Origin of the sequence: Undibacterium sp. 5I2, assembly GCF_035019605.1 — a bacterium.
Classification (GTDB): domain Bacteria; phylum Pseudomonadota; class Gammaproteobacteria; order Burkholderiales; family Burkholderiaceae_D; genus Undibacterium.
The window spans coordinates 1-115,343 of record NZ_JASJVS010000003.1; the positions used below are offsets into that span (position 1 = coordinate 1).

General features: G+C 55.4%; 97 protein-coding genes, 4 tRNA genes and 2 pseudogenes (1 of these 103 running past the window's edge). 25 read left to right on the plus strand and 78 right to left on the minus strand.

The window, feature by feature from the left end; translation table 11 throughout:
• Position 1: 1 nt before the first annotated feature.
• The 3 genes from QN359_RS01735 to QN359_RS01745 all read left to right on the plus strand — a co-directional run bounded on the left by QN359_RS01735 (position 2) and on the right by QN359_RS01745 (position 2,659).
• Positions 2-77 (plus strand) — tRNA-Asn (locus tag QN359_RS01735).
• Between the two features lie 98 nt (positions 78-175).
• A tRNA-Asn gene (locus QN359_RS01740) sits at positions 176-251 on the plus strand.
• A 392-nt stretch (positions 252-643) separates the two neighbouring features.
• Positions 644-2,659 (plus strand): methyl-accepting chemotaxis protein, encoded by a 2,016-nt coding sequence (locus QN359_RS01745; protein ID WP_322249003.1) that lies wholly within the window; start codon positions 644-646, stop codon positions 2,657-2,659.
• A gap of 63 nt (positions 2,660-2,722) precedes the next feature.
• Here the strand turns inward: QN359_RS01745 and QN359_RS01750 are convergent, their stop codons facing one another.
• The 12 genes from QN359_RS01750 to QN359_RS01805 form a co-directional block, all read right to left on the minus strand.
• Positions 2,723-3,091, minus strand: a complete 369-nt coding sequence (locus QN359_RS01750; RefSeq protein WP_322249004.1) for a MerR family transcriptional regulator — start codon at positions 3,089-3,091, stop codon at positions 2,723-2,725.
• A gap of 8 nt (positions 3,092-3,099) precedes the next feature.
• Positions 3,100-3,513 carry an integration host factor subunit alpha gene (locus QN359_RS01755; protein ID WP_322249005.1) on the minus strand — a complete coding sequence of 138 codons (414 nt, stop codon included), beginning with the start codon at positions 3,511-3,513 and terminating at the stop codon, positions 3,100-3,102.
• A 43-nt stretch (positions 3,514-3,556) separates the two neighbouring features.
• Positions 3,557-5,983, minus strand: a complete 2,427-nt coding sequence (gene pheT / locus QN359_RS01760) for a phenylalanine--tRNA ligase subunit beta (RefSeq protein ID WP_322249006.1) — start codon at positions 5,981-5,983, stop codon at positions 3,557-3,559.
• 54 nt (positions 5,984-6,037) lie between these two features.
• Complete coding sequence (pheS, locus tag QN359_RS01765; RefSeq protein WP_322249007.1) at positions 6,038-7,054, minus strand: phenylalanine--tRNA ligase subunit alpha; 1,017 nt, start codon at positions 7,052-7,054, stop codon at positions 6,038-6,040.
• 126 nt (positions 7,055-7,180) lie between these two features.
• Positions 7,181-7,540, minus strand: coding sequence for a 50S ribosomal protein L20 (rplT, locus tag QN359_RS01770; protein ID WP_322249008.1), 360 nt, complete (start codon positions 7,538-7,540; stop codon positions 7,181-7,183).
• A 28-nt stretch (positions 7,541-7,568) separates the two neighbouring features.
• Positions 7,569-7,766, minus strand: a complete 198-nt coding sequence (rpmI, locus tag QN359_RS01775) for a 50S ribosomal protein L35 (protein ID WP_110253942.1) — start codon at positions 7,764-7,766, stop codon at positions 7,569-7,571.
• Between the two features lie 154 nt (positions 7,767-7,920).
• Complete coding sequence (gene infC / locus QN359_RS01780) at positions 7,921-8,442, minus strand: translation initiation factor IF-3 (RefSeq protein WP_322251144.1); 522 nt, start codon at positions 8,440-8,442, stop codon at positions 7,921-7,923.
• A gap of 71 nt (positions 8,443-8,513) precedes the next feature.
• Complete coding sequence (thrS, locus tag QN359_RS01785) at positions 8,514-10,421, minus strand: threonine--tRNA ligase (RefSeq protein ID WP_322249009.1); 1,908 nt, start codon at positions 10,419-10,421, stop codon at positions 8,514-8,516.
• Positions 10,422-10,667: 246 nt separating this feature from the next.
• Positions 10,668-10,744, minus strand: a tRNA-Val gene (locus QN359_RS01790).
• Positions 10,745-10,873: 129 nt separating this feature from the next.
• Entirely contained in the window at positions 10,874-13,114 is a 2,241-nt protein-coding gene (locus QN359_RS01795; RefSeq protein WP_322249010.1) for a bifunctional (p)ppGpp synthetase/guanosine-3',5'-bis(diphosphate) 3'-pyrophosphohydrolase, read from the minus strand.
• A gap of 13 nt (positions 13,115-13,127) precedes the next feature.
• Entirely contained in the window at positions 13,128-13,478 is a 351-nt protein-coding gene (locus QN359_RS01800) for a RidA family protein (protein ID WP_322249011.1), read from the minus strand.
• Positions 13,479-13,498: 20 nt separating this feature from the next.
• Positions 13,499-14,362, minus strand: a complete 864-nt coding sequence (locus tag QN359_RS01805) for an alpha/beta hydrolase (protein WP_322249012.1) — start codon at positions 14,360-14,362, stop codon at positions 13,499-13,501.
• 364 nt (positions 14,363-14,726) lie between these two features.
• Between QN359_RS01805 and QN359_RS01810 the strand changes: the two genes are divergently transcribed.
• Positions 14,727-15,101: an N-acetyltransferase gene (locus QN359_RS01810; RefSeq protein ID WP_322249013.1), complete on the plus strand. Its 375-nt coding sequence runs from the start codon at positions 14,727-14,729 to the stop codon at positions 15,099-15,101.
• Positions 15,102-15,574: 473 nt separating this feature from the next.
• Here the strand turns inward: QN359_RS01810 and QN359_RS01815 are convergent, their stop codons facing one another.
• Together QN359_RS01815 and QN359_RS01820 are read right to left on the minus strand one after the other, a co-directional pair.
• Positions 15,575-16,216, minus strand: coding sequence for a CoA transferase subunit B (locus QN359_RS01815; RefSeq protein WP_322249014.1), 642 nt, complete (start codon positions 16,214-16,216; stop codon positions 15,575-15,577).
• A gap of 14 nt (positions 16,217-16,230) precedes the next feature.
• Positions 16,231-16,932: a CoA transferase subunit A gene (locus QN359_RS01820; protein WP_322249015.1), complete on the minus strand. Its 702-nt coding sequence runs from the start codon at positions 16,930-16,932 to the stop codon at positions 16,231-16,233.
• A 159-nt stretch (positions 16,933-17,091) separates the two neighbouring features.
• Here QN359_RS01820 and QN359_RS01825 point away from each other — a divergent pair, with 159 nt between their 5' ends.
• Positions 17,092-17,649, plus strand: a complete 558-nt coding sequence (locus QN359_RS01825; RefSeq protein ID WP_322249016.1) for a LuxR C-terminal-related transcriptional regulator — start codon at positions 17,092-17,094, stop codon at positions 17,647-17,649.
• A gap of 19 nt (positions 17,650-17,668) precedes the next feature.
• Here QN359_RS01825 and QN359_RS01830 read toward each other — a convergent pair whose 3' ends face one another.
• Positions 17,669-18,124 (minus strand): acyl-CoA thioesterase, encoded by a 456-nt coding sequence (locus QN359_RS01830; protein ID WP_322249017.1) that lies wholly within the window; start codon positions 18,122-18,124, stop codon positions 17,669-17,671.
• Positions 18,124-18,900 carry an SDR family oxidoreductase gene (locus QN359_RS01835; protein WP_322249018.1) on the minus strand — a complete coding sequence of 259 codons (777 nt, stop codon included), beginning with the start codon at positions 18,898-18,900 and terminating at the stop codon, positions 18,124-18,126. Before QN359_RS01835 ends, QN359_RS01830 begins: the two co-directional genes overlap by 1 nt.
• A 326-nt stretch (positions 18,901-19,226) precedes the next feature.
• Here QN359_RS01835 and QN359_RS01840 point away from each other — a divergent pair, with 326 nt between their 5' ends.
• From QN359_RS01840 to QN359_RS01855, 4 genes are all read left to right on the plus strand, one after another.
• Entirely contained in the window at positions 19,227-20,897 is a 1,671-nt protein-coding gene (locus QN359_RS01840) for an electron transfer flavoprotein-ubiquinone oxidoreductase (RefSeq protein WP_322249019.1), read from the plus strand.
• A gap of 539 nt (positions 20,898-21,436) precedes the next feature.
• Positions 21,437-22,072 (plus strand): hypothetical protein, encoded by a 636-nt coding sequence (locus QN359_RS01845; protein WP_322249020.1) that lies wholly within the window; start codon positions 21,437-21,439, stop codon positions 22,070-22,072.
• 37 nt (positions 22,073-22,109) lie between these two features.
• Positions 22,110-22,820 (plus strand): hypothetical protein, encoded by a 711-nt coding sequence (locus QN359_RS01850; protein WP_322249021.1) that lies wholly within the window; start codon positions 22,110-22,112, stop codon positions 22,818-22,820.
• Positions 22,821-23,121: 301 nt separating this feature from the next.
• Positions 23,122-23,592, plus strand: a complete 471-nt coding sequence (locus QN359_RS01855) for a hypothetical protein (RefSeq protein ID WP_322249022.1) — start codon at positions 23,122-23,124, stop codon at positions 23,590-23,592.
• Between the two features lie 45 nt (positions 23,593-23,637).
• Here QN359_RS01855 and QN359_RS01860 read toward each other — a convergent pair whose 3' ends face one another.
• From QN359_RS01860 to hutU, 32 genes are all read right to left on the minus strand, one after another.
• Positions 23,638-24,198: an NUDIX hydrolase gene (locus QN359_RS01860; protein WP_322249023.1), complete on the minus strand. Its 561-nt coding sequence runs from the start codon at positions 24,196-24,198 to the stop codon at positions 23,638-23,640.
• Positions 24,191-24,502 (minus strand): DUF2818 family protein, encoded by a 312-nt coding sequence (locus tag QN359_RS01865; protein ID WP_322249024.1) that lies wholly within the window; start codon positions 24,500-24,502, stop codon positions 24,191-24,193. Before QN359_RS01865 ends, QN359_RS01860 begins: the two co-directional genes overlap by 8 nt.
• A gap of 10 nt (positions 24,503-24,512) precedes the next feature.
• Entirely contained in the window at positions 24,513-25,988 is a 1,476-nt protein-coding gene (gene nuoN, locus QN359_RS01870; RefSeq protein WP_322249025.1) for an NADH-quinone oxidoreductase subunit NuoN, read from the minus strand.
• Between the two features lie 17 nt (positions 25,989-26,005).
• Positions 26,006-27,499, minus strand: coding sequence for an NADH-quinone oxidoreductase subunit M (locus tag QN359_RS01875; RefSeq protein ID WP_322249026.1), 1,494 nt, complete (start codon positions 27,497-27,499; stop codon positions 26,006-26,008).
• A 26-nt stretch (positions 27,500-27,525) separates the two neighbouring features.
• The gene (gene nuoL, locus QN359_RS01880) at positions 27,526-29,634 is read right to left on the minus strand and encodes an NADH-quinone oxidoreductase subunit L (protein WP_322249027.1); all 2,109 of its coding nucleotides are present in this window, start codon (positions 29,632-29,634) and stop codon (positions 27,526-27,528) included.
• 106 nt (positions 29,635-29,740) lie between these two features.
• Entirely contained in the window at positions 29,741-30,052 is a 312-nt protein-coding gene (gene nuoK / locus QN359_RS01885) for an NADH-quinone oxidoreductase subunit NuoK (RefSeq protein ID WP_322249028.1), read from the minus strand.
• Positions 30,052-30,681 (minus strand): NADH-quinone oxidoreductase subunit J, encoded by a 630-nt coding sequence (locus tag QN359_RS01890; RefSeq protein ID WP_322249029.1) that lies wholly within the window; start codon positions 30,679-30,681, stop codon positions 30,052-30,054. The genes nuoK and QN359_RS01890 overlap by 1 nt, the downstream gene beginning before the upstream one ends.
• A 16-nt stretch (positions 30,682-30,697) precedes the next feature.
• Complete coding sequence (nuoI, locus tag QN359_RS01895; RefSeq protein ID WP_322249030.1) at positions 30,698-31,186, minus strand: NADH-quinone oxidoreductase subunit NuoI; 489 nt, start codon at positions 31,184-31,186, stop codon at positions 30,698-30,700.
• 12 nt (positions 31,187-31,198) lie between these two features.
• Complete coding sequence (nuoH, locus tag QN359_RS01900) at positions 31,199-32,269, minus strand: NADH-quinone oxidoreductase subunit NuoH (RefSeq protein WP_322249031.1); 1,071 nt, start codon at positions 32,267-32,269, stop codon at positions 31,199-31,201.
• Entirely contained in the window at positions 32,269-34,569 is a 2,301-nt protein-coding gene (gene nuoG, locus QN359_RS01905; protein WP_322249032.1) for an NADH-quinone oxidoreductase subunit NuoG, read from the minus strand. The genes nuoH and nuoG overlap by 1 nt, the downstream gene beginning before the upstream one ends.
• A gap of 32 nt (positions 34,570-34,601) precedes the next feature.
• Positions 34,602-35,897 (minus strand): NADH-quinone oxidoreductase subunit NuoF, encoded by a 1,296-nt coding sequence (gene nuoF, locus QN359_RS01910; RefSeq protein ID WP_322249033.1) that lies wholly within the window; start codon positions 35,895-35,897, stop codon positions 34,602-34,604.
• Positions 35,897-36,385, minus strand: coding sequence for an NADH-quinone oxidoreductase subunit NuoE (gene nuoE, locus QN359_RS01915; protein WP_322249034.1), 489 nt, complete (start codon positions 36,383-36,385; stop codon positions 35,897-35,899). Before nuoE ends, nuoF begins: the two co-directional genes overlap by 1 nt.
• A 33-nt stretch (positions 36,386-36,418) precedes the next feature.
• On the minus strand, positions 36,419-37,672 hold the full coding sequence (locus tag QN359_RS01920) for an NADH-quinone oxidoreductase subunit D (protein ID WP_322249035.1): 1,254 nt from the start codon (positions 37,670-37,672) through the stop codon (positions 36,419-36,421).
• Complete coding sequence (locus QN359_RS01925) at positions 37,672-38,268, minus strand: NADH-quinone oxidoreductase subunit C (protein ID WP_322249036.1); 597 nt, start codon at positions 38,266-38,268, stop codon at positions 37,672-37,674. The genes QN359_RS01920 and QN359_RS01925 overlap by 1 nt, the downstream gene beginning before the upstream one ends.
• 29 nt (positions 38,269-38,297) lie before the next feature.
• On the minus strand, positions 38,298-38,774 hold the full coding sequence (locus QN359_RS01930) for an NADH-quinone oxidoreductase subunit B family protein (RefSeq protein WP_322249037.1): 477 nt from the start codon (positions 38,772-38,774) through the stop codon (positions 38,298-38,300).
• A gap of 6 nt (positions 38,775-38,780) precedes the next feature.
• On the minus strand, positions 38,781-39,140 hold the full coding sequence (locus QN359_RS01935; RefSeq protein ID WP_322249038.1) for an NADH-quinone oxidoreductase subunit A: 360 nt from the start codon (positions 39,138-39,140) through the stop codon (positions 38,781-38,783).
• Positions 39,141-39,253: 113 nt separating this feature from the next.
• Positions 39,254-39,338, minus strand: a tRNA-Leu gene (locus QN359_RS01940).
• A gap of 86 nt (positions 39,339-39,424) precedes the next feature.
• Entirely contained in the window at positions 39,425-39,799 is a 375-nt protein-coding gene (secG, locus tag QN359_RS01945; protein WP_322249039.1) for a preprotein translocase subunit SecG, read from the minus strand.
• A 43-nt stretch (positions 39,800-39,842) separates the two neighbouring features.
• Complete coding sequence (tpiA, locus tag QN359_RS01950; protein ID WP_322249040.1) at positions 39,843-40,595, minus strand: triose-phosphate isomerase; 753 nt, start codon at positions 40,593-40,595, stop codon at positions 39,843-39,845.
• A gap of 104 nt (positions 40,596-40,699) precedes the next feature.
• Positions 40,700-41,677, minus strand: coding sequence for an NAD(P)H-quinone oxidoreductase (locus tag QN359_RS01955; protein WP_322249041.1), 978 nt, complete (start codon positions 41,675-41,677; stop codon positions 40,700-40,702).
• A 112-nt stretch (positions 41,678-41,789) separates the two neighbouring features.
• Positions 41,790-43,919, minus strand: coding sequence for a polyribonucleotide nucleotidyltransferase (gene pnp / locus QN359_RS01960; protein WP_322249042.1), 2,130 nt, complete (start codon positions 43,917-43,919; stop codon positions 41,790-41,792).
• A gap of 223 nt (positions 43,920-44,142) precedes the next feature.
• Positions 44,143-44,412, minus strand: a complete 270-nt coding sequence (gene rpsO / locus QN359_RS01965) for a 30S ribosomal protein S15 (RefSeq protein ID WP_322249043.1) — start codon at positions 44,410-44,412, stop codon at positions 44,143-44,145.
• Positions 44,413-44,572: 160 nt separating this feature from the next.
• The gene (locus tag QN359_RS01970) at positions 44,573-46,111 is read right to left on the minus strand and encodes a 2-isopropylmalate synthase (RefSeq protein ID WP_322249044.1); all 1,539 of its coding nucleotides are present in this window, start codon (positions 46,109-46,111) and stop codon (positions 44,573-44,575) included.
• 349 nt (positions 46,112-46,460) lie between these two features.
• Positions 46,461-47,327 (minus strand): CDP-diacylglycerol--serine O-phosphatidyltransferase, encoded by an 867-nt coding sequence (pssA, locus tag QN359_RS01975; protein ID WP_322249045.1) that lies wholly within the window; start codon positions 47,325-47,327, stop codon positions 46,461-46,463.
• Between the two features lie 114 nt (positions 47,328-47,441).
• Positions 47,442-48,176 carry an SIMPL domain-containing protein gene (locus QN359_RS01980; protein WP_322249046.1) on the minus strand — a complete coding sequence of 245 codons (735 nt, stop codon included), beginning with the start codon at positions 48,174-48,176 and terminating at the stop codon, positions 47,442-47,444.
• Positions 48,177-48,246: 70 nt separating this feature from the next.
• A complete protein-coding gene (locus QN359_RS01985) occupies positions 48,247-49,899 on the minus strand; it encodes a diguanylate cyclase (protein WP_322249047.1) in 1,653 nt (550 codons plus the stop codon).
• Positions 49,900-50,292, minus strand: a complete 393-nt coding sequence (locus QN359_RS01990; RefSeq protein WP_322249048.1) for a response regulator — start codon at positions 50,290-50,292, stop codon at positions 49,900-49,902.
• 119 nt (positions 50,293-50,411) lie between these two features.
• Entirely contained in the window at positions 50,412-54,032 is a 3,621-nt protein-coding gene (locus QN359_RS01995) for a DUF748 domain-containing protein (RefSeq protein WP_323493264.1), read from the minus strand.
• A 120-nt stretch (positions 54,033-54,152) separates the two neighbouring features.
• Positions 54,153-55,394 carry an imidazolonepropionase gene (hutI, locus tag QN359_RS02000; RefSeq protein WP_322249050.1) on the minus strand — a complete coding sequence of 414 codons (1,242 nt, stop codon included), beginning with the start codon at positions 55,392-55,394 and terminating at the stop codon, positions 54,153-54,155.
• A complete protein-coding gene (locus QN359_RS02005) occupies positions 55,394-55,960 on the minus strand; it encodes a HutD family protein (RefSeq protein ID WP_322249051.1) in 567 nt (188 codons plus the stop codon). The genes hutI and QN359_RS02005 overlap by 1 nt, the downstream gene beginning before the upstream one ends.
• Before the next feature lie 45 nt (positions 55,961-56,005).
• Positions 56,006-57,568 (minus strand): histidine ammonia-lyase, encoded by a 1,563-nt coding sequence (gene hutH / locus QN359_RS02010; protein WP_322249052.1) that lies wholly within the window; start codon positions 57,566-57,568, stop codon positions 56,006-56,008.
• A 42-nt stretch (positions 57,569-57,610) separates the two neighbouring features.
• Positions 57,611-59,314 (minus strand): urocanate hydratase, encoded by a 1,704-nt coding sequence (gene hutU, locus QN359_RS02015; RefSeq protein ID WP_322249053.1) that lies wholly within the window; start codon positions 59,312-59,314, stop codon positions 57,611-57,613.
• 153 nt (positions 59,315-59,467) lie between these two features.
• Between hutU and hutC the strand changes: the two genes are divergently transcribed.
• The 8 genes and pseudogenes from hutC to QN359_RS02050 form a co-directional block, all read left to right on the plus strand.
• Positions 59,468-60,178, plus strand: coding sequence for a histidine utilization repressor (gene hutC, locus QN359_RS02020; protein WP_322249054.1), 711 nt, complete (start codon positions 59,468-59,470; stop codon positions 60,176-60,178).
• A 35-nt stretch (positions 60,179-60,213) separates the two neighbouring features.
• Positions 60,214-60,411, plus strand: coding sequence for a hypothetical protein (locus tag QN359_RS02025; RefSeq protein WP_322249055.1), 198 nt, complete (start codon positions 60,214-60,216; stop codon positions 60,409-60,411).
• Between the two features lie 94 nt (positions 60,412-60,505).
• A complete protein-coding gene (locus tag QN359_RS02030; protein WP_322249056.1) occupies positions 60,506-61,141 on the plus strand; it encodes a DUF2242 domain-containing protein in 636 nt (211 codons plus the stop codon).
• A 2-nt stretch (positions 61,142-61,143) separates the two neighbouring features.
• The gene (locus QN359_RS02035; RefSeq protein ID WP_323493294.1) at positions 61,144-61,392 is read left to right on the plus strand and encodes a DUF3820 family protein; all 249 of its coding nucleotides are present in this window, start codon (positions 61,144-61,146) and stop codon (positions 61,390-61,392) included.
• A 295-nt stretch (positions 61,393-61,687) separates the two neighbouring features.
• Entirely contained in the window at positions 61,688-61,843 is a 156-nt protein-coding gene (locus tag QN359_RS02040) for a hypothetical protein (protein ID WP_322249058.1), read from the plus strand.
• Positions 61,844-62,177: 334 nt separating this feature from the next.
• Positions 62,178-62,450 (plus strand): antitoxin, encoded by a 273-nt coding sequence (locus QN359_RS02045; RefSeq protein ID WP_322249059.1) that lies wholly within the window; start codon positions 62,178-62,180, stop codon positions 62,448-62,450.
• 186 nt (positions 62,451-62,636) lie between these two features.
• A pseudogene (locus QN359_RS20045) lies at positions 62,637-62,750 on the plus strand (VapC toxin family PIN domain ribonuclease); the annotation flags it as partial.
• Between the two features lie 43 nt (positions 62,751-62,793).
• Positions 62,794-62,994 (plus strand): annotated as a pseudogene (locus tag QN359_RS02050) (hypothetical protein); the annotation flags it as partial.
• Positions 62,995-63,091: 97 nt separating this feature from the next.
• Here the strand turns inward: QN359_RS02050 and QN359_RS02055 are convergent.
• From QN359_RS02055 to QN359_RS02140, 18 genes are all read right to left on the minus strand, one after another.
• Complete coding sequence (locus tag QN359_RS02055) at positions 63,092-64,423, minus strand: 3-dehydroquinate synthase II (protein WP_322249060.1); 1,332 nt, start codon at positions 64,421-64,423, stop codon at positions 63,092-63,094.
• 61 nt (positions 64,424-64,484) lie between these two features.
• Positions 64,485-64,934 carry a cupin domain-containing protein gene (locus QN359_RS02060; RefSeq protein WP_322249061.1) on the minus strand — a complete coding sequence of 150 codons (450 nt, stop codon included), beginning with the start codon at positions 64,932-64,934 and terminating at the stop codon, positions 64,485-64,487.
• A complete protein-coding gene (locus QN359_RS02065; protein ID WP_322249062.1) occupies positions 64,925-65,593 on the minus strand; it encodes an iron-containing redox enzyme family protein in 669 nt (222 codons plus the stop codon). Before QN359_RS02065 ends, QN359_RS02060 begins: the two co-directional genes overlap by 10 nt.
• 12 nt (positions 65,594-65,605) lie before the next feature.
• Positions 65,606-66,451, minus strand: coding sequence for an ACP S-malonyltransferase (gene fabD, locus QN359_RS02070; RefSeq protein WP_322249063.1), 846 nt, complete (start codon positions 66,449-66,451; stop codon positions 65,606-65,608).
• Positions 66,448-67,251: a thioesterase II family protein gene (locus QN359_RS02075; protein ID WP_322249064.1), complete on the minus strand. Its 804-nt coding sequence runs from the start codon at positions 67,249-67,251 to the stop codon at positions 66,448-66,450. Before QN359_RS02075 ends, fabD begins: the two co-directional genes overlap by 4 nt.
• 1 nt (position 67,252) lies before the next feature.
• Complete coding sequence (locus QN359_RS02080; protein ID WP_323493550.1) at positions 67,253-68,014, minus strand: 4'-phosphopantetheinyl transferase family protein; 762 nt, start codon at positions 68,012-68,014, stop codon at positions 67,253-67,255.
• Between the two features lie 38 nt (positions 68,015-68,052).
• A complete protein-coding gene (locus QN359_RS02085) occupies positions 68,053-68,685 on the minus strand; it encodes a DUF6434 domain-containing protein (RefSeq protein WP_323493551.1) in 633 nt (210 codons plus the stop codon).
• 38 nt (positions 68,686-68,723) lie between these two features.
• Complete coding sequence (locus QN359_RS02090; protein WP_322249067.1) at positions 68,724-69,170, minus strand: GyrI-like domain-containing protein; 447 nt, start codon at positions 69,168-69,170, stop codon at positions 68,724-68,726.
• Between the two features lie 76 nt (positions 69,171-69,246).
• A complete protein-coding gene (locus QN359_RS02095; RefSeq protein ID WP_322249068.1) occupies positions 69,247-70,593 on the minus strand; it encodes an MATE family efflux transporter in 1,347 nt (448 codons plus the stop codon).
• A 1-nt stretch (position 70,594) separates the two neighbouring features.
• Positions 70,595-72,235 (minus strand): 4-hydroxyphenylacetate 3-hydroxylase family protein, encoded by a 1,641-nt coding sequence (locus QN359_RS02100; RefSeq protein WP_322249069.1) that lies wholly within the window; start codon positions 72,233-72,235, stop codon positions 70,595-70,597.
• A gap of 10 nt (positions 72,236-72,245) precedes the next feature.
• Positions 72,246-78,542 carry an alpha/beta fold hydrolase gene (locus tag QN359_RS02105; RefSeq protein WP_322249070.1) on the minus strand — a complete coding sequence of 2,099 codons (6,297 nt, stop codon included), beginning with the start codon at positions 78,540-78,542 and terminating at the stop codon, positions 72,246-72,248.
• Between the two features lie 62 nt (positions 78,543-78,604).
• Positions 78,605-87,658: a non-ribosomal peptide synthetase gene (locus tag QN359_RS02110; protein WP_322249071.1), complete on the minus strand. Its 9,054-nt coding sequence runs from the start codon at positions 87,656-87,658 to the stop codon at positions 78,605-78,607.
• A gap of 4 nt (positions 87,659-87,662) precedes the next feature.
• Positions 87,663-91,913, minus strand: coding sequence for a beta-ketoacyl synthase N-terminal-like domain-containing protein (locus QN359_RS02115; RefSeq protein ID WP_322249072.1), 4,251 nt, complete (start codon positions 91,911-91,913; stop codon positions 87,663-87,665).
• A gap of 39 nt (positions 91,914-91,952) precedes the next feature.
• Positions 91,953-92,417, minus strand: coding sequence for an OsmC family protein (locus tag QN359_RS02120; RefSeq protein WP_322249073.1), 465 nt, complete (start codon positions 92,415-92,417; stop codon positions 91,953-91,955).
• Positions 92,418-92,471: 54 nt separating this feature from the next.
• Complete coding sequence (locus QN359_RS02125; protein ID WP_322249074.1) at positions 92,472-94,118, minus strand: class I adenylate-forming enzyme family protein; 1,647 nt, start codon at positions 94,116-94,118, stop codon at positions 92,472-92,474.
• Positions 94,119-94,127: 9 nt separating this feature from the next.
• Complete coding sequence (locus tag QN359_RS02130) at positions 94,128-94,925, minus strand: aldolase (RefSeq protein WP_322249075.1); 798 nt, start codon at positions 94,923-94,925, stop codon at positions 94,128-94,130.
• A gap of 82 nt (positions 94,926-95,007) precedes the next feature.
• Positions 95,008-95,388 (minus strand): DegT/DnrJ/EryC1/StrS family aminotransferase, encoded by a 381-nt coding sequence (locus QN359_RS02135; protein ID WP_322249076.1) that lies wholly within the window; start codon positions 95,386-95,388, stop codon positions 95,008-95,010.
• Complete coding sequence (locus tag QN359_RS02140; RefSeq protein WP_322249077.1) at positions 95,381-96,613, minus strand: multidrug effflux MFS transporter; 1,233 nt, start codon at positions 96,611-96,613, stop codon at positions 95,381-95,383. The genes QN359_RS02135 and QN359_RS02140 overlap by 8 nt, the downstream gene beginning before the upstream one ends.
• Before the next feature lie 466 nt (positions 96,614-97,079).
• On the opposite strand from QN359_RS02140, the gene QN359_RS02145 reads away from it, so the two are divergent.
• Positions 97,080-97,223, plus strand: a complete 144-nt coding sequence (locus tag QN359_RS02145) for a transposase (protein ID WP_416200201.1) — start codon at positions 97,080-97,082, stop codon at positions 97,221-97,223.
• A gap of 363 nt (positions 97,224-97,586) precedes the next feature.
• Here the strand turns inward: QN359_RS02145 and QN359_RS02150 are convergent, their stop codons facing one another.
• Complete coding sequence (locus QN359_RS02150) at positions 97,587-99,293, minus strand: M14 family zinc carboxypeptidase (protein ID WP_322249078.1); 1,707 nt, start codon at positions 99,291-99,293, stop codon at positions 97,587-97,589.
• 450 nt (positions 99,294-99,743) lie between these two features.
• Here QN359_RS02150 and QN359_RS02155 point away from each other — a divergent pair, with 450 nt between their 5' ends.
• Positions 99,744-100,844 (plus strand): threonine aldolase family protein, encoded by a 1,101-nt coding sequence (locus QN359_RS02155; protein ID WP_322249079.1) that lies wholly within the window; start codon positions 99,744-99,746, stop codon positions 100,842-100,844.
• A 333-nt stretch (positions 100,845-101,177) separates the two neighbouring features.
• On the opposite strand, the gene QN359_RS02160 is transcribed toward QN359_RS02155, so the two are convergent.
• The 6 genes from QN359_RS02160 to QN359_RS02185 are packed head-to-tail and all read right to left on the minus strand — an operon-like array spanning position 101,178 to position 106,888.
• Positions 101,178-102,518, minus strand: coding sequence for a TAXI family TRAP transporter solute-binding subunit (locus QN359_RS02160; protein WP_322249080.1), 1,341 nt, complete (start codon positions 102,516-102,518; stop codon positions 101,178-101,180).
• Between the two features lie 18 nt (positions 102,519-102,536).
• The gene (locus QN359_RS02165; protein ID WP_322249081.1) at positions 102,537-103,334 is read right to left on the minus strand and encodes a competence/damage-inducible protein A; all 798 of its coding nucleotides are present in this window, start codon (positions 103,332-103,334) and stop codon (positions 102,537-102,539) included.
• Positions 103,335-103,355: 21 nt separating this feature from the next.
• Positions 103,356-104,168 (minus strand): EI24 domain-containing protein, encoded by an 813-nt coding sequence (locus QN359_RS02170; protein ID WP_322249082.1) that lies wholly within the window; start codon positions 104,166-104,168, stop codon positions 103,356-103,358.
• Positions 104,168-105,157 carry a sterol desaturase family protein gene (locus QN359_RS02175; RefSeq protein ID WP_322249083.1) on the minus strand — a complete coding sequence of 330 codons (990 nt, stop codon included), beginning with the start codon at positions 105,155-105,157 and terminating at the stop codon, positions 104,168-104,170. The genes QN359_RS02170 and QN359_RS02175 overlap by 1 nt, the downstream gene beginning before the upstream one ends.
• Positions 105,154-105,957, minus strand: coding sequence for a polysaccharide deacetylase family protein (locus tag QN359_RS02180; RefSeq protein ID WP_416200202.1), 804 nt, complete (start codon positions 105,955-105,957; stop codon positions 105,154-105,156). Before QN359_RS02180 ends, QN359_RS02175 begins: the two co-directional genes overlap by 4 nt.
• Positions 105,920-106,888 carry a cytochrome D1 domain-containing protein gene (locus tag QN359_RS02185; protein WP_322249084.1) on the minus strand — a complete coding sequence of 323 codons (969 nt, stop codon included), beginning with the start codon at positions 106,886-106,888 and terminating at the stop codon, positions 105,920-105,922. Before QN359_RS02185 ends, QN359_RS02180 begins: the two co-directional genes overlap by 38 nt.
• A 51-nt stretch (positions 106,889-106,939) precedes the next feature.
• On the opposite strand from QN359_RS02185, the gene QN359_RS02190 reads away from it, so the two are divergent.
• Both QN359_RS02190 and QN359_RS02195 read left to right on the plus strand, forming a co-directional pair.
• Positions 106,940-107,125: a hypothetical protein gene (locus tag QN359_RS02190; protein ID WP_322249085.1), complete on the plus strand. Its 186-nt coding sequence runs from the start codon at positions 106,940-106,942 to the stop codon at positions 107,123-107,125.
• Positions 107,122-107,478: an FKBP-type peptidyl-prolyl cis-trans isomerase gene (locus tag QN359_RS02195; protein ID WP_322249086.1), complete on the plus strand. Its 357-nt coding sequence runs from the start codon at positions 107,122-107,124 to the stop codon at positions 107,476-107,478. The genes QN359_RS02190 and QN359_RS02195 overlap by 4 nt, the downstream gene beginning before the upstream one ends.
• 56 nt (positions 107,479-107,534) lie before the next feature.
• Here the strand turns inward: QN359_RS02195 and orn are convergent, their stop codons facing one another.
• A complete protein-coding gene (gene orn, locus QN359_RS02200; protein ID WP_322249087.1) occupies positions 107,535-108,122 on the minus strand; it encodes an oligoribonuclease in 588 nt (195 codons plus the stop codon).
• 175 nt (positions 108,123-108,297) lie between these two features.
• Between orn and QN359_RS02205 the strand changes: the two genes are divergently transcribed.
• The 3 genes from QN359_RS02205 to rsgA are packed head-to-tail and all read left to right on the plus strand — an operon-like array spanning position 108,298 to position 110,833.
• Positions 108,298-109,557: a M48 family metallopeptidase gene (locus tag QN359_RS02205; protein ID WP_322249088.1), complete on the plus strand. Its 1,260-nt coding sequence runs from the start codon at positions 108,298-108,300 to the stop codon at positions 109,555-109,557.
• Between the two features lie 20 nt (positions 109,558-109,577).
• Positions 109,578-109,928, plus strand: coding sequence for a 4a-hydroxytetrahydrobiopterin dehydratase (locus tag QN359_RS02210; RefSeq protein WP_322249089.1), 351 nt, complete (start codon positions 109,578-109,580; stop codon positions 109,926-109,928).
• Entirely contained in the window at positions 109,928-110,833 is a 906-nt protein-coding gene (gene rsgA / locus QN359_RS02215) for a ribosome small subunit-dependent GTPase A (protein ID WP_322249090.1), read from the plus strand. The genes QN359_RS02210 and rsgA overlap by 1 nt, the downstream gene beginning before the upstream one ends.
• Positions 110,834-110,840: 7 nt before the next feature.
• On the opposite strand, the gene QN359_RS02220 is transcribed toward rsgA, so the two are convergent.
• From QN359_RS02220 to QN359_RS02235, 4 genes are all read right to left on the minus strand, one after another.
• Positions 110,841-111,986 carry an alginate O-acetyltransferase AlgX-related protein gene (locus QN359_RS02220; protein ID WP_322249091.1) on the minus strand — a complete coding sequence of 382 codons (1,146 nt, stop codon included), beginning with the start codon at positions 111,984-111,986 and terminating at the stop codon, positions 110,841-110,843.
• A gap of 11 nt (positions 111,987-111,997) precedes the next feature.
• Positions 111,998-113,395: an MBOAT family O-acyltransferase gene (locus QN359_RS02225; protein ID WP_322249092.1), complete on the minus strand. Its 1,398-nt coding sequence runs from the start codon at positions 113,393-113,395 to the stop codon at positions 111,998-112,000.
• A 14-nt stretch (positions 113,396-113,409) separates the two neighbouring features.
• Positions 113,410-114,066, minus strand: a complete 657-nt coding sequence (locus QN359_RS02230; protein WP_322249093.1) for a cell division protein FtsQ — start codon at positions 114,064-114,066, stop codon at positions 113,410-113,412.
• Between the two features lie 62 nt (positions 114,067-114,128).
• A complete protein-coding gene (locus QN359_RS02235; protein ID WP_322249094.1) occupies positions 114,129-114,788 on the minus strand; it encodes an SGNH/GDSL hydrolase family protein in 660 nt (219 codons plus the stop codon).
• Between the two features lie 348 nt (positions 114,789-115,136).
• Here QN359_RS02235 and argF point away from each other — a divergent pair, with 348 nt between their 5' ends.
• On the plus strand, positions 115,137-115,343 hold the 5' end (the start) of the coding sequence (gene argF / locus QN359_RS02240) for an ornithine carbamoyltransferase (RefSeq protein ID WP_322249095.1). Its footprint extends 708 nt past the window's final position; 207 of the gene's 915 nt are visible here — the first part of the coding sequence; its start codon is at positions 115,137-115,139; the stop codon falls past the right edge of the window.

A 115,343-nucleotide genomic window follows, 5' to 3' on the forward strand; every position in this document is an offset into this window, starting at 1 on the left:
TTCCCTGATAGCTCAGTTGGTAGAGCGACGGACTGTTAATCCGCAGGTCCCTGGTTCGAGTCCAGGTCGGGGAGCCACAGAATTTGAAGTAAGCAGTGAACTTATTAAAAAATCACTGCGCATAAAGTTTCAAAAAAATAGTTATAAGTTTAACGAAGAGTAGTATTTCTTCTATTCCCTGATAGCTCAGTTGGTAGAGCGACGGACTGTTAATCCGCAGGTCCCTGGTTCGAGTCCAGGTCGGGGAGCCAAATTTCGAAGGGCTTAACATACATGTGTTAAGCCCTTTTTCTTCGCCGCAATTTTCTCAGCCCTCAAAGCTGCAGATAATACCGGCTCAGTGCCCGCCACGCAGGCACTTACAGACACCGCTGCCAGTCTGTTTCAGTATGGTCAGCTTGACAGTAAAAAACCGATCTTGATCGGCGTGGATTGCAGCCCGCACCGCCAGCGCAGTAAAGTGTTTCAGCAGGCACAGAACTAGGCCCCTGCGCCTTGCTCAGCAACACTTTCCGCCAGCATGCACATGCTCCGCAACAAATCGTGCTGCCGCCAATCGCCTGGGCGGCCAGCACAGTTTGTTCAATTAATTTCCACATGACAATGTCACGTCCTTGTCACGCAGCACGCTTATGATGCGACCATGCCGATCCGCATAGTCAACCGAGCCCCCAAAAACGTGTTCAACTTCCTCTCCCCAGCCATCAAACTGACGCAAGGCTTGCGTATTGCACAGAAAATGGCCTTAGTTGCCATCGCCTTTGCCATTCCCCTATTTGTCGTGTTGGCCTTGCTATTTAGCGAAATGCGCGGTGAGGTCGCCGCCAGCAAGCAAAAGCAACAAGCCATAGCGCAAATACAAGGCATACAAACACTACAAGCTGCTTTACTCACACATCGTGCATTGACCCACATGCAATTGAGCGGCAACAAGCAGGTTTCTGAGGCAATCAGCCCATTGCGTACACAAATCAACAAACTGATTAGCGGCAACAAAAATAAAAACGATTGGGAAAAATTACTCTCTGCCGTCAACGAAATGAAGCCAGCAGCCAGTTTTCTCGCCCATAGCAAACTCATCGATGCACTCAATGAACAAATCAATGTCATCGGCTACGCCTCGAAACTGGCACTCGACAGTGATTTCACGACCAACCAATTGGCCGGCCTGTATCTGAACAGCCTGCCGGCTTTACTGGAAAAAGTAGCGGTCATGTCGGCACGCGGTGCCGCCTACATCGACACCGGTCTGTTTGAGGCCGGTGAAGATGTCATGCTTAATTCTCTGCAAATGCTGGCACTCCACGACATCACACAAATCAGTGAGCAAGCCGAGACACTGATTAAAGATCATCCGACATATCGCGATCAGTTAAAAACTTTGCAAGCTGATTTACTACAAGCGCGGCAATATTTTGCCCGCGCTCAAAATGAAGTCTTAGCCTCAGTCGAGCAAAGTTCCGGCAATGCCTTTTTCGCTGGCGGTCAAACCGTCATCGACAAACTGCACGGTGCCGACAGCGCACTGGCAAGTTTAGTCAATCAACGCCTCGAGCAACATATCAGTGAGTTGAATGGAAAGATCGCACGCATGTTCGGCGGCATCGTTTTCTTGATCTTATTTGCCAGTTATTTTTTATTCGGCATCTACACTGCCTTGGCGCGCGATCTCAACACACTCACGATGAACATACAAAGAACCGCAGCAGGAGACCTGCAAGCGACCTCAGGCAGTACCGGAAAAGATGAATTTGCTCAATTAATCAATGCGGTCGGCGAAATGAACCACGGCCTCAGCAACTTGGTTGATGACATCCGCAATGGTGCCGAACACCTCGATGGCATTTCACGCGAAATCCACGCTGAAAACAACGATCTGGCCCTGCGCACTGAGCACCAAGCAGGTGCCGTGCAACAAACCGCCAGTTCCTTAGAACAGTTAAGCGGTGCCATACAAGAAAATGCCGGCCACCTGTCGCAAGCCAGTCATTTGATTAACGACTCTGCCACGTCAGTACAGCAAGGCTTGCAAGTGATGGATCAAGCAATCGGCACCATGCAAACCGTAACGTCCAGTGCACGGCAAATTTCCGACATCATCGGTGTCATGGATGGCATTGCCTTCCAAACCAATATCCTTGCGCTCAATGCCGCCGTCGAAGCCGCCCGCGCTGGCCCGGAAGGCCGCGGCTTTGCCGTCGTCGCCAGCGAGGTTCGCAACTTGGCACAGCGCAGCACCACCGCCGCCAAAGAAATCAAAACTTTGATACTTGCCTCCGAAGCAGCAATTCGCAACGGCAACAAAATGATTAACGCCGCCGGTGTTTCCATGAATGAAATTGCCGGCAATGTCGCCAAGGTCAGTGGTTTGATACAACAAGTCGCCCACGCCAGCCAAGAGCAAAGCAAGGGCATCAACAACGTCAATGAGGCTTTGAGCAGCATCGATCAAATCACGCAAGACAATGTCTTACTGGTCAGCCAAGCCAGCCTGTCGACCGCTCAATTGGAAGAGCAAGCACTGGCCCTGAGCGCTACCGTCAGCGTCTTTAAAACTGACCAGCATGCGCCACAGCCCAGCCCGGTGGTACAACTGAGCGCGCACCGACCTACGCCGAAACCAAGTCAAAAGCCGCGCCAGAAAACGCTGGCCGCATAAAAAAAATCGCCGCAAACAAGATTTGCGGCGGCGTTTACTTCAACAACAAACAATAAGCAGTGCTCAGACTTGCAACAAACTCAAAATGGAACGCAGTTCGGTGCGAATCAAAGCAACATCGACCGCTGCTTCGACTTCCTCAGCCTCATGAACACGTACATGTGGCACCCCAAGCTTATTGCGCGCACCATTGATGGTGAAACCCTGCTCATACAAGAGTTCGCGGATACGTCGTATCAGCAACACTTCATGGTGTTGATAATAACGGCGGTTACCACGACGCTTGACTGGTTTCAATTGAGCAAATTCTTGCTCCCAGTAACGCAGCACATGCGCCTTGACACCACATAACTCACTGACTTCACCGATGGTGAAATAGCGCTTGGCCGGAATAGGCGGCAAATTGGCCGCTTCAATTTTTATTTCTGTCATGGGGAATATCAAGCAGCGTGAGCAAGAGCTTGGTCGTTCAATTCATCGACCATGCCTTTTAGTTTCTGACTGGCGTGGAAGGTGACCACGCGGCGCGCCGTGATCGGAATTTCTTCCCCGGTTTTCGGATTGCGGCCCGGACGCTGTGGCTTGTCACGCAATTGGAAATTGCCGAAACCAGATAATTTCACCGCCTCACCGCGTTCGAGACCATCACGAATTTCATAAAAAAACGTTTCCACCATATCTTTGGCTTCACGCTTATTCAAACCGACCTGCTCAAACAGCAATTCGGCCAATTCCGCCTTGGTTAAAGTAGGCAATTCTTTTTCCGCCTGGGAACGCGCCCGGGCTTCCAGCATGGCACGATTCAAATCGGCATCGAGCACCGATTGAAATTCCGCCGAATGGACATCACTCATGATCAAACTCATCTCATTTTTACCCGACATTCTTGAAGCGAACTCAACGCAGCTTGGCAGCAAATTTCTGGGCTGCTGCATCAACAAATGCCTGCATCGCCGCCTCTACCCTGTCGTCTTGCAAGGTAGTTTGAGTATCTTGCAAGCTAAAGCGGAATGCAAGACTTTTCTCATCGGCTTCCAAACCCTTGCCGCGATATTCATCAAACAAAACAAGCGCTTGCATGATCTTACACGCATCAAGCTCGCGCGCTGCCAGAGCGAATACATCGCGCATTTCTTGCACGCTCACCGACTCTTTGACTACCAAAGCCAAATCGCGGGTAACAACCGGAAACTTGGAAATTTCTTGATAAGTCGGCAATTTTACCGCCTGCAAAGCCAGCGTATCGACTTCGAATACCACCGGTGCCAGAGGCAAATCATATTTCTGCTGCCAACGTGGGTGCAACTCGCCGATCATACCGATAGTTTGACCATCACATTCTATCGTCGCACTGCGGCCAGGATGCAAAGCCGGATGCTCAAGTTTGATAAAACGCAAAGTCTGCGGCGCAAACAAGGCCTCCAAATCAGCCTTGATATCGAAGAAATCGACATGGCGTGCGCTGGTGCCCCACTGCTCTTCGGTCACCGGACCATACGCCATGGCGCACAAACGTTTCGGTTGATGATAGCCGGCCACCGTCAAGGGACCATCGAGCACCTGCGCATCGCGCAAATACACGGTACCGATTTCAAACACGCGCACGCGATTGATCTTGCGGTTGAGGTTATAGCGAACATTGGCAACCAAACTGCCGATCAAATTACTGCGCATCACACTCATCTGGCTGGCGATAGGATTCAACAAGCGCACCGGCGTCGTGTTGGCAGCAAAATCCTGCTCCCACGCTTCTTCGACAAAACTGTAATTGATCACTTCCTGATAATCCTGGTCCGCGATCAGGCGGCGCACCGCAAACAGCGAACGGGTATGTTCGGGCGCGATGAGCATGGCATGCGCCGCTACCGGTGGCAAGGCAGGAATGTTCTCGAAGCCGTAGACACGCGCGACTTCTTCAATCAAATCCTCTTCAATTTCCAAGTCGAAACGGAATGAAGGCGGCGTCACCGAAAACACACCGGGCGTTTGCGTGAATTGCAAACCCAGACGCGTGAAGATATCGGCAATAAGCGCATCAGTCAAAGGCACGCCGATGACTTTCTGCGCGCGTGCGGTGCGCAAGGCAACCGGATTACGCAGCGGCAGATTAATGATCTGATCATCGACCGGACCGAGCTTGACTTGCTCACTGCCGCCGCAAATAGCGACGATCAGGGCAGAAATTCTTTCGATGTCGGCGACAATGTTTTCGAAATCGACGCCGCGTTCAAACCTGTGGGCGGCATCGGTAGAGAAATTGAAATGCCGACCGCGCCCCTGTATCGCGTGCGGCCACCAGAATGCCGCTTCGAGATAAATATTCTGTGTATCCAAATCGACTGCCGTCGAGTCACCACCCATGATACCGGCCAGCGATTCGAGCTGCTGCGCATCGGCGATCACGCCTATCCATTCATCGACCGCGACGGTATTGCCATTCAAGAGCTTGAGCGTTTCACCAGCCTTACCCCAACGGACTTCCAAGCCACCATGAATTTTATCGAGATCAAATACATGCGATGGCCGTCCGAGCTCAAGCATGACGTAATTCGAGATATCGACCAAGGCCGAGATCGAGCGCTGACCACTGCGTTCCAGCCGCTGCTTCATCCACTCCGGCGTCGCCGCTTTGGCATTGACACCGCGTATCACGCGGCCGCAAAAGCGTCCGCATAAATCCGGCGCGCTCACTGTGACCGGCAATATTTCGCTCAGCGTGCTGGCGACGATTGCGCTGCTCGGCGCTTGCAAAGGCGTGCCGGTCAACGCCGACACTTCACGTGCTACACCTAGCACAGACAAGCAATCGGCCTTGTTCGGGGTGAGCTTAATCGTGAATTTCAAATCATTGAGCAGATAGTAATCACGGAAATCTTGACCGACCGGCGCATCGGCCGGCAACTCCATCAAACCGCCATGCTCTTCCGATAATTTCAATTCACGTGCCGAACACAGCATGCCTTGCGACTCGACGCCGCGCAAGTTACCGACCTTGATTTCAAACGGTTTGCCATCCGCACCAGGCGGCAGCACGGCACCGGCCTTAGCGCAGGGCACACGCATGCCGACCCGGACATTCGGCGCACCGCAGACGATAGTGAGCAAGCTCGCGCCGCCTACATCAACCTGACAAATATTGAGACGGTCAGCATCGGGATGTTTGGCGATTTCACGAATTTCCGCCACCACCACATCATTGAAAGGAGGAGCCACCGGCTCGACTGCTTCGACTTCCAGGCCCGACATCGTCAACAGATGCGACAGTTGATCCGACGACAAGGCCGGATTGACCATAGTACGTAGCCAGTTTTCAGAAAATTGCATAATTCAGCCGTCTAAAATGTGGGAAATCCGAACGCCAGCGGCGTTCGGAATAAATTAGTTGAATTGCTTGAGAAAGCGTAAATCGCCTTCGTAAAACAGCCGCAAATCGGCCACGCCGTAACGCAGCATCGTCAAGCGCTCGAGGCCGGAGCCGAACGCAAAGCCGATATACACTTCCGGATCGAGTCCCATGTTGCGGATCACACCAGGATGCACCTGCCCGGAACCCGACACTTCGAGCCAACGCCCCTTGAGTGGACCACTGCCGAAAGCAATGTCGATCTCAGCCGAGGGTTCGGTAAACGGGAAATACGAAGGACGAAAACGGACCTCAAGATCATCGGTTTCAAAGAATGCCCGCACGAAGTTCAGATATACGCCTTTCAGATCGGCGAAACTGATGTCTTCAGCAATCCACAAACCTTCCACCTGATGAAACATCGGCGAATGGGTAGCGTCGCTGTCGACCCGGTAAGTACGACCCGGCGCGATCACTTTAATCGGTGGCTTATTCATGCGCGCATAGCGCACCTGCATAGGGCTGGTATGCGTGCGCAATAACAGTTGCTTACCTTCGCTATCTTTGCCATCGACGTAAAAGGTATCCTGCATCGAGCGCGCCGGATGGTTCTCCGGGCTATTCAAGGCAGTAAAGTTAGTCCAGTCAGTTTCGATTTCGGGGCCATCAGCCACATCAAAACCGATAGAGCGGAAAATTTCCTCAACCCGCTGCCAGGTCCGCATCACTGGATGTATCCCGCCGACACTGCGGCCACGACCCGGCAAACTCACGTCGATCGCTTCGGCATTGAGCCGGCTTTGTAATTGCGCATCCGCGAGCGCATCGCGGCGCGCGGTCAAGGCATTTTCAATTTGTACTTTGGCGGCATTGATGATGGCGCCCTGAATCTTGCGTTCGTCTTGGCTGAAACTGCCCAGACTTTTCATTTGTTGTGTGATCTGGCCACTCTTGCCCAGATATAAGGCTTTCGCATTTTCCAGCGCAGCGGCATCCGTTGCGGCGAGAAAATCAGAGCTGGCTTGGCTGACGATTTGATCTAAAGGGTTCATGCGTTGGTCCCGCTTACTCTGAAGCTGAAATAATGAGCTCAAAACAAAACGGGGCATAGGAATCAACCTCTGCCCCGCCTGATAGATGCACGGCGCAGCGCGCCATGCATACGACTAACGATTACTTCACGCAGCCAATGTTGCTTTGACTTGATTGACAATCGCGGCGAAAGCCGGTTTGTCCATCACTGCCATGTCAGCCAGGACTTTACGGTCGAGTTCGATCGAAGCTTTTTTCAAGCCATTCATGAACACGCTGTAAGTCAAACCATGCTGACGCGATGCGGCGTTGATACGTGTGATCCACAATGCGCGGAATACACGTTTCTTGTTGCGACGATCACGGTAAGCGTATTGACCAGCGCGCATAACTGCTTGCTTGGCAACACGGTAAACCTTACTGCGACGACCGCGGTAACCTTTGGCAAGGTCAAGAACTTTTTTATGACGGGCACGAGCAGTAACCCCACGTTTTACTCTAGGCATAGTAACTCCTTAAATAATGAGTATGAGGTTAAGCTGTAGGCATCATGCGCATGACCGATACCATGTTGGTGTCATGAACACCCACGGAACCGCGCAACTGACGTTTGTTTTTGGTTGTTTTCTTAGTCAAGATATGACGTTTGAAAGCTTGACCGCGTTTAACAGTACCACCCGGGCGCACGCGAAAACGTTTTTTCGCACTGCTTTTGGTCTTCATTTTTGGCATAGCATATCTGTCTTGCGACAGTTCCACTTATATATGATGGTAGGTGGCAGCAAAGCACGCTGCTCTTGGATGCCTACTTCTCACTTATTGTGAGCGGCGCAAGCGCCGCTCGATCGCACCACCGGCAAACCGGCAGCACAAAATCAGGTACAACTTATTTCTTTTTCTTCGGTGCCAGAATCATGACCATCTGACGACCTTCCATCTTCGGAAACTGCTCAACTTGACCGTAAGCATCAAGATCAACCTTCAGACGCTCAAGCACACGCATACCGATTTCTTGATGAGCCATTTCACGTCCGCGGAAACGCAGAGTGATTTTGGTTTTATCGCCCTCATCGAGAAACTTGATCAGATTACGGACTTTGATGTTGTAATCGCCGTCATCAGTACCAGGGCGGAACTTCACCTCTTTCACCAAAACAATTTTCTGCTTCAGTTTGGCTTCATGAGCTTTCTTTTGCTCTTGATATTTAAACTTGCCGTAATCCATTATACGACAAACAGGCGGTTGCGCAGTTGGTGCAATCTCCACCAAATCCACATTAGCCTCTTCGGCCAGGCGGAAAGCTTCGGCCAATTTGACGATACCCAATGGCTCATTATCAACACCAGACAAACGCACTTCAGGTGCGGTGACTTCTCCGTTGATACGATGTGTTCTTTCGGTAGCTATTGCAGTTTCCTTTAAAAAATAAAATCTTGACCATGCTATATTGCATAAAAGCAATATTGCCGACTCATCTGTTAAACCTTGGCAGCGATCTCGTCTTTCAGACGAGCGATGAAGGCATCCAGAGGCATCACCCCGAGATCCAGATTGCCACGCGTACGCACAGCGACTGTGTTGGCATCCCGCTCTTTATCACCAATCACGAGGATGTAAGGTAATTTCTGAAGAGAATGCTCGCGTATTTTATAGGTAATCTTCTCATTACGCAAATCGGTATTTACTCTAAACCCTTGTTTCTTTAGGATTTCCGCAACAGAACGGCTATATTCAGACTGTGATTCAGAGATATTCAAGACCGATACCTGCATCGGAGCCAACCACAAAGGCATGGCACCAGCATGATTTTCAATCAAGATGCCGATAAAACGTTCCATCGAGCCGACTATCGCCCGATGCAACATGATCGGTGTCTGGCGTGAATTATCATCGGAAACATATTCTGCTTCCAAGCGGGTAGGCATGAAGAAATCGACCTGCATGGTACCGACTTGCCATGGACGACCGAGACTATCTTTGAGATGGTATTCGATCTTCGGGCCGTAAAACGCCCCTTCGCCCGGCAACTCTTCCCAACTCACGCCACACTGCGTGAGTGCCGCACGCAAAGTCGCCTCGGCGCGATCCCAAGTCTCATCGGAACCGATACGATTTTCAGGGCGCAGCGCCAGCTTGACAAAAATATTCTTAAAATCAAAATCTTTATACACCTGCATCGCCTGCGAGTGAAATGCCACCACTTCATCAAGAATTTGCTCTTCGGTACAGAAGATATGACCATCATCTTGGGTAAAGCCGCGCACACGCATAATGCCGTGCAAAGCACCGGATGGTTCATTGCGATGACACTGACCGAATTCACCGAAACGCAGTGGCAATTCACGGTAACTGCGCATATCCGAATTGAAAATCTGTATGTGGCCGGGGCAATTCATCGGCTTCAAGGCATAGTGGCGGTTTTCCGACTCAGTCGTAAACATTCCCTCGCGGTAATTCTGCCAATGGCCGGTTTTTTCCCACAGACTGACATCGAGAATCTGCGGACCCTTCACTTCTTGGTAGCCGCAGTCCTGATACACCTTGCGCATGTATTGTTCAACCTGTTGCCAAATAGTCCAACCCTTGGCGTGCCAGAACACCAGACCCGGCGCCTCATCTTGGAAATGGAACAAATCGAGCTGCTTGGCGAGCTTGCGATGATCGCGTTTCTCTGCTTCTTCCAGCATATGCAGGTAGGCTTCTTGATCTTCTTTTTTGGCAAACGCCGTGCCATAGATACGCTGCAGCATTTCATTCTTCGAATCGCCACGCCAGTAAGCACCGGCCAACTTCATGAGCTTGAAGACTTTCAGCTTACCGGTCGAAGGGACGTGCGGGCCACGACACAGATCGGTGAAACTGCCTTCCGAGTACAGCGACACATCTTGATCAGCCGGAATCGAGGCGATGATTTCAGCCTTATACGCCTCACCAATGCCAGTGAAGTAAGCGACCGCCTCATCACGCGCCAAGACTTGACGCGTAATCGGCTCATCCTTCTTGGCCAGCTCGAGCATTTTCTTTTCTATCGCCAGCAAATCTTCCGGCGTAAACGGGCGCTTGTACGAAAAATCGTAGTAAAAACCGTTTTCAATCACCGGACCGATGGTTACCTGCGCCTCTGGAAACAAGGATTTGACTGCATAGGCCAGCAAATGCGCGGTCGAGTGACGAATCACTTCCAAACCATCGGCATCTTTATCGGTGACGATGGCCAGCGCGACATCGGTCCCGATCAGATACGAGGTATCGACCAACTTGCCATCGACACGACCGGCCAAGGCGGCCTTGGCCAAACCGGCACCAATGCTCGCCGCAACCTGCGCCACCGTGACCGGCGCATCGAATTGTCGTTGCGAACCATCAGGAAGTTTTACTGAGACCATATCACTCTCCAAAGCAGCAGATTTGCCGAAAATTGTATTAAAAATTGAATTAAAAAATGCAGACGAAAAAAAAGCACGGCTATAGCCGTGCTTTTTCTTTAATTTGATGACGAAAAAGATCCTCGACTAGAGTCGCTTGCTAACCAGTTGCGTGGTAGTTCGCGGTGTCATAACCAGGATGCCTTTCTCGCTCTTATCTAAAATGGTCACGGTGAATTATCTACCGTGCACTTTACACATAAATTCTGGTGGGCGGTGCAGAATTCGAATCTGCGACCCCTTGGATGTCGACCAAGTATTCTAACCAGCTGAACTAACCGCCCATGTACTTGCAAAAACTGCGCAGCTTTATTTTTTACAATTCAGCCATGCCGCCTGCGAAGAAACAGAAGTATAGCAGAAGCCCAGCAAGAATTACTAGCCCCCGCAGTAATTTTTTAATCCACGCCGCCCTACTGACGTCGCACCTCGACCACCCCGCCAACCTCATGAATGATCGTCAAAGCCTTTTGCAACTGCGTCGTGCCACCGATCTCTACCGTAAACGACATGCGCGCAAAACCTTTGGCACTTTGCGTATTGACGCCGATAACATTGATTTTTTCGCGCGAAAACACTTCAGAAATATCGCGCAACAAACCCTGTCTATCCTGCGCCATGACAAAGATATCGACCGGATATACAGTATCCTTGCCGCCGCCACCCCAAGTGGTCTGGATCACCCGCTCCGGCGCTTTATTGCGCATCTCGGCGAAATTTTTGCAACTCAGCCTATGGATGGAGACTCCTTTCCCGCGCGTGACGAAGCCGACGATGCCATCGGGCGGTGCCGGCTTACAGCAACGTGCCAACTGCGTCATCAAGCCGTCGGTACCAACCACCAGCACACCAGACTTGGCACCCTGGGTGACACTCGAAGCGCGGCTCTTGTTGGTGATGATTAACTCTTGGTCCTCCTCCACCGCCGCGTGGTCGCGTACTGCCGCCTCGATTTGACGCAGACTGAATTCTTCTTTCCCCACCGAGAGAAACAATTCGTCGAGTGCGGCAAAACCCAGTTTGCGCGCCAACTCTTCCAAATTAACCGCAGTTTTCCCTTCGCGCTGCAAAGTTTTTTCAACTTGCGCGCGTCCGGCAGCCAAGGTTTCCTGCTGATCAATAGCATTGAACCAGGCGCGGATTTTGGTACGCGTGCGGGTGCTGGCTGAATACTCGGGATTGAGCCAGTCGCGCGAGGGACCAGTCTGCGGCGAACCGATTTTAAGCGTGATGATTTCCACCGTCTGGCCATTCTGCAGACGGGTATTGAGCGGCACCATCACGCTGTCGACGCGCGCACCGCGGCAGCGATGTCCTACATCGGTATGCAACTGGTAAGCGAAATCGACCGGCGTCGCCTGATTCGGTAATTCGATCACGCGCGCCTGCGGCGTGAGCACATAAATCCTATCATCGAGGCTGGCAGCCTTGAGCTTTTCCACCCACTCACGCTGCACTTCTTCATGCTCCACCACGGCATCGGTAATATCGCTTTTCCACGCCAGCAACTGGCGCAACCAAGCGATTTTCCCATCGTATTCCTGCGCCACAAAATTCGATCCGCCATTTTCTTTGTAGCGCCAATGGGCCGCCACGCCGTATTCGGCGAACTGATGCATTTCACGCGTGCGTATCTGCACCTCCAGCGGTCGCCCATCTTCGACTACCACCACCGTATGCAAAGACTTGTAGCCATTAGCTTTCGGTCGCGAGATGTAATCATCGAATTCTTTGGGAATCGGTGCCCAGGCATTATGCACAATCCCAAGCACGGTATAGCAATCCTTGATATCGTCGACGATCACGCGAAAGGCTCGCACATCATAGAGTTCATCGAAATCGATGGTCTTGCCCTTCATCTTTTTCCAGATGCTGTAGATATGCTTGGGCCGACCACTGACCTCGGCTTTCACCTCGGCGGCCAGCAATTCCCGATTGAGTCGCGCAATCGCATTAACGACAAAACTTTCGCGCTCGACACGTTTCTCTTCCAACATCTTGGCAATGCGCTTGTACTGCAGCGGCTCGAGAAAGCGAAACGATAAATCTTCCAGTTCCCATTTCAGCTGCCACACCCCGAGGCGATTGGCCAAAGGCGCGTACAAATCCATGGTTTCACTGGCATATTGACGGGTCTCGTCATCGTCACGTTTACAGTCGGCGAAATAGCGCAAGGTCGTTACCCGTGAAGCCAAGCGCACCAACACCACGCGCATATCGGTGGCCATCGCCAGCACCATCTTGCGCAGCGTTTCCATTTGCACTGCAGCTTTTTCGGCGGCATCTTTGCTGCGCCCCAGCTCGCTTGGCATCGGCCGACTGAGCGCCGCCTCACGCAACTTCATCAACCGCCGTATACCGCTGACGAGGGTAGCGATTTCCTTACCGAAGCGTGCTTCAATCTGCAAGGCGACGGTCGGGCATAACTGCGGCAACTCAAATAATAAGGCGGCGATGCGCGTATCGACATCGGTACGCAGCATCGCTAAGGTCGCCGTCACACCCTGTACGAATTGCATGGCATCTTGGCCGGTGACCACCGCCAGGTCGGCATAATGCGGCGTGACAAATTCCAAGGCTGCCAACAAGCGTACGCTGTCTGCGTCCGACAAGCCTTCTGATAACTGTGATTCTGCTGCTGAGCTTGAGACCATACGAATCAATTCTTTAGTGTTGCGCTGCGCTGACAATGATTTCTATGAGCCAATCGGGATCGGCCATACGGGCTTCGACCGTGGCGCGCGGTGGCGTCGCACCGGGCACAACCCAGGCATCCCACACCGCATTCATCGCCGTAATATGACTGATCTCGCGTAAAAAAATTTGGCACGTCAAGATGCGTGATTTATCGCTGCCTGCTTCGAGCAGCAAACGTTCGACATGTGCCAACACTTGGCGCGTCTGTCCGCTGATATCTTCACTGGCGTCGTCCGGCACTTGTCCAGCCAAATACACCACACCATTAAATATCGCCGTTTCCGACAAACGTGCGCCGACGTGTAATCGTTGCAGTTCCATTGTTTTATCCATTCTTCAAATCAGCTCAATAAAAACTCACGCACGGCGGCGATCTGGACTGGATCGACCAAGGTCGGGGCATGACCTACCCCGGCCAACTCCAACAACTGCGCGCGCGGGCCGCGCTGCGTCATTTCTGCGGCAGTGGCGGCGCTGAGCAAATCCGATTCAGCACCGCGCAATACGAAAGTCTGACTACGTATGGCATCATAGGCGGCCCACAACATGGCCTGACCGGCCGCCACCATCTCCGGCGTGGTGGCCGCAAACGCCTGCGCCAAAGCCAAATCATAATGCCGCACCCACTGCCCTTCGCTGTTCTGGCGCAACACATCGCGTGCCAGCTTATCCCACTGCGCCTCGCTGTGTGGGCCGAACGAAGCCGAAATAGCCCGGATATACTTACTCGCTTCGGCATAACTATCAAAGCGCACATCTTGGCCGACATAATCGGCAATGCGCGCCAGTGCCGTCGGATTTAAATTCGGACCTACATCATTGAGTACCAGCTTGCCGATAGGGTTACCTTCGAGTGCAGCCAAACCGATGCCGATCAAGCCGCCCATCGAGGTGCCAACCCAATCGATGCTATCGGCCTGCGCACGCGCCAGCAGACTGACCATATCGCTGACATATTGCGGCAACTGGTAATGCAGCGGATTACGCAAGCGTCCGGAGTGACCACGCCCGACTATATCAGGACAAATCACCCGGTAGTGTCGACATAAGTCAGCCGCGAGCGCATCAAAATCATCGGCAACCCGGGTGAGCCCATGCACGCACACCAGCACACGCGCATTGTCCGGTGCCCCCCACTCCTTGTAAGAAATACTGTGCAAGCCGCTGGGAGAGAGGCACTGTAGGGTTTTTCGCGTGACCTGCATGGTGGCATCCTGGTGTATGTGTGCGCAAAGGCGTGGGATCACGCCGCGTGGGAAGCGCAGATGAAATCCATGCTTCCCAAACGCTATTCTAACGAGGGAAAGCCGAAAGACACAGAGTTTCTGTCAATACATGATTAATTGGTAGGTGATTTTATGCTGGCACGAAGCAGTGAAGGCAGCGCGGCGTAGTCAGGAAGGGTTCGATTTCGTACTTATCATATTGAATTAAGCGAAATGTATCGATAGGCTAAAGGTCTGTTCACAGCTAGCAGTCTGTCCCATCATGTACAGTTTCCACAAATTCGCCGATATTGCCACTACAGACTGGTTGGTCCTACTCAATCACCCTGCACTCAAGCGTCACATGCCGCTGGCAGCCGGCGTCTGGAACGAAGTCACTGCCGCCGGATGGGTGGCAGAGAAAGATAGGCAATGGCAGGAGCACGCATACGGACCATGGGCGATCCGCATCGACAAGGTGTTTGCCGGCTGGGGTGGTTTTCAAAAAGAAGCTGGCGTAGCCGATTTGGCGCTGGTTCTGTTACCGAAATTTTGGGGCCACGGCGGCGCGGTGCTGCGAACATTACTACAGCGCCGTGCAGAACTCCATATTGATATTGTCACTATCTTGCTGCCGCCGAGTCGAACCAAAACAAAGGCACTGCAACGGTTTGGATTTCATCCCGCTGGCTCGGTAGATTACGACGGTCAGCACTTTCTGAAATTCCAATTAAGTTGAGGACAAGACGGAAATACCTATTCCGTTCAACCTGTTCATTTTACAAAGATCTTATGTTGCAATATTAAAAAAATAACTTAATGGATCGTCGCAAGCGACGATGGAAAAGACTCTGGGAGGGGTTTGTACCCACTCCCATCGCGTCGCGCCTTCGTCGCTCGAACGTGTTCATTTCACAGAAAAAAAGTGTCCTTGATCGACGTTCCCACCCTGAAGGCACTGAGGTGCCACTCGATTCCTGCCTACGCAGGAATGACGAGGCGAGAGCACGGGGGAATGACATGTCGGCCAGTTGGCGTAATGATACCGACTGAAAACCCTTTTGCGACAGCCTCTGAAGGCCGGGGTTTCAAACCCTAGTCAGATTTTTGATGAACCCTCCCACAGTTAAGGGAGCGCGGATTTAATCCAAGCGGTTTGCCTGCCGGCACGGGGGAAAATTCTCCCCGTGCCTGGGTCAAGCACAGTAGCTATCAGGCAAACGCTGTCACATCAAGCGTCGCTTCAGTTTTCGCCACGATTTCTGCCACGCTCACACCGGGGGCCAGTTCCAGCAATTTCAAGCCTTGCGCAGTTACATCGATGACACCAAGGTCGGTGATGATGCGGTTGACTACGGCTACACCGGTCAGTGGCAAATTACAGTTCTTGAGAATTTTATGCGCATCGCCCTTGGCGACATGCTCCATGAGCACCACCACACGCCCGACGCCGGCGACCAGATCCATCGCACCGCCCATGCCCTTGACCATCTTCCCCGGTATCATCCAATTCGCCAAGTCACCGTGCTCACTGACTTGCATGGCACCGAGGATGGCCAGATTGATTTTTCCGCCGCGTATCATCGCGAAAGAATCGGCCGAACTGAAGATGGACGAGCCAGGTAAAGTTGTCACCGTTTGTTTGCCGGCATTAATCAAATCGGCATCGACTTCAGCTTCAGTAGGAAACGGGCCAATGCCGAGCAAACCATTTTCCGACTGCAACCAGACTTCAATACCGGACGGTACATGGTTAGCTACCAAGGTCGGCAAACCTATGCCGAGGTTCACGTAAAAACCATCTTGTAATTCGAGTGCCGCACGCGCAGCCATTTCATCGCGATTCCATGCCATTTTCTTCTCCCGGTTTATTGCGCGACGCGCACAGTGCGTTGTTCGATACGTTTTTCCGGCGCGGCATTGACGACGATGCGCTGCACGAAAATACCCGGCGTGTGCACGTCATCGGGATCGATTTCACCGATTTCCACCAACACTTCGACTTCGGCGACGGTGATTTTGCCGGCCATGGCGACATTCGGATTGAAATTACGTGCAGTTTTTCTATACACCAAATTACCGGCCTTATCGGCCTTCCACGCTTTGACCAGTGACACGTCGGCCACCAACGCGCGCTCCATGACATAGGTATGACCATCGAATTCGCGCAGTTCCTTACCATCGGCAACGATGGTGCCGACGCCGGTCTTGGTAAAGAAAGCAGGAATACCGGCCCCACCGGCGCGCAGTTTTTCTGCCAGCGTGCCTTGTGGGGTGAATTCGAGTTCGAGTTCACCGGCCAAGTACTGGCGCTCGAACTCTTTGTTTTCGCCTACATAGGAGGCAATCATTTTTTTTATCTGACGCGTAGTGAGTAACTGACCGAGGCCGAAACCATCGACGCCAGCATTGTTCGAAATCGCTGTCAATTGTTGCACACCGCTATCGCGCAAGGCGGCGATCAAGGCTTCCGGGATACCGCACAAACCGAAGCCGCCAACGGCAATCGTCTGACCATCGGCGACGATATCGGCCAAAGCGGCCCCGGCGTCGGCATAAACTTTATTCATCGCTGTCTCCTTGGTATTTTAAAAAAGGTGTTCCATTCCTTGCCCGCACACCAGGTCGTTGCGTGCATGGAGGAATTGATTAATACTTGCCGCCTTAGCATAGGATGCTGCGCTATACTGCGCAATACCGTAAAACTACCTGATCCTATCCGAAACACTATGCGCACCATGCCTGCCATCGATTTTGCCAGTATTTTTCAACAGGCACCGGTCGGATTATGCGTATCCGAAAATCGCATCATTCTGGCCTGTAACGATGAACTGAGCAAGATGTTCGGTTACGCGCAAACGACTTTACTCGGTGCTTCATTTCAAGTCTTATATCCTAGCACGACCGAATTCGAACGTACCGGTGCCCGTATCACACCGATCATGAATGCGCGCGGCTATTACTCAGATGAGCGCATCATGAAACGCGCCAACGAAGAATTATTTTGGTGCCATGTTTCCGGCCGTGGTCTCGATAAGCACGATCCGCATGCGGCCGGCATCTGGACCTTCGAAGATTTGAGCGCGAAACGTCAAGTCAGTGCTGAATTGACGCCGCGTGAACGTGAAATCGCCGCCTTGCTGGTCGAAGGAAAAACCAGCAAGCTGATCGCCCGACAAATTGCTCTGAGCCCGCGCACGGTGGAAATGCATCGTGCCAAACTGATGAGAAAGTTTTCCGCCGCCACCTCGAGCGAGCTGGTGCACAAACTGCTGGGCTCGCTCTGAATCTTCCTCTGACAATGACTCAAGCCGCGGTACGGCGGCGCTTGGCGAGCGCTTTGAATTCATTGAATTTCTGTTTAATTACTTCAGGCAACACCACCGATTTCTCGCTGAGATGGTCAACCCACACCACCTTGGCCCCCCCCTCGGCATAAAGCGCATAGCCATCGTCAACCGAACGCATTTCCTGTACGGTTTCAAAACTGCTGCGTCCCAATTCTGAAATATACGTGCATACCTCGACCTGGCCCGGATATTTCAACGGTTTCTTGAAGGTGCAACGGGCATTGACGATCACCGGGCCATTCCCATTCGCATCAGGCAAGCAACCCATCACCGTCAACCATTCGATACGCGCTTGCTCCATGTACTGAAAATACACGGTATTGTTAACGTGTCCCATGGCGTCCATATCACCCCACCGGATAGGAATGGTGACGGTGTAGACCAATTTTTTTTCAGCCGATGCCATCTCCATCACTGCACACTCATCCCGTCATCTGCGGTCATGATCGCACCATTGAGGAAACGCGACTCTTCAGCGGCCAGCAACAGCAAGAGCCCGTCCAAATCTTCCGGCGTGCCGACTCGCTTGCGTGGCAGCATCTCGATCAACTTCTGCCCTTGTTCGGTGTCGAAATATTCGGAATTGATTTCCGTCGAAATATAGCCGGGACAAATTGCATTGACATTAATACCGTATTTACCCCATTCGACCGCCATCGCCTTGGTCATGTGAACCACAGCAGCCTTGCTCATGCAATAAATACCTATCTGTGGCAACACCCGCAAACCAGCCACCGAAGCGATGTTGATAATCCTATGTTCTTTGCGGGGATCCCCCTTGTGGCGCGCAATCATGCGCTTGGCCGCTTCTTGGGCGACAAAAAAAGCGCCACGTTGATTCGTATCCATTACATAAGCATAATCGTCCGGCGTCACATCGACCAGCCGCTGGGTAGTCGATACCCCGGAGTTATTGATCAAGATATCGATCGGTCCGGCCTCGGTTTCTGCATGCGCGATCGCTGATTTGATGCTGGCATAATCGGTCACATCGAGCGCCACCACATGAGCGGCACCACCGTCAGCTTCGATCTCGGCACGCAATTCTTTGAGCCGATCGATGCGGCGTGAAGCCAACACCACTTGCGCACCAGCCTGCGCCAACACTTTTGCAAAGCGTGCGCCAAGACCGCTGGATGCGCCGGTAATCAACGCGATTTTTCCTTCAAAATTGACTTCTATGCCCATCAGTAGCTCCGCAAAAAGTTTGAAACGATCAGATTCATCTGATTCGCTATGATGACATAGTTATTTACTACTAGCATAGCGGGTCTCAATATTCTATCGCCAGCAGTCGGTCGGCGTTAGGTGAAATCGGCGGCAAAATCTTGCAAAACGCACAGAATGTGGTGCATAGCCAACGAGCGTCTGCGATAATCGCGATTCTCTCTCGATAGAGCCTGTTGGTAAGCTTCATCTAATCGGAAACTTGCGCAATAAGATTGCAGCAGCTACCATGCTCTACATAATTTAGCACGTTCGTTCGAAAATATTTTCAGAAAGCGATTACAGCCATGTCCTTAACCCTTCTTGAGCAGTATGGTCCGCGCGATGCGATGGAATACGATGTCGTCGTCGTTGGCGGCGGTCCGGCCGGTTTGTCGGCAGCGATCAAACTCAAACAGTTGGCCGCGGCCAAGGGTGCCGAGCTGTCGGTCTGCGTATTAGAAAAAGGCGGCGAACTCGGTGCCCATATTTTGTCGGGTGCGGTAATGGATCCGCAAGCGATCACTGAATTATTTCCCGATTGGAAAGAACGCGGTGCGCCGCTCAACACCCCGGTCAGCGAAGACCGTTTTTTGTTCTTGACCGAAACCAAGGCACACAAGACACCGAACTGGATGTTGCCCGGCTGTTTTCAAAATCATGGTAACTATGTCATTTCGCTGGCCAATGTCGTACGCTGGTTAGGTCAGCAAGCCGAAGCGCTGGGCGTGGAAATTTTCCCCGGTTTTGCCGCTGCCGAAATTCTCTATACTGAAGATGGTGCCGTCAAGGGCGTCGCCACCGGCAATATGGGTGTCAATCGCGCCGGCGAAGCCGGACCGGCCTTCCAACTCGGCATGGAATTGCATGCCAAATACACGCTGTTCGCCGAAGGCGCCCGCGGTCACCTCGGCAAGCAACTGATCGCTAAATATGACTTAAGCAAAGGCAAGGATCCGCAAACCTACGGCATCGGCATCAAAGAGCTGTGGGAAATCGATCCGGCCAAACACCAACCGGGTCTGGTCATCCATTCGGCCGGGTGGCCCTTACCCAGCGATGTGTATGGTGGCTCTTTCCTTTACCATCTTGAAAACAACCAGGTCGCAGTCGGTTATGTGGTCGGCTTGGCGTATGACAATCCGTATTTGTCACCGTATGAAGAATTTCAACGCTACAAAACGCACCCGGAAATCAAACATTTCCTCGAAGGTGGTAAACGGATCGCCTACGGTGCCCGCGCAATTACCGCCGGCGGTCTGCAATCGCTACCGAAATTGAGCTTCCCGGGCGGTGCCCTGATCGGTTGCGAAGCCGGCTTCCTCAATGTCAGCCGCATCAAAGGCAGTCATGCGGCGATCAAAACCGGTATGCTGGCAGCTGAGGCCGTGTTCGATGCCCTTGCTGCAAACCGCAGCTACGATGAAGTGACCGCTTACAGCACAGCCTTTGAAGCCTCGTGGCTGCATGAAGAATTGCACAAAGCACGCAACTTCAAACCGTGGATGAGCAAAGGCCTCTACCTCGGTGCTGTGATGGTCGGCATCGATCAACTGCTGTTAGGTGGCAAGGCGCCCTGGACACTGCATCACACCCACGCCGACCACGAATGCCTGCGCCCGGCCGCCGAATTCACACCGATCGTTTACCCTAAGCCCGATGGGAAAATCAGCTTCGATCGCTTGTCATCGGTCTTCATTTCCAACACCAATCATGCTGAAGATCAGCCGATTCATCTGACCCTCAAAGACAGCAGCGTGCCGGTCAACCTGAATTTGGCGCGCTATGCCGGACCGGAAGCGCGTTATTGCCCAGCCGGCGTGTACGAGTACATGAAAACCGAGGATGGCCAAGATAGATTGCAAATCAATGCACAAAACTGCGTACATTGCAAAACCTGTGATATCAAAGATCCTAGCCAAAACATCGTCTGGGTGACCCCGGAAGGTGGCGGCGGACCGAATTATCCGAATATGTAAGTAGCACCGAAGAACACAGTGAAACGGGCCCGGTTGAGCAACAACCGGGCCCGTTTCACATTGCGGGGTGCAAGTCAGACGCACGCTCAGGGAAACTGACGATGGCAATGGCAAATTTCAGGCCGGTTTGATATGTTTATTTCTTTGCAAGGGCCCGTGGTTTGGCCACAAAGCGCTGCTTTCGACTGCACTGCGTCGTTTCATCGGCATGCCGCTACGAGCAAACTCATCGGCGTACTCACCTTGTCGACCTGGTATCCTGCTTGCTCTCCTCTGCCTCGCACGCCTGCCTGCCACGGCCTCTGCGCCAAGCGGCATCAGCGGCAGCGTCCTCAGCAAGGTCCAGACATTGACATCCTCTCCGGCAAAAAAAGGCTGTCCTTGGAGACACAAGTATAGAGAAGCGCACAAAAACTACACCGATCCAAGAGCGCTTGATGGCGATTTCTTGCATGTTTTTTCACTATGCCGCAGCTATGATGCGAACAAGAATTGAATGCGCTAATAACCGTCCAAGCATACTCGGAAAGGAGTTTACCGTGCCCGCCATCTCTGCCTGCTGTCCCAGTCCTCTTAGCAGCGCTTGCGCGGCGCTCGGCTCTGGCCTGCGCCGTGCCGCCTCCTGTTTGGCGCGCGCTTTTTGTTGTGCCCGCAATAGTCCCGAAGTACCAGCTGCTTCGTCTGTCAACGTGGAGAAACACATAGATAACGCCATAGCTACGGAAGAGATCGATCCGACATACCTGCCGGTGATGCGCGGAGAAGGAACGAAACTGGCGACGAAAGCGATCGATCAGCGCAAGTCCGCCACGGCATTTTTCATGCAAATGTCTTTGCTCAGTAGCCCACACAATTTGAACCACCGCCTCGACGATATCCGTTCTTACGCTCAGAGCCGTACACCCCATTGTAGACGCGGCAATCAGGTCAAGCATCTCAACAGCATCGTGCGTGACTTGCAGAATCTCGCAAATTGGCTACCCGATGGCCAACTGAAAACAAACACCCAGCGCTGCAACGCCGAACTCAGATCCAAGCTGATGAAAGTAGCTAGAAACGGCATCATCAGCCAAGAAACGGCCCAAGACTGCCTGCGGTCGATTAGCGATCTGAGGATTGGTTTTGAGAAAGATCGCATAATCAAACAGGATAGAAATACCCTCGTCGGAATTTGATACGTCCCTGCCACTCCCCACTTGAAAAGAGTACACCATGCCAGCTCTCTCTGCCTGTTGCCCCAGCCCCCTTAGCAATGCTTGCCAGCCCTTGGTATCCGGCCTGCACCGCGCTGCGTCCTGTCTGGCACGCGCTTTTTGTTGTGCCCGCAATAGCCAGGAAGAATTACCTGCCGCTCATCTCACCCTTGAGCAGCTAACAAATCAAGCCCAAGATGAAGCTCTGGCAGTTGCAGTAATGCGCCACTCTCTCGAATCGCAGCCCGATCCAAGATTTCTACCGGCGATGCGCGGGGAAGGTGCCACACTAGGGGCGGAAGCGAGCCGTCAGCGTGACGCCGCCAAAGAATTTGCAATGCAACTCGTTACCCCCTCTGTGGAGGACAATTTGACCAAGCGGCTCGACGCCATCAAACTGTACACCGAGCGCAACGCTGACAAGCCCATCAGCAACGATGAGGCCAAGTACCCGAGCGACATCGTGCATGAGCTGCAGAATCTTTTCAACTGGCTGCCCGATGGATACTACAGAACAGAAACTGAGGTCAGCATCGCCAAGCTCAAAACCGAGCGGATGACAGTCAGCAGCGACGGCATTATCAGCCAAGAGTTGGCCACGAGCTGTCTCAAGGAGATCGGCAGGCTCAAAGCCTGTTTTGTAGTCGCGTCTCAATTAGCCCGGGCCGAACAGTACATGAAGCAGTTGGCAGATAACAATCAGCTTTTTAGTCAGCGGCATTATCCCTGAGGAAGCGCGGTTAGGGTAGCGATGCAGACTGAAAAGTATTTTACGACAGCCGCCCTTTAGCGGGAATCGCTCGGCGTGCTGTATTTTAATAAACCACCAAAAGAAATTAAGCATGCCAACTATTTCCAGTGATTGTAGTAAGCCACTTAGCCGTGCTGGCGCAAGCCTTGCAGCGAGTCTGCGTGTTAGCATGTCCGGTTTGGCCCGAGCAGTTCGTTGCGTCAGAAATACTCTGGAACCGGCTAGCCGTAGGCTAGCCGAGTCAGACAAGCGCTCAATTCGGGTGCGCATGACGGACGACATGCAACTGCAAGTGTTTCATGCCAAGTCGACCCGCTCTGCATTTCTGCCTTCTATGCGCAGCAACACCAGCGCTTCGACTATGACAAAAACCCAAAGAGCGGCAGCACAGCGCTTTGCCGCGCAATTGTCATTGCCGATGCTAAATCACGCATTCAGACAAAACTTGCAAGCAATTTTAGACTACTGCGACGACCCCGCCTCAAGCACATTACGCATCGATGAACAAAATTGCGTGACGGTGTTGACTGCGCAATTGCAGAATATGGCGAACTGGATAGCCGACGGCCCTTTGAAAGCGTTCACGCAGGAATCGAGCATGACACTTGCTGCCGAGCTGGAGAAACTATACGACAACGCCTTCATCAGCCGCGAATTGGCAGGTGAGTGCGCGCAGATCGTAGGAACGCTCTGTGATCGTTTCGTTCTCGCGCGTTTTTATAGAGAGCTGGAAGCAAGCCAAGCACGATAAAGGCTGATAAACGCGCTTGGTAAAGCAAGGGAACCGTCTATCGCACTACCAAGCGCCCAGTACCAGCTTTTCCAGCCAGAATGCACCGATGATAGTTTTGACGTCGGTAATCTGGCCATTGCGCACCCAAGCCAAGATTTCTTCCGGGCGGGCGGTGAAGGTATCGAGAAATTCGCCATCGTCAAGACTGGCTGGGCCGGCAACAAGATCGCGGGCAAGATAGATTTCCAGATGCTCGTCAGAATACGCGATGGCATTATGGATCGTGCACAAATGACGCCAGGTACTGGCGGTATAACCGGTTTCTTCGCGCAGCTCACGTTGGGCGCACAGCAGCGGGTCTTCTCCAGCGTCGATCTTCCCGGCAGGAAATTCAATGAATACCCTATCGAGCGGGTAGCGGAACTGCCGTTCCAACAAAACACTACCATCATCGAACAGCGGCACGATCACCACGGCCCCCGGATGACGAATATATTCTCGCGTCGTCACTTTGCCATCCGGCAATGTGATGCTATCCTTTTGCACACGTAAAAAAGAACCGTCGTAGGCGAGTTCGCCATCGAGTTTTTGCTCGCGCAAATGAGAATCAGGCTGATCAAGCATGGCGACGTTTCAAATATTGGAAGACAAAGCCAGGAAAGGCGAACACGACGAACAAACACAGCGTGATGGCATAAAATTCCCAGCCCTGAGGGAAGCGGTTACCGGCGCTGGCTTCCAGTGCAAAGCCTAGCGCACCAAGCACGAAATACAAGGCAAACAACTCGATCAGACGTAGCCAAAATGGCTTGATCGCTCCGAGCCGTGGCACCGCAACGAGCGCGAAGCAGCGCTGATTGAAAAATGGCAGATTGGCTGCCAAGATGGCCAGCAGCACGATCAAGATGACGGACGCTGAACTGGCCACGATACTATCCTTACGATGCCAAGGTTTTGACGATGGCGTTCATGCAAGCAGTCATCAAACCACCCGGCATCAAGCCGAGTACCAACACTGCCAGACCATTGAGACTGAGAACCACACGCACATCGGCACTGGCTGTGATCGGGCTGGTATCGGCGGCGTCGTCAAAGTACATCAATTTAACGACACGCAGATAATAGAAGGTACCGATGAGCGAGAACAACACGGCGAACAATGCCAGCCAGACCTGTCCACCGGCGATCACTGATTGCAGCACCGATAATTTTGCGTAGAAACCCATCAGCGGCGGAATCCCTGCCAGCGAGAACATCAGCAGCAACATGACGAAGGCAAACCATGGCGAGCGTTTGTTCAAGCCTTTCAAATCATCCAGATTTTCCGCTTCAAAACCTGCACGCGACAACAATAAGATCACGCCGAATGTACCCAAGGTACTCATTACGTAGGTGATGCTGTAAAACATAGAAGCGCTGTAGGCATCGGCTGCCAAGCTGACATTGCCTTGCGAAACACCGGTTGCCAAACCGAGCAGCATGAAACCCATCTGCGCGATGGTCGAGTAAGCGAGCATACGTTTGAGATTGGTTTGCGCGATCGCAGTCAAGTTACCAACGGCCATAGACAGGACCGCCAACACCAGCAACATTTGCTGCCAATCAAAAGCTTGCGAAAACAAACCCTCCACCAAGAAGCGGAAAGTAATCGCGAACGCGGCCAGTTTCGGCGCACTGCCTAGCAGCAGAGTAACAGCGGTCGGCGAGCCTTGATAGACGTCCGGTACCCACATATGGAAAGGCACGACACCGAGCTTGAACGCCAAACCAGCGACCAAGAACACCAAACCGAACACCAAAATCGTTTTATTCGCAACCGGTGAAGCTGCAACGCGCGCGACCTCCGACAATTCCAAAGAACCAGTGGCACCGTACAACATGGAAATACCGTACAACATGAAGCCGGAAGCCAAGGCACCGAGAATGAAATACTTCATCGCCGCTTCAGTCGAGACCGTGTGTTCACGACGCAGCGCCACCAAGGCATACAAGGACAAGGACATCATTTCCAAGCCGAGGTAAATGATGAGGAAGTTGTTACCTGAGATCATCAGCATTTGGCCGAGCAGCGAGAACAATGCCAGCACATAAAATTCGCCACCAAGCTTGCCGGTGGTGATGCCGCGATCGGCCACATACTGGCGCGAGTACACCAGCGTGACGCCGATTGCCAGATAAGAAAACAGTTTGAGCAAGGTCGCCATCGGATCGGAGACGAACATGCTGTTGCTGACGTAAGTAGAACCTTCCGTATTGGCTGTTGCCAGCGTCAAACCGGCGCATCCGAACAGCGTCAGTATGCTGAGCACGTAAGTCAGATTACGTTTGCTGTCGGCTAAGAACATATCGATGAGCAGAATTGCGCAAGTCGCCAGCAGCAAGAATATTTCAGGATAAAGTGGTATGAAGTTCATATTATTCAGTTCTACTATCAGAGCGGTAACTTGGAAGTCGCCACATGCTTCAACAGATCAGTCACGCTGACCTGCATGGCATCGGTAAATGGCGCTGGGTACAGACCCATTGCAATGACCGCAATTGCCAGCACGCCGAGCATGAAAAACTCGCGTTTATTGATATCGCTCAGATGTGCCACATGGTCGTTGGTTATGGTACCGAACACGACGCGCTTGACCATCCACAAAGAATACGCTGCGCCTAAAATCAAGGCAGTCGCTGCCAGCATACCGATCCAGAAATTGAACTGTACCGCACCGAGTATCACCATGAATTCGCCGACGAAACCGGAAGTCGCTGGCAAACCGCAGTTAGCCATGGAAAACAAGACAAATAAGGCAGCAAATTTCGGCATTCTGTTAACCACGCCGCCGTAGTCGACGATTTGACGTGAGTGCACGCGGTCATACAAGACACCGATACACAGGAACATGGCGGCAGAGATGAAACCATGCGAAATCATTTGTACGATCGCGCCCTGCACCGACATGTCATTAAACATGAAGAAACCGAGTGTGACGAAGCCCATGTGCGCAATCGATGAATACGCCACCAATTTTTTCATGTCGGCTTGTACCAAGGCGACCAGACCGATGTAAATCACGGCAATCAGCGAGAGCGTGATCATGAAGCCGGCCATATAATGGCTGGCGTCCGGTGCGATCGGCAAAGAGAAGCGCAAGAAACCGTAAGCACCGAGCTTGAGCATGATGGCGGCCAAGACGACTGAACCACCGGTCGGTGCTTCCACGTGGGCATCCGGCAGCCAAGTATGCACTGGCCACATCGGTACTTTCACGGCGAAGGCCATGAGGAAAGCGCAGAACAGCATGATCTGGGTCGACAGCGGCAAAGGCAAAGCATGCCAAGCCAGAATATCGAAAGAATGGCCGGCTTTGATGTAGAGATAGATAATCGCTACCAAGGTCAATAAAGAACCGAGCAAGGTGTAGAGGAAGAACTTGAACGCTGCATACACGCGGTTCGGACCACCCCAGACGCCGACGATGATGTACATCGGGATCAGTGTCGCTTCAAAGAAGACATAGAACAGCATGCCATCGGTGGCGCAGAACACGCCTATCATCAAGCCCGACAAGATCAGGAAAGCCCCCATGTATTGGGCCACCTGCTTTTCCACGACTTCCCAAGCGGCGATGACGACGATAACGGTGATAAACGCCGTCAGCGGAATCAGCCAGAGCGAGATACCGTCGATACCGAGCGCATAAAAAATGTTGAATTTCTCTACCCACGAGAATTTTTCAACGAATTGCATGCCATGGGCACTGTTATTGAAACCGGAGATCAGCGGCAGCGTGACCAGAAAGCTCGCCAGCGAGCCGATCAAGGCCACGCCGCGCACTATTCCAGGATGGCTGTCGCGGCCGAATGCCAGGACAAAAATACCGAACGCGATCGGACACCAAATCGCCAGGCTGAGTAAGGAGGAAGTTGACTGCATCATGATTATATTTTTATAGCCGAGGTCACTTATTTAGCAAACGGGAATGGCATGAAGTACACAAGGAACCCCAACACGCCCAAAATCATTACAAAAGCATAGTGATAGATATAACCACTTTGGAACAAGCGAATCACACGTGAAATCGCTCCGACCAATTTTGCGCTGCCATTGACGACGAATCCATCGATCAAGGCTTTGTCGCCGATATTCCAAAGACCACCGCCAAGCAGGCGAGCACCGCCGGCAAATACGATTTCATTGAAACGATCGAGGTAATATTTATTCTCGAGCAAAGTGTAAATCGCACCGGCATGCTTCTTGATCGCCGTTGGTATCGCCGGTTTGACCATGTAGAAGTAATACGAACTGGCCACACCTGCCACTGCCAACCAAAACGGCAGACTGGACAAGGCATGAATTGCCATACCGATCGGCGAATGGAATTCGTGTTTCAACTCTTCCATCGCTTGATGCGCTTCATTGACGGCGATGACATTGGTGAAAAAGCTGCCGAACAACATCGGTTCGATCGCGAAGAAACCGATGATCACCGAAGGAATCGCCAGCATCACCAGCGGGAACCACACCACGAATGGTGATTCATGCGGTTTTTGACCTGGTGCCAAACCGTGGTGTTCATCGTGCGCGGCATGATCGTCGTGCGCATCATGGCCATGGGCATCGTGTTTGGCGTGCGCATCGTGCTTAGCGGCGGCCTTGACATCGTGCTTGGCCTCATGGGCATGGGCATGACCGAAGTTTTCTTTGCCATGGAAGACTAAGAAATACATACGGAACGAATAGAAGGCGGTGACGAACACACCGGCGAGCGTGGCGAATTGCGCAAAACCAGCACCCGGCAAATGCGAAGCTTGCACCGCTTCGATGATGCTGTCTTTCGAATAGAAACCCGAGAAAAACGGCGTGCCTATCAGTGCCAGCGAACCGAGCAAAGAAGTGATCCAGGTGATCGGCATATATTTACGCAAACCACCCATGTTGCGGATGTCTTGATCATGGTGCATACCGATGATGACCGAACCGGCCGCCAAGAACAGCAAGGCCTTGAAAAACGCATGGGTCATCAAATGGAATACCGCAACCGAGTAAGCCGACGCACCGAGCGCGACCGTCATGTAACCGAGTTGCGAGAGTGTGGAGTAGGCGACGACGCGTTTGATATCGTTTTGTATGATGCCGAGGAAACCCATGAACAGCGCGGTGATCGAACCGATCACCAAGATGAACGACAAGGCAGTGTCAGACAATTCAAACAGCGGCGACATGCGAGAAACCATGAAGATACCTGCCGTCACCATGGTGGCGGCATGAATCAGCGCAGAAATCGGGGTCGGACCTTCCATCGAATCAGGCAACCAGACGTGCAGCGGGAATTGCGCCGACTTACCCATCGCACCGATGAACAGGCAGATACAAGCGACGGTAATGAGCATCCAGTTAGTACCTGGCAACAGCAGCTTGGCCAATTCTTCTTTTTTGGCAAATACTTCCGCGTAATCCATCGAACCGGCATAAGCCAAGATCAAACCGATGCCGAGGATGAAACCAAAATCGCCGACGCGGTTAACCAAGAAAGCTTTCATATTGGCGTAAATCGCGGTCGGCTTGGTATACCAAAAACCGATCAGCAAATACGAGACCAAACCAACCGCTTCCCAGCCGAAAAACAATTGCAGGAAGTTGTTGCTCATGACCAGCATCAGCATCGAGAACGTAAACAGCGAAATATACGAGAAGAAGCGGTTGTAACCTTCATCTTCGGCCATATAACCGATAGTGTAAATATGCACCATCAAGGAGACGAAAGTGACGACACACATCATCATCGCGGTCAGATTATCGACCAGAAAGCCGACTTCGAGTTTCAGGCCGGCTACTTGCATCCACTGATACAAGCTGGCGTTGTAGACCGGCGCACCATTCTGCAGGTCACTGAGCGTCATGCAGGAAATGATGAAGGCGATGAGTACGCCTAATATCGTCGCCGTATGCGAGACTTTACGTCCGACCAGGTTGCCGAAAAACTTGGTGCCCAGTAAACCGGCAATGACAGAGCCTGCCAGTGGCGCCAGAGGTACCGCCAATAATAGTTGTGGGTTAAGTTGCCCCGCCATGATGACCCTTTTTGTTAGCTTGATGCTGTCAGCTTAATGCCTTGAGCTTGATACTTCTTAAATCACGAACGCATGACGCCGGCTCTTGCGAAAACCGGCGCGCGCATTAACCTTTGAGTGCGTCCAGATCTTCGACATTGATGGTGTCGAGATTACGGAACAAGACCACCAGAATTGCCAAGCCGATGGCCGATTCAGCCGCTGCCACCGTCAGGATGAAGAATACGAATACCTGGCCGGCCGCATCGCCGAGATAATGCGAAAACGCGATGAAATTGATATTCACGGCCAACAACATCAGTTCTATCGCCATCAGCAAAACGATGATGTTTTTGCGGTTGAGGAAAATACCGACGATGGAGATGGCGAACAGTATCGCGCCGAGTATCAGGTAATGGGTCAGAGTCAAAGCCATCATCAGCCTTCCAGTTTAGTTGTGGCAGCACGCGCGCGATCGGAATCGGCTTGCATCTTGACGATACGTACGCGATCTTTGCTCTTCACTTTGACAGCCTGTGCCGGATCGATGGCCTTGGTGTCTTTACGACGACGCAAAGTCAAGGCGACGGCTGCAACGATAGCCAGCAGCAGTATCGAAGCGGCGATTTCAAAAGCGAGCTGATAGTGCGTAAAAATCACGATACCGAGGTTTTTGGTGTTCCCAATGGTATCGGCAGCGGCCGGTACGCGATTATCAGGACGCAAGAAACCACGCCACAACACCGCCGACATTTCCAGCACCACCACCACACCGACCGTAGCCGCAAGCGGAAAGCTGCTCCAAAAACCGATGCGCAGTTTGTCGAGGTTAATGTCGAGCATCATCACCACGAACAGAAACAAGACCATGACCGCGCCAACATATACCAGCACCAGCACGATGGCGAGGAATTCTGCCTTCAACAACATCCAGATCGCCGCCGCGCTGAAAAATGACAGCACCAGAAACAAGGCGGCATGCACAGGGTTGCGAGCAGTAATGACTTGCGTGGCCGCGAGCACGAGGATCGCGGCGAACACATAAAATAAAGCGCTAGTAAATTCCATATTGAAACCGTTCCAATTAGCGGTAAGCAGCATCAGCAGCACGGGCTGCAGCGATTTGCGGTTCGTAACGATCGCCTACGGCGAGCAACATTTCTTTGGTGAAGTACAGATCGCCGCGTTTCTCACCATGATACTCGAGCACATGGGTTTCAACGATGGAATCGACCGGGCAAGACTCTTCGCAAAAGCCGCAGAAAATGCACTTGGTCAGATCGATATCGTAGCGCGTGGTACGGCGGCTACCGTCTTCGCGCTGCTCGGATTCGATCGTGATCGCCATGGCCGGGCACACAGCTTCGCACAATTTACAGGCGATGCAACGTTCTTCGCCATTCGGGTAACGGCGCAGCGCATGCAAGCCACGGAACCGCGGCGACTGCGGTGTTTTTTCTTCTGGGAACTGGACAGTGATTTTGCGGGCAAACATGTAGCGACCGGTCAGAGCCAGCCCCTTGAGCAGTTCGCGCAGCATCAGGCTGCCAAAAAAATCCTTGATTGCTTCCATTTTTCTAGCCTCTTACTTCCAAATATTCCAGGAGGTTTGCATCCATGCGGCGACGAACACCAGATACACCAAAGTCAACGGGATGAACACTTTCCAACCCAGACGCATGATCTGGTCATAGCGATAGCGTGGGAACGAAGCACGCGCCCAGATGAACAGCGATACCACCACAAAGGTTTTCATACCCAGCCAGATCCAGCCTGGTACCCAATTGAAGACAATCGAGTCGAGCGGTGCGGCCCAACCGCCAAGGAACATCAGGGATGCCATGGCCGAGATCAGTATCATATTGGCGTATTCGGCCAAGAAAAACATCGCGAACGACATACCCGAGTATTCGACCATATGACCGGCGACAATTTCTGACTCACCTTCGACGACGTCGAATGGATGGCGATTGGTTTCAGCGATGCCGGAAATAACGTAGATCACAAACACCGGCAACAATGGCAACCAATTCCATGACAGGAAATTGAGGCCCATGCTGGCGAAGCGGCCATGCGTCTGGGAGTTGACGATATCGGTCATGTTCAAACTGCCTGACACCATCAGCACGATGACGAGCACGAAGCCCATCGCGATTTCATACGACACCATTTGTGCCGAGGCGCGCATGGCACCGAGGAAGGCGTATTTCGAGTTCGAGGCCCAGCCGGCGATGATGATGCCGTACACTTCCATGGAAGTGATCGCCATGATCAGCAACAAACCGGCATTCACATTCGCCAGTACCGTTTCCGGGCCGAACGGGATCACCGCCCATGCAGCCAGAGCCGGCATGATGGTCATCACCGGAGCGATAATGAAGAGCACCTTATTGGCTTTGGCCGGAACGATGATTTCCTTGAGCAAGAGCTTCAAGGCGTCAGCGATAGGTTGCAGCAGACCGGCTGGACCGACGCGGTTAGGGCCGAGGCGGATGTGCATCCAGCCTATCATCTTGCGTTCCCATAAAGTCAGATACGCTACACAGCCCATGATAGGCAAGGTGATGCAAATGATCTTCACCAGCGTCCAAACCAACGGCCAAACGTAACCGAACAAGTGTTGACCGAAGTCTTGTATCGTCAGCAGCAAACTCATTATGCACGCTCCACGGAGATGGTACCGAACAAACCGTCGAGATTGGCGCTGCGCTCAAGGCCGGCGGCGAGTCGGACAACCTGATCCGGCAAGCCGGCATCGATATGAACATTGAGCAAAATCGCCGCACCTTTACTGAATTTAAGCATATCGCCTTCGACCACACCAAGTTGCGTCGCCAAAGCGCTGCTGATGGCGGCGATCGGGGCGCGCGCATCGGCAGTTTTCTGCAAAGATTCGGCACGGCGTACCACGCCGTCGGTCGCGTAGATCGCCACATTACTGAGGCGTTCCAGACCGGCCACCGCAGCAGTCGGCACACTCGGTGCGAGACCGGCACGATTATTCAAGCGTGCGCTCAGTTCGCCTTGCGCCAAAATGGCGTCGCGTACTGCTTCTGAGGTATCGAAATCAAACTCAGCCAAGCCGAGCAAATTACCGAGTACGCGCAAGACTTTCCAAGCCGGGCGAGTATCACCGAGCGGTTTGACGACACCGTGGAAACTCTGGGCGCGGCCTTCGCAATTGACGAAGGTACCCGAAGTTTCAGTCGATGGCGCAACCGGCAGCAAGACGTCGGCATAATCCATGCCGTGCTTGAACGGCGACAGCACTACCACCATCTCGGCCTGTGCCAAGGCGGCTTTGGCTTGCAGCGGATAAGCGCTGTCGAGAGTCGGTTCGGCATGCAATACCAGATAGGCCTTTTTCGGCGCAGTAAATGCCGCTTCCGTGCCACCGGCGGCGTTGGCCAGATAGCCACCGACGCTGTTCGCTGCTTCACCGAGGTAGCCGAAGCTGGCTTCAGTTTGACTCGCAATCCATTCAGCCAAGGCATGTAATTGCGCCGCTTGCGGATGGTGTGCCGCCGTGGTGCCGAGGAAGACACCGGCTTTACCGGCGATCAGGCTGTCAGCAATTTTGTCGGCTACAGCACCGGCAGTGATCGCTGCAAAACCGGCCGGAACCGCCACTTGTTTTTTCTGTGCCACAGCGACCGCAACTTCTGCTAAAAAGGCAGTCCATTGCGATGGTGCGACGATGGCTTTGTTAGCCAATTTGATCAACAGTTCATCGTCACTCGCATGCAGGATGCTGAGCTTGCTGCCCATTTTGACCGAAGCGCGCAAACGCGCCGCCAACAAAGGATGATCTTTGCGTAAGAAGGAACCGATGACGAAGACATTTTTCAATTGCGCGAATTCGGCAATCGAGGTGCCCAGCCAAGGGGTGACTTGCGGGTTCAAAGAAAAATCAGATTGACGCAGACGGAAATCGACGGCGCTTGAACCGAGACCGCGCACGACGCGCTGCAACAAGGACAATTCTTCCAAGGTAGCATGTGGCGCGGCGACTGCGGCAATCGCGTCGGCACCGTGTTCGTGCTTGACGTTACGCAGACCATGGGCGACGTATTCGAGCGCGGTTTGCCAGTCAGTTTCCTGCCATTGACCGCCCTGCTTGATCATCGGCTTGGTCAAACGCTCGGCGCTGTTCAAGCCTTCGTAAGCGAAACGATCTTTATCGGAAATCCAGCATTCATTGACGTCGTCGTTTTCCAACGGCACCACGCGCATGACTTTATTATTCTTGACTTGCACGATCAGATTCGAACCGAGACCGTCATGGGCGCTGACCGATTTACGGCGCGACAATTCCCAAGTACGAGCCGAATAACGGAAAGGCTTGGATGTCAATGCGCCGACCGGACAGAGGTCGATCATATTGCCGGACAATTCGGAGTCGACGGTTTTACCGACGAAGGAAGTGATTTCCGAATGTTCGCCACGATTGAGCATGCCCAATTCCATCACACCGGCGATTTCTTGACCGAAGCGTACGCAGCGCGTGCAGTGGATGCAACGGCTCATTTCTTCCATCGATACCAGCGGACCGACATCTTTATGGAACACCACGCGTTTTTCTTCTTCGTAACGCGAACTGACACCGCCGTAACCGACCGCCAGATCTTGCAACTGACATTCGCCACCCTGATCGCAGATCGGGCAGTCGAGTGGATGGTTGATGAGCAGGAATTCCATCACTGCTTTTTGCGCCTTGACCGCTTTATCGCTGTTCGAGCGAACGATCATGCCAGCCGTTACCGGAGTGGCGCAGGCAGGCAAAGGCTTCGGTGCTTTTTCAACCTCGACCAGACACATGCGGCAGTTGGCCGCAATGGATAATTTTTTGTGGTAGCAAAAATGGGGGATGTATGTGCCAAGTTTATTGGCCGCATCCATCACCATACTGCCCTCTTGGACTTCGACTTTTTTGCCGTCTATTTCGATTTCAACCATGGTCTACTCTGTGTGTGCTAACCGAAGCTGGCTTACATGTAAGTGGGAACCAAGCAATGCTTATGCTCGATGTGATATTCAAATTCCTCGCGGAAATTCTTGATAAAAGCGCGTACTGGCATCGCTGCAGCATCACCGAGGGCGCAAATTGTCTTGCCCTGTATGTTGTCTGCGATCGAATTGAGCATATCGAGATCTTCCGGACGACCTTGACCGTGTTCGATTCTGTGAACCAAACGATAAAGCCAACCTGTACCTTCACGGCACGGCGTACATTGACCGCAGGATTCTTCAAAATAGAAGTAAGACAAACGTAACAAGGATTTGACCATGCAGCGCGTCTCGTCCATCACAATTACCGCGCCCGAGCCGAGCATAGAGCCGGCCTTGGCGATGGAATCGTAATCCATGTCGGTGGCCATCATGACCTCACCGGTCAAGACCGGCATCGATGATCCACCTGGAATGACGGCTTTGATTTTTTTACCATCGCGCATGCCGCCGGCAAGTTCCAACAGCGTGGCAAACGGCGTACCCATTGGCACTTCGTAATTACCCGGCTTGGCGACATCGCCCGACATCGAGAAAATCTTGGTGCCACCGTTATTCGGCTTACCGATGGCAGCGTATTTTTCACCACCCATCGCCAGCACAAACGGCACGGCAGCGAAGGTTTCGGTATTGTTAATCGTGGTCGGCTTACCATACAGGCCGAAGCTGGCCGGGAATGGCGGCTTGAAGCGCGGTTGACCTTTTTTGCCTTCCAAAGATTCCAGCAAAGCCGTTTCTTCGCCGCAGATGTAGGCACCGTAACCGTGGAAAGCATGCAGTTGGAAGGAAAATTCCGAACCGGCGATGCGATCGCCGAGCATGCCGGCGGCGCGCGCTTCTTCGAGCGCTTCTTCGAAACGATCGTAGTCGGCGAAAATTTCACCGTGAATATAGTTGTAGCCGACCGTGATACCCATGGCGTAAGCGCCGATGGCCATACCTTCGATCAAAGCATGCGGGTTGTAGCGAATGATGTCGCGGTCTTTGAATGTACCCGGCTCGCCTTCGTCGGTATTACAGACCAGATATTTTTGGCCCGGAAATTGACGCGGCATGAAACTCCACTTCAAACCGGTAGGAAAACCGGCACCGCCGCGACCGCGCAGCGAAGACGCTTTAAGTTCGGCGATGACTTGTTCCGGCGTGATTTTTTCCGACAAAATACGTTTGAGCGAAGCGTAACCACCGCGCGCGACATAGTCTTCCAGATGCCAGTTTTTTCCATCAAGGCCAGCCAAGATCAAAGGCTGAATATGGCGATTATGCAGACTCGTCATTATTTACCCGCTTCTTTCAATTCAGTGACCAGGCCATCGATTTTTTCATTCGACATCCAGCTGCACATGCGTTTATTGTTGACCAACATGACCGGCGCATCGCCGCACGCGCCCATACACTCACCTTCGACCAGCGTGAACTGGCCATCGGCCGTGGTTTCGCGGTAATCGATACCGAGCTTTTGTTTCAGGTAGTGCGCAGCGCGCTCCCCACCCGACAAAGCGCACGGCAAATTGGTGCAGACCGAAATCTTGAATTTGCCGACCGGTTTGGTATTGTACATATTGTAAAACGTCGCTACTTCCTGCACTGCAACAGCGGGCATGCCGATGTAATCAGCCAGAGTTTGCAAGATTTCCGGTGGCAACCAGCCGGTTTCATCTTGCGCAATAGCCAAAGCGGCCATCACAGCAGATTGCCGCTGGTCAGCCGGAAACTTCGCGAGTTCGCGATCAATTTTTTTAAATGCCTGCTCGGATAACACCATAGCTCGCCTCAAATCAACGCCAAAAAGGCGTTCTTATCTGTCAATCTCACCAAACACAATATCTTGAGTACCGATGATCGTTACCGCATCAGCAATCATGTGACCCCTAGCCATTTCATCGAGACCCTGCAGATGCGCATAACCTGGCGCACGGATCTTCAGACGGTATGGCTTATTGGCCCCATCAGACATCAAATAAATACCAAATTCACCCTTAGGATGCTCAACCGCCGCATACGCTTCACCAGGAGGAACATGAAAGCCTTCGGAAAAAAGTTTGAAGTGATGAATCAACTCTTCCATATTCGATTTCATATTAACACGGTGCGGCGGAGCAACTTTATGGTTCGCAGAAATCACTGGCCCTTGGTTATTACGCAACCACTCAACACATTGCTTGATGATACGGTTCGATTCGCGCATTTCTTGCACGCGTACCAAATATCGATCGTAGCTATCGCCATTGACGCCCACAGCGATATCGAAATCAAGCAAATCGTAGACTTCATACGGTTGTTTCTTGCGCAAATCCCACTCTATGCCGGAACCGCGCAGCATAGGACCGGTAAAGCCCATGGCCAGCGCACGCTCAGGCGAGACGACGCCGACACCAACCAAACGCTGCTTCCAGATACGGTTATCGGTCAGCAGAGTTTCGTATTCGTCGATATATTTTGGAAAACGATTGGTGAAATCTTCGATGAAATCGAGCAGGGAACCCTGGCGATTTTCATTGAGTTCACGCATGGCTTTGGCGTTTTTCAATGCCGATGCCGTGAATTGTGGCATTTGCTCAGGCAAATCGCGATACACGCCGCCCGGACGATAGTAAGCAGCATGCAAACGCGCACCTGACACCGCCTCATAACAATCCATCAAATCTTCACGTTCGCGGAAGGCATACAAGAACACCGCCATCGCGCCGACGTCGAGCGCATGCGCACCGATCCACAGCAAATGGTTGAGTACGCGGGTGATTTCATCGAACATCACGCGAATGTATTGCGCGCGCATTGGCACTTCCAAACCGAGCATTTTTTCTATCGCCATCACATAGGCGTGCTCGTTGGCCATCATCGACACGTAATCGAGCCGATCCATATAGGGCACCGACTGCAGATAAGTTTTTTGCTCGGCCAATTTCTCGGTCGCGCGATGCAGCAAACCGATATGCGGATCGGCCCGCTGTATCACTTCGCCATCGAGCTCCAACACCAGACGCAATACACCATGCGCAGCCGGATGTTGCGGACCAAAGTTGAGGGTGTAATTCTTAATCTCAGCCATTATTTCATCCCGTAATGTTCTTCACGAATCACGCGCGGCGTGTTTTCGCGCGGCTCTATCGTGACCGGCTGATAGACGACCCGTTTTTGCTCGGCGTCGTAGCGCATTTCCACATACCCGGAGACTGGGAAATCTTTGCGGAATGGATGACCGATGAAACCGTAATCAGTCAAAATACGACGCAAATCGTTATGCCCATCAAACAGAATACCGAATAAATCGAAAGCTTCGCGCTCATACCAATTGGCGGCATTCCAGACATCGATCAAGGAGGCGACCAGCGGCATCTCATCATCAGTGGCAAACACGCGCACCCGCAAACGCCAATTATGCTTGACCGATAACAAATGCGTGACGACCGCGAAACGCGCGCCATCCCAAATACCATCACCGTAAGTCGAGTAATCAACACCACACAAATCGATCAATTGCTCAAAATGCGTGTCAGCGTGATCACGCAAGTCGCGCATCACTTGCAGATAATCTGCCGACGAAACGACGACGGTGAGCTCACCGAGCGCATTACTAAGCTCTGCGATGCGCGCACCCAAGACGACATGTAGCGCGGCCTCGAGTTTTTCTATTTTGCTTGTCATATTTAAAGGCTGCCTTCGCAATCACACGCTCAGCGGGCGATGGTGTTAGTACGTTTGATCTTGTTTTGGAGCTGAATGATACCGTAAATCAGCGCTTCAGCCGTCGGCGGACACCCTGGCACATAGATATCGACTGGGACAATACGGTCACAACCACGCACCACAGAGTAAGAATAATGATAATAACCACCACCATTAGCGCAGGAACCCATGGAGATTACCCAGCGCGGCTCAGCCATTTGGTCATACACTTTACGCAAAGCTGGGGCCATCTTGTTACATAAGGTTCCAGCCACAATCATCACATCCGACTGCCGCGGCGACGGGCGAAACACGACACCGAAGCGATCGAGATCGTAACGCGAAGCACCGGCATGCATCATTTCAACTGCACAGCAAGCCAAACCGAATGTCATCGGCCACAGCGAACCGGTACGCGTCCAGTTGATCAGCTTATCGGCCGTCGTCGTGACAAAGCCTTCGTTCAATACACCTTCAATCGACATAATCCATCACTCCCAATCAAGAGCGCCTTTTTTCCAGATGTACCAGAATCCGACACCGAATTCGAGCACAAAACCCAACATAATCAAGAAGCCCGTCAAGCCGAGATCGCGCATGGCGACGGCCCACGGAAAGAAAAATGCCGTCTCAAGATCAAACAGAATGAACAGAATTGCGATCAGATAATAGCGCACATCAAACTTCATACGCGCATCCTCGAAAGCTTCGAAGCCACATTCGTACGGGGATGTTTTTTGAGAATCCGGCTTATAGGGAGCGAGAATGCGACCTAAAAATTGCGGCACCACACCAACAGCGATACCAACCAGAATAAAGAGAAGTACGGGGAAATAATTTTCGAGGTTCACGTTAGGCCACCTGTAATTGAACGCCATATTGAAGCGGATCATTTATTGACTATGCCAGTCAACAAAATGACCGCTTCCTCGACAAAGCCAGTAAAGATAACTGACTTATTTTTTGGTGCCGACGACGAGACTCGAACTCGTACAGCTTTCGCCACTACCCCCTCAAGATAGCGTGTCTACCAATTTCACCACGTCGGCCTAAGCACAGCATTCTACTCTGATTGCCCTCATTGTTCAACGCACAATCGAGAAAAACCAAGGTTTTTTTGCTGCAGAGTACAAATTTATTTCGGAATCTGGTTTACTTGCGCAGCCGATGCTGGCACTGCTGCCGCTGGTGCTGCCGGCGCCACCGCTGCCGCACTGGCCGGTGCTGTTTTTACCGCACCCAAGCTATCCATCACGCCAGTACTGGTTTTACGGTTGCCGTTAAGCACGCCGAGCGCCAAAGTCGCGATGAAAAACAAAGCCGCTGCCACACCGGTGGAACGCGACAAGAAGTTCGAAGAACCGGTGGCACCGAACAAACTGCCGGAAGCACCGGAGCCGAAAGACGCGCCCATGTCGGCGCCTTTACCGTGCTGCAACAACACCAGGCCGATTATCGTCAATGCTGACAAGACCTGAACTACTACTATCAAAGTAAAAAAAGTTTGCATCAAAACACCCTAAAGATTAAGCAACACCAACAAACAAATTAAATTAGCCGCAAGCAGCTATGATCGCCAAGAACTCTGCTGATTTCAATGCCGCACCACCGATCAAGCCACCATCGATATCCGCCATCGCCAACAAGTCTTTGGCATTATCCGGTTTCATACTGCCGCCATACAAAATTTGCATGCCTTGCGCCGCTACCGGATTGACCAGAGCAACTTGGGCACGCAGGAAGGCATGCACATCTTGGGCCATTTGCGGACTGGCAGTTTTACCCGTGCCGATCGCCCACACTGGCTCATAAGCAAGCACGATACGAGTAATCTGATCGGCGGCCAATACCGCCAAAACTGCCTGCAACTGCTGAGCAACCACCTGCTCGGTCTGGGCCGATTCGCGCTGTTCGAGAGTTTCTCCGACGCAAACGATCGGGGTGATCGACGAACCCAGTGCCTGCAATACTTTTTGCGCCACCGTCGCGTTAGTCTCCGCATGGTAAGCACGACGCTCAGAGTGACCAACGATCACATATGCGCAACCGCAATCAGCCAACATCGATGCCGCCACTTCGCCGGTAAATGCGCCATGCGCATGCGCCGACACATCTTGCGCGCCACAACGGATGGCGGAATCGGTCAATAACTCCGCACACTGCAGCAAATATGGTGCTGGCGCGCAAACGAGCACATCGACCGAGGCCTTGGCCGGCATGCCAGCTTTAATTTCTGCCAGAAGCGAATGATTCGCAGCCAAGCTGCCATTCATTTTCCAGTTACCTGCTATTAGAGTGCGTCGCATAGTGTTCACAGTATAAATAACCGTCTATTGTATCTTGCAGTGACGTACACGGTCAAACCAGACACGTCAGATCGCCGCTTACACAGCGAAAAGTCGGCAAAATATTACAATTTCAAGATGATTTTACCGATATGCGCGCCCTCTTCCATCATGCGATGCGCCTGTGCCGCTTGATCCAAGGGAAACACCTGATGAATAATAGGGGCAATTTCTTTACTCTCAAGCAATGGCCAGACCCGATTTTGCAGCTCTGCCGCCACGATTGCCTTGAAAGCCACCGAACGCGGCCGCAGTGTGGCACCGGTGATAGTCAAGCGTCGACGCAAAACTTGCGAAAAATCAACATCAGCATGTGTCCCACCCAGCAAAGCAATAATGGCAATGCGACCATCATCAGCCAGGCAAGCAATTTCTTGCGGAATATAGCTACCGGCAACCATATCGAGAATCACATCGACACCTTTGTCATCCGTCAATTGCTTGACCACATCGGCGAATTGCTCGGTTTTATAATTGATACCGCGCTCGGCACCGAGACGCTCGGTTGCGCGGCATTTCTCTTCACTACCCGCAGTGGCAAATACACGATGACCAAGTGCGCGGGCAATTTGTATTGCAGCTACACCAATACCGGAAGTACCGCCCTGCACCAGCAAACTCTCTGCGCTTTGCAAGCGGGCGCGCTGAAACACATTCGACCACACGGTAAAATAAGTTTCTGGCAACGAAGCCGCTTCTAACATCGATAAGCCGGCCGGGACTGGCAAGCACTGCCCCAGCGGGGCCACACAGTACTCGGCATAGCCGCCACCCTGCACTAAGGCACAGACCTGATCACCGAGGGCAAACTGACTACCAGCGAGATCGCCGCCGACAATTTCACCGGCAACTTCCAAGCCCGGCAGATCAGAGGCACCGGGGGGCACCGGGTAAAAACCGAGACGCTGTAAGACATCAGGACGATTGATGCCAGCCGCATGGACTTTGATCAAGACTTCACCGGCACCGGCTTGCGGCTGCGCGCGTTCGCATAATTGCAAGACTTCGGGACCGCCGTACTGGCTGATTTCTATGGCACGCATGGGCACACTCCGGGTAAGTTAAGGCTCTATTGTATGCGAAGAAAAAAACACCCGTGCGCGAAGCTCGGGCACGGGTGTCTGAGGCAATGCCGACTGCTGCCGGCAAAGCAAATTACTGCTGTTGCTGTGGCTGCGCGTCGACTTCGGCCAGCGCGGCTTTCATCGACAGTTTGAAACGACCACGGTCATCCGTTTCAAGTACTTTGACACGCACTTGCTGACCTTCTTTGAGGTAGTCAGCAACCGCATTCACGCGCTCGTTGGCGATTTGACTGATGTGCAACAAACCATCTTTGCCTGGCATGATTTGTACAATCGCGCCGAAATCGAGCAATTTCAAGACGGTACCTTCGTAGACTCTGCCGACTTCCACTTCCGCCGTCAATTCTTCGATACGACGCTTGGCTTCTTGACCAGCCGCTGCATCGACGGAGGCGATGGTGACGATACCTTCGTCGCTGATGTCGATTTGCGTACCGGTTTCTTCTGTCAGTGCACGAATGACCGCGCCGCCTTTGCCGATGACATCACGGATTTTTTCCGGATTAATCTTGACCGTGATCAGGCGTGGTGCGAAGTCGGACAATTCCGTATTGCCAACTGGTACGGCAGCTTGCATGATATTGAGGATATGTACGCGGCCTTCTTTAGCTTGCGCCAATGCGACCTGCATGATTTCCTTGGTGATACCTTGGATTTTGATATCCATTTGCAGGGCCGTGATACCGGCAGCGGTACCGGCGACTTTAAAGTCCATGTCACCCAAGTGATCTTCATCGCCGAGGATATCGGTCAAGACAGCAAATTTATTGCCATCTTTGATCAAGCCCATGGCGATACCGGCGACGTGCGCCTTCATCGGTACACCGGCGTCCATCAAGGCCAGGCAACCGCCGCAGACCGAAGCCATCGACGAAGAACCATTCGATTCCGTGATTTCCGATACCAAACGGACCGAGTAGCTGAAATCTTCCGGATCTGGCAAAGCAGCAGCCAGAGCACGTTTAGCCAAACGACCATGACCGATTTCACGACGCTTAGGCGTGCCGACGCGACCAGTTTCACCAGTAGCGAACGGAGGCATGTTGTAATGCAACATGAAGCGATCGGTGTACTCACCCATCAAGGCATCGATTTTTTGTTCGTCGCGCGCAGTACCGAGCGTGGCGATTACCAGCGCTTGGGTTTCGCCACGAGTAAACAAGGCAGTACCATGCGTGCGCGGCAGAATGCCAGTGCGGATCGTGATAGGACGGACCGTGCGTGTATCACGGCCATCGATACGCGGTTCGCCGTCGAGGATCTGGGAACGAACGATTTTCGCTTCGAGGTCGAATATGACATTGCCGACTTCACCCGAATCAGGCGTAGCCTGACCGCTGGCGGCTGCTTGTGCAGCCAAAGCAGCGGCGACCGCCGAGTTGGCCGCCTTGAGTTTTTCAGTACGCGCTTGCTTTTCTTTGATCTGATAAGCGGCGCGCAGCAGTGGCTCAGCCACGGCAGTGACAGCAGCGATCAGCGGCTCGTTTTTCGGTGCTGGTGCCCATTCGACTTCCGGCTTACCACCGTCACGTACCAAGTCATGGATCGCATCGATGACGGCTTTCATTTGTTCGTGACCGAATACCACGGCACCGAGCATGATTTCTTCCGACAATTGCTGGGCTTCCGATTCCACCATCAAAACGGCTTGTTCGGTACCGGCGACAACCAAGTCGAGCTTGGAAGTTTTCAATTGGCTGGCAGTTGGATTGAGCACGTACTGGCCATCGATATAACCGACGCGCGCAGCACCGACCGGGCCACTGAAAGGAATACCGGAAACTGAAATAGCGGCCGAAGCACCGATCATGGCAGCAATGTCCGGATCGATTTCCGGATTGACCGACAAGACATGGATGATGACCTGAACTTCATTGAGGTAGCCTTCCGGGAACAACGGACGGATAGGACGGTCGATCAGACGCGAAGTCAGCGTTTCTTTTTCGGAAGGACGGCCTTCACGTTTGAAAAAACCACCGGGAATACGACCGGCTGCATAGGTTTTTTCCATGTAATCAACGGTCAGGGGGAAGAAATCCTGGCCTGGTTTGGCATCTTTTCTGGCAACAACTGTCGCCAATACCACGGTATCTTCTATCGATACCAGCACGGCACCCGAAGCTTGACGGGCGATTTCACCGGTTTCCAGCGTAACTGTGTGCTGACCGTACTGGAAGGTTTTAGTAACTTTATTAAACACAATGTGTCCTTTCGAATATGCCGACAGATTTTCAGGGGCTGTCGTTCACCTCACCGCGAGCAATCGATCAAGATTGCTTTTTTGCTGATTTTCAAGCCAATAACTTGAAAACTTCACCAAAACCACTTATTACCATACTGCTCTGTACTGAAAAGCAAAAAGCCTGCGACAGTCAACTGACGCAGGCTTTTTACTATGAATTATTTGCCAGGTTAAGCAAAAATTACTTACGCAAGCCGAGTTTTTCGATCAGCGAACGATAGCGATTCAAGTCTTTACCTTTGAGGTAAGACAACAGGCTCTTACGACGGTTGACCATCATGATCAAACCGCGGCGGGAATGGTGATCTTTACCATGCGCTTTGAAGTGACCGTTGAGGTCATTGATACGTGCTGTCAACAGAGCGACTTGCACTTCCGGTGAACCGGTATCATTGAGGCCACGTGCGTTATCGGCGACGATAGCGGCTTTTGCATTTTTTTCAATAGACATTATTTTCCTTTACATGCGATAACAACAGTGACCGTGTCGGTAATGACCGACACCATCGTCATGACCTTGCCAATACTATGGCAATACCATCATTATCGTGAGCTTCAAACCCCGTCGGATTGACGGGACCGGCAAATATAACATGAAACGATGTGAAAAATCAAACCTGTGGATTGAGTTTCTCGGATTTCGATTCGAGTTTATTCAATGCTGCCAGATAAGCCTTGGTCGAAGCGACCACGATATCCGGATCGGCACCAACGCCGTTAACAATCCGACCAGCTTTCGACAGACGCATCGTCACCTCGCCTTGCGACTGGGTGCCGGTGGTGATGGCATTGACTGAAAAGAGCAGCAATTCAGCACCGCTGGCGACTTTCGATTCGATCGCGTTGACAATCGCATCAACCGGACCATTGCCACTGCCTTCGCAATGGACTTCGCTACCCTGATTCGAAAACACCACTTTCGCGTGCGGCATTTCACCGGTTTCCGAGTGCTGGGCCAAGGAAACGAAATGATAGGCTTCCTTATCATTGGCTTGCTCTTCATCCGACACCAAGGCCAGGATATCTTCATCGAAAATGTCGGATTTGCGATCAGCCAGCTCTTTAAAACGCGCAAACGCGGCATTGACTTCGGTTTCCGACTCTAAAGTGATGCCAAGTTCGTCGAGACGCTGTTTGAAGGCATTGCGACCCGATAATTTGCCGAGCACAATTTTATTCGCGCTCCAGCCGACATCTTCGGCACGCATGATTTCATAGGTGTCACGGGCCTTCAAGACACCATCTTGATGGATGCCGGAAGCGTGGGCGAAGGCATTGGCACCGACCACAGCTTTGTTCGGTTGTACCGCAAAGCCGGTGATTTGCGACACCAATTTCGAGGCTGGCACGATTTGCGTGGCATCGATACCGAGTTCGAGATTGTAGTAATCTTTCCGGGTACGGATAGCCATGACGATTTCTTCGAGCGCGGTATTACCGGCCCGCTCGCCCAAACCATTAATGGTGCACTCGACCTGACGTGCGCCACCGATCATCACACCGGCCAAGGAATTGGCGACACCCATGCCGAGATCGTTATGGCAATGTACCGACCAAATTGCTTGGTCCGAATTCGGGATGCGCTCGCGCAGAGTTTTCAGCATGTGACCATACAATTCAGGCACGCCATAACCGACGGTATCGGCGAAATTGATCGTGGTCGCGCCTTCTTTGATGACGGCTTCAATCACGCGGCAAAGGAAATCCATTTCCGAGCGACTGCCATCTTCCGGGCTGAATTCGACATCATCGGTAAAATTACGCGCATAGCGGACCGCTTGGATCGCTTGCTCAAGCACTTGATCCGGGCTCATGCGCAGCTTTTTCTCCATGTGCAAGGGCGAGGTCGCGATGAAGGTATGAATCCGCTTACGCTGGGCGCTGGCGAGTGCTTCAGCCGCGCGCGCGATATCGCGATCATTGGCGCGCGACAGCGAGCAGATGATGGAATCTTTGATGGTCGAGGAAATCGCCTTGATCGACTCGAAATCGCCTTGGGAAGCGGCAGCAAAACCGGCTTCGATGACATCGACTTTCAGTCGTTCGAGCTGCTTGGCGATACGGATTTTTTCATCCTTGGTCATCGATGCGCCAGGGGATTGCTCGCCATCACGCAAAGTGGTGTCGAATATGATGAGTTTGTCTGCCATGATTTCTCCTGAAAATGATGCGAAATGTAAGTCGTTACTGAATTTTGGCTATTCTCGGCCCCATCCTTGCAGCGCGCACAGGGATAAGCAGGGACTCGAATTGGGGGGGTATGAGGGTGTGCGCGTTACCGCACTAGAATGAATGCCGATAGCGATAGCAGACGCGTGGCGCCGACTAAAGGGGATGCTGCAATGATCGCTATAGGAAAGTTCATGTGAAAGACTATAAGCGCGAAAACAAAAAAGTGCAAGAATTTAGAGCAGGCAAAACCTAATTAAATCAGGCTGGAAATTAAAAAAGCCACAATGCTGGGGCTGCATTGTGGCTTTAAGGAAAGAATGCCGAATTTTATTTCTCGTCGCCATGTTCGACGCTGGTCTGGATGATGCTGATCGGACGGCCCTTGCGCCAGCGCCATAACAGCACGGCATAACCCGACAAACCATACAAAACAAACAAACCGAACAACACCTTTGGTGGATCGCTGACGACCACCACATAAATGAGTAAGATCAGCAAAGGTGCCATGAATGGCACCGAACGCTTGAGGTTAACATCTTTAAAACTGTAAAACGGCACATTGGTCACCATGGTCAAACCGGCGAACAAGGTGATGCTCCAAGCATACCAGTGCAACTCGGCACCAGAAAAATGCAAGTCATTCATCAGCAAGATGAAGCCGGCCACCAAGGCTGCTGCTGCTGGGCTGGGCAAACCTTGAAAATAACGCTTGTCGACCACGCTGATATTGGTATTGAAGCGCGCCAGCCGCAGCGCCGCCCCGGCACAGTAAACGAAAGCGGCCAGCCAGCCCAGCTTATCCATGCCGCGCAAAGACCATTCGTAAGCCACCAAGGCTGGTGCCGCGCCGAACGAGATCATGTCGGACAAACTGTCGTACTGCGCCCCGAATTCACTTTGGGTATTGGTCATGCGCGCGACCCGACCATCGAGGCTGTCGAGTATCATAGCGATGAAAATCGCCACGCTGGCCTTGTCAAAACGCTGATCCATCGCCATCACGATAGCGTAAAAACCGCAGAACAAGGCGGCAGTGGTAAACGCATTGGGCAACAGATAAATGCCGCGGCCGCGTTTGACGCGCTCAAGCGAGCCGCTGAGGCCTTCGCCTTCGCCGCGTTGCTGGGCCTTGCGCACGCCTTTTGGAAAGAGCTTGAAACTACCCTTGGGTTTACGTCGATTAAAAGATGGCATGCTTGTCTGAGATGAGAAAAACCGCCCGCGCGTGGCGGGCAAGGACCTGCTGTTGTTGGCGTCAGTATAACCGCGTTTGCCAGTCAGGAAAACCGACAAAATCATCCGCCCCGGCTATTTGATGATTATTTTACCGGCCACCCGTATCGACAGTTGCGTCGTACCCGGCTCAAAACTGGTCTCGGCCACGGCATCACTTTCCATACGACTGGCCTTCAACATACGCGGCGCGGCGACGGCATAGGTTTGCATTTCATTGGCTGCGCCATCAAAGGAGAGTGAGGTGATCTGCACATCTTCGATTTTCTTGCCCATGGCGGCCGTTACCATGCGCAGTTTTTCGGTAAAATTACGATAGCCGGCGGCGATACGCTCAGCTTCGAGACGCGTAGTGGCCGCCTCCGACAAACCGAAGCTGATACCATTCAAGGCCAGCACTTTCTGCGCCGCCGCCGCGGTGGCCGGCAATTGCTGCAGCTTGGTGGTTTTCAATTCCAGATACTGCCCACTGCGCCAGCCAATCTGCTGCGGCTTACGGGCGGCACCGACGGCACCCGGCGGCACCTCGGCATACACCGGGTAGCTGTAATAAGCGCGGGTACTGTATTGCCCTTGCGGATCTTCGCGTTTCAGAATTTCCGTGCCCAGTTTCATCTTCTGGTTGACCCGCGAGGCTGCCACAGCTTTGTCTTTATCTTGTTCTTCTACCAAGAAGGTGACGATGGCCTGATCGTTTTCGGCGCGGATATCGGCGCTGCCGGCCAGACTCAGCTCGGCACCGCTCAGGCTTTGTGCCAGCACGGGCATGCTGCAGGCGAGTGCAACACAAGTGAAGACGATTTTTTTCATAATTGTTTTCCTTAAAAAATGCCAACAGGCGTCGTTGAGACCGGCGGCACAGGAAAAAGTTGCGAACCGTTCAAGCCAAGCTGATGCGATTGCGCCCGCTCTGCTTGGAAATATACATGGCGGCATCGGCGACATCAAATAATTCATCGGCATCGGTGCTCGCTTCGAGATCGGCTACCCCACCCGAAAAACTGACCGAGAATTCCACCTCTTCTGCATGTTGGCGGATGTTGGCAAACGCCAGCCGCACCTGCTCGAGCACGCGCCGCGCGGTGCTGGCGGTAGTGTCGGGGAAAATGATGGCGAATTCTTCGCCGCCGTAACGACCGACAATATCGCTGCGGCGCAAGCGTTGACGCAACAGGCGCGCCAGCGTGCGCAGCACTTGATCCCCGGTAGCATGCCCATAGTTATCGTTGACTTGTTTAAAATTATCAAGATCGATCATGGCCAGTGCTAAGTGCGCACCATTGCGCCCGGCTTGCAGAATTTCCGAGGCCAATTGTTCTTTGATGGCGGTATGGTTGTACAAACCCGTCAAGCCATCGCGCATGATCAGCGCACGCAAGGAACGATAGCGTTCGGCCCGCGTCGAGAGTGAAGAAATCAGGTATTCCGGTGCCACCGGCTTGGTGATGAAATCATCGGCACCGGCACGCACGGCCAGCAATTGCTCACCGAGATCGGCTTCGCTCGATAAAAATACGATGGGCACATCGACATACGAATTATCTTGGCGTATCAAGTGCGAAAGTTCGACGCCACTACAGACCGGCATATACACATCAAGCAGCAAGAGTTCCGGACGAAATTCGGTCATCACACCGAGTATCTGGGTAGGATCATTGAGCAGACGGACATTCATGCCGGCATCACGCAAGATCGCCCCATAAAATTTCGAGGTAACGGTATCATCGTCGACGATCAGAATTCGGTAACCATTGCTGACATCACGCTGCAGTATCGCATCGATGCGTTCGGTCAGCGTCACCACATCAACGGGCTTGGTGAAATAGCCGTCGCCTCTGGCGCGCACCGCCAACAGCCGCGATTCGAAACTACTCGATTTGGATACGAAGATGGTCGGTATGCGCAAACGCTGCAGTTGTTCTATTTTTTGAATTTCTTCAGCACCGGCCAAGCGCCCTTCGGGGAAAATCAGCTCGATAACGATGACATCGGGGCGGCGCGTCGCCACGGCCAGCGCCAAGTCTTTGAGCAAGGCGATGCGCACGACTTCGTAACCGAAATGTTCGAGTTGTACCGTGATCGCCTGCTGCTGGCAACTGTCTTCATCGACCAAATAGATCAGGCGCGCCGAATCAGCCTCCAGCGTTTCCTCGGCATGACTGCGCGGTAGCTCTGCACTGTCATGCGCCGGTGTTTTGAGCGCTTCCAGCGCGGTTTGAAAATACTGCTTCATTTGCGCCGCAAAGGCCAACAGTTCACCGTGACTGGCCACGACTTGATCCAACCATGGTTTCATCTGTGACTCGAACACGCGCGCCTGCGCGCCGATGGCATCAAAGCCGAAAGTACCGGCGGAACCGGCCATCGTGTGTAAATGGCGGTGCAACACCACCAAGGCATCGCGGTTGCTACGATCGGCAATGTAAAGCTGCATGGCAGCAGAAATTTCTTCGAATTTAGACGGTAATTTCTGAACGAAAACGAGCTCAAGCGCGCGTAATTTTTCTTGCAAGCTGTCGATTTTTTCCGTCATTTACGCTCTTTCTTGCCATAACTTTAACACCTGAGCCGATAATTCCATGGGGTCGAAGGGTTTGGCGATGACGCCGATTGCGCCTAGGGATTTGTACAATTCCACTTCTGATGACTGTACTTTAGCAGTCATGAATACCACTGGGGTATTGCTGGTAGCAACAATGTTGCGCAATTCCAACAACGTGGTCGGGCCGTCCATATTCGGCATCATCACATCAAGCAGGAGTAAATCGGGACGGCAGTTGCCATGCACTTCGGCCAGCGCAGCGGCACCGGAACTGCAAATTGTCAGGCTGAACCCGCCGACGACTTCGAGCGCGATCTGCGCTACCGTTTGAATATCAGGATCGTCTTCGACATACAAAATATGCTTGAGGCTTGCAGATACCATGGAAACTCCTTATGCGAAAACGGCTGACTCGTTGAGTCAAGCATAAATCAAGATGGCAGGCATCACAATCAGATTCCTTGCGCAGTCTTGATATTGAATGAATATGGCGGCAGCGCCGCCTATTTGATCTCGAAATCGACCCGATTCGGCTGGCCGTGGTCGCTGATGCCATCGGCACTCAGTTTCGGTGCGATCAAGAATAAGCGTTCGCGCTCGATATGCTTGACCTGCTCGAGATAATCACGCACGCCATCGGCGCGTTTCTGCGCCAGCACGCGTAAGTCTTCGGCCGATACGCTGAGGTTTTTCAACAGCAGCTGTTCGGCTTCGGCGGTCGGCAAGCTGCGCGCTATACCCAAGACATTGCGCGGCTTGTCGAACTTGGCGGCGCGGTACAGCAGTTCTATATATTTACTGCGTTCGCTGTCTTCGAGCGTCAATTGTTCGGCTTTGATGCTGCGATCTTTCTGATGCATATCGCGCCATTTTTGCTCACGCAATTGACTGTCCAACAAATTGCGCCGCACGCCCTCGGTGTCGCTGGCGGGATCAACGCGGCCGATGATATCGAGCTTGAGGCCGCTGCGCTGCGTCAGTGCCTGGGCCAGATTGCCGAGTTTTTCCGTAGCCGCCGCGGCCAAGATGGACTGCCCCGGTTGAAATTCGATGTAAGCGAGTTCCGCACCACCGCCGAACATCGAACCGAGTAAAGAAAACGGTGAGGTGACGGCTTTGGTGATGACATTGACCAAGACTTTGAAGATGATGCCACCGACTGAAAACTGCGGATCCGATAAAGTACCGCTGATCGGCAGGTTGATCGCGATGCGCCCCTCATTATCGCGCAGCAAGGCGATCGCCAAGGTCAATGGTAATTTGGTCGCGGTTGGGCTATCGATACGCTCACCGAAAGTCAGTTGATCGAGATTGACCGAATTATTGGCATTGAGTTGGCCCTTCTCGATATGGTAGCTGACTTGCATAGACAGCTTGCCTTTTTCTATCGCATAACCGGCATACTTGGCCGCATACGGCGTCAAACGAGTCAGCTCCAAACCATTGGCACTGCCGGTGATGTCGATAAAAATCGGTGCCGACAGCGGATTAATGGCACCGGCAATCAGCAAGGGCGCGTCATCATCTACTTTGCCATGCAACTCCACATCGGCAGCTTGCGGATTGTCCGAGGCGATCAAGCCGATGTTACCGCTGAGATTGGTGAGATTGGCGCGGTAATTCGGTTTAATGAAATGATCGGTGAAGTTGATATTCCCGCCGAGCAGCGCGGTTTGGGCGATGCGGATGATGGCCGGTGCCGACGCTGGTGCCGACGTGGGCGCTGCTGCGCTGCTCAAAGCCGGCTGCGGGACAATGATATTTTCTAAATTCAAGCGCCCTTTATCAGACAAGATAACGCGGGCAAAAAAGTCATTCAAGGCCAATTTTTTTACACTTACCAGCGGCGCTGCCGCACCGAAACGCGCATGCACACCATCGAGGAGAATACCCTTCCACTCGAGGAAATCGTCATCGCTGCCAGGTTCAAACATGCGGAAGTCGTTCAAACTGAGGGCACCGTCGTAGCCGATTTCCGGTGTGGCTTGTAACAGCTTGCGCACTGTGAGCTGGCCTTTGGCATTGGCATCACCCTTATTCAATTCGACATTCAAATATTGGGAAAAATACGGATACAAAGCAGCTACCGGTAAGCTTTGTGCATCGATGGCAACATCGAGCGCCTGCCAGGCGCTGCCGAGCTGGCCCTTGAGATTAAACTTACCCTTGCGATTGAGCTGAGATTGCAAGCTGAATTGGGTCGCGCTCGAGGCATCGCTGCTGATGCCCGTCAATTGCAATCCGATCGCCTCGGCGCTCAGCGCCACCTGCGGCTGCACCGCATGGTCGGTAAAACGAATTTTCCCATCTTGCACAGAAAAACCGGCCAACATGACTTTCCAGGCCGGACTGGCAGGCGCAGTAGTGGCGGCCGACTTGCTGGCAGCCGGCGCTAACCAGTTCAGCATGCCCAAACGAGCTTGGGCATCGCGTTGTACATCGAGCTGCAAACCATTGACGGCCAATTTTTCCATCGTCACGCTGCGGGCACTGCTGTCAAGCGCCAAACCATCGAGCGCCAAGCTGGACCAGGCCAGACTGCCGTCGGCCGGTTTGCCTTGTACGCGCAATTTCTCCAGTTGCAAGGATAAAGCTTTGAGAGATAGATTCTGCTCATGCACGGCCAACTCAGTGCTGGCGTTGAGTACCCCACTGACTTGCGCGTGCAGGACAGGAGCGAGAAAACTCTGGTACGAAGCCAAAGCGATTTGTTTGAGTACCAGTTTGCCATCCAGACTGCCAGCATGCGGGGCAAACTGGCCACTGAATTCGAGCTGCCCGGCATCGCCGCTGGCCAAGCTCAGTTCGATACGTGCCGGTGCCGCCGTAGCGGCGCTGGCCAGCCCCTGCAGGTGCAGCGATATGTTTTGCAATTCGACTTGTTGCTGCGGTTGAGCATGCACATCGTCGCTGAAGTGTAATTGACCATCGGCGATGACGAGATCCTGCAGTTTTAGATTTGCTAAGGCCGACGGACTGGCCGATGGGCTGGTCGGTGCAGGCTTGGCGCTGCTGGCAGGAGCAAGGCTAGCCCAATTAAGGCCGGCTTTTCGACTGATCGCTAACCACACTTGCGGAGATTGCAACTGCAGCCGATTGAGTTCGAGCGCAGAAGTGAGTAAGTCAAGTGATTTGATATCGGCGCGTAATTCAGCCACTTGCAGCAAGGGTGAAGCATGCAAATCATTGAGCAGCACATCTTGCAAGCGCACCGCGCCGCGCAGCACTATATGGGCTGGCTTGGCGCGACTGAAGACCAAATCAAGCTGGGTACTGAGGACGGCGCGACGTATTTCCAGCGGCAAGCTGATCGGTAGATAGCCAACAAATTGCGCCAGATCAAGCTTTTTCAGATCGATGGCGAGACGGGTTTCCAAGCTGCTGGCAAACGGTGTGCTTCTGGCATTCATAGCAAAGCCGGCACCGTTGATACGGGCCGACAATTTCGGTTCCACCACGCTGTTGATCGCCTTGGGGAAATTCGAAATGAAAGGCAAGCCCAGCTCCAGCTCGCTCACGCGAAATTGCTTGTCGAGTACATGGTCATCGAGTTCAACACTGCCGCCATGCAGCTCAATGTTGGCGATGGCGAAGCGCAGCGGTGCGCCGCTGCTCGGTGTGGCCGCCAGTTTATCCAGAATGTCGCTGAGATTGTAGCGGCCATGGGTATCGAGTCGTTGCAGATGCAGCGACGGTTTGCTCAGTTGAAATTCCTCAACCACCAGCGCTTGGTGAAACAAGGAACTCAGGGACAGATTGAGTAACACGCTCTGCGCCGAAAACATCAGGGTTTTCGCATCGGCTTCATACAGGCGCACACCATCGATACGTAAAGTTAATTGCAGCGGGGAAAAATTGAGGGTATCAAGTTCTAATTTACGGCCGATTTGCTGTTGCGTTTGTTCAATCGCAATCCGTTTCACATAGCCAGGTAAAAAAGCCCAACTCAGCACTGCCGATAGCAAAAAAAGTACAGCGACACCAATTAGCCAAGGCTTTAAGCGCGGCACAGCGCGGAGCAGAACAGGGAAGGGATTTGTCACGGGCAACCTCGGCATGTGTGCGACTTTCAGGCAGATACGAGCATTGTGCAGCTTGCTGGAAGGCGCAATCGGCGTCGGCATCAAGGCCGCGACACCTTGCCGTATCTATAATTCTTTACATTATACGTCCTGATAGCAAATTGCAAAAATAAACCCCCGCACCTTGAGGTAAACAATTGCAAAAAATATATTACGTATTAGCTACACATCATTGCTCACTGGCTGCGCCTTCCCAGCCACAATGTTTCCCGCGAATACAGTACACAAGGGCCCGGGGCCAGCAATCCGGTAAGCCAAGTCGGCCGGCCGTTCAATTTGCCACAAACCGAAATCGGCGGCCCGACCGACAACCAAGCTGCCGCACTCAGCGGCCAAGCCCAGCGCACGCGCCGCATGACACGTGACGCCTTGCAAAGCTTCCAATGGTGTCATGCGAAACAGCGTGCATGCCATATTCATACTCAAAAGCAAGGAAGTCAGCGGTGCCGTGCCGGGATTGCAATCGGTCGCCAAGGCTATCGGCACGCCGGCTGCGCGCAAACCCTGCAGCGGTGGCAATTGCGTTTCACGCAGGAAGTAATATGCACCGGGTAACAACACGGCCACCGTGCCGTACTCGGCCATCGCGGCAATTCCTGCCGGCGACAAATATTCGAGATGATCGGCCGATAAGCCACGATACCGAGCGGTCAAGGCCGCCCCGCCCTGATCCGATAATTGCTCGGCATGCAATTTGACTGGCAAACCATGCGCCTGCGCCGCTTGAAATACCCGTTCGGTCTGCCCCGGGGTGAAGCCTATGTGCTCACAAAATGCATCGACGGCATCAAGCAAACCATCGGCCACCAAGGCTGGCAGCATGACATCACAGACCAGATCGATGTAGGCATCGGCGCGCCCCAGATACTCCGGTGGCAGCGCGTGCGCACCGAGAAAGCTGGTTTTCACACGCACCGGGAAATCACGGCCGATGCGGCGCGCCACGCGCAAGATCCGCGCTTCGGTCGCCACATCGAGACCGTAACCGGATTTGATTTCCAGCGTAGTCATGCCCTGTTCCAGCATGGCATGCAGACGCGGCAAACTGGCCGCCAACAATTGCTCTTCACTGGCGGCACGGGTGGCGCGCACGGTAGCCAGAATGCCGCCGCCCTGACGGGCGATGTCGGCATAACTGACGCCATTGAGGCGCGCCTCAAATTCATCGCTGCGGTTACCGGCATACACGAGATGGGTATGACAGTCGATCAAGCCCGGTAACAGCCAGGCACCGCCGCCTTCATACTGCGTAGTGGCGCGGCAGTGCGCGGGTAAATCACTGTGCTGGCCGATCCAAGCGAGCTGTCCATCCTGTACAGCCACGGCGGCGTCGCGCACCACACCATAGCCATCGACCATCGTGGCGACATGCAGATTAGTCCACAGACTGTCCCAATGCGGCATCAGCTTTCTCCTTGCTTGAAAAAATGTAATCGTATCAGCCAAGCTTGCGCCGTTTGCGCGACCTGACAGCGCTGTTTCAAGCCCGCTGCGGATGGCGTCAACAGGCAGACATCGCCGCTACTGAGCGAGCACTCAGCCGGCTCGCTGGCCGCTAAGAGCAGCTCGCCGGATACGCAATAGAGCAACAGCTGCTCGGCCGCTGTCGCCGCCAGCACATGCTCACCGACAGCTAGCCTGTGCAACTGATGCACGCAGTGGCTGCGCCTGGTCATGATATTGAGATCGACCACGGCAGACTCCAGCAAGTGCGCATGCACGGCGCGTTCACCGGCAAAAACATGTGGCGCACCGCCGACCCGCATGCTCGTGGCAGTGCTGTCGTCCTGCAAAACCAAGCCATCGCCGGACAAGAGCGCCAAGCTGCGATCAATACCAGGAAAAAACGAAAATGGCCCGTCACGGCAGATCTCGGCCCGACTCAAACGCCAAACAAAATCGTCGAGCCCGGCCCCGGCCGGGAATACCGCCAACTCGGTCGTACTGCCGCCGCCGTTTTTCCAAGGCATGGGGAGACTATCATGGGATTTCCATACCTGCATGAGCGCTGCGCCTTAAGCCAGATACAGACGTTGATACAGCGACTGACAAGCAGCACTGACCTGCCCGGCCATCACCAAGCCTTTCGCGGCTTCGATATCGGGTGCAAAAAAGCGGTCTTTATCGTAAAACGCCACTTTCGCGCGCAGTAATTTTTGCACTTGCACCAGCATTGCCGAGGTCTGCAAAGGCGCATGGAAATCGATGCCTTGAACGGCTGCCAGTAATTCTATCCCGATGATGGTGCCGGTATTGTGCGCCATTTCGTGCAGACGGCGCGCCCCGAAGGTCGCCATACTGACATGGTCTTCCTGATTGGCCGAAGTTGGAATCGTGTCGACGCTGGCTGGGTGGGCGTGCGATTTATTTTCTGAAGCCAGTGCCGCCGCCGTCACATGCGCAATCATGAAGCCGGAGTTAAGGCCCGAAGACGGCACCAAAAACGGCGGCAAACCGGAAATCGAGGCATCGATCAACAAGGCGATACGGCGCTCGGCGATCGAACCGATTTCGGCAATGGCCAAGGCCAAGCTATCGGCGGCAAACGCAACCGGTTCGGCGTGAAAATTCCCACCCGAAATCACTTCGCCAGTCTCGACGAACACCAGCGGGTTATCGGTGACGGCATTGGCTTCAATGAGCAAAGTACGCGCCGCATTATTGATGAGATCAAGACAAGCCCCCATGACTTGCGGTTGACAGCGCAAGCAATAGGGATCTTGCACCCGTTCGTCATTGACTAAATGTGAGCGCCGAATTTCACTGTCCGCCAGCAGGGTACGATAAATTTCCGCGGTAGCGATCTGCCCCGGCTGACCACGGCTGGCGTGAATGCGCGAATCGAACGGCGCGTCGCTGCCTTTGGCCGCGTCGACCGACAAAGCGCCGGTAATGGTAGCGGCTTCGAGCAAGCGCTCGGCCAAAAACAAGCCGTTCAGCGCCAGCGCGGTCGACACCTGCGTGCCATTGATCAGCGCCAGCCCTTCTTTCGCTGCCAACACCACCGGTGCGATACCGGCCGCAGCCAGCGCCGCAGCGGCCGGCAGCAAGCTGCCATTCACCCGCACCATACCCTCGCCCATCAAGGCCAAGCTCATGTGCGAGAGCGGGGCCAAATCGCCGGAAGCGCCGACCGAGCCTTTGACCGGAATAGCCGGCATGATGCCGGCATTGAACAAGGCAATCATGCTGTCGATGACACTGGCACGGATGCCGGAATAGCCGCGCGCCAGGCTGGCGATTTTCATCAGCAAAATCAAACGACAAACATCGTCGGCAATCAACTCACCGGAGCCAACCGAATGCGAGAGAATTAAATTCCGCTGTAACAGCTCGAGTTGTTCGTCAGGAATGCGGGTTTTGGCCAGCTTGCCAAAGCCGGTATTAATACCGTAGGCAGCCTCGCCCTTGGCAACGATGCGGGCAATCGTGGCAGCGGCGGCATCGATGGCCGGATACGCCTCGGCGGCCAATTGCAAGGGGGCGGCGCGCTGCCAAACCGCGCGTAAATCGGCCAAACTCAAGCGGCCTGCTTGGATGGTGAAAGTCGGATTAATCGTGTTATTTGTATCGTTCATAAAAAACCTGTTCTGGGTAGCGGTAAGTGGTAGCTGCCGTGCTTATTTCAACATTGGTAACTGCAAGCCGGCACGCCGGGCGCACGCCTGTGCCTGCGGATAGCCGGCATCAGCATGACGCATCACACCCGAGCCACAATCATTGACCAACACCCGTGCCAGCCGCTTATCGGCGGCAGCACTGCCATCGGCCACGATGACCATACCGGAATGCTGCGAATAGCCCATACCAACGCCGCCGCCATGGTGCAGCGAAACCCAGCTGGCACCGCCGGCGGTATTGAGCATGGCATTGAGCAAGGGCCAATCGGACACGGCATCGGTACCATCCATCATCGCTTCGGTTTCGCGATTCGGGCTCGCCACCGAACCGGTATCGAGATGGTCGCGGCCGATCACGATCGGTGCACTGAGTTCGCCCGTGCGTACCATTTCATTGAACGCCAGACCAGCTAAATGACGCTCACCCAAACCCAGCCAGCATATACGCGCCGGCAAACCTTGGAAGGCAATCCGCTCGGCTGCCATATCCAACCACTTGTGCACGCCTGTATTTTCCGGAAACAATTGTTTGATTTTGGCATCGGTCTTGCGGATATCCTCAGGATCACCCGACAGCGCCACCCAACGGAACGGCCCCTTGCCATCACAGAACAGCGGCCGAATATAGGCCGGCACAAAGCCGGGGAAATCGAAGGCTTGCGTCAGACCGTGATCGAACGCGACTTGGCGAATATTATTGCCGTAATCAACGGTAGGAATGCCCAGCGCATGAAAATCCAGCATCGCTTGCACATGCACAGTACACGACTGCGCGGCGGCGGCGGTCAGTTCGGCATGCCGCGCCGGATCCGGCTGCGCCGCCTTCCATTGCGCCACCGTCCAGCCAGCCGGCAGATAACCATTGATCAAATCGTGCGCCGAGGTTTGGTCGGTCACCATATCGGGCCGCAGGCCACCGGCTTGGGCGCGCCTTACCAGTTCGGGTAAAATCTCGGCGGCATTGCCGAGCAAAGCAATCGAGATCGCTTCCCGCCGTTCGCAGTGGTAGGCCACCAGCGCCAGCGCCTCATCGAGATCGGCCGCCTGTTTGTCGACATACCGGGTACGCAGACGGAAATCGATGCTGGCTTGCTGACATTCGATATTGAGCGATACGGCACCGGCGAAACTGGCGGCCAGCGGCTGCGCGCCACCCATGCCACCAAGACCGGCGGTGAGTATCCAGCGCCCGCCCCAATCGCCCTGATAATGCTGACGCCCGGCTTCGGCAAAGGTTTCGTAGGTACCTTGAACGATGCCCTGGGTGCCGATGTAAATCCAACTGCCAGCCGTCATTTGACCGTACATGAACAAACCCTTGCGATCGAGTTCATTGAAGTGTTCCCAATTGGCCCACTTCGGTACCAGATTCGAATTGGCGATGAGGATGCGCGGCGCATCGGCATGGGTTTGAAAAATCCCGACCGGCTTGCCCGATTGGATCAGCAGGGTTTCGTCTTCTTCCAAGTCTTTGAGCGAAGCCAGAATCTGATCATAGCAAGCCCAATCGCGCGCCGCGCGGCCGATACCACCATACACCACCAGATGCTGAGGATTTTCCGCCACCGCCGGATCCAAATTATTCTGCAGCATGCGGTAAGCGGCTTCGGCGACCCAGGTCTTACACACTTTTTCGGCACCGTGTGGAGCGTGGATAACGCGACTGGCGTCCCAGCGAGGATCATTGTCTAAGGCGTGCGGCATGCGGAGTCTCCCGGTCTTGATGAAATTAGAATTGGACGGCATGACAACAAGCGTCCGGCTTTTTCTGAAGTGTAAGTTGTATATACAACTTTTGCAAGCGGATTTTTAGTGCAACTAATGCGACAATAGGGCAAATTCATCAGCAGGAATCCCGTGTTAAAAAAACCAACCCCCGCGCCGGCGTTTCAAACCATCAAAGACTATCTGTTACGCGAAATCCAAGCCGGCACCTGGAAAGAAGGTGCGGCCATTCCTTCCGAAGCCATGTTGGCCGAACAATTCCAAGTCTCGCGCATGACCGTCAACCGCGCCGTGCGCGAACTGAGCAGCGAACAAATCTTGCAACGTATTCAAGGTTCCGGCACCTATGTCGCGCAGCAAAAGTACCAAGCCACGCTGGTCGAAATCAAAAGCATCGCCGATGAAATTCGCTCGCGCGGCCACCGCCACCGCAGCGAACTGCACGAATTGAAAGAAAAACCGGCCAATGAGCAACTTGCCTTGGAATTTCAGGTCAAAGCCGGACACGCCCTGTATCACTCGGTGATTGTGCACTTTGAAAACGATCTGGCGATACAAGTGGAAGACCGTTGGGTCAATTCGACGGTCACACCGTTTTATCTGCAGCAAGATTTTACGCGTATGACACCGAATGAATACTTGGTGGCAGTGGCACCGTTGCAAGGAGTCGACTACCGAATCGAGGCATTGTTGCCACCAAAACAGATCGCCGCCATGTTGCATATCTCTGCCAAGGAAGCCTGCTTGGTATTGCACCGTAAAACGCGTTCCCAAGGTAAAATTGCCAGCATTGTCACGATGTGGCATCCGGGGCAACATTACCAATTTGCCGGCAGTTTTTAATCAGCGAGCACTGACTCACCCTATAAGGAAGCAATATGGCCAAAAAAATTGAGCTCGATCCCGACGAAGAAGCCTTGATCGCTTGGTGTATCGAAGTCGAAGCCTTGCTCGTCGCCGGCGGTGCCAGCGTCGCCCAAGCGCAAGATCACATTGAAGAAGAGATAGAATGGTTCACCGATTTGTTTTTTGACGGTTTGAGTCCGCAACAAGCCGCCGCCGAAGCGCTGGCCTGAAGTTCAGCTTACTCAACCAGACACAGCGCCCGATACCACCGACCGGCGGCATCGGCGCTTGTCAAACTTTTGCATCAACCTTGGTACTGACTCAATGATGTGTCGTCGCTTTTTATTGTTACTCCCCGTTTTACTCATGCTGGCTGCCTGTTCGACCAATAACTCCTCAAAATTGCAGCATGAAGAATTCGGCCAAACCAATGTATTCACACGCAGTTTTGCCGGCACCGATCAAAGCGCTTGCGAAGCGGCACGGCGCGCCCTGCTCAGCCAAGGCTATGTGATTAATGATTGGCAAAAAACCTTAATCAAAGGCCGCCGCAAATACCAGCACGATGCCGATGTGCATTCCGAAATCGAATTCAATGTCGTTTGCGTGGCCGATAGCAAAGGTAGCAACAGCACGACTGTTTTTGCCAATGCCATACGCGACCGCTACTCGCTCAAAAAGAGCAATAATTCCGCCAGCATCGGCGTCTCAGCGATCGGCTCGGTCTCGCTGCCCTTCGGTTCCACCGATGATGCTTTAGTCAAAGTTGCCAGTGAAACGATACCGACCGGTCAATTTTACAATCAATTTTTTGACTTGCTCGATCGCTACTTAGACAGCACACGCTACCCGAATGAAAGCGACACCGACAAGAAAGATATGCTGCTGCCAGAAAATCTCGGCCCCACCCCGAGCCCCCCACCGGAACTGAAAACCCCGGCCCCGCATGAGGCAAATTGAATATGTTTGATAAAGCCAGGCAAACCGATGACCTCGCGCGACTGCAGAGTTTCAAAATGCCATACGGAAAATATCAAGGCCGCGTCATCGCCGATTTGCCCGGCCACTATCTGGGCTGGTTCGCACGCGAAGGTTTCCCTAACGGCGAAATTGGCCGACTGTTGGCCCTGATGTATGAAATCGATCACAATGATTTGCGATCGCTGTTGCTGCCTTTGCGGGCTGGTGAAGGCTTGGTAGCGCCGCGTTGAGTGGGGGATGCCCTCGGTGTCAGGATAGTTGCTAAGTTGCATTCACTCTTACTGATATTACAATCCGGCCACAAAAATCGGGAAAGCGAAGGAAAACATGAAGGTCGGCATACTGCTGCTGGTCGCACTGTTGTAGCACGGCTCCGTACAGGCAGACCAACATACTCTGGCAGGCTGGCAAGATGGCGCAACTACCCGCCTCAAAGCACTTGCTCTGCTACAAACCCTCAACGTCACCCTGCTCAGCAACCCGAGCGCTACCGTCACCCTGCAAAACTGGTGTGCGGACCATAAGATGGCTGGCGCCCCCCGCATCCGGGCCCTACGCGATCAGACTACCCACAAGCCCACCGATGCAGCCATCCGCGTGCTGCTCAAGATCGATGCGGATGAACCGGTGGACTATCGCCGAGTGCGGCTTGCCTGCGGTGATGAATGTGACATGAACTGACAGGGCGAGGACGAACGGCTGTGTTGAGCGACCGACAGAAATTGATCGTGCCGATTCGTGTCGCGTGCGACCAAGGTGCGCGCTTGTTTGAAGCTTGCGAGGTCGCGCACATATCCCTATCTCAGTATCCGTCTCGTTAATCTGTAGGCCACCAATCGATTCCATACCAGAATTGACAAAACAATCCTCGCGATACGCAAAAACTTGTCTGTTTGTGGCGGCTTGCCGGGGTGTAGACATCCCAAAAATGGCGTGAATTAACACACTGTCTCGCACGATTGACATAGCATATTCTGGCACATACAATTTTGCATATACATTGAAGAGTAATACCATGCCTACCCTGTCGATACCATCGAGGCCCAAGGAGGCCAAGCTGTTTCGCAACAACCGCAGCCAAGCGGTGCGAATTCCCGTAGAGTTCGAGTTACCGGGGGATCGTGTAATGATCCACCGCGAAGGTAGCAAACTCATCATCGAACCGGTGACACGACCAACAAACATCGTCGAACTGCTGGCCGAGTGGAGGAAGGAAGTGCCGCTTGGACCAGACGATCAGTTCCCGACCATTGAGGACATGCCCACCCAGCCTGAGGACATATTTTGAGTGCTTATCTGCTGGACACGAACATCATCAGCGATATGATACGCCACTCGGACGGACCTGCCGCACGTCACATTGAGCAGGTCGGACCGAAGCAGATTTGGTATGCGAGACATGTATCAATCCTGCCGCCGTAATAGTTGGAAAATGCCGAAATCGGCAACTTACCAACTATCCTGACACAGAGGGGATCTGCTGATCGCAGCACAAGCGTGTGCGCTCGGCCTGACACTCGTGACGGACAACACGCGCGAATTCAGCCGCATCCGTGGTCTTAAGGTAGAAAACTGGCTGGAAAGGTAATCAATTTTCAGGTAACGGGCCGGAGAGATCCCTCTGTGATGAAAGTATGCCGGAATTGGTGATCGGCTTGGCGAACTATTTTATGTTCTACAACGCTGAACGTAAACATCAATCATTGGGTTATCAAACACCAGAAACGGTGTATAGCTCAGGCGTGGGCGGCGGTGCCAAGATCGTAAACAAATTTGGTACTGAACTGCCTGATTCAAAAATGCTAGAAAAGAAAAGCACGGTAATGATGTAGTGCGAATAACGGGGCAGCGCCGCGCAGCTGTGGCAGAAACAGGCACTATCTTAAACTCTTTGAATAATTGTCTGGACTTAGGGGGCCACTTTACCATCTATTTTTCGATAATATGCTCCGCCACCTTGAGACCAGTATGCCTCCCCGGCAACGCAACATGAGCCAGTAGTACATCGCCAGGCTGCAGCAACGTTGCATGCCGTACTTTTCCATCGCCCCCCATCAGCCGAACATGCCAGTCGTTTTGCAAGAATGTGTTCAGATAAATCCGGTTCGGATCCTCCAGCGGCGCAGCCTCGTTGGTCGGCGTTACCTCAATCTGCGCCGCATTGGCCAGTTCGACTGCGCGTCTCAGTTCGAGCGAAACATCGTCGAGCGCGACGCTGCAGCGTATCTTAAGCAAGGGCCGACGCTCGATCTTGGCTCGGCCCACCGTGATGACGCGGCATTGACCATACAGATCGACACACAGCACCTCGGCACCGCCCTCCATTTCACTCAGATACATCACATTGTCGTTCGGCCCCCATATATAAGAGTGCACACCACCGGCATTGACGCGGAATTCACGCAAGTTCATATGCGGCAGATAGTGGGTTTCTGAACAGACGAACAGACCACCCCAGCCGGTCGAACCGACGATCATGCCTTCCTCCGCCGTCATCAGCGAGGTCGTATCGACGCAAACACGGTGCCCAATGCCAGTGTGCTGAACTTGCTCGACCCGGGCTTTCACTAGCGTCAGATGGCTATCCTGGCGACGCGCCAGGCCGCGCGTCAGGTTGGCAATGACTTCCGGTTGTTCAGTGCGCATCAACACGCCGATGCCGTGTTCCATCGTCGCGAACGCATTCAGCGATTGGTTGACGTCGTCGACCACGCCATCGAGTCCCTTAATCGGGACGTTACGCAAAATCATGGTGGCTTTGCCCTCTGTCTTTGCCAGCAGCAGTTCATAGGGAATATAGGTCGCGTGTTCAATGTCGATCACAACGAAATCGTCGCCTCGCTCACATACGGCGATGCAATGGGGGAACTCCGTCTCTAGATTCATCACATCGATGAACAGCCCGGCCTTGTGTCCCAAGGCCACCGCCTTCAGGCGGATCGCCTCGTCCCTGGTCAATACCCAGGCGCCTGGCTCCAAGTCCTTCATTTGGGCCGCACTGTCAATAGCCACCACCTTGCGCTTGGCGCTGATGAAAGAGCGGTGCTGCGCATGGTCGAGCACAATATGGGTGCAATTGCTCTCTTCCACTGCTGGCAGAATTTCCTTGCTAGCCAACTGTCGTGCGTCGAACCACCACTGCGTTTCGCCGGCACCGAGCGCGGCAGACGCCACTTCTGCCGGGGCTGTTGGCTGCGGCGTGGCTAGCTCGACCATTTCAGGAGTTAGGGATGAAGTAGTGTGTTCTGCTAAATCTAACATGTCTAACGTTCTCAAAAAGGATGTATACACCTGTCTCTGAGCGGCACTGACGCCGCCTGTCTCAGGCTTCTTCGCGCAGTGCAATGCCGAGGTTTTGCAGATGCGGCGCGTTTTCGCACGCCAGATAACTGGCCTTGTCGCTGACGCTCACGTTGATGTGCTCATGCCATGCCCACACGGGTACATAAAAAGCGTCGCCACGCTGCCACCTTACCTCGCTCCCGCCGATGATGGACATGCCGCTGCCCTCGAGCACATAGATCAGGGTTTCGTAATTATGACGGTGGCGCCGCGTGCTTTGGCCGGGCTCCAGGCCTCCCACCGTCATGCTGATCACACGCGACGGCAGGTCAACAATATTGACTTGGTGCTTTCGGTCGTGCGAGAAGGCCTGCTCGTCCTGATTGAGATTTCCGGTCACGTTAGTATGGATCAGACGCTGCGGCAAATCCACGCTCAACTCGGACGGAACACGGCCGAAGTCAGCCGACGAATGGCTGGTCAATGACATAACTGCTGCGCTCCTTTCAGTACGCCGTTGAAGAACGTAAGGCGCGCCTCGATCATTGCCTGCGCACCCTCCATGATCCGTTCGGCCTGCTCGGGATTGTCCTGCTGTAGACGAGCCAGGATGGCGCGCATAGTGTCGGCATGGTCGTCGTCGCACTCGACGTGGATCTGGAAGAAACGCAGCTGCTCGGCCCCAATGCCATTGGCGACGAAGCCGCTGATGATGTCGCTATACAGCGGCGGCACTATCGCCTCGGCACCCAGGCACAACGCGCCCAGTCCATACGCCGGGTTTTGCTGCTTGCAGTAGTGGAAGGTAGTGGCGATCAGCTGCTCCGTTTCTGGAAACATCTGGATTTGCCGCAGATCGATGCCGAAGTCGTCGACCATACGCGCAAAGATACGCGCATGCGGCTCGCCCGATTTCTCGCCGAAACCGAGTTCTTCGGAAAGGTTTTCCGCCAAGCGCAGCACGTCGTCCGGATCGTGCAGATTGGCGATCAGCGCGCACAGGTAGCGCGTGAAGTAGGCGCTGTATTTCGCGTGTTGCGCCACAAAGACGTTCAGCTCGTGACGCGTGATCGTGCCGTTGCGGCAGCGCTGGATGAATGGGTGGCTGCGCAGGCGTTCAATATAGTCTTCGGTGACACGTTGATACATGATTTCCCTTTTTTAATTAGTGTGTAGATTGTTTTTGGCTAGGCCGGTCAGGAGCGTGCCTGGTCCCACTTCCTGGAACAGCATCGGTCCGCGCTGCGCCAGATAGGACAGGCTCTGGCGCCATTGCACTGGACTGGTCAGATGCTTCGCCAGTTTCTCGGCCCAGCCGGTGTCGCCGTGCGGCCGGGCCGACTGGTTCGAGATCACCGGTAGCTGCGGTGGCTTGAACGAACACTGCCGGCAGTACTGCAGGAACTGCTCTGCCGCGTCGGCCATGAAACGGGTGTGAAAGGCACCGCTGACCTTGAGCGGTATCACCTTACCTGCGTTCAGTGCGGCGATCTTCTTGCTGGCCGCGTCGACTGCCGCCATCGAACCGGCGCACACTAACTGGCTCGGCGCGTTGTCGTTGGCGATGCAAAAATCGTCGCCCAGTTCGGCCGCGATAGCCTCGAGCACTGCACGGTCGGGGTCGAGCACGGCGATCATGCTGCCCTTGCCGTTTTCACGCGCCATCAGCTCGCCACGTTTCTTCACCAGATCTAGTCCGGTCTGAAAATCAAACACGCCAGCGCTCAACAGGGCGTTGTATTCCCCCAGACTGTGACCGATTACATAGTCCGGCCGCACGCCACTGCGGCGTGCAATGTCCATCTGCATCAGCGCATTGACTGTGTACAGCGCTGGCTGGGTATAGGCGGTATCGTTCAGACGCGGACCGGCCTGCTCGCACAGATCCTTGAGTTCATAGCCCAGAATGGCTTTGGCCTGTTTCATCTCGTTGGGGAACAGATCGAACACCTCGCGTCCCATTCCCTTGTGCTGCGCTCCCTGTCCAGGAAACATGAACGTAATCATTGCGATCTCCTAACCGTATCTAGAATACGGAGCAAGTTGTCAAATACCGCCGCTTGGGCAGTCTTCAAGAAAAAATGGTCGCCGGGGAACAGGCGGCCGACAAAACTGCGGCCGGCAAACGTATCCCAGCGGTAAATCCGTTCGATCGACACTTCCGGATCGTCAGCCCCGCCCCAGACATGCAGCGGACATTGCAGAAGTTGCGGCCGGTCGCAGAAATGCGCATCGACCACGGCAAAATCGGCTTGGAACGTGCCCATGAACACATCCATGAACGGACCGTCTTCGATCAGTGCCGGGTCGGTGCCGCCAAGACGCTGCAATTCGCGCACGATCTTCTCGCGCGAGAAGGCACCGCGGGTCAGAGCTGCCGTGCGCGGCACCCCGCGCGCGGCCAGGATCAGCGCCGACGGCGCGCGCAGGCCCTGCTGCTGGCGGCGCAACGCCAGCTCGAACGCCATGATGGCACCCATGCTAAAACCGAACAGCACATACGGACGGTCGAGCAAGGGTGCCACACCCTGTTCGACTGCTTGCAGCAGCGCCGGTAAATCGTGCAGCGGGGGTTCCGACAGGCGCCGGCCGCGCCCCGGCAGCTGGATCGCGACAAATTCAACCCAGTCCAGCCCTTGAAAATATTTCACCCAAGGCTGAAAGAAGCCGGCATTGCCGCCTGCATGGTGAAAGGCGATCAGCTTCAAGCGCGCTTGCGGTGCCTGCGTCTGCGCGCCTATCCAGGGCGACTTGGCAATGTGCGGACGCGCTACTACGCCCGGTACTACGACATTCAACTCCAACATATCAAAATCTCCATCCATTCCATGACCAGCGCCGCATCACCAGCGCTGGTGCGCTTGGGCTGGCCAGTGCCACCGCGCCGCACCAGCCAAGTTGCTGCAATGCCAGCGACTGCAGATGCAAGCCCTGCAAGGGCACGCTCGCCTCCATCACGCGCGTCGCATGACCGGGGCGGAACTCGATGCTGAACCCATCCAACGGGTAGCGCAGCCCCAGTCCCGTCGCTTTCAAACAGGCCTCCTTGCAGGTCCACCAACGATAGAATCCTGCCAGTTGCTGTGGCTCGCCCAGCCCCCAGAAGGCATCCTGTTCAATCCGGCTGAAATGGCGTTCCACCAGCGCCAGCAACTGCGGCATCGGCCTACACTGCTCGATATCGACGCCAACGTCAGCTTGAGTCGACAGCGCGACGAGCGCCAAGTCGCCTGAGTGCGACAGATTAAAAAACAGCGGCAAGCCGCTCTGCGCCAGCCTAGGCTTGCCGTTGGCGTCGATACTCAGTTCGATCCGGCACGATGCCTGACCCAGCACATGCCCCAGAACGCCACGCAGCGCGGCGTGCGCCGCAAGGTAGCGCCGCCGCAGGTGCGGAAAGGCAAAACGCTCGGCGCGTTCACGCTCGGTGTGGTCAATCACGTCCAGGCAATCCTCGGCACGCACCAGCTCGTCGTCGAGTCGCACCTGCCAAACATGTAATTCACCGTCCGGCAGCGCGCCCGGACGGACGGCGACAACGCCGCTAGCCCGATTGACTTGCGCATCCATCATTGCTTTTCCTTACTGCCAAATATCTTGAGCGCACGCTACCCTGGCGGCGGCGCGGCGCATGCGATGCTGCTGGCGTAATCGCGCGGTCCACACGACTGCCGCACCGCATTCCACGCTGCGGCGGCGTCCTTCATTGTCTTGCCCGCGTTACGCTGCTTGTCGCGCATATAGTCCCTGACAAAGGTGTTGTATTCCCATGTGTGCATGATGGTCGGGGTGTAGCTCTTGTCCTTGCGACGCTCCAACTCCTCCACCCACTCGCGCGCCAGGTCGCCGTACGTCAGAGCTTGCTCCGCACGCGCCCTGCGAAAGCGCTGCAAATGCGCGGTGAAATGAAAGTGCGGACCGATCACGGACTCGAAGAAGGCACGCGTTTCAGCGTCGCACTTGTAGTTGGGGCCGATCGGCTCATCCAGTCCGAATTTGCGCACGACGACCTCACCGGTTTTTTTGCGCGCCACCACCGCCACCTTGCACAGATCCGGCTGCGCGCGATGCTGCAACTGTCGGCGCACCCGCTCGATCACCTCGTGCTTGTGCCCGGCCGTGGCCAGTCCGGCCGCGCGGCAAAAGGCGACCAGTTCCTCCATATACCAATAGAACTGGTCGAGCGCCTCCGGCACCATGCCTATCTCCAGCGCGGGGCGGTCCGGATGGACTTTGAGCATACCGGTCTTTTTACGCACAGGCTGTTGTGTAGGCCGCATCACTGCCTCACAGCCACATAGATGTCCGCGCCATCTTCACCAATCACTTCAAAATCGCCGCTATAGCTGCGCACCAGATCGTCGCGGCTCCAGATATGCTGCCAAGCGCTGCGGATCGCCTGCGGATTATTGATATGGAACTTGGCGTAGTTCGCCGCCGGCAGGGTGCAGGTCTGTAAACCGGCGACCGGTTTCGCCGACGGCTCGATCCGACTGCCCAGCATCAGCGTGTAGGCACCGTTGGCGTCGCTTTCGTAGTCGAAATAGGCTTCGCAGATCGCCGACTCCTGCTTGCCATCGATCTTGCCCAGCACGTCCTGCTGAAAAAAATTGCCCCAGTGCTGCTGGATTTTCTCCATGCCGGCCCCACTATTGTTGGTACGCAGGCTGATGCCAGCAATCGTTATAGGTTCCAGCGAGACCAATTCGTATGTCATTTGTTCCATCTTGAGTTTCTCCAATTGATGATTAAAAGTAATGTAGTGTGGGTAGTATTAGCAATGTCGGGGTCGCGACGCCGCCTCAGGCGATCACTGATTTGGCTTGCCAGACACCGGAATTCCAGCGCAAGTAATTGATCATGCCGCGCAGACCCTCGTCGACCACCAAGCCGACCCACAGACCTGCCATGCCGACGCCGGCATACAAACACAGATACAGCGCGAGAGGTACCGCCACCAACCAGGTCACCCCGACGCCGACCATGGCCGGGAAATTAGCGTCGCCTGCGGCCTTCAGCGCAAAGCTGGACAAGGTGCCGAAGGAACGGGCAGCTTCCAGTACGATCCCCACTGCCAGCAGATCGAGGCTGATGGCCAGTACTTTTGGATCCTGAGTGAAGATGCCGATCAGCTGCGATCCGAACAGACGCAGCATCACTGCAATGATCAGGCTACCTGCAATGGCGATTTTCAGATTCTTGCGCAGCACGGCGTCGGCCGCCTGAGGCTGGCGGGCGCCGACCAAGATCGCTACCAGCACCTGATTGCCGATCGATACGGCTGCGGCCCAGCAGATCGCTACCGTGGCTAGGTTCATCACGTAGACCCGCGCCGCCATTGCCTCGGTGCCGAGGCGCACCGCAGCCGCCGAGATGACCAGCATCGCCACTTCGGAGGAAACCGGCTGGATCACCGACGGCACACCGATCCGCAGCACCGTGCGTACCGGCGTCGCCACGTCACGCAGGAAGGCCGTCCAGTTATAGCGCACCCGCATGACGCCGGTCACGATCACCACGTAAAACGCGATCACCGCCACCTGCGCCAGAATGGTGGCCAGCGCGACGCCGAAGATACCCATCTGCATGCGCTGAAATGCCACGTTGAGCACAATATTGACGGCAATGGCGATCAGCCCGCCGAACATATTCCATACCGTTTTGCCATGCGATACGAAGGCGCAGGCCAAGGCGTACTTCACACTGATCAGCAGCAGCGCCGGTGCAATATCGCGCATGAAATCGGCCGCATTCCCTTGCGCGCTGCCTTCCAGTCCAAGCGCGGCGGCGATTGGACTGGCGCCCAGGCCAAGCGTCAGCGCGGCAGCAGCGCCGAGCAACAGATTGATCAGCAAGGCGGCGCAATAGACCCGCGCCACTTCGCCGTTTTGCCTGGCGCCGAGGAACTGGCCAGCCACATTGCTGGCGCCTTGGGCCATCATCATGAACACCAGCACGCACATCATGAACAATGGAATCACGGTGCCGACGCTGGCCGCCACTTTGTCAGAAATACGGCTAAGGAAGAACGAGTCTGAGAAAAAGACCGAAAATGTCAGCAGCAGTTCGATGAACACTGGTATTACGATGGCCCAGACCGGTGGCAGATGCTGCTGCTGGTTGGAAGACGATTTTTGCTGATTAGTCATGCTATTTTCCTTTATTGGATGAGAGGTCAGCGGGGCCGACGTCGGCGACGACGTGGACCGGGCGTTGTTGGTGTCCGATCTGGATCTGCGCAGCGGTGAACGGAATTGCCCGCGTCGGGTCCATCGGACTGGCCTGCGCCGGCGGCACTGCCGGTGCCTCCGGATCAGCAATCGCGTCGAGAATGCGCTGGCCGAGCTCGCTGCGATCGAACTGCTTAAACAGGGCGATGCGGTTGCGCGCCAGATCGCCGCGATTCCATTTTTCGTACAATTCTTGGCGCATGCCGTAGCTGTCGCAGGTCAGGTCCCAGGCCATGCGGAACAGGCGCGACTTGCGATTTACATCGATGTCCTTACCGCGCATATAGCGTTCCAGCAGCGGCCGCAGTTCTGGGTTGGCTAGGTCGGCCTCGCTCGGTTGCATCAGCAAACCCGAAGCCCCCAGCTCGCGCAGAATTTCGCTGGCGCGGGTACCGAACTGAGCCGCAAAGGTATCCGGTCCCAGTGTCGAGCTCGGCGCCAGCATACCGCCAGCAGTGCGTGAGCACTCCCGCTGCATGCCGAGCAGAGCCAGACGCGCCATCTCAACATAAGTGGTCAACTCGCCCAGCTTGCCCTGCACCTCGCGGAAGTCGCTCACGCCGATGGCCTCACATACCATCGCCGCCACCGCCAGATGGGTGCGCATGCGATGATAGAAGCGGATCTGACCGACGTACAGCGACCAAGCATTGAGGCGGCGGAACCCATCGAACGCGGTCTTGCTGTCGTTGAGCAGGAAGATGCGGTTGCGCGGCACAAAAACGTCGTCGAAAAACAGCATCGCGTCTTGCTCGTCATAGCGGCTGGCGAACGGATGGGAGAAGCTGTTCTCGGGTCGCGCCAGCGCCTCCCTGCACATGATGCGCAGGCCGGGCGTTTGCATCGGCAGCGCGCACCAGATCACGAATTCAGGTTTGTCGCGCATGGCGAAGGTCGGCGACATGTAGATCAGCACCTCATGGGCGAACGGCGCCATCGTGGCCAGTTGCTTGGCGCCGCGAATCACTACGCCTTCCGGCGTCTCCTTGACCACCCGCAAGGCCAAATCGGCGCTCTCGAGCGGACCCGACGAGCGGTCAATCTGTGGGTCGCCGATCGCGTGGGTGATGCTCAGATCGTGTCGACTACAGTAGGCGTGATAGTGAGCCGCATTGGCACCGAACTGCGGATCGACCACCGCCAATTCGGCGCGGTAGTCGTACAGGCCAATCACCACGTTGGCCATGAAGTCCGGCACCCGTGGCAATTGGCCCCAACTGTGTTTCATCCACAGGTGAGAATTTGCCCACTTAGCCTCCAACCGCTGCTCGTCATGCGGCAGCGAGTAGGAACGACTGACCCGATAAGGGGTGTCGGCCACAGTCTCTGTCATGGCGTCGCGGCAAGCCTCGCTGTGCTGCAGATCGTACAGGCGTGCCATTTCGTTGCGCAGCCCGGCAAATGCCGGGTGCTCGGTGACGCGCACGCGCTGGCCATCGAGCCAGACCTCGCGCGCGTCATCGAGACTGTCCAGATACGCCGGGCCGGTCAGGGCGCCGCTGGCGTGATCCAGTCTCATATCGAGTTGGTAATCCAGTTGGCAAAACGGAGTAGTTCTCATTTGAGCAACCTTACGTTGAGAAATGATCGACCAGCGCCAAGCCAGCATCGGCAGAACCACGGTCCTGCTGTTCGACTCGCTGTACGAACTGCGTCAGCAACTGGTCGAACTGAACGTTGTGGGTTAAGAACGGATAGTGGCCGGAACCGCTCAAATCGATCAGCGTCGAGCCAGGCAACTGCTCGTGCATGGTGTGCGAATGCAGAGGGCGGATCACTGTGTCGAGATCGCCAAACAGGAATTGCACCGGCGTCTGCAACTGGCGTACCCAGTCCAGTGTCGACAAGGTGGTCATCTCGTTCAGATAGCGCATCGCCACCAGAGGATTGGCGCACTGGCTGCCAATCAGCAAATTACCCATACGCTCGGTGTTCAGACGCAACGGATCGGCTTCCCCCCACTGCGCGGCGACCATTTCGAAGTCGATCTTGAGCGAGCCGGAGACCACCTTAATCATCTGCATGATTTCATCGATTGACAGGTTGTCGCCGGCAACCGGCGGCAAGTCGAGAGCGTCGTAGAAGCCGCCAACCATGGTTAGCGAGGCTACCTGCTGCGGATAGAAGCGTGCGATGTAACTGGCTGCGATCGAACCGAAGCAGGACGACACCAGATGCACTGGCTGGTCCGTCAGTAGCACCTTCAGCACTTCGGAGAAGACGCGCGACACGCCTGCTGTGGTCGACTCGCGGATACCCTTGCTCAGGCCGTAACCTGGCGCATGGATCACGATCAGGCGGTAATGCGCGCGCAGCGACTGGATCTGCTTGAGCCAGACCGGAATGGTCAAAGCGACCGCCGGCATGAACAGCAGCGGTGTGCCCTGGCCGGTGACGAACACCTCGACCTGTGGGCAGGACGGCACGTCGAACAGCAGATGCTGTAGGTCGTCCGGCGACGCACTGCACAGGTCGGCGCTGTCTGGTGCGTCGGCGGTTGCCACCGCCAGCTTGCCGTCGCGGTACAGGTCGCCGTACGAGAACAGGAAATCCTCAATGTCGACGCCAGCTACGGTGCGCAGCAGCTTGGCGCCGGGATATCGCTGGGTAGCAACTGGCGGTTTTGGCGGTGCGGTTACCACAGCCGACGAGTGCTCTACAGCAACAGTGGCGGCCGTCGTGGACCCATCGCTGACTTTGCCGCCTAATAACTGAACCGCCTGCTCGACATGGTTGGCGATCAGGTACTCGGCCACTTCGCGTACCGACTGATAGTTCAGGAACAAGGTGGCAGGTAGAGTGCCAGCCAGCTCTTCCAAGGCTCGGTGCAGGTTGACCACAATCAGCGAATCGACACCAAAATCGCTCAGATCGGCATCGATGTCGATTTTCTCACGTGCAATCATCAGTGTATCGGCAACGATCACGCGCACGCTCTGTGCCACCGCGTCGAGCGTCAGTGCTGCATCCACGTGCGCTACTTTGCTGTTTTGTGCAATCTGTTCGATCACCTGCTCGGCCTGAGGGCTAACGGCGACTTGCGGCAGCGGCAGCGGCACCGTCGGCCTGACGGCTACGGCAGTTTCGAGTATGGCTGGCTGCGGTAACTTGACGCCCATCCGCTGCAGCACGACATCGCTGACATTCAGAGCCATCGCTTGGCCGAGGTTAGCGGCGACGATGCGGGTGATCGCCTCGCCGCCCTGTTCCGCTTTTAGGGGGAAGATGCCCTTGGCGCGCAGCAGTTCTGGATCGCCGCGGTCATTACCCTCCCAGAAGCCCCAGTTGACAACATGCACCGGCCAGTCGGTTTCCTGGCGCAGATGCAGCGCGAAGGCGTCCTGGAAGTTGCATGCGACCGTGTAGGCACCCCAGCCCTTGTTGCCGACAAAGGTTTCGCCCGACGAGAAGAACATCAGAAAGTCCAATGCGCGACCGCGCAGTGCGCGGTACAGGGTATGTGAGCCGACCGTCTTGGCCTGCAGCGCGTCAACGAATTCGCTGTCGGTCAGCGTCGCCAGACGACCACCGGCAAAGGTCATGGCCGAGTGGAACACGGCACGGATCGGTCCCAGCTCCGTTTCTGCCTTCTGGATTGCCTTCGACAGTTTCTTGTCGTCGGAGATATCGGCAGGGTAGTAGCGCACCCGCGCCGCATCGTCCGACACCGTCGCCAGCTTGGCTGCAATCTCGTCGTCGGACGGACGGCGGCCGATCCAGGCGATGTTGGCGCCACAGGCGCTGGCCAGGTACTGGCTAATGCGTACACCGACGTTGCCAGCGCCGCCGATGATCAGGTAGACACCAATGTCCTGCAGCACCGGTTGAGTTGCCGCAGGCAGTGCCAACGGCAGTAGGTTGCGGCGAAACGCTTTGCCACCGCGCAGCGCCAGTTGCTGGTTGTCGATGGCACCGCTGACGACGCGATCAAGGTCGGCCAGCAGCGCCGGTGTCATCTCATGGCTGCCTTCAGCCAAGGCTATGTCGAGCAGCTGCGTGCTGACGTGCGACAGCTCGTTCGGCAGGGCCTTGGCGAAGCCGACCAGGCCGGCCGTGAATGGCTGGATGATGTCGTCCGTTTCAACTTGGAACACCGCATTTGTGACGATGCGTAAGGCCCACTGGCGGCGAGCCTGGTTGCCCTTCTCAATCGCCTGCACCAGACGCAACAGCATCGTCACGCTGCCCGTTTGCAGGTCGCGGAAGTCCTTGCTGGTGCGTGGATGCCACTGGCTCAGATTCACTCCGCCCAAGAAGTACACGGACCCCACCTGACCGATATGCTCGATGCAGGCCGGCAGCGCCTGCGCGTCGGCCGGACCGACGCTCCAGGACTGCGCCGACAAAACTGCGGTCTTGACGTCCAGCACGATCTCATAGACATTGGAGCCTAGGCGCGCCTTGAGGGCGGTGGCCACGAAGCCAGCCGCCGCCGGGTAGACCAGCAGCGTCGCGCCTTCCGGTGTCGATGCCGGCATTGCCAGCGGAGCCAACTCGTCGGCCGGCACCACCTGCCACTGCGGGCGGTAGAACATGCGATCGAACACCGGCTCGCTAATCTGCGCGCGCATGCCCTGCAAGGTCAGGCAGATGCTGCCTTGTGCATTGAGCATATCGACTGCGAACGTACCTTTCCCACTCGGGCGCAGGAACAGATAGCCGTCGGTCGTAGGCACGTCGACTAGGCGCAACTGCTCAGCGCGGAACTGCACGCAATCACCGATGCCGTCTTGCAGATGGGCTGCGGCGATCAGCTCGATCGCCGCGCTGACCAGCAGCGCGGCCATTTCCCACGGTTGTTGTACAGCGCCGGTCACGGTGTAACGGGCCAGCGCAAAATCGTCACCGCAGCCCAGCTCGCTTAGCGAGCAGCTGTCGGCACCGGTGCCTTTCACGCTCAAGCCAGGCAGTTTGTGCCGGCAGTTGCGATACCAGTGCGCCACGTCGGTGATGGCCGATACCGGGCCATTGCCGCCGCTGGCGGGCCGCAGCTCGGCGCAGGCCAGTTCGGCGTTCTCGGCGCCGCTTAGTTGCGCCACCGGACCCTGCGCCGTGGTGCCGATCGTCATCGCCAACTGCTGCGGCGCTGCGCCGGTGGCGCGATGCTGCCAGCGCAGGTCAGCCAGCGTCCGCACTCCCTGGAAGTAGTCGGCTGCGGCGCCCAGCAGTGCCAGCGCACGGCCAGCGCGCAAACTGCTTGCGAGCTGCTCGCCTTCTTGTGGGTCCAGATCGGCCGCCGTCAGCGGCAGCTCGAAGGTTAGCGCGCCGCCCATGCTGCGCTGCGGATTAAGGCAGGAGTCGAGCGTCGGACTTGCCTGACTGGCGATGGCGACGGTGTGTGCGGCCGCAGCGGCAATGGCCGGCGCGGTCGGAACCCAGCAGCGTTCCTTGGCAAATGGATACAGCGGCAGGTCGATCCGACGCAGGCCCAGCCCGCGATAACCGTCCACCCAGGGTACTGTAGCGCCCTGGCACCACAGGCGTCCCAGCTTGCTCCAGCGGCGGCCTTGCACCAGCATGCGCAGGAACTCGCGGTCCTGTTCCCCGTCGGCCTGGACTCGGTCGCGGTTGTACTTCGGACTGGTCCAGCAGGCATCAATGCTGTCGTCACCGGCTAGGAAGCGTTCCAGCTTGCTGCGCAAAATGTCGAAGGAATCGGCTTCCAGAGCAAGACGGCGCGACAGCGCTTCGCGACCTACCTGCAGGGTGTAGGCAATGCGCTCAAAGCGCTCTGCGTCCGAGGCAGAGCTATCGAGCGTGGCCGCGCTGCCGCTGCGAACCCGTGCGCTCAGTTGGCCGACATTGGCTGACTGCAGTACCTCGTCAGCAGCCAGTGCGCAGTCGAAGGCTTGGTTTAAACGTTGCGCCAGCCTGTCCGCCGCAGCGGTGTCCACCGCTAGGTCGTCCCAATTGTCGTCGGTGTCCAGCAACTGCGCCGACACGCCGAGCGCATCAGCCATTACCGCCATCACCTCGGCGGCACGTTGCGCCGCGTCGACCGCGCGAGCAGCCTTGACTGGTGCAGCGACCGGTTCGAATGATGCCAGGAACTGGCGCACCACGGCGTGCATCTGTTCATGGTTCTTGGCGGAGAAGACGAATAGCTGTTTCACTTCCGGCTCGCGCGCCGACGGCGCGGCCGATGCGACATATTCTTCCAAGATGACGTGGCCATTGGCACCGCCTGCGCCGAACGAGCTGACGCCGGCACGGCGCGGAACGCGGATGTCTCGACCGTCCTGCCGCAGCGTCATCTGATTCCATGGTGCCAGCGTGCGCTGCACAACGAACGGCGTCTTGGCGAAATCAATGTTCGAGTTCAGTACCTCGGAATGGATCGACGGCACCAGCTGGCGGTGACGCATCTGCAGCAGCACCTTGGCAATGCCGGCAAAGCCAGCGGCCGATTCCAGGTGACCGATGTTCGACTTGATTGAACCGAGCGCGCAGAAGCCCAATTCATCGGTGTGTTCGCTAAAGGCCTGGGTTAGCGCACGTACTTCGATCGGATCGCCTAGCGCGGTGCCGGTGCCGTGGCCTTCCATGTAGCTAATGGTGCGCGGATCGATGCCGGCAGTGTGCAGCGCCTCCCGGATCAACGCGGTCTGTAGTTTTGGATTCGGCACGGTATAGGCATTGGCCTTGCCGCCGTGATTGATGGCGGTACCGCGAATGATGCCGTAGATGCGGTCGCCGTCGCGTTCGGCCGCACTCAGTGGTTTGAGCAGCAGCGCGCCAACGCCGTCGCCCGGCACATAGCCATCGCCGCCCTCGCCGTAACTGCGGCACAAACCCTCGGTCGAGGCAAAGCCGGTTTTGCTGAGGAATAAATATTTGTTTGGATGGACGGTGATGTTGACGCCACCGGCGATGGCCAGCTCGGTCTCGCCGCGTTTCAGGCTCTCGCAGGCCAGATGCACCGTGGTCAGCGACGACGAGCACATCGTGTCCAGTCCGATGCTCGGGCCGATGAAGTTGAAGTAGTACGACACCCGATTGGCGATCGAGCTGTAGGAAGAGCCGGCGTTGGCAGTATCGGTGCCATACAACTGATACTGACCCCACATCGCGCCGGCATAAACGCCGATCTTCTTGCCCGACAGCTGCTCGCGCGCATAGCCGGCATCTTCGATCGTATGGTAGACCGTTTGCAGGAACAGGCGCTCCTGCGGATCGAGCGACTGCGCCTCGAGGTTGGAAATGTTGAAGAACAGCGGATCGAACTTGTCGATGTCGTTCATGAAGCCGCCCCAGCGCGTATAGGACTTGCCTTCCACGCCCTTCTCAGTGGTCCAATATTGGCACCAGTTCCACAATGTCTCTGGCACTTCGGAGATGCAGTTGCGGCCTTCAACCAGATTGCCCCACAACTGCTCCATGTTGTCGGCCATTGGGAAGCGCCCGCTCATACCGATGATGGCGATATAGTCCTCCTGCACGGGCGCGGCGACGCGAGCGACGGCACCAACCGGTACGGCGGCAGACGGTGGTGGCGCGACCGACGAGGCCGTCACCGGCCATTGCAGAGCCATTGCTGGCGTGGCACTTGCAGGGGGAGCCAACTCAGCCTGCGTCGTTACCGGTGCGCTCGTCGTCGTGGTCTGCGGATATTCCTGGGCTAGGTAGGCAGACAGTTCGCCTATGCTCTGGAACTCGAAAAACAACGTCTTGGCCAGCTCTCCAAAAGTTTCTTCTAGGCGGCGTGTGATAGCGACCACCATTACCGACTCAATCCCGTATTCCTCGAATGCGGTATCGCTTCTGAGCATTTTTTCATCAAGCTTGGTCTCCAATGCGATTGCCTGCCCGACCAGATGCTCTATCTTTTTTTGCCACGTGGCGCTAATGCTTGCATCACCGATTGCCATACCATCCCTTGTTCATCAAAGTTGCCCGCGTTGTGCAGGCGCTACTGCGCGTTTTCAGCGCTTCAGGTTGCCGGATTACCCAGCAGTGCGCGATCAATCTTTTGCTTGTCCCCTACCGCTAGGGCGACGTTTTCGTGCTCACCGCCAAGAATGGCGAACAGGCACTGCATCGCCGCATCGGTTCCCAGTTCTTCCATGCCGTACAACTGCCTGATGTAGTCGCGCTCTTTGTCATCCATGCGCATGCCGCCATCGCGCCACAACGGCCAGCTAACTGCGCAACTGAGCCCGCTGCGCTGGCGTTCCCTCGCCATCTGATTCCTCGCTTGCGTAACGCCATTCAGGAAGGCGTTGGCGTACACGTAGTCGGTCTGCCCAACCGGCCCCAGATACGACGCCAGCGACGAAAACGACACAAAGTAGTCGAGCGGTTCAGCGCGGGTGGCGTAGTCCAACACCACCGCGCCAGTGACCTTGGCGTCGAGCGCGGCGCGTTTGTTGGCGCTGTCCTTGCTCAGCAGCAGACTGTCGGTGCGTGCTCCGGCAGCATGGATCACTGCACGCAGCGGCCCCCATTCGGCACGGATCTGTTCCAGCGCGCGCCCGACTTGGGCGATGTCGGTCACGTCCGCCTGGAAATAACAGCAATCGGGGTGATCAGCCAAGCCGCCGACTCGCATCTGTTGTAGCGCAGCGTCGGGCGCGGCGCGTCCCAGCAGCGCCACGCGACAGCCGCGCGACAGCAGGAAGCTAGCGACCAGCCGCCCAATGCCGCCAGCCCCGCCGCTGACCAGCACCACGCTTCCGTTCGGCAGTGCCGCGCCGAACGCGCCCGTTGCGCTGATCGGTTCCAGTGTCTCGGCCGACATCTCCCCGCTGTCTGGACGGTAACGATAGTTCACGGGACGGCCAACGCCACCCTGATGTATGCCGATGAGCAAGTCTGCAAGCTGAGCCAAGTCCACAATGGAACCATCAGGCACCTCGACCGCGCAAAAGCGGATCTTGGGCGACTCGCTGCTGATGGCGCGGCCATACGCGCCCAGAGCCTGCACCGCCGAAGCCGAGAACGAACCGCCACGTGCACTGGTCAGTGCGATCACCGTCAGCGGCTGCCGCAGGCGTAGCCGCATTGCCGACCGGGCTAGTGCGAATGCTTCATCGAACGGCTGATAGAGCGTGTCATTGGCTTTGCACGCTGGATCACGGCTATCCTGCGCAGCGTTCCATTGGCGGTAATCGAGCACAATCAAATCGGGCGCCGGGCCGGCTGCGATCAGCAAACGATCCCAGTCGCTTTCTTTGCACGGATCTAAACTGCATGCGGCCGGGCCATCTACACCGTAGACTGGTGCCCGGCGCGCGACGATCCAGTGCGACGGCGCCGCCGTCGGCTGAGCGGTGCCGCCATCTAACACGCCATGCACCAGCAGGCAGCGCAATGACGCTGACGTTGCCGCCGACGTGGCAGCGAGCCGACGCCATTGCGGTGCATAGTGGTGCGTTACCTCTGCCTGGAGAGTCGGCACGATGATGGACGGTGCCGACCGCGACGCTACCGGCATGGGCAAGTTGAGTACCTTGCCGGCGCAGGCTTCGATCCAGCCGATCTGGCGCCCATTGCCGTCGAACAGGCGGGCGTTGTAGATCGGCAAGCGTGCCGGAGTGCAGCTAGGCGAAACCTGTACTTGCAGATGAACCATCGCTTGCGACGGGCAGTCGGCGACCAATTGCAGGCGCTTGATGTGAAACGGCACGCTCGGTCCGCTACCGGGCCGGGCCAGCTTGTTATGCAGCGCGATCGCCTGCAAGGCACCGTCGAGTATCAGTAGACTACGCGCGGCGTTATCATTAGCTCGCATATCACACCGCAACTGCGCCAAGCCGGCATCAACGCTGAACCAGAGCTGCTGTACGGTACGGTACAGTGCGCCCAGCTGAATACCGCTGCCTTGAAACAGTGCATAGCACTCGGACGGGGACAAGCAACTGGCATTGGCTGGCGACAGCTGGCGCAAGTCGATCACGTCGGCGACGAACGGCTGTGATGGTGCCAGCAAATCGATGCTGCAATACTCGACGCGTTTGCCGTCACTGTCGCTAACAAAACTGCAACGTGTGCCGCCTTGGCGGCCAGCGCCAAATTCCATTCGCAGGCTGCGCTTGCCGTCGGTAAGCACGAACGGCTGCATCCAGACGATGTCACTGAAGCCGACCACGCCATACGCACCAGCCTGTGTTGCTTTGCTATGGTCGCGCAGCAGCGCCAGGTAGGCGGCGGCAGGCAACACACCCTGCCCGGCAATCACATGCTCGCTCAGGATCGCATCGACTGCGTTCAGTTCAATATCATCGCCGGTACGATTCGCCACAGGCAGCACTACCTGGACAGCGGCCATGCTTGCCGCGCTTGCTGGCATGGTCGGCAACCAGTAACGCGTGCGGGTGAAGCAGTAGGTCGGCAATGCAATGCGGCGCGCTTTGCCAACCTCGCCGACTGGTAATAGGGGCCAAGCGATGTCGCCTTGCTGGGCCCAGCGCTGTGCCAGCACATCGACTATCTCTGCCGCCTGAGTCGAGGCGGCTCCGACATCTCTTGCAAGCGCCGCCTTGCCCACGCGCATAGGCGCGCTTTTCACTGACCCTCGCCAGCCGCCAGCCGACACCGTGCCCGACTGAACGTAGGCACGCAAGGCGGCCAGCAGTTGTGGCAGCGAAGCGGCACACAGTAGCAGCCGCTCCTGCATGCTGTCGCGCGCGGTCTGCAGTGTGTAGGCGACGTCGCCTAAGCGTAGCGTATGGGCCGGCGCGACGGTGATGAAGTCGGCTAGCGAGGATGCCATCTGCACCAGTTGCGCTTCGCTTTGCGCCGACAGCGGGAACAGCCAGCTTGCGCCGTCCTCGTCTGCATCGGAAGATGCCCCGGCAGAGGCTGCAGCAGGCAGATACTGTTCCACCACCACGTGCGCATTGACGCCACCAAAGCCGAAGGAGCTGACGCCCGCCACTCGAGGCAGCTCGACGCCATGGGGATCGCGCTGATTACTCCAACGCACAGCTTCCCGCACTATATAAAATGGGCTACCGTCCAGTTCGATGTTCGGATTAATCTGCTCCAGATGCAACGTTGCAGGCAAAACACCGTGCTTGACGCTCATCACAGCTTTCAGCAACCCGGCAATTCCGGCCGCCGACTCAAGGTGGCCGACGTTCGGCTTCACCGACGACAGCGCGACCGTGCCCGAGGCCACCGGCGGCTGGCCAGCTGCGTTGCGCAATGTATCGAAAGTTTCCTTCAGCGCTTCAATCTCGATCGGATCGCCTAGCGCGGTGCCTGTGCCGTGCGCTTCGATATAACCCAAGCGGCCGCAATCGATGCCAGCGACACGGATCGCCTGGCTGATCACCTGCACCTGTGCATGGGGGTTCGGTGCGCTAAGCGCGGTGGCGCGGCCGCCGTGGTTGATTGCCGAGCCGCGGATCACGCTGTGGATCGGATCGCCGTCACGCAATGCGTCGGCCAGCGGTTTGAGCAATACCAGCCCGACTCCCTCGCCGCGTGCATAGCCGTCGGCGCGGGAGTCGAACGTTTTGCAGCGGCCGTCGGCAGCCAGCATGCCGATCTTGTTCAGGCACACGTGCGGCACCGGATCGATCATGATGTTGATGACGCCGGCAATGGCTAGCGAGCAGTCGCCCGCTAGCAAGGCGCGCACGGCGTTGTGGACCGCCACTAGGGAACTGGAACAGGCGGTATCGACGACCTCGCTCGGGCCATGCCAGTCGAACAAATAGCTGATGCGGTTCGCCAGAATGGTGCGGGACACACCCGACAACGTGAAGCGGTCGATCTCGCGCCCCGGCTGAAGCGACAAGGCGGCGTATTCATCGCCGGTGGCACCGATGTAGACCCCGACCGGGATGCCGCGCAAGGCACTGGGGCGCTGGCCTGCATTTTCCAGACAGGCCCAGACCGATTCCAGCAGCATGCGCTGGCGCGGATCCATCAATTCTGCCTCGCGTGGCGAAATCGCAAAGAACGCCGCATCGAACGAGGACACATCCGTCATGAACGCGGCCCTGTGCACATTGGTAAAGTTGCCGGGGCCGTGAGGATCGCCGTCGACCATGCGCCAATCCCAGCGGTCCTGCGGAATATCCGAGGTGCAATCGTTGCCTTGCTGCAGGTTGGCCCAGAATGCGTCCAAGTCCGACGCCTGCGGCATCACTCCGGCCATGCCGATAATGGCGATCGCTCCATCCGGAATGGTACTTGTACCGAACGCTTGCGCAGCGGGCGACGCCGTCACCTGCGCGTCGGCATGCGCAACGGCCACAGGCACCGACACAGCTGCCACGGGTACCGATGGCGCCGCAGCCGGCACCGCCACGCTGGCGACCGGCAACAGCACAGCGGCAAGATACTCCGCGTGCTGCTGCATCAAGTAGTCTAGTATTTCCGCCACGCTGACATAGCGGAAGAACAATGCCGGATTCAGCGCGATGCTCAGCTCGTTGGCCAGTTTCGCCGCCAGCATGGTGTAGTGGAGCGAATTGAACCCGAGGTATCCCAGGTTGTCGTCCAGCTTCACGTCCGCCAGTTCGGTGCCGAACACCTCAGCCACACCATTGCACAACCAGGTGCCTAGCCGCGTTGCCAGTTGCTGATGATCGAACGCGGTTACGCTTACGCCGGCCACGTACGTGACGGACGCGAGCGCCGAATCGGCGCCGCCGTCCAGTAGGCTGGCCAGCTCATCCTGCGCCAGCTTCTTGCGATCGACCTTGCCGTTCGTCGTGATCGGCAAGGCCGGCAGCACGAACACCTGGGACGGCACCATGTACGCCGACAGCCGGGATTTAAGTTGCTGCCACATGGCTTCATTGCGCATTTCACCGGTTTGACCAGCATCCGCGCTGGCGGCGAAACCGACCAAGCGACGGCCGCCATGGTCTTCGCGCACAACCACGACGGCACGCATCAGACCGCAGGCTTCCAGTGCCGCTTCCACTTCGCCCAGTTCAATCCGATATCCGCGCAGCTTGACCTGCTGGTCGATCCGGCCGAGGAATTCGATATTGCCATCGGTAAAGAAACGGGCGCGGTCGCCGGTGCGGTACATGATGGCGCCAGGCGTTTCGTGCAGCGGATCACGAATGAAACTACACGCCGTCAGTTCAGGCTCATTGATATAGCCATCACTCAGGCACTCACCCCCAATGAACAGGTCGCCGGTCTCGCCCACGCCCAGTGGTGCCAGATGTTCATCAAGCACGTAATAGCGGGCATTCTGGATCGGCCGGCCGTAAGGAATGCTGCGCCAGTTCGGATCAATTTTCTGTACCGGGAAGTAGTTGGACCAGACCGTCGCTTCGGTGGCGCCGCCAAGGCTGATCACTTGCGCTTGCGGCGCGTGCGCTCGCATCGCATCCGGCATCGCAAGCGGAATCCAGTCACCGCTCAGGAACACCAAACGCAACCGCTCAACGCTAACCTTAGTGCGGCCAGTGCCGCCCTCTAGAAAGGGCAATATCATCTGCAGGTAGGCCGGTGCCGAGTTCCAGAAAGTGATCGGCTCGGTGCTAAGGTATTGCGCCACCGCGAGCGCATTGCTGCGTTCCGCATCACCAACAATACGGATGCTGCCGCCATAGGACAGCAGACCAAAGATGTCGAAAATGGCCAGGTCAAAGCTAAGCGGATTGACGAACAGCACGCGGTCTTCCGGCGTAAAGTTGAATTCGCGCGCAGCCCATTCGATCAGGTTGATCACCGGGCGATGCCGCACCACTACGCCTTTGGGCGTGCCGGTGCTGCCGCTGGTGAAAATGATGTAGGCTCGGTCTTCCGGTTGCACCACTTGCTGGGGCTGGAATTGTGACGCCTGTTGCTCGATCTGCGCCGCCTCCGCATCGAGTAGTATCACCTTTCTGACCAAGTCGGTATGGCGGCCGTAATGCTCGCAGGTCGAGACAACATAACCCGTCTGCGCTTGATCCAGCACGCGAGTAAGGCGCTGCAACGGATCGTCGACGTTGAGGGGAATGAAGGCCGCGCCGCATTTGAGGATCGCCAGCAAAGTAGTGATCAGAGGGTGCGAGCGCAACAGCATGACCGCCACCAGCGCGCCACGCACAACGCCGTGTTGCTGCAGATGATGGGCTAGCCGGTTCGCACGGCTGTCGAGCTCCTGGTAAGTCAATACTTCGTCGTCGCTCAGCACCGCGACCGCATAAGGCGTCGCCTTGGCCTGCCGTTCAATCAGGGTGTGCAGGCAGACCTGACGGTCGTAAGGTCGGTCGGTAGCGTTCCAGCGCGCCAATTGTGCCAGTCGTTTGCGATTGACCAGCGCAGCCTGAGGCTCCGGCGCAGTGACGGTACGCAGCCAAGCCTCGGGACTGGCGGCCAGCTCATCCAGCGCGACGCAATAGGCGCGAAAAGACTGCGCCAGCGCATCTAGGTCGCAGCCGTCGCGGCGCACGGTCCAGCATATCGTCAATCCCTGCGACGAGCGGTGCAGCAGGTTATCCAGATCGACGCCGGGGGTATCGGAGGCGGCGTCGATTTCAGCAATACCCGGCCATTGCGCCATCGGCGCATCTAGGCAGTTGGTCAGAACGACACTGCGGGAGACCATCTGGCCGGACTGGGCGATCGCACCGCGCAGCCCCTTAAACGGATCGGCGCAAGCGTGAAAACGGTCTCGCTCGATCTGCTCAGCAAAAAATCGTGCCAGCTTCAGCACCGGCACGCTCTGCGGGTCGCTCACTTCGCCCCAGGCAAAGCGAGTGGCGTCGCCAAAGCCATTAAGCAGCGCTGGCTGGGCCACTCGGTGGCCATAGTCGACCACACCCAGCGAGAAGCTGACGCTGTCGCGCGCCAACACGGCGGCAAAGGCACTCAAAAATACCGACTCGACGCTAACGCGGTGTTGCGCCGCCAATTGTTCGAGGCGAGCACCGGCACAAACGGTATGCGTCCAGCGCACGGTTGCGTGAGCGCCGCCGGCATTTGCCGTTGCCGCCGGCAATACCGGTCCAGGCGCTAGCCGCTTGAATTTGTCGAGCCAGTAGTGCTCATGTACTTCTAGGCCGGGCCGAGCAGCGCGGGCCTGCAGATAGGGTCTCCAATGTGGTGCTTCCTTGACCGCGCCGCGGCCCAGGTAGCGATTGAACAGATCGTCGTAGAAGTTCCAGGATGACTGGCCGTCGAAGACCGCCATGTCGAGCAAGGTCAGTAGGCAAGCGCTACCGTCTAGGCGCACCAGCATGTGCAGGCGCAGATTTGGCCACTGCCGTTCGGCAGCGAACTCGCGCAGCATCACCGCAGTCTCGGCGTTCAGATCGGGCTGATCTTGTGTCAGACGCGTCAGCGGAATGGTGTAGGTCGCGACCGTGTCGAAACATTCGAAGCTGCCGCGCGCGCTAGGGTAGCCACGCAGCATCGGATGGTCGGCCAGAAGACCGTCGAAGGCGGCCTGCAAACGCGACGGCAGCAGCTGTTCGAATGCAAAGCTGCGAAAAATGTAGCCACTGGCGCGGCTGGGCTGGCGAATACGCTCGGCCAGATAGGCCAGTTGCAGCGAGCTCATGGGCACGGTAGATGACGCAGATTGAGCGGGCTGTACCGGTGTCAGCGCCGGCAGGCCAGGCGCGCAGATGGCGGCAGCGCTGCATTGCTCCCAGCAAACCGGATCGAGCGCAGCCTGCGTCAGCGCAGCATGGAACGAGTCCTGGAACTGTTCGACGAAACCGTCGGCGAACCAGGACGGCACGCAGTCGAATGCAATCTCCATCTCGCCATCGATTTCGCGCAGTTGGCAATGCAGCGCGGTACCGGGCGTCTGCGCCACGCTGTACTCGATCGACTGGGTCCAGCTCGGCTCTTGGTCGGATGCTCCCGTCCCCAGCAGGCTGGTGAAGACAATAGGGAAACTGCGCTCAGGTCGGTCTGACCCCAAGCTGCGCAGTGCTGCAATGGCGCTGACATAACCGTGGTTGAGCGCTTCGAGCAGTTGCTCGCCATAGCGCTGGGCGCGCTCGCTCAGCGTTTCGCTGGCTAGGTGATCGGCGTCGAACAAGGCGGTGGAGGTAAACGGACCGACCACACGCGCCAAATCCGCGTGCAGCGGCGGTCGGTTCTGCATTGTCAGGATCAGGCCGAAGCGCTGGCTTGCGCTCCAGCTGCGCATTGCCTCGCAAAATAGCATCAGCATGCCACTGGTGGTGGACAGCTTGCGGGTGGCAAACGCCTCCTGCAAGGCCACCAGCGTCGACGCAGGCAGACGACAGGCCATGCGACGACGATTGCAGCGTTCTGCCGGCGCCTGATGCAGCGCCGCCGAATACGGCAGTGCCGGACCATCCGGGCAGTCGCTCAGGCGGGCCCGCCAATACGCGAGGCAGCGCGCGTAGCCAGCGCTGGTCTTGAAGGCTTCCATGCTGTGCACGAAGTCGCGGAACTCCAGCGCTGGCGGAACCAGTTGCTGCGCGGGCTGGACATAGCAGGCATACCATTGACGGTATATCTGCTCAGCACTCTTGGCGTCGACAATCCAGGAGTCCATGCTGACGTGCACGCGACTGCGGCCTGCCGGTGCATGCGTGACTTGAATCTCATACAGCGGCCAGTCGCCAGGCCAGTACAATTTATGCGACAGTTTCTCGCGCACCCGGTCTACACAATGCTGCGCAGCAGCAGCATCGGCGCTGTGGTCTTCGCAGCAGAATGGTGGCAGAGCGCGCTGCCGCTGGATGCGTTGATTGCCGTTCGACATCACCTCGGCGCGCAACATCGGATGCGCCGCCACAACCGTGCTCCAAGCCTGCTCCAGGCGCGCCGGATCAAGCGCGTTCACGTCGAACTCTAGGTAGACGTGACAACCGGCCTGGTCGACGCGCACCGGATTTGCTTTCGCAGCCAAGTAAGCGCCCTGTAAGTCGGTCAGGGGGAAAGGTAAATCGTCGGCGCGCTCGTCGCGCAGCAGACGCGGGTGACGCTGGTCACCCGGCGCGCTGTCGGCTGAGGTGGCACCGTTGGCGGTGCCGGACTGCAACTGGGCCAGCACGCGCTTCTTGTCAGCCAGGGTCAAATTCTTGAAGTCGTCAATTAACATGGGACTACGAGTGCTCCGGGTTAGTCGCAAATTGTTTGAATAAAGCGATCAGTTGCTCGTCGGAGGCTTGACTCAGGTCGTCGTCCGGCACTGGCACGGTGCCTTGGCTAGGTGTTGCACCGGCCTCGAGCGCAAGCCTGGCTAGGCGCTGGGCGGTATCGGCACTGACGATTTGCTGGATCGACAAGTCGACGCTGAGCCGCTCTTCCAGCCGGAAGCGCAAATTAATTGCCTTGACCGACTCCATGCCGTAGTTCGACAACGGTGCATGCGGATCGATGTCGAATGCCAGCAGACCTAGCTCGTCGGCCAAGATCGCCAGCACCTCGGTCTGGATCGACGCCAGCCGCACTGCGTCCTGTATGACGATGGCTGGCGCGGTTGGGATGGCAGGCACGGTCGGGGTCGGGGTCGGGGTCGGCATGGCAACCGGAACCGCTGGCGGAACGAATGCAGCAGACGGCACAGCCGCCAGCCAGCAACGCTCGGTCTGGAATGGATACGTCGGCAGCGCGATGCGGCGCCGCTCGGATGGCGCGAACCACTGCTGCCACTGCGGCCAGTAGCCTTGCACAACCATGTCGGCGAGCTGGCCGAGCTGGGAGCGACTGGCGCCGCCGACCAGTTCATCCCACAGCCGAGCCGCCTCATCGACCAGTACCCGGTCCGGATTGCGACGGCCCGACATGGCCCAAGCATTCGCGCTGTTCTGACCAGCCAGTACGGTGTCGATGACCGTACCAAGTGTCGTCAGATCCTGGAACGCCAGCAGATAACCGCTTTCGAAACGGCTGCGGCCACAGCTCAGCGTGTAGGCCAGCGCATGCGCCGACTGTTCCGTGCCGTTGCGCTGCAGCCAGGCAAGCAGATCGCTCAGGCGCTCCCGCACTGCTGCTGGCGTGCGCGCCGTAATGGGCACCAGATACCATTCGCGACGCTCCGTAGCCAGTGGCCAGGAGGCGCTCAGTTGCTCCAGCACGCAGTGGCCGTTAGTGCCGCCGATGCCGAAGGAATTGACCGCCGCGCGCCGCACTCCGCCCACCGGCGTCGGCCAGGCACAGGTGCTGGTGTTGACGTAAAACGGTGTGAGCGGAAAATCGATCTTGGGGTTGGGCTGATCGAAATTGATGGATGGAACTAATTTGCCATAATGCAGGCACAGCGCCGTCTTGATCACGCCCAGAATGCCGGACGCCGTGGTCAGGTGCCCGATATTCGGCTTGACCGAACCCAGCGCGCAAAACTGCGTGTTGCTGGTGGCTTCCTGGAAGGTCCGCGTGAGCGCCTGCACCTCGACCACATCGCCCAACGCAGTGCCCGTGCCGTGCGCTTCAACATAGCCGATACTGGCCGGGTTTATGCCCAACCGCTCATACAGGCCGTGTTGCAGGCGCGTTTGCGCTAGGCCATTTGGCGCAGTGATACCGTTCGAGCGGCCATCCTGGTTGAGCGCGGTACCGCGTATCACCGCATACACATGATCGCCGTCATGCAACGCCGACTGGAGCGGCTTGAGGACGACGAACGCCAGCCCTTCGCCATGGACGAAACCGTCGGCAGCAGCATCGAATGCGCGGCAATGGCCACTCGGCGAGAAGATGCCGAGCTTGCTGCTAGCGACAAAGAATTCCGGGTCGAGCGTCAGGCAGATGCCGCCTGCCAGCGCCAGCTCAGCCTCGCCGCTGCGTAGGCTCTGGCAAGCCAGATGCAGCGCCGTCATCGACGACGAGCAAGCCGTATCGACCACCATGCTGGGGCCGTTCAGGTTGAGGAAATATGAAATTCTGGCCGCGATCAACGACATGTCACTGCCCAGCAAGGTGGCGGCGCTCGATAACTGGCCCTGGCGCACGCCGAGGCCAGCGTAGTCCGGCTCGCGCGCGCCGATGAAGACGCCCACCTGCTGATGACTGATACCGTCCGGCGCATAGCCTGCATCCTCCAGCGCGCGCCACGATTCCATCAGGCACAAGCGCTGCTGGGGGTCCATCGAGGCTGCTTCCTTCGGCGATAGATTGAAGAACAGCGGCTCGAACTGGTCGATGTCACTCAGGAAACCGCCCCACTTGCTGTTGGAGCGGCCGGGCGTGGCCATGTCGGCATCGTAATAGGCGTCGCCATCCCAGCGCTCGGCCGGAATCGGCCCGACGCTTTCGATACCCAGCTCAAGGTTGTGCCAGAAGCTAGCCAGGTCGCGCGCGCCCGGCACGCGCAAGCTGATGCCGATAATGGCGATGCCGTCCTGAACCGGCGCCGCATCCATAGCCGGAGCTGGGGTCGCAGCCATGGCCGCCAGTGGGTTTGCCGCTGCGCCGGCGCCGCTGTCGAGGTGGCGCGTCAGCAATGCAATGCTGGGGTGATCGAAGCAGATGGCGACTGGCACGTCAAGACCGGTGAGTAGGGCGGCCGATGTGGCAAAGCTCATCAGCATGGCCGAGTCGAGGCCAAGGCTGTTAAATTCCCGCCGCGTATCGATAAGGTCGGCGTCAACACCGAGTAGTTCGGCGACCACCGCAATCAGAATCTGTTCAGTTTCGCCATGCGTACGGGCCGACTTGACCGATACCGCGCCTCTCAGTTGCTGCTGCAGCGAGACCCTGTCGATCTTACCGTTAGGCCGACGCGGCAAGGCCAACAGTGCGGTATAGATTCCCGGCACCATGTGCGCCGGCAAGCGTTGCGCCAGGAAGTCGCGCAACGGGCCATCGTCAGCAGGCATGCCCGGACGCGCCACCCAGAACGCCACCAGTCGGGTATGCAAGTCCGACAGCGCATGCGCCACCACCGCGACCTCACCCACGCCAGGATGGTCGCCAAGCACCAGTTCCACGTGTTCGAGTTCGACGCGCAAGCCATTCACCTTGGCCTGATGATCGTAACGCCCGGTCATGCGGATGGTGCCGTGCGGCAGCATGTGCGCCATTTCGCCGGTGCGGAACAGGCGGCCGGAGACCGGACTGTCAGCCAGTCCGCCGCTGATGAAGCGCTCGACGCTCAGTTGCGGCTGATGCAGGTAATCGATCGCCACGCAGGGGCCTGCAATGTAGACCTCGCCTTCCACGCCGGGCGCGACAGCACGGCCGGCGGCGTCCAAGATATGGATGCTGGTATTGGCAATGGGTAGGTAGCCGCCGGGGCCGAGCGCGCGCTGTTGCTCCACGCCGCCGATCGCCTCGTGCAAATAGGTATTGGTTTCGGTACAGCCGAAATCATGCAGCAGTGTGGTGCCCGGGAATTCCTGGCAAAAGCGCTGTTGCAGTGCGGCGCTCAGCGGCCCGCCGTTTATGACTCGGCGTAGACGTTCTGGATGGCGCGCGCCGTTCTGCTTCAAATAGAGCAACAGCTTGATCAGTTGCGGCGTCAGCGTCAGATGGCTCACCTCGTTCTGCGCCAGCCACGCGAACAGCGCCGCCGGCTCGCGCACCATGTGGTCCGGTGCGATCACGGTCGTGATGCCACTCAACACGCCGCCCAGCAATTCCCACATCGACGGCATCACGTTCATGGGCGAACGCTGGGCGATCACGTCGCCAGACTGAAACGGATAGTCGTGCCACATCCAGTGGAAGCGGTTGATCAACTGCAACTGGCTGTGGCGTACACCCTTGGGCTGTCCAGTTGAACCGGATGTGAACATGATCAGCGCGGGCGCGTCGCTGGCGTAACTACCAAAGCCAGAGCCACAGGTATCGGCATCGGCCACCGGCCAGCCGAAGTCCAGGGCTTGCAGCGACAGTTGTGGAAAACCCGCTCCGCCGATTGCATCGGCATTGCCTTGGGCGATCAGGAAGGCCGAAGGCCGCGCGATCGCACACAGCGAGGCAAGATAGGCTTGCGGAAATGCGCGGTCGAGAGGCAGGTAGACCGCCCCCACCATCCAGATCGCCAGAATCGAGACGATCAGATCGCTTGATCGCTCCATGTGGACACCGATCACCTGCCCAGGCTGCACGCCCAGTTGCTGCAGATGATGCGCCAGCACCATCACGCGGTGACGCAGCGCGCCATAGGTCAGGAAACCCGTGGCACCGTGCTCGGGCGCATCGATAATCGCGATACGCTCAGTCCAGGCCACGCTAAGTTCGAAGAACCGGCGCTCCAGCCGTTGCTCGAATGGGAACGACAGATACGGTCCGACGCTCACGCTGCGCTGTGCCGACAGGTCAGATAAGGCCGCCGATGCGGGCGGCCCGACCTGCGCACCGGTCGAATTGGTAGCAGCGGACGCCACACCGAGCCGCATGACGGCGCGCATTTCTTGTATCCAGTTCAGTATCGTTCGCATCATCGCGCCCTATGCTTGCGCCAGTAGCGACTCGACGCGGCCTTGGACCGACACTTGGATATTGCCCACCACCGCTTTCGACACTATGCAAGCGCGCTCAGCCTCCAAGAAGCAGCTCTGCACGGTGCCGCTGAACAGCATGCGCGCGTCCGGTGTCATGTATACCACCGGGTTGTGCCGCAGTTGCGTAAAGACCGGGCCGGACGGCGTGGCGGCAAACACCGCGCTGCTGCTGTTGCGTAATTCGTCAAAGGCGATGCCCTCGAGTTGCAGCAGTGCGGCCAGCGTCATTAGGTAGCAAGAGTTGGCCGCTGCCACCAGCAGCTCTTCCGGGTTGGTGCCGTGGCCAAGCCCCCCCATCTCGCGCGGTACCGAGAAGGTGTTCTCGATCTGTCCGGCTTTCAAGCTACCGGCCCCTTGCATCAATTCCCCGCGCCATTGTCCGGCACATTCAAACGAGTGTTCTGTTGCCATTTTTTTCATCCAGTGATCTGATCATTCAAAGGAGATGTCAATGTATGCTCGCCTTCAGGCGAGCTGCGCCAGTTGCTGCCTGAGCGCCTGTTTCATGACTTTTCCGGTGACGCCGACGGGAATCTCACCGTCGCCCACGATATGCACGCGCGCCAGCATCGGGCGCTGTTTTTGCCGCTGATCGGCGTTGATTCGTTCGAGCAACTCGCCCTCCTGTACGTGCGTACCGGAATGCAGGAACACGAAAACGACCGGCACGCAGACACCGGTTCCGGTGCGCTCACCAGACAAGCCCAGCACGGTGCAATCGAGCAGCTCGGGCTGGTTCTTCAAAATCAGTTCCTCCGTCTGCAGACTGTACAGCACGCCCTCTGCGGTGGTGATGGCATCGCTGATGCGATCGACGTGATAGAAGCAGCCCATGCTGTCTTTGTAGACTAGGTCGCCGGTGAGCCAGTAGCCAGCTAGCTGGCTGCGGTGAGTCAGCAGCGAATCGTTCCAGTAGCCACTGGTGACGCTGGGCGACTTGATGCCGAGCTTACCAACCCGCCCGATCGGCTGCTCGCTGCCATCGTCCGCCAGCACGCGCGCATCGACCCATTCTTGCGGAAGGCCGACGCAACGGTCGAAGTTCTGATCGCCAGCGGTATAGACCACACGAAAACTCGAATGGCCCATTTCGGACGAGCCGAGGCCGTCGATGAACTGCGATCCCTGCACCTTCTGCTGGCCGCGGTAGTGATAACCGTGCCGCACCAGTTGGCGGATATGGGTTTCATGGGCAGCGTCGCCACTGTTGATCCAGTTACTCACCGAACCAAGCGCACGCTGCTCCATGCCGCAGGCCACCATCTCCACATAGGTGGCCGGGAACGACACCACGGTGGATGGTTCAAACTGCTCGATGCTGTCGAGCACTGCGGCGCCTTGCGGCCGCGATACGATCATCAGCGCCGAGCCACACAGGATGGCGTGCATGGCGTAGGCAATAGCCGCGTTGTGCGAGACCGGCAGGCTAGACAGATAGCGTTCCGCGCCCTGAGCCGCCGGCAATCCCAGCAGATGGCGGATGCCATGAAACCATTTTCCATGTTGCAGTAGCACCGGCTTTGGCGTGCCGGTGGTTCCGGAACTGTGGGTAATCATGACCGGATCGAGATGATCATGCTGGAACGGGTAACTTGGGGGCAAAGCCGCGTCGGCCAGCGGCACGATCTCTTCCATGCGACACAGGAAGAGGAACTCGTCCGGCTCGCACAGCGCGATGATGGTATCAAACTGGGCCTGATCAGCCACCACTGCGAGCGCGCCGACGCAGCGAAAATGCTGCAGCGCCACCTGCGGCTGCATGGCACCATTAGTCAGCACCGGAATCGCTCCCAAGCCGGTCAGCGCCATGTAATGGAGCAGGTAGTGAATGCCGTTGCTGCCATACACCGCGATCGGGTCCTTGGCGCGCACGCCCTGGGCCGCGTACCAAGTGGCGAGCGCATCGGTTGCCTGCTTCAGCGAGCGCAGCGACAGCGGCTTGGTGCTGGCCTGCCCCATCAGATAATAGGGGATGTCGGACCACACCTGCGGCTTCGTGCTATCTACTTTAAGGCCGGCGGCAACATGCAGGAAGTTACCCGCGCCCAGAGCGGGATTGAGCTTGAGCCAGTAGCGCTGTTCGGCGCTCAGTATCGATGGAGATTCCTTCATGGTCGCTCCTTATTGCGCGCTGACGAGCGACAAGGTGTCGGAACTATGGTCCAGGCGCATGCTCAGCGCGGTCAGGAAGTGTTCTGGATTCTCGTTCTGGAATACATTGCGGCCGATGCACAAGCCTTTCGCACCGGCTTTCAGGCCGACGGTCAGCAACTTGAGCATCTCGTCGTCGCTGCTACGGCAGCCGCCGGCAAAGAATACATCGATATCCTGGTGCAAACCGTCGAGCAGTTGCGGAATATCGGCGAGCGATTCCGGCTTTTGCAGTTTGATGGCGTCGGCACCCAGTTCCCAGATCGAACGCACCACCTTGCGCAGTGCCGTGATGGCGTCCTCGGCGCTGGCGTTGGTGTGCTGGCATTTGGCCATCACCAGAATCGGCAGGCCGTACTGACTGGCCTGGTCGGCGACCGCGCCCAGCAGACTGAGATTATGGCCATCATTGATGCCATCGAACACCAAATCGAGGCTGAGCGCATCTGCACCCAGGCGCAACGCTGCATCGACCGAAGTGAGTAGCTCCTTGCGATTGGGTTGTACGGAGCTCGACATCGTGCCGTTCATTTGCAGGATAATGCCCTTGCTCAGCAGGCAACCGGTTTCATTGAGGCGCGCAATCATGCCCTTGTGGGCCACCACGGCGGTGATGGCCGGATGGCGCAGCCATTGCGCCAGCTGCGCCGACTGCTCCATCCCCGCCATGCCGCCCGAGGTAAGGCCATGATCGATCGGCACGAGCAAGCCGCGTCCGGTCTCGTGATGGACAATGCGCGACCATCGAGTCAATTTCGTTCCAACCATGATGTGTTTCTCCAAGGTGAATTAGTTGGGCGCGCTGCGAATACCGACGCATCCTGCATCAAGGGCGTGACCTTGATGCACTTCAGACGTCTACCATGATTGGCACTGCCCCCACTGCCATCGTCGCCGACGCGCACGCTACCCAAGTTAAGCCTGGAATTAATACCTCGTCACCCGCGCCAACTCCAAGCGCAAGCAATGCTATTGTCAGCGATGCAGTACCACTTGTAACCGGAGTGCAATATTCAGAGTCACAGTACGCCGCAAAATTTTTTGAGAATATTCTTTCTTTGGTAGTTTCACCGGTAAATGGCCCGCTTATTGTCCAGCGGCCAGAGCGCATGACAGACAGAAGCGCGCGTTCTGTCTCGTCATTATAGGTAGGCCATTTAGGCCAAGCGATTTCGCGATTTTTTTTCCCGCCTTGCAGCGCAAGCCGTTGATCGCATTCCCGTTTATTCATTTTTTTCTACCTGTGAAATAGAATTTTTTAGCGCAGGGCGTGCGGCCAGGCGATGACAGGCAAGCGCCAGAAAACTACAAAAACCTATAGCAAAAGCCAGCGGTAATATCGATGTCACTTTAAAAAAACTTGTTAAGGAAATCGCGACGATACCAATTCCAAACTGAATCGCTCCCATAAGAGCGGATGCCGTACCAGCTTGTTCGGCGTGATGGGCCAGGCCGAGAGCAGTCCCGTTCGGGCTGATAAATCCATGACTGCTCAGAATGCCAAACAGCGCGACAAGAACTACAATCAGCGATGAAAAACCATACAGCTGCGATGCAATTAAGGTAAGTGACAAAACAATTGGTGATAGCAGTGCAATGCCTAATATCCGATCCGGACCAAACCGCTCTACCAATACTGCATTGATCTGTGACCCAACAATCAGACCGGCTGTGTTAGTAAAAAAAACCATTCCAAAATATTGAGGACTGACGCCATATACCTCCATGATAATAAATGGTGCGCAGATCACATAGGCGTATAAGGCAGATTGCATAAGACCAACAACTATGGTGTATGAAAGCAATTGCGTACAACTAAGCAATAACAAATACTGTCTGATAGCGGTCGATGCCGTACTGTGCACGCGCTTTTTTTTCGGTAGTGTTTCTTTGAATGAAAGTATGATGCTGCCAACTAAAAATGCGCCCAACGCTGACATCGCTCCAAATATGGGACGCCACCCAAAGTCTGCCATCCAGCCACCTAATACTGGAGCGATCATAGGACCAGCTAGCACGACCATGAGCATGAATGAAAATGCTTGTGCTGAACCTGTCAAACCAAAACGGTCACGAATAATTGCGCGTCCTATCACAACACCGGCACAGCCGCCCATTCCTTGTACGAAACGCCATGTCATCAGAATCGCAAGGTTCTCTGAAAAAGCACAGCCGACAGATGCAATGGTATAGATCACAATACCAAAACACAGTGGTAATTTTCTACCGATTCGGTCACTCAAAGGACCATATAACAATTGGCCTATAGCCAACCCAGCCAGAAAGACAAGGATGGTGTACTGCACCTGGTTTTGTGGCGCATCAAACTCCGTCATTATTTTGGGGAGAACCGGTAGATACATATCCATTGATATCGGGCCAAGCGCAGTGGCAATGCCTATGAGTAGTAGCCATTTTGGGTAGCGCTCACTGATTAGCTTTGTCTGAGAATACATTAATTTATATCCTTTCCTTTTAAATTATTTCAGCTTTAATTTTTCATTGCGATTAAAAAAATGAGCGAAGTAAAAAAGGTATAGAAACACAACACACATACAGTTGCTGCACCCAATTAAAATTAAATATAAGCAAATATTTTTTTTCAGTCAAATCAGCGGAGGTGCGTATGTTTGTACTTAACTTTCTAAGCTATTTTTTTATCGCTGATTTTTTTTATAAATATCTAATTTAATCAATTTCAATCAATCCCATCTTCGTACAAGTCATAAAAATTGAAACAAATTTAAGCACCTGTTTTTACAAGTATCAAAAATTTCCGACACGTTAATTTATTTTTTTAATGACGATTTTTGTATAAAATTGTGGCGAAAAAAATACGGAAAGTGGATGAGGTATATAGTGGATCCACATATCCGGACCACAGTTTAAACTCGTGTCTGTCGAAAAGAGACGAGGCAGACCATGAGTGAAAATAAGAGAAAAATATTTAGCCGCGTACAAAAAGCCAAGGTGGCAGTTGAGGCGATCAAAGGCGAAAAGACGATCAATCAGATCGCCCAAAAGTTCGGCGTGCATCCGACGCAGGTTAGCCAGTGGAAGAAATAATTATTGGCAAATGCAGGCAGTCTGTTTGAAGGTAAACGTGCTCCGAAACCGGTCAGCACACAGAACGAACCAGACTGTCTCTATGCCAAAATTTGGGAACTGAATATGGAACTCGACTGACCAGTCACGCGCTCGGTCGTGTACGACAAGAAAAAGCGCTTGCAGGAAGAGATCCATCCGTTTGATCGTTTGCTGTTGCAAGTGCTTGGAGATGAATAGTCCAAGCATCCGTTTTACGGCACGCGACGCATGAGGCATGACTTGCCAGGCTGTGGCCATATAGGGCATTGACGCATACATCCAAGGCTTTGAGCGTGTAGATCAAAATACCTGCTCCTGCCGCGACCGAAATAATTGAGTATTTCAGAGCACACGCATGACGGGGTAACGTCGCCATGCCGGTTCGCGATGGCGATGGCAATGCTGGAAAATAAAGTCGAGTACCGCCGTTTGATTACTCTGCAATTCGGGATGGGCCGAACGCCAAGCTTCAAAGGCTGCGCGCGTATCGTCTTCCTCGCGCAAAATCTCGGCGGCGCTGTCTTCGAACACATAGTCGGAATATGCTTCCTTGCGTTCCAGGCAGCTGTTAAAAAATCCCCAGCGGAAAAAACTGTCGTGCGCCTGCGGTTCCAAGGTTTCGATCACATAGCGCGCCTGTGCTTGATCGAGACTGAGCAAGTAATCGCCGGCTTGCGCTTGCACGGTGTCAGCGCGGGCATCGAGACTAAGCTCGTCATGAAACAAATGTCCTTCGTAGGCTTGCGGACGCGATTGCAGCTCAAGAATATGATAAACCTCGACGGCCAAACTTTGCTCTTGCTCCAGCTTTTGCAACTGCACCCCATTCCACTGTAAGCGCTCGATCACGCCACGCCACGCGCAAGGAATCAGGTAAGCGCGCGGCCGCGTGACGACCTCGCTGGCAATGAAGCGGTTGAAATACGGAATCGGTTTTTCCCATGGCTGGCTGCGGTCATACGCCAAGCGTTGGTAGCTGCCGAGCAGGCTGGGCTGGTAACTGGCTTGATAACCTTTGAAGAGAAAACTGACGGGCTGGCTGTGATCGGCTTGCCAGCGCACGATCGCTGTGGCATCGCTGGCCGCGGCGCGGCGCGCGGCGGCACGCAGGCTGCGAATCTGGCTGCCATCGCGTACTGTCAGCGCCAACACCGTTTCCACCAGTGCGCGCATAGCTTCGTAGCGATCGGCAAAGGGTTTGAGCATATGGGTTTCCGGCATGAAGCCTATGCAATGATGCAGGGCCGCATAGCCGGTGGAAAAGCGCGGCGTTTCCAAAAAATCTTCGATGCCATGGTCAGGGATGTCTCGTATTGGATTGACGTACGGACAGGTCGGCCAGCCGCGTTGTTCCATCGCGCTGAAAATCGCCGGCAACATGGCGTGCTTGAGATAGTTGCCGAGCGCGCCGCCGAGCTTGTCGGTCTGGGTTTGAATCAGCGTCATCGTGTATTGGTAGTCGGCACCGTTAGAGGTGTGCGTGTCGACCATGACATCCGGATCCCAAGTACAGAAAAAGCGGTTGAACGTGGCGGCGCTGAGGCTGTCACATTTGATGAAGTCGCGATTGAGATCAAGATGCAGGCTGTTGCCGCGAAACCCGAACTCTTCCGGGCCATCTTGATTCACGCGCGAACTGGCACCACGATCGAGACTACCATCGACATTGTAAAGTGGAATAAAGAGGAACACCGTGTCAGCCAGAGCCGCCAAACGCGCCGGTTGCAGGCATAAGTCACGCACCAAGGCCATGCAGGCATCGACGCCTTCCGGCTCACCGGGGTGAATGCCATTATTATTGAAAAACACCGTTCGTCCAGCGGCGCGCACGCGCTCAGCATCAAACACAGCATCGGCGCTGATGATACCGGCATGAATAGGATGGCCGGCATCGGAGCGACCGATTTCAAAGAAACTCAGCAGTTGCGGAAACGCTGCTGCCAGTTCTTGATAAAACTGTATGCATTGCTGCCAGTTGGTGGTTTGATTGCGGTTACCGGCTTCATACGGTGTGATGAAGGCAGGCGCACATGTCGGCGTAGTGGACATATTGTTCTCAACAAGGCAAAACGACGATTTTAGCCTACATTCATGCGTCTGAATATCTGATCGAAAGCGCGGACTTACTCGGCGTACTTCTGAGCGTTGACGACACCGAATAGGTACAGAGTCGCAAACGCAAGCCACAAAAGGTGCTTCCTGCACGAAGCCCTACCCTGAGATACCGACTTGACAGAGACTCTTTAATACATAGAATGTTCATGGATCACAGATTTTTGATGAAGTAGCACTCGTATTTGCAAAATATGCTAGTAAAATGGACTAAAACAGCGCTTGTCAAGCTTGACTTGATCGCTCAAGCTATCGCAAAAGATAAGCCTGCTCGTGCCACTTCGTTTGGCCAAGAAATCCAACAAAAAACCAAGTACTGAATACGTATTAAATCATAGAATTATTCTTTTTTTTTCCGCAAACAGATACAATCCAAAGCCGTCACCAATGACCTCCGCAGAAACACTCGCCTTAAAAAATACTTGCCCGATTCAACTCGGCGGCCATCGCGCGGCCACGCCGGCCGAGAGTTACGCGCGCATGGCAGAATGGTGCGCGCAGCATGAAGTCGAGCATGATGTGTATGGTGAAGGAGCGCTGGCTCAAGACTTTGAACATAAGATCGCCAGCCTGTTGGGCATGGAAAGTGGCTTGTTCTGCATTACCGGCACGATGGCCCAGGTGACTTGCCTGCGCTTGGCCTGCGACGAGCGCAATAATCGCCTCGTGGCCTTGCATCCGAGTTCACATATTCTGTTGCATGAACGAAGTAATTTTCAAGCACTCGAGCATTTTACGGCGCTGCGTACCGGCCAGCCTTACCGGCCTTGGACGCTGGCTGATCTGCAAGCGCACGGCGAAGCGCTGGCGGCGGTACAGATAGAATTGCCAATGCGGGAAATCGGCGGGCAATTGCCGGATTGGGATGAACTCGAAGCCATCAAGCAATATTGCAAACAGCGCAATATTCATTTGCATATGGATGGTGCCAGGCTATGGGAAGCGGCGGCGGCCTATGGTAAAACGCTGGCGGAAATCGCTGCCGGTTACGATACCGTGTATGTCTCGTTTTACAAAGGCATGGCAGGATTGGGTGGAGCCATGCTGCTCGGCAATGCAGATTTTCTGGCACGCGCACGGGTGTGGATGCACCGTCTCGGTGGCAGCGTGTTTCGGCGCAGTCCATATATTGTGTCAGCGGCGATGCAATTCGATGCCAGACTGGCGGCGATGCCGGCCTGCTTTGCGCGCACACAGCAACTGTATGCTTTGCTAGCCGAGTATCCGCATTTTACGGTCAATCCGACTACGCCACAAAGTAATATGCTGCACTTGTATCTGCCAATCACACGGCAAGCAGCGCAAGCGCTACGCGACCGCATCGCCCGCGAGCATGGCATCTGGCTGTTCAATCAAGCCGTCGACAGTGCCCTGCCACAGCAATGTATGTTTGAGTGGTATGTCGGCGATCAGTTGGTCGCACTCGACGATCAACTGTTACGCCGCGCGCTCGATCTGTTTGCTGATGCGATAGAACAAGCGGCTTGATCAAAAATCTGACCAGGGTTTGAAACTCCGGCCTTCAGAGGCTGTCGCAAAAAGCCTGATGGACGCTTTTTTACACCTGAAACACCGTATACCTCGTCATTCCTGCATGCCGCAGCCTCGTCATTCCCGCATGCTTTTGGCGGGAACCCAGTATCGTTTTCAGCGCTGAAAACACGATCATATCTGGCATTTTCAGTTAAGCACGAACGCCGCTGGGTTCCTGCCAAAAGCGCGCAGGAATGACGTAGCCACCAGTTAGGGTAATGATACCGACTAGCAGACATGGAGCGAACAACTTAATTGATCGTCGCTTGCGACGATCAATTAAGTTGTTCAGCTATCTTGGTCTGCTGCGGCCAGCGCCGCTTCAATGCGGGTGCGGACCAACTGTATGTGGCTGCGTAAGCGATACAATTCTTCCGCATACGACAAGGGTATGCTGATACGGTTAACCTTGACTTCCAATTCATCGAGCAACAGCAATTGTTTACGCAGTAAGGCCGCCCGTTCCGGCTGCGCCGGACTATCGACAATTTGTTCGACTTGGCGCAACTGAGCGTACCAGCGATAGACGCGCGAGCGTATGCGCCAGACATACAGAGGTGGAATAATTTTCGACAGTGGCAGCAGCAAGGCGGCCAGCGGCACGAAAACTATCCACATGCGCTCAAAGAAATTGGCGATCCAAAAACTTAAATAACGCTGCAGCACCGGTGGGCCGTTTTTGTAAAATTTTTCAGCCGCGGCGGCGACTGGAATTTCGCTGTATTTATCGGAGGGGAATTCACCCTGTTTACTGAACCAGTCGGCTTGGCCATGCACTTTGTGTACGGCTTCGAGCATGGCACCCATCAGTGCCGGGTGCAGACTTTCATATGCGACCAAGGTCACGCTTGAGGCGATCAGTTGCACATCGTGCGAGGGAATATCGCGTCCCAGATCGACTACGCCACGCGGTAAGACCACCTTGGATAAAAACGGCAGGCGGCGGGTATACGCTTCGGCTTGCACAAAATTGAACAAGCGTATGCCAGGGGCGCGCATCAATTCTTGTACTAAGGGTGCATCGCCGGCGCTACTCATAACGAGTACATCGAGGTCACCCTTTTGCAGCGCTGCTGCGGCCGCTTCGTCAGTTTGTCTTTGCATGGAGAAAGCGCTGTCATCCAAGCCATTGAGCGCTAAAATCCGGCTGAACAAGCGGTGCATGCCATTGCCTTCGGCACCGAGGTTGAGGCGCTGACCGCGCAGTGCGGTCAAGCTGCGTACTTCCTGTTTGCTGCGATAAAAAATCCAAATCGGTTCGTAAAACAAGCCACCCAGCGAGACTAAGCGTTTTTCCTCGGCCTCTTCGGTACTGGTCGAGCCGCTGCGTACAAAACCGATCATGACAGATGAATCGGGGTCGCTGATTTTTTGCAGATTGTCTTGTGAGCCGGAAGAGTTGGCGATGTGCAGCGTAATCTTTTTTTGTGCCAAGTCGGCCGCATACAATTTCGCGAAATGCGCATACGAACCCTGCGCCGGACCGGCCGCCATCTCGATCACGCGTTTCGGCGCGGGGTCGACCAAATAATAGGCCAGCGTCAGCCCGGCGATCAGAGTGAGTAGCAACGGCCCGAATGCGAGCAACAGATCGCGCAGGGAAAACAAGGTGAATTTCAGCTTACGCATGATGGATGGACCTCGGTATTACAAGGCAGCGGTAACGGCCACGTATTCGGCAGCAAACAGATCGAGTCCGGCACACATGGCGGCATACGCCAATGGCACTTGCGCGGCATCGCCCTTGACACCGAGTTCGATATGGCGGCGCTGGTTTTCGCTCGCCACTGTCGGCAGGCTGAAGACTTTGATCAACGGGTAGTCAGCTTCCAAGCGTTCCATCAAGGGCGTCAAGACCGATTCGATCGCTTCATACACGAACACCGATTGCTCGGCGCGCGCTTGTTGGTGAAACAAATGCGGGTAGTGGGTGTCGAGCACCCACTCTATCATCGGCCAAGCCATCACCGGAAACCCTGGCACGAAGTAATGGCGATCCACGGCAAAGCCGGGAATGCGGTTATACGGATTCGGTATCAATTGCGCACCGAGCGGAAATTCGCCCATTTTCAAGCGCTGCTGATGTTCGGGCGCCGCCAAATTGAGCGTATCACCGGCTTCGGCCGCCATCTCGCGGATGCGTTGCTCGATCAAGAGCTTGGCCCCATCATGTAAGGCCAGTGGTACTTGCAGCGCTGCCGCCGCACCTTGGCGGGTATGGTCGTCCGGGGTGGCACCGATACCGCCGGTAGAAAACACGATATCGTCGCCGGCAAAACTGCGCTGTAGCGTGGCGGTGATTTTTTCGCGACTGTCGCCAACATATTCGGCCCAATCGAGTTGCAGGCCACGCGCATGCAGAATCTCGATGACCTTGGACAAATGTTTGTCTTGGCGTTTTCCCGACAAAATTTCATCACCGATGATAATCAAACCGATTGCCATGCTGTTCCTCTTTTTTTTTGATTAATTCAATGCTGCGGTGGCACGCAAACGCGCCAAGGCAGCCAGGCAGTAGTGCTGAAACCATAAGCCGCTGAATACAAACACCAACACATAGAGCCAAATCGCCAGGGCCGCAAACACCGGCAAAAACAGCATCGATACCACACCACCGAGCCACAATAAGCCCGGTGCCGCACCAAATAGGCCGGCGACGGTACCGATGAGCAGCAAAGACCAGCGATGCTCGCGCAGCAGCAGGCGGCGTTCAGCGGCGTCGGCATGCTCGGCCAGGGCATCATACACAATCACACGATAGGTCAGCCAGCCCCATAACAAAGGCTGGATGATCAATGACAGCAGCGGGATCAAGGTGAGCGGCAAACTGAGTAACCAGAGTGCGGCAAAAATGCCGAACGAGGACAAAGAATGCCACAGACTACCGAACCAACTGCCGCCCCGACGTTGTTCCAATGTCGGGTAATGGCGGCTGCTGACGTGGCGGCTGATGGCCGGCATGGCCAGCGTCCCGATACATAGCAAGGCGGTGAAAACCATCAGCGGCAGCAGCAACCACATCGCCACCAAGGGCACCACCATCGCTTTGAAGGCTAACAGACCGAGCATGCCCAGCACTTCGCCGGCAGTTTGAAACTGGCCATGCACATCAAACCATTGCTGCACATAATCGAGTAAGACTTGCATGCCCAACCACAGTGCCACGCTCCAGATCAGCAGCGCCACCAGAAACGGTAACAACGTCAGCAGCAGCATTTTGATGTGTAATTGGGCAGCGCAGGCGCGACCCCAAGCGATCCCGACATCCACCAGGCGCATTACGAGTTCTCCCTGTCGATGCCGAGCATACGCTTTACGCCCAGATACTGCTGCGACCAAAAGCCTTGGCCATACTCGCGCGCGCGACCTTGAGGTGGCGCTAACTGATCGGCGATGCCGGTGCGGACAAACTCTTGCTGCAGCAAGGCGGTACCGAAGCAGTAATCCCACAGCGGAAATAAGACCGCGAAATTATGCCCGCCTTTGGCCGTATTGGCAGCGCCAGCATGGGCAGGAACGATAGCATGATGTGTGCGATGATAGCGCGGCGATACTAACAAGTACTCGCCGAAGCGGCCGAAATGCAGGCGAACGTTAGCATGCTGCAAACTTTGCAGCATTTGGCTGGCCATCACCAGTAACACATACTGGCCCGGTTCCACACCGATCACCAAGGCGATCAAGCCCATATACACATCGCGTAACAAGTCATCGAGCACATGATTGCGGTTATCACTCCATAAATTCATCTCACGCTGACTGTGATGCAAGCTATGCAAGCCCCACCACCAATCAAAATGATGCGACGCCCGATGATACCAATAATCGAAAAAGTCGAGCACAAACAGGTAAGCAAAAAACAGCAAGGCCGGATAAGTGAGAAAGCCGGACCAGATGTCTTCAAGATTGAAGGGCTGAATGCCCTCCAGATGCAGCCATGCGCTGACTTGATCGAACATAGGGGTCAAGATGAAAAACACCAGTACCGTAAAAGCACCAAGCCGGTGCAATGCAGTGTAGGTGAAATCATTCCAGCGCGCGCGACGGCTGCCGATGGTTTGCACCGGCAACCAAGCCTCGAGTGGGCGCAGGATCACAAACAGCAGCAATAATTGTACCGCGCCGAGCACAAACCACTCGACGCCCTCAAAAGCATCTTCGACGAATTCGCCCAAACCGAGCGCGAACAGGGTCGGCTGCACCAATTGTTCGAAAATCCAAGCCTGTAGCAATGTCAGCTTGTCACTGAAGTGCAGATCGGAACTCATAATGGCTTACCACGGTAAGCGGGATGTTCGCGCAAGGTGGCGAAACAAAAACCTTTTTGTTCCAAGCCGCGGATCAGCGGTTCGAGATTCTCAGGCATCCAGGCCGGCGTGCGCGACCAAATACCGAGGTGGGCCATAAAAATATCGCCATCGCGTAAATTGTCCAGCGCGCGCTGCAGCAGTTGCCGATTACTGAAACGATCGCCCGGCAATTCATCGCCGGAAAAGCCGGCTGCGGCCCAGCCCACATGTTGATAGCCGCAGGCGGCCGCGGCCTTGAGCGCATTCGGCGTGACTTTACCGCCCGGAGCGCGCCAAAACGGGTCGAGTGCTTGTCCGGTCAGCGCCATGAAGCGCTGATCAACACGGCGCAATTCGCTGCAGTACTGGGCCGGCGTCCAGCTGAGTTTTTTGCCGGCCGCGGCACCAAACTGCGGCTTGACCAGCATCTTGCCATCGGCCAGGTCGCCGAGCAGATACACATGATCAAAGCTATGGCTGCCGAAAGCATGGCCGTCTTTGGCTAACGCGCTCCAGTACGTGGACCACGAGGGATCGAGCGAGTAATCCTGGCGCACAGTTTTTTCATTGGCCAGAAAAAATGTCGCGTGAATGTTATGGCGGCGTAAGGTCGTGGCGACCAACTCGGCTTGCGACTGGCTGCCGGTATCAAAAGTCAGATAAATACGCGCGCTGCAGGCCGCGGCCTGCGTGCCGGCGCAGTACAGCGCCAGCGCCGCCGCCAAGATGCCGCGCCAACTGTTACAAATCGGGTGCGCGATTGGCAAAATAGACTCCATGCGGCGAACGTCCGACCGGAATAAGTTTGATGACTTTACGCGTGGCGATATCGATGACCGCGACTTTCTTAATCCAGCGCAGGGTTGCCCACAAGGTCTTGCCGTCGGCACTCACCTCCATGCAATCAGGCCCGCCGGGCACGGCGATGCTGCCGACATTTTCCAGAGTTTGTTGATCGACGATGGTGATTTCATTCGATGTCCGGTTAGAAACAAAGATGTGACGCTTATCGCCGAGTGCACGGAAATTGTGTGTGCCGACGCCGGCTTGGATTTTTTTGACGGTTTTACGAGCGCGCCAGTCGATGACTTCGACATAATTGCTGCCCATAATGCCGACCAGCAAATATTTATCATCGGCAGTCATCATAATGCCTGCCGGTAACTTACCTACCGGCAAGGTCCATTTGACTTTTTGTGTCGCCAAATCGATCGCGGAAACTTGATCACTGCCTTGCTGAGTGATGAAGACCGTGGTGCTGGCGGCATCAAAAGCCATGTGGCTAGGCAATTTCGCCAAGGGAACCCGATTAATGAGTCGGACTTCTTTGCCCTTCATTTCATAAAAATCGACGCGATCAAGCCGCAGTGAATTTGATATTAACCATTTTTGATCAGGCGAAAAGCCGATTTGATAGGGATCGGCAATATCTTTGACGCGCCGCTGAATTTGCCCGCTGCGCGGATCGAGAAACACTAATTCATTACCGACCGCATTGGCGATAATCAAGGATTGATTATCGGGTGTAGCAATCAGATGATGCGGTTCTTTGCCTACAGGAAATGTATCAATTTCCTGATAGGTTTGCTGATCAAGCAAGCTGACGGTGGCGTCGCGCGAATTGAGCACCACCACGACATTGGCTGGGGCTGCCAGCAAAGGCGACGCAAAGCATAAACACGAGAGCAACAACAGAAAACGACGACGCATGAAAAAGATCGCAAATAAATGAGGGAAGCGCGCATTTTACCGTGCATCAGCATGAGCCGCAGAAAAAATGCTTGTGATTTTTTTTTTACTTTTCAGAGGCTTCCAACAACAGCAAGCCGTGAGGCGGCCCAAGAAATTTATGCAAAAACCCTTGAAAACAGCATGACATTGATGACTTTTTTCAAATTTGCACTACAATTGATCTACATTTTTTTTAAAGTACAGGGGAAACCATGAGCATCATTACCACCGTCAGCGGCTTGCAATATGAAGATAAAGTGATAGGCGAAGGCGCCCAAGCAGAGGCTGGCAATCACGTTGTGGTGCACTATACCGGTTGGTTGCAAAATCCGGATGGCAGCGCTGGCAAGAAATTTGATTCCAGCAAAGATCGCAATGATCCTTTCTCTTTCCCACTTGGTGCTGGTCATGTGATCAAGGGTTGGGATGAAGGCGTACAAGGCATGTTGATTGGCGGCACACGCATTCTGACTATTCCATCGGCACTCGGCTATGGCCCACGCGGTGCTGGCGGTGCAATTCCACCGAACGCGACACTGATTTTTGAAGTCGAATTGCTCGGCGTTTAATAATTTAAAACAAAAAAACCAGCTTCACAGCTGGTTTTTTTTGCAGTAAGGGAAGCTTACTCGCGAATGAAATGCTGACGATAATATTTCAATTCTTCTATCGATTCGGCGATATCGGCCAAGGCCGTATGTTTTTGCTGCTTTTTGAAGCCAGCGAGTAATTCCGGCTTCCAGCGACGGCACAATTCTTTCAGGGTGGAAACGTCAAGGTTGCGATAATGAAAGAATGCCTCGAGTTTCGGCATGCCACGGGCCATGAAGCGACGATCTTGGCAAATCGTATTGCCGCACATCGGCGACTTCCCAGCCGGCACGTAGGGTTTGAGGAAGGCGATCAGCGCGTCTTCGGCATCGGCTTCAGAGACGGTTGAAGCTTTGACTTTATCGATCAAACCGGAGCGACCATGTGTACCCTTGTTCCAAGCATCCATCTTACCGAGGGTTTCATCAGACTGATGAATCGCAAATACCGGGCCTTCGGCCAGCACGTTGAGCTGCGAATCGGTGACAATGACGGCGATTTCGATGATGCGATCACCATCCGGGTCGAGACCGGTCATTTCCAGGTCGACCCAGATCAGATTGAGTTCGTTCGGACGCGCTGGAATGCGCGTGTTTGCTTCAATGTCGGTCGCTTGTGACATAATTACCCCTTGATAAAGCGCCGGCAGTACCGGCAGCCATGATTTCTTTGTGTTTTCTCACGCAGTGCGAGCCTGTGTGAGATTGATAATAGGATAAAACCGAGATTTTATCTAAGTCCGGCTTGATCGGACAATAAAATACTTCCCCAGCTTTTTTTGAATGCGTCATTTTCCCATGAATTCAATTACTTTTTCGGTTTTCTTCGTCGCCTTTCTATTGCTCACGCTGTGCGTGCAATTTTGGCTGGGGTCGCGCCACATCCGCCATATTCTGCGCCATCGCACCGTGGTACCGGCCCGCTTCGCACAAAAAATTGCCCTGCCAGCCCATCAAAAGGCAGCCGATTACAGCATCGCCAAAACCAAACTCAGTCTGCTGAGTTTGCTGTTCAATGGCCTGGTGCTGATCGGTTTCACCCTCTTCGGCGGCTTGCAATGGCTGTCCGTGCATTTACTGGAACTGATAGGTTCCGGCATGCTGTACCAAATCGCCCTGCTCGCTGCCTTCGTCGTCATCAGTAGTGTGCTGGAATTACCGTTTTCTTATTACACGCAATTCGTGTTAGAACAAAAATTCGGTTTCAATAAAATGACACCGGCACTGTTCTTTGGCGATATGATCAAAAACAGCGCGCTCGGCTGCGCCATCGGTTTGCCGCTGATCTGGGTCGTGCTCAGCTTGATGGAGCAAGCCGGTGCCAACTGGTGGCTCTATGCCTGGCTGGTATGGAGCGGTTTTCAATTGCTGATGATGTCGATCTATCCTAGCGTAATCGCCCCGCTGTTCAATAAATTCACCCCGCTCGACGATGCTGCGCTGCGCACGCGGATAGAAAATCTGATGCAACGCGTCGGTTTTGCCTCCAAAGGTTTGTTCGTCATGGATGGTTCCAAGCGCAGCGCGCATGGCAATGCTTATTTTTCCGGCTTCGGGGCCGGCAAGCGCATCGTGTTTTTCGATACGCTGTTGGCACGTCTGGCCCCGCAAGAAATTGAAGCGGTGTTGGCGCATGAACTCGGACATTTCAAACTCAAGCATATCGTCAAGCGCATGCTCGTGATTTTTACGCTGTCGCTGGGCTTTCTGGCGCTGCTCGGTTTTCTCAAGCAGCAAGTGTGGTTCTATACCGGCCTCGGCGTCGACCCGATGTTGTTGGCAAAAAATGATGCCATGGCCTTGATTTTGTTCCTGCTCTGCATTCCGGTGTTCGGTTTTTTGTTTTCGCCACTGAGCGCCATCAGCTCGCGTCGGCATGAATTCGAAGCCGATGCCTTCGCTGCCAAGCATACCAATGCTAACGACCTCGTCGCCGCGCTGGTAAAACTGTATGAAGACAACGCCGCAACGCTCACGCCCGACCCGCTGTATTCGTCTTTTTACGATTCCCACCCGCCGGCGACAGTGCGCATCGACCATCTGCTGGCTGCACACTGACTACTCTTTAAGGACCGACCATGATTAAAACTACCGATTTACTGGCGAGCACATCGCAGCACACCGAAACTGCGCTGCCACAAGCGGAGCTGGCTGCTTATTTTGCCGCCACCCCGGGCTGGAGCCAAGATGGCGCGCGCATCGTCAAGACCTACCAATTTAAAAATTACTATGAAACTCTGGCCTTCATCAACGCGATTGCCTACGTGATTCACGCCCAAGACCACCATCCGGAATTAGTCGTCAGCTTCAACCGCTGTGTCATCAAGTTTGACACTCACACCGTCAACGATGGCCATGGTGGTATTTCGGTCAATGATTTCATCTGTGCGGCCAAGGTTGATGCCGTGTTCGAGCAAAGCTTTTCCTGATGGCGCATCAACAAGGTCTGGTCATCGCCGCGCATGGCCGTCATTATTTAATCCAAGCCGAAGTGGCTGGTGAAACGCTGAAACTGCACTGCGTCACGCGCGGCAAAAAAACTGATGTCTCGGTCGGCGATGTTGTCGAGTTAGCGCTGACATCAAAAAATCAGGGGGTCATCGAAGCGATCACGCCGCGTAAAACGCTGCTGTATCGCTCGGACCAATATAAATCGAAAATGTTGGCCGCCAATTTAAGCCAATTGGTGATCGTGGTTGCCACCGAACCGAGTTTTACCGATGATTTGGTTTCGCGTGCACTGGTGGCAGCGGAATCATCGGGTATCAAGCCGCATATCATTCTCAACAAGATCGATGTCACGGAATCGCTGGCCAAGGCGCGCCAGCGCGTCGGACTGTATGCCGGCCTCGGCTATCCGGTGCATGAAGTGTCGGTGCGCGCTGACCCCGAGGGTACCCGTGTAGCGATGGACCAGTTGATGCGTGGCCAAAGTACGATCCTGATCGGCCAGTCGGGCATGGGCAAATCTTCGCTGATCAACCTGCTGATACCGGATGCCGAAATCGCCACACGCGAAATTTCTGCGGCGCTCGACACCGGCAAGCACACCACCACCTTCACCCGCTTGTACCAGATGGATCAAAATTCGTATGTGATCGATTCGCCCGGCTTTCAAGAGTTCGGCTTGCATCAGCTCAGCGAAGGCATGCTGGAGCGAGCTTTCCCGGAATTTTTACCACATCTGGGGAAATGCAAATTCTATAATTGCCACCATCACAGCGAACCGCAATGCGCGGTGCTGGCGGCAGTTAAGGAAGGCACGATTTCGGCCATGCGGCACCAACTATTTGAACAACTGGTGCATGAATCGGCACAAACCATCGGTTACTGAATCAGTTTTACAATTGTCCTTGCTTGAGGCGCGCATACCAACTCAGTTCGCCGGCGCTGAAAGCGTGTTGCAGCATCCGCTCAGGCACTTCCCAAACAATCACCTTGGGAGGTGTCTGCTGCAGTGCCGGACTGTGCAGGTAGGCCGTGGCGGCACCGTCAAAGTCGCCGCCATCTTTGGCCAGATTCGCCACCGGTGCGGCCAGATGTTGGCTCAAAAAAGGCACGAAGTTACCGCGTAAACTGTAGGAAGTGCCGATCACCGCCACCGTCGGCAAGCCGGCATCACCAAACAAATCATCGCTGGCCACCGCGACCGCAGCGACCTTGCTTTGCGCGCTGATTTCTATGCTGGGACGCAATGCCGCCGGCAAACCCTCGAGATTCGCGACCCGCATCAAGTCGCCGGGGCGTTCAGCTTGTATGGTGCTAACCGCACCGGTCGGCAGCACGGCGCGCTGACCCGTCACCAATTGCAGAGCCTGCAGACGCGCGGCAATAGCGGCGGCGGCGGCATTCGCGCCGGCTTCATTCCAATGCGAATCGCTGCGATAGTAACGTTCGCCGGCGAGCGCCGTCAGTGGCGTCGCCAAATCCAACACCTCAACACCATTGCCGCGCAAGTTACTTAGCCATTGCCGGGTGCGTGGCGCGAAACGCGCCGGCCGCGCCACCCCGCACAGATGCGCGGCTTCGATGCGTGATTTATCGGGTACCAAGGCGACCAAGAGTGCGATGCCGCGTTGTCGCAGCAAACCCGCCACTTGCGCCACCATGTAAGCACGCGCCGCGGCATTCTGCTCGCCACCCGGATACACAGTCAGTTCATCACTGAGAAAAAACCAACCGGGACAACCGGCGGCCACCGACGGCCCGCTGTCATGCGCGAGGTTCCAATCGACCGCGCGCTCAATCTTGGCGAACGGCTGGCTCCATACAAAATGCGTATTCAATTCGCTGGTAAAGCGTCGACTCGCCGTGCCATCGGCAATCCGCTGTAACACTGCCATCTCCTGCCAAGCCTTGCTCGGTACCGCCCGTAAGGAAGTCAAGGCCACCACCAAACCGATCAGCAGGATAAGGCCGAACGCCAGCGCTGGCAAATAGCGCCAGCGGCCGGCAGTGTGGTGATCGAAAGAGAAGGATTCGCTCATGAAGGGGTCTTTTAAAACTGAAAATATAAAAACGGAATCGCTTTTTGTCCGGCCAGCACAATGAGCGCATACATGAAGCTCAAGACCGGCCACAGCATGCTCCACCAAGCCAAGCCAAGGCCGCCGCGGCGTGCTACTGCCGTGGCTGGATAGAGTAGCAATGCCACAGCGAGGGCGAAGGTAATCAGGATGCCGGGGCGCAGCGCCAGTTGTAATTCATCGCCTAGTCCCATGCCGTGCAGACCGAATTGTCCGGCCCACATCGCCATGGCATTGTCAAAGCCGGCGGCGCGGAAGATGGTCCAAGCCAGCATCACGACCAGTAAAGTGGCCAGCCGTCCCAGCCAATCGGGCAATTGCCAGCCGCGCTGGGTAAATGCGCGATCACAGCACAAAGCACTGCCATGTATCACACCCCAGATCAGGTAATTCCAGTTTTCACCGCCATGCCACAAACCGCCAATGGCCATCGTCAGCATTAAATTGACGTAGGTGCGCCCAGGTCCTTGGCGGTTGCCGCCCAGACTGATATAGAGGTAATCGCGCAGCCACGACGACAGCGTCATATGCCAGCGCCGCCAAAAATCTTGGATCGAGGTCGACAAATATGGATGATTGAAATTTTCCGCAAAATGAAACCCGAGCATGAGACCGAGACCGATCGCCATGGCGCTGTAGCCGGCAAAATCAAAATACAATTGCAGCGTATAGGCTAAGCAACCGATCCAGGCGTCGCCAAAGGCTGGTTGCTTCAGGCCGAAGGCCAGCGTCACCACGGGCACGAGCGTATCGGCAATCAGCACTTTCATGGAAAAGCCGAGCATAAAACGGCGTGCGCCGGCGCTGAATTTATCGAGCGAGAGCACCCGTTGGCGCAATTCTTTGTCGATGATTTTGTAGCGCACGATGGGCCCGGCGATCAAATGCGGAAACATCGCCATGTAGGCGCTGAAAGAAATGAAGCTGTACTGTGCCGGCACGACTTTACGGCGCACATCGACGACATACGAAATCGCATGCAAAACGGTAAACGACAAACCTATGGGTAGCATCAAATTCACCCACGGCAGCGGCGGCAATTGCTGCCCCGTCAGCAGGGTATTGAGCGAGGCCACCAGCATATTGGTGTATTTATACCACACCAGCGCTGCCAGATTGAGCACGATGGTGGCGACCATCAGGCGGGTCTTGTCTTGCTCGTGACGACACTTGTCGATCCAGATCGCCGCCAGCCAAGCCAGTATCGTCAAGGCGATGATCAGCAGCAGAAACTTCGGCGTCCACCAGGCATAGAACAACCAACTGCCGAGCAGCAGGGTATGGTTGCGCCAGCGCTGAGGCGTGAGCCAATACAGTGCAAAAAACACTGGCAAAAACAGGCAGAGAAATTCCAGTGAGGCGAATACCATGGCGAACTCTCAACTCAAGAGGTCGAATCGCGCACAAAAAACGCCTGACGGCCCTTCTTGGCAGGAATCAGAATCACGCTGTAGCGTTCGCCCGCTTGCAGTTGCGATAAATCGATCACGCTACCGACCGCCTCGGCAGCACAATTGACTTGTACCTTAAGGCTGACTGGATTGAGCAGACGACGCTGCGTGCTCGCGCTCTTCACCGCTTCAAAAATCAGTGCGTTTTTCGGCCCACCGGTCAAGCCGGCAGCGGCACACGATGGATCGGCATTGAGCAGCGCTAAGGAGGCACGCATGGCATTGAAATCGGTCGGGGCTTCGCGTACGATCAAGCTCTCTATACTCGCGCCTTGGTTAAGCAAGGCCACGGTGACGAATTCACCGGGTTTCGCCACCACCTCGATGGTGCTCTTGGATTTACCGATCTGCACCGTGGCAGTCAGCTTGTCGCCGGCCTTGACCGGATAAAAACGCGACACGCGACCGACCGCTTTCGCGTCGAGCGACAGCTTGGCACTGCCGTTGACGATGCTGGCTGCTTCGCTGCCGGCGTTGAGAAAACGGACGAAGGAAGAGTCTTGGCCAGGGCCGGTTTCATATAAAGGATTGTCGGCCAGCGCCAGCGCTGCGGCAGTCGCCAGCAGCACAGTGAGTAGAATTTTTTTCATTTTTGTTCTCTTCATTCATCACAAACAAGGCCTGCCCCCAATCGAGTGCAGACCCGCTTCCATCAGTGTTTGATAGTTTTTAAAATCGTCGGGGTGGCGATGGCGTTGCCGATCGCTGCGCCCCAAGATTGGTAACCGGCACCGTCGAAATGCTGACCGTCGATGGTGCCCCACTCACCCGGTTGCGACAGGCTGAGCGAATCAACATAGGTGCACGGAGCCACGATGTCGGCCAAATAGCCGGACATTTCTTTGGCACGTGCATAGGTTTTGCCGAATTTACCGCCTTCGGTGCCCCAAGCCGGGCCGACCCAGACGCAGGCCACACCATTGTTTTTGATACCCTTGGTCAGGCGCGAGACTTGTTGCCAGACCCAAGTTTTTTGCAATTCCGGCTGGGTATACGAAGCCATGGTGTCGCCGTTGACGACGACCACCAGATTCGGTTTGTAGGTTTTGACCAGCTCATTAAAGGGACGCGTCATCGCCTCTTGCCCCTCTTTCACTTCCACCGGACCATCCTTGAGGCGCACCGCACCGCCGCAGGATGATTGCGTCTTGACCATCCATTCACCGGCCGCGACACCGCAGGCACCGAAGGAATAGACCACGGCACCCTTGTTCATCAAATCGTCATGCAAGGTGGTGATGAGGTAATCGGGCGTCGACATGTGGCTGTCGCCGATGATGAGGACGGTCAGTCCGGCTAAAAGTGCGCTCATAATGGCTCTCGATTGGTAAGATGGCAGAAATTTCGGGAAGACAAGTTGTCAGTCTGCACATTATAGATAGGATGTTGCATTTTGCTACTGACAGATCGACAAGATTACCAAGCGGATTTAAGTTTTTTTTATAATTGACGAAAATTAACAAATCGCGGTATGGTGAAAGCTATCGGCGTCCGCTTCGTGGCAAAAGCGCAGCAAAAATGCGGACGTTTGATTTTTTTTGAGAAAATTCTGTTTTAATTGCCCATTTCCTGAATTTAATATGGGAACGCGATTTTAATCCCTTATAATTAAGCAGTTATGACATGCGGCGGCAAGCTAAACTTGCTGCCCGTTTTATTTATGGCTATCAAACACTTCCTGCAATTCTCCGATTTCACGCTCACTGAGTTCGACTATGTGATGCAGCGTGCGCGTATCATTAAACAACGCTTTAAGGCGTATCAACCTTACCATCCGCTGCTCGACCGAACGTTGGTCATGGTGTTTGAAAAAAATTCCACGCGTACGCGCCTCTCATTCGAAGCCGGTATGCACCAGCTCGGCGGT

Excerpts from the sequence above, each read along its gene's own strand:
- QN359_RS01745 (WP_322249003.1), top strand. The coding sequence starts at position 644 with ATGCCGATCCGCATAGTCAACCGAGCCCCCAAAAACGTGTTCAACTTC.
- QN359_RS01750 (WP_322249004.1), bottom strand. The coding sequence starts at position 3,091 with ATGACAGAAATAAAAATTGAAGCGGCCAATTTGCCGCCTATTCCGGCC.
- QN359_RS01755 (WP_322249005.1), bottom strand. The coding sequence starts at position 3,513 with ATGAGTGATGTCCATTCGGCGGAATTTCAATCGGTGCTCGATGCCGAT.
- pheT (WP_322249006.1), bottom strand. The coding sequence starts at position 5,983 with ATGCAATTTTCTGAAAACTGGCTACGTACTATGGTCAATCCGGCCTTG.
- pheS (WP_322249007.1), bottom strand. The coding sequence starts at position 7,054 with ATGAACCCTTTAGATCAAATCGTCAGCCAAGCCAGCTCTGATTTTCTC.
- rplT (WP_322249008.1), bottom strand. The coding sequence starts at position 7,540 with ATGCCTAGAGTAAAACGTGGGGTTACTGCTCGTGCCCGTCATAAAAAA.
- rpmI (WP_110253942.1), bottom strand. The coding sequence starts at position 7,766 with ATGCCAAAAATGAAGACCAAAAGCAGTGCGAAAAAACGTTTTCGCGTG.
- thrS (WP_322249009.1), bottom strand. The coding sequence starts at position 10,421 with ATGGTCTCAGTAAAACTTCCTGATGGTTCGCAACGACAATTCGATGCG.
- QN359_RS01795 (WP_322249010.1), bottom strand. The coding sequence starts at position 13,114 with ATGGTCTCAAGCTCAGCAGCAGAATCACAGTTATCAGAAGGCTTGTCG.
- QN359_RS01800 (WP_322249011.1), bottom strand. The coding sequence starts at position 13,478 with ATGGAACTGCAACGATTACACGTCGGCGCACGTTTGTCGGAAACGGCG.
- QN359_RS01805 (WP_322249012.1), bottom strand. The coding sequence starts at position 14,362 with ATGCAGGTCACGCGAAAAACCCTACAGTGCCTCTCTCCCAGCGGCTTG.
- QN359_RS01810 (WP_322249013.1), top strand. The coding sequence starts at position 14,727 with ATGCCGCTGGCAGCCGGCGTCTGGAACGAAGTCACTGCCGCCGGATGG.
- QN359_RS01815 (WP_322249014.1), bottom strand. The coding sequence starts at position 16,216 with ATGGCATGGAATCGCGATGAAATGGCTGCGCGTGCGGCACTCGAATTA.
- QN359_RS01820 (WP_322249015.1), bottom strand. The coding sequence starts at position 16,932 with ATGAATAAAGTTTATGCCGACGCCGGGGCCGCTTTGGCCGATATCGTC.
- QN359_RS01825 (WP_322249016.1), top strand. The coding sequence starts at position 17,092 with ATGCGCACCATGCCTGCCATCGATTTTGCCAGTATTTTTCAACAGGCA.
- QN359_RS01830 (WP_322249017.1), bottom strand. The coding sequence starts at position 18,124 with ATGGAGATGGCATCGGCTGAAAAAAAATTGGTCTACACCGTCACCATT.
- QN359_RS01835 (WP_322249018.1), bottom strand. The coding sequence starts at position 18,900 with ATGGGCATAGAAGTCAATTTTGAAGGAAAAATCGCGTTGATTACCGGC.
- QN359_RS01840 (WP_322249019.1), top strand. The coding sequence starts at position 19,227 with ATGTCCTTAACCCTTCTTGAGCAGTATGGTCCGCGCGATGCGATGGAA.
- QN359_RS01850 (WP_322249021.1), top strand. The coding sequence starts at position 22,110 with ATGCCAGCTCTCTCTGCCTGTTGCCCCAGCCCCCTTAGCAATGCTTGC.
- QN359_RS01855 (WP_322249022.1), top strand. The coding sequence starts at position 23,122 with ATGCAACTGCAAGTGTTTCATGCCAAGTCGACCCGCTCTGCATTTCTG.
- QN359_RS01860 (WP_322249023.1), bottom strand. The coding sequence starts at position 24,198 with ATGCTTGATCAGCCTGATTCTCATTTGCGCGAGCAAAAACTCGATGGC.
- nuoN (WP_322249025.1), bottom strand. The coding sequence starts at position 25,988 with ATGAACTTCATACCACTTTATCCTGAAATATTCTTGCTGCTGGCGACT.
- QN359_RS01875 (WP_322249026.1), bottom strand. The coding sequence starts at position 27,499 with ATGATGCAGTCAACTTCCTCCTTACTCAGCCTGGCGATTTGGTGTCCG.
- nuoL (WP_322249027.1), bottom strand. The coding sequence starts at position 29,634 with ATGGCGGGGCAACTTAACCCACAACTATTATTGGCGGTACCTCTGGCG.
- nuoK (WP_322249028.1), bottom strand. The coding sequence starts at position 30,052 with ATGATGGCTTTGACTCTGACCCATTACCTGATACTCGGCGCGATACTG.
- QN359_RS01890 (WP_322249029.1), bottom strand. The coding sequence starts at position 30,681 with ATGGAATTTACTAGCGCTTTATTTTATGTGTTCGCCGCGATCCTCGTG.
- nuoI (WP_322249030.1), bottom strand. The coding sequence starts at position 31,186 with ATGGAAGCAATCAAGGATTTTTTTGGCAGCCTGATGCTGCGCGAACTG.
- nuoH (WP_322249031.1), bottom strand. The coding sequence starts at position 32,269 with ATGAGTTTGCTGCTGACGATACAAGACTTCGGTCAACACTTGTTCGGT.
- nuoG (WP_322249032.1), bottom strand. The coding sequence starts at position 34,569 with ATGGTTGAAATCGAAATAGACGGCAAAAAAGTCGAAGTCCAAGAGGGC.
- nuoF (WP_322249033.1), bottom strand. The coding sequence starts at position 35,897 with ATGACGAGTCTGCATAATCGCCATATTCAGCCTTTGATCTTGGCTGGC.
- nuoE (WP_322249034.1), bottom strand. The coding sequence starts at position 36,385 with ATGGTGTTATCCGAGCAGGCATTTAAAAAAATTGATCGCGAACTCGCG.
- QN359_RS01920 (WP_322249035.1), bottom strand. The coding sequence starts at position 37,672 with ATGGCTGAGATTAAGAATTACACCCTCAACTTTGGTCCGCAACATCCG.
- QN359_RS01925 (WP_322249036.1), bottom strand. The coding sequence starts at position 38,268 with ATGACAAGCAAAATAGAAAAACTCGAGGCCGCGCTACATGTCGTCTTG.
- QN359_RS01930 (WP_322249037.1), bottom strand. The coding sequence starts at position 38,774 with ATGTCGATTGAAGGTGTATTGAACGAAGGCTTTGTCACGACGACGGCC.
- secG (WP_322249039.1), bottom strand. The coding sequence starts at position 39,799 with ATGCAAACTTTTTTTACTTTGATAGTAGTAGTTCAGGTCTTGTCAGCA.
- tpiA (WP_322249040.1), bottom strand. The coding sequence starts at position 40,595 with ATGCGACGCACTCTAATAGCAGGTAACTGGAAAATGAATGGCAGCTTG.
- QN359_RS01955 (WP_322249041.1), bottom strand. The coding sequence starts at position 41,677 with ATGCGTGCCATAGAAATCAGCCAGTACGGCGGTCCCGAAGTCTTGCAA.
- rpsO (WP_322249043.1), bottom strand. The coding sequence starts at position 44,412 with ATGTCTATTGAAAAAAATGCAAAAGCCGCTATCGTCGCCGATAACGCA.
- QN359_RS01970 (WP_322249044.1), bottom strand. The coding sequence starts at position 46,111 with ATGGCAGACAAACTCATCATATTCGACACCACTTTGCGTGATGGCGAG.
- pssA (WP_322249045.1), bottom strand. The coding sequence starts at position 47,327 with ATGCCATCTTTTAATCGACGTAAACCCAAGGGTAGTTTCAAGCTCTTT.
- QN359_RS01980 (WP_322249046.1), bottom strand. The coding sequence starts at position 48,176 with ATGAAAAAAATCGTCTTCACTTGTGTTGCACTCGCCTGCAGCATGCCC.
- QN359_RS01985 (WP_322249047.1), bottom strand. The coding sequence starts at position 49,899 with ATGACGGAAAAAATCGACAGCTTGCAAGAAAAATTACGCGCGCTTGAG.
- QN359_RS01990 (WP_322249048.1), bottom strand. The coding sequence starts at position 50,292 with ATGGTATCTGCAAGCCTCAAGCATATTTTGTATGTCGAAGACGATCCT.
- QN359_RS01995 (WP_323493264.1), bottom strand. The coding sequence starts at position 54,032 with ATGCCGACGCCGATTGCGCCTTCCAGCAAGCTGCACAATGCTCGTATC.
- hutI (WP_322249050.1), bottom strand. The coding sequence starts at position 55,394 with ATGCCGCATTGGGACAGTCTGTGGACTAATCTGCATGTCGCCACGATG.
- QN359_RS02005 (WP_322249051.1), bottom strand. The coding sequence starts at position 55,960 with ATGCCTTGGAAAAACGGCGGCGGCAGTACGACCGAGTTGGCGGTATTC.
- hutH (WP_322249052.1), bottom strand. The coding sequence starts at position 57,568 with ATGAACGATACAAATAACACGATTAATCCGACTTTCACCATCCAAGCA.
- hutU (WP_322249053.1), bottom strand. The coding sequence starts at position 59,314 with ATGCCGCACGCCTTAGACAATGATCCTCGCTGGGACGCCAGTCGCGTT.
- QN359_RS02025 (WP_322249055.1), top strand. The coding sequence starts at position 60,214 with ATGGCCAAAAAAATTGAGCTCGATCCCGACGAAGAAGCCTTGATCGCT.
- QN359_RS02030 (WP_322249056.1), top strand. The coding sequence starts at position 60,506 with ATGATGTGTCGTCGCTTTTTATTGTTACTCCCCGTTTTACTCATGCTG.
- QN359_RS02035 (WP_323493294.1), top strand. The coding sequence starts at position 61,144 with ATGTTTGATAAAGCCAGGCAAACCGATGACCTCGCGCGACTGCAGAGT.
- QN359_RS02040 (WP_322249058.1), top strand. The coding sequence starts at position 61,688 with ATGGCTGGCGCCCCCCGCATCCGGGCCCTACGCGATCAGACTACCCAC.
- QN359_RS02045 (WP_322249059.1), top strand. The coding sequence starts at position 62,178 with ATGCCTACCCTGTCGATACCATCGAGGCCCAAGGAGGCCAAGCTGTTT.
- QN359_RS02055 (WP_322249060.1), bottom strand. The coding sequence starts at position 64,423 with ATGTTAGATTTAGCAGAACACACTACTTCATCCCTAACTCCTGAAATG.
- QN359_RS02060 (WP_322249061.1), bottom strand. The coding sequence starts at position 64,934 with ATGTCATTGACCAGCCATTCGTCGGCTGACTTCGGCCGTGTTCCGTCC.
- QN359_RS02065 (WP_322249062.1), bottom strand. The coding sequence starts at position 65,593 with ATGTATCAACGTGTCACCGAAGACTATATTGAACGCCTGCGCAGCCAC.
- fabD (WP_322249063.1), bottom strand. The coding sequence starts at position 66,451 with ATGATTACGTTCATGTTTCCTGGACAGGGAGCGCAGCACAAGGGAATG.
- QN359_RS02075 (WP_322249064.1), bottom strand. The coding sequence starts at position 67,251 with ATGTTGGAGTTGAATGTCGTAGTACCGGGCGTAGTAGCGCGTCCGCAC.
- QN359_RS02080 (WP_323493550.1), bottom strand. The coding sequence starts at position 68,014 with ATGGATGCGCAAGTCAATCGGGCTAGCGGCGTTGTCGCCGTCCGTCCG.
- QN359_RS02085 (WP_323493551.1), bottom strand. The coding sequence starts at position 68,685 with ATGCTCAAAGTCCATCCGGACCGCCCCGCGCTGGAGATAGGCATGGTG.
- QN359_RS02090 (WP_322249067.1), bottom strand. The coding sequence starts at position 69,170 with ATGGAACAAATGACATACGAATTGGTCTCGCTGGAACCTATAACGATT.
- QN359_RS02095 (WP_322249068.1), bottom strand. The coding sequence starts at position 70,593 with ATGACTAATCAGCAAAAATCGTCTTCCAACCAGCAGCAGCATCTGCCA.
- QN359_RS02100 (WP_322249069.1), bottom strand. The coding sequence starts at position 72,235 with ATGAGAACTACTCCGTTTTGCCAACTGGATTACCAACTCGATATGAGA.
- QN359_RS02105 (WP_322249070.1), bottom strand. The coding sequence starts at position 78,542 with ATGGCAATCGGTGATGCAAGCATTAGCGCCACGTGGCAAAAAAAGATA.
- QN359_RS02110 (WP_322249071.1), bottom strand. The coding sequence starts at position 87,658 with ATGTTAATTGACGACTTCAAGAATTTGACCCTGGCTGACAAGAAGCGC.
- QN359_RS02115 (WP_322249072.1), bottom strand. The coding sequence starts at position 91,913 with ATGCGCGCCGTCATGCGGCTCGGTGTGGCGTCCGCTGCTACCAATTCG.
- QN359_RS02120 (WP_322249073.1), bottom strand. The coding sequence starts at position 92,417 with ATGGCAACAGAACACTCGTTTGAATGTGCCGGACAATGGCGCGGGGAA.
- QN359_RS02125 (WP_322249074.1), bottom strand. The coding sequence starts at position 94,118 with ATGAAGGAATCTCCATCGATACTGAGCGCCGAACAGCGCTACTGGCTC.
- QN359_RS02130 (WP_322249075.1), bottom strand. The coding sequence starts at position 94,925 with ATGGTTGGAACGAAATTGACTCGATGGTCGCGCATTGTCCATCACGAG.
- QN359_RS02135 (WP_322249076.1), bottom strand. The coding sequence starts at position 95,388 with ATGAATAAACGGGAATGCGATCAACGGCTTGCGCTGCAAGGCGGGAAA.
- QN359_RS02140 (WP_322249077.1), bottom strand. The coding sequence starts at position 96,613 with ATGTATTCTCAGACAAAGCTAATCAGTGAGCGCTACCCAAAATGGCTA.
- QN359_RS02145 (WP_416200201.1), top strand. The coding sequence starts at position 97,080 with ATGAGTGAAAATAAGAGAAAAATATTTAGCCGCGTACAAAAAGCCAAG.
- QN359_RS02150 (WP_322249078.1), bottom strand. The coding sequence starts at position 99,293 with ATGTCCACTACGCCGACATGTGCGCCTGCCTTCATCACACCGTATGAA.
- QN359_RS02155 (WP_322249079.1), top strand. The coding sequence starts at position 99,744 with ATGACCTCCGCAGAAACACTCGCCTTAAAAAATACTTGCCCGATTCAA.
- QN359_RS02160 (WP_322249080.1), bottom strand. The coding sequence starts at position 102,518 with ATGCGTAAGCTGAAATTCACCTTGTTTTCCCTGCGCGATCTGTTGCTC.
- QN359_RS02165 (WP_322249081.1), bottom strand. The coding sequence starts at position 103,334 with ATGGCAATCGGTTTGATTATCATCGGTGATGAAATTTTGTCGGGAAAA.
- QN359_RS02170 (WP_322249082.1), bottom strand. The coding sequence starts at position 104,168 with ATGCGCCTGGTGGATGTCGGGATCGCTTGGGGTCGCGCCTGCGCTGCC.
- QN359_RS02175 (WP_322249083.1), bottom strand. The coding sequence starts at position 105,157 with ATGAGTTCCGATCTGCACTTCAGTGACAAGCTGACATTGCTACAGGCT.
- QN359_RS02180 (WP_416200202.1), bottom strand. The coding sequence starts at position 105,957 with ATGGAGTCTATTTTGCCAATCGCGCACCCGATTTGTAACAGTTGGCGC.
- QN359_RS02185 (WP_322249084.1), bottom strand. The coding sequence starts at position 106,888 with ATGCGTCGTCGTTTTCTGTTGTTGCTCTCGTGTTTATGCTTTGCGTCG.
- QN359_RS02190 (WP_322249085.1), top strand. The coding sequence starts at position 106,940 with ATGAGCCGCAGAAAAAATGCTTGTGATTTTTTTTTTACTTTTCAGAGG.
- QN359_RS02195 (WP_322249086.1), top strand. The coding sequence starts at position 107,122 with ATGAGCATCATTACCACCGTCAGCGGCTTGCAATATGAAGATAAAGTG.
- orn (WP_322249087.1), bottom strand. The coding sequence starts at position 108,122 with ATGTCACAAGCGACCGACATTGAAGCAAACACGCGCATTCCAGCGCGT.
- QN359_RS02205 (WP_322249088.1), top strand. The coding sequence starts at position 108,298 with ATGAATTCAATTACTTTTTCGGTTTTCTTCGTCGCCTTTCTATTGCTC.
- QN359_RS02210 (WP_322249089.1), top strand. The coding sequence starts at position 109,578 with ATGATTAAAACTACCGATTTACTGGCGAGCACATCGCAGCACACCGAA.
- rsgA (WP_322249090.1), top strand. The coding sequence starts at position 109,928 with ATGGCGCATCAACAAGGTCTGGTCATCGCCGCGCATGGCCGTCATTAT.
- QN359_RS02220 (WP_322249091.1), bottom strand. The coding sequence starts at position 111,986 with ATGAGCGAATCCTTCTCTTTCGATCACCACACTGCCGGCCGCTGGCGC.
- QN359_RS02225 (WP_322249092.1), bottom strand. The coding sequence starts at position 113,395 with ATGGTATTCGCCTCACTGGAATTTCTCTGCCTGTTTTTGCCAGTGTTT.
- QN359_RS02230 (WP_322249093.1), bottom strand. The coding sequence starts at position 114,066 with ATGAAAAAAATTCTACTCACTGTGCTGCTGGCGACTGCCGCAGCGCTG.
- QN359_RS02235 (WP_322249094.1), bottom strand. The coding sequence starts at position 114,788 with ATGAGCGCACTTTTAGCCGGACTGACCGTCCTCATCATCGGCGACAGC.